A 115,343-nucleotide genomic window follows, 5' to 3' on the forward strand; every position below is an offset into this window, starting at 1 on the left:
ATGACGACTGGCGCCGGCTGGAACAATATGATGTCGCGAGCGCGCGGCGAAACCTCGCCGAGCTGATCGACTGGGTGAAGACGCGCGCCTCGACCTTCCGCGGCGCGGTCGAGACCGGGCAGCTGCGCAACGAGGGGCATGATTTCCTGCGCATCGGCGGCGCGCTCGAACGCGCGGAGATGACGCTCCGGCTGCTCGACGTTAAATATTATGTGCTGCTGCCCGAGACCGCGGTGGTCGGCGGCGGGCGCGATCATTATCAGTGGACTTCGGTGCTCCACGCGCTGGCGGCGGCGCGCGCTTATCATCACGTTTATGGCGGCGGCGATTATTCGCCGTGGCGGATCGCCGACCTTCTGGTGCTCAACCAGCAATTTCCGCGCTCCCTGTCGTTCTGCTTCGGGCAGATCGGCTGGCATCTCGACCGGCTGGCGCAGGCGCATGGCCGGCGCGGTGCCGCGCATGACACCGCGTCGATGATGCTCGCCGAGCTGCGCGACCGCGAGGGCGGGGAGATTTTCGAAGAGGGGCTCCACGAATTCGTGCAGAATGCGCTTGTCGTCACCAACCGCCTGTCGCGAGAGATCGCGCAGACCTATCATTTCAACTGATGCTGCTCGTCGTCCGTCATCTGACGCACATGCGTTATCCGGCCGGCGCCGCGAGCGTCGCGCTGCGCCTCAAGCTGTTCCCGCAGAGTTTCGAGGGGCAGCGGGTGATCGACTGGCATGTCGAGGTCGAGGGGGAGGAGATCACGCGCACCACCGTCGACGGTTATGGCGAGCGCTTCGCGCAATGGCTGAGCCGCGGCCGGCACGATGAGCTGGAGATCGTCGCGCGCGGCCGGGTCGAAACCGAGGATCGCGCGGGCGTCGTCAAGGGCATGCGCCGCGCCTGTCCGCCGGCGGTCTGTCTGCGCGAAACGCCGCTGACCGAGGCGGACGAGATGATCCTTGGGCTCGGCGACGGGCTCGAGCCCGGCGACAATGCGCTGGCCGGGCTGCACGCGCTCAGCGCCCGGGTGCGCGACGCCTTGCCCTATCGCGGCGGCGTCACCACCAGCGCCACCGCGGCGGCGGCCGCGCTGGCCGGCGAGGGCGGCGTCTGTCAGGATCATGCGCATATCTTCATCGCCGCCGCGCGGGCGCGCAATGTCCCCGCGCGGTATGTCGCGGGTTATCTGCTCGCCGGCGACGAAGCCGATCAGCAGTTCGAATCGCACGCCTGGGCGGAGGCATATATCGACGGTCTCGGCTGGGTCGGGTTCGATATCGCCAATGGCATGTGCCCGACCGATCATTATGTGCGGCTGGGCAGCGGGCTTGACGCCAATGACGCGGCGCCGGTACGCGGGGTGGTAACCGGCGGGGGGCCGGGGATCGTCTCGGCCGATGTGCGGATCGCCCGCGGCGAAGGCGACATCGAGGCGATCCAGCAGCAACAGCAGCAGCAATGACCCGGGCCAAGATCTGATATGACCTATTGCGTCGCGGTGCGCGTGACCGATGGGCTGGTGCTGTTATCCGATACCCGGACGAACGCGGGTCTCGATAATATCTCGCGCTTCACCAAGATGTTCACCTGGGAAGTCCCCGGCGAGCGCGCGATCGGGATGATGTGTTCGGGCAATCTTTCGATCACCCAGGGGGTGATGACGCGGCTTGCCAAGGCGATCGAGCGATCGGCCGACGATCCCGATATCGAGACGATCCTCAATGCCGACAGCATCTTTCGCATCGCCGAGCTGGTGGGTGAGGCGATGCAGGCGCAGCAGGATCGCTATCGCGAATCGATCCAGGCCGGCGGCGTCGGCGCCGATGCGATGATCCTCGTCGCCGGCCAGCGCAAAGGCGGGCGGCACCGGTTGTTCATGGTCTATGCGGCGGGCAATTTCGTCGAGGCGACCAGCGACACGCCCTATTTCCAGATCGGCGAGCACAAATACGGCAAGCCGATCCTCGATCGGGTGGTGACGATCGACACGCCGCTCGAACAGGTGGTGAAGGCGGTGTGCGTGTCGATGGATTCGACGCTCCATTCGAACCTTTCGGTCGGCATGCCGCTCGACCTTGCCGTGTTGCGACGCGATCGTTTCGCCTTTCAGGTGCGCGAGCGGATCGAGGCCGACGACCCCCGCTTCCAGAATATCTCGCGCGAATGGGGCGGCAGGCTGAGGGAGGCGTTTCTCGCGATGCCCGACCTCGTTTCGATCGGTTGAAGCGCGCCGGTAAAACCTTCCCGACCCGGGCGATCGATCAGATGCAATAGAAGTCCAGCACCGTCGGGATCGTGTCGTTGAGCAACACGATCGTCTTGGCGGCGATCAGCCAGTTTTGCCCGTCGAACCTCAGCTCATGCCGATAGCGGCCGAAAAAGGCGTGCGATCGCCCGGCGCGCTTGTCGAACAGATGGACGGCGACGTTCGACGCGACGACCGCGCTTGCGGCATCCGCCTCTGCCAATCGGACGTTGGTGATCAGATGGACGGTGCGCATGCGCGGCGCCGAAGCGACCGACTGGCCCGAGCGCGCGCGCCATACCCGGTCGGCCAGATTCCCGCGCCCGCGATAATAGATCAGCGACAATTCGCTTTCCGGATCGCTGGTCGTCTCGGTCTCATTCTTCCACGCGGGAAGCCAGAAGACCGCATCTTCGGCGTAAAGGTCCAGCCACGCGTCCCACTCATATCCGTCGAGGCATTCCGCCTCGCGATACAGGATCGCCGCGGCGGCGTCGGGCGTCAGGATCATGGCGCCAATACTCCCGCCATCCGCCGCGCCCATTCGCGATAATAGCTCCGGAAGAGCGTTTCGTCGCCAAGCTGGGCGTCGGCGAGCACGCTGAACGCCGGGTGGAGATCGATCAGCGCGCCGAAGCGGTTGCCGCCTTCGCGGGCCGCCGTGGTGCCGCGCGCATAGCCCTGCAGCCAGGGATCGACGCGGCTGGCGAAGCCGCGCTGGCAATTTTCATAGGTCACCGTGTCGTCGGGCGTTGCCATGCCGCTGGGATTGAAGAAATCCTCGTACTGACGGATGCGTTGCCGCCGCGCTTCCCGGCTTTCGCCTTTCGGCGCGATGCACCAGGTGCGCATCTCGGTCTTGTCGGGTGCGAGCGGCTGGATCACGCGGAGCTGGCTCGATGCATTTTCGGCAATCTGGAGGTTGGGAAAGATCGACAGATTGCGCATGTTGAACATCCAGTCGCGCTTGGCCACGCCGTGCCGTTCGGCCAGCGTCTCGGCGCGCTCGTAGAGCGGCAGCGCCTCGGTGACGCCGAAAATGCCCCAGTTGAGAACATGGCCATAAGGGAAACTGAAGCTGCCCCCGGCAACGCCCTTGGCATCTTCGCGCCAGTAATCGCTGCTTTCCCACACCGATTTCACGGCGGCCTTGGTGTTGGACGTCTGACGTTGTTCGAGAATGCGGATGTAGGACGGGTGGGTGGACGTGAAGTGATAGGCGTCCGAACAATTTTCGAGCTGGAGTTTCCAATTGCCGTGGAAGGTGAAGGTCACCGCGCCGGGCACCAGTTCGATCCCTTCGTCGCTCTGGTCGGCGACGAGATCGAGCAGTTTCGCGGCTTCGCCGAGATGCGTCTCCAGCGGCGGTACATCGGCATCGAGGCTGCCGAACAGGAAGCCGCGATAGTCGCCGAATGCCGGCAGCGCCGGTAGGTCATGGTTTTGCGCGTCGAAGCTCGCGGCATAGCAGCCGGCGCGTTTGAGCTTCACGTTCTTGTTGCGACCCGCGCTGTCGAAGGTCCAGCTATGATAGGGGCAGACGTGGAGGCGCGCATTGCCCGATAGCGTCTGCGCGACGCGCGAGCCGCGGTGGGGGCAGGAATTGACGAAGGCGTTGAGCTTTCCCGCGCCGTCGCGGCTGACCAGTACCGGCACCCGGCCGATATCGGTGGTGAAGAAATCGTGCGGGTCGCGCGCCTGATCGGCGATGCCGAGAAAGACCCATCCCCGCTCGAAAATATGACGCATCTCGAGGTTGAAAATGTCGGGCTCGTCGAAGATCGCGCGGCTGACGCGGAAAATGCCGTCGTCCGGCCGATCATCGATCAGGTCCGAAATGCGCGCGCTGAACATTGTCCTCGTCCTGTCCATCTATGCGTGGTCAATCTACCATGACGTCCACCAGCGTCGGCCCCGGCGCGGAGAAGGAGGCGAGCAGCGCCTTGTCGAGCGCTGCTGCTGTCTCGACCCGCTCGGCGGACAGCCCCTGGCCGCGCGCCAGTGCGCAGAAGTCGATGCCGCTCAGCGTCGTGCCTTCGGTCTTCTGCAGGCCGAAATGCCGGCCGAAATTGACCAGCGCCTCATACCGCCGGTTGTTGACGATGACGAAGCTGATCGGCAACCCGAGCTGTGCCGCGGACCACAGCCCCTGGATTGCGTACATGCTCGATCCATCGCCAAGGATCGCGATGATCTTGTCGCCCGGACGACCGAGCGCGACGCCGATCGCCGCGGGCAGACCGTGCCCGAGCCCGCCGCTCGCGCAAGTATGGAAACCGCCCGCGTCGACGATCGGCAGACGATCGTGCATCGCGCCGCGGCTCGACGGCGCTTCCTCGACGATCACCGACCCGCGCGGCCGCAGATGCGCGATCTGCTGGAGAAGGTAAGCGTCGGTCAGCGCCGAGGGCGGGAGCGGGGGCGGCGCCTTCCGGCGCGGTGGCAGCGCGCGCGCGACCGGCGCGGGGCCATCGAGCAGACGCGCGAGCGCGAACCTTGCGTCGGCGACCAGCGCGGTGCCTTCGGGCGCCCAGCTCGCCGGGGCGATCGAATCGACGATATGATAAAGCCGCGCCCCCTCCGGCAGATGCGGGCCGGATGCTTCGGTATGGTATAGCGATAAGGGTCCGCCGACGACCAGAATCAGATCATGGCCGTCGAGATCGCGGACGATCGCCTCGCGGCTTGGCGACAGGAAACCGGCGAACAGCGCGTGATCCTCCGGAAACACCTCGCGCGCGGCGAAGGGCGCGGCCCAGACGCTGGCGGCGTGGCGCTCCGCGAGCGCGATCGCCTCATGCCATGCGCCGTCGCGCGCGACGCCGGCGCCGAACACCAGCGCGGGCCGGTTCGCGCGCGCCAGCGCCGCGGCGATCTCATCGAGCGTGCCGGGCTCGCCGGGATTGCGCGCGATGATCCGCCGCGCGGCGACCGGTGCGCAGGGTCGATCCCAATCGTCGACCGGGATCGACACGAAGGTCGGGCCGCACGGCGGCTCCATCGCGACATAATAAGCGCGCGCGATCGCCGCCGGCACATCCTCGGCGCGCGCCGGCTCCACCGCCCATTTGACATAAGGGCGCGGGAATTCGGTGGCCCGGTCGGCGAACAGAAAGGGTTCGAACGGCAGGATCGCGCGCGCCTGCTGCCCCGCGGTCACCACCAGCGGGGTCTGGTTCTTAAAGGCGGTGAACAGATTGCCGAGCGAATGGCCGACGCCCGCCGCGGCGTGAAGATTGACCAGCGCGGCGTTGCCGGTCGCCTGCGCATAGCCGTCGGCCATGCCCATCACGATCGATTCCTGCAGCCCGAGGATGTACCGGAAATCCTCCGGGAAATCCCGGAACATCGGCAGTTCGGTCGACCCCGGATTGCCGAAGACCGTCGTCATGCCCAATGTACGCAATAGCGACAGCGTCGCGTCGCGGACCGTTTGCATGGTCAAGCGTCTCTCTCCTCGCGTTTTTCTCCTTATCGGTGCCGCGGCCACGCTGCGCCATTGCCGATTTGCTCGAAAGTCATAACATCGTGATATGACTTTTGATCAACGCCAGTTGCGCGCCTTTCTCGCGGTGGTCGACCGCGGCAGCCTGGGGCGCGCGGCCGATGTCGCGTGCATGACGCAACCCGCGCTCAGCCGGCTGATCGGCGAGATGGAGCGCCGCTTCGGCCAGCGACTGTTCGATCGTCACAGCAAGGGCATGGTGCCCACGGCGGCGGGTGAAACGCTGATCCCCCATGCCAGATTACTATTGTTCGAGATGGAGCAGGCGGCTTCGGCGCTGGATGCGTTGCGCGGCCTCGGGCGAGGGCGGTTGCGCGTGGGCGCGGTGGCGGCGATCGCGCGGACGATCCTCCCCGCAATCGCCGCGCGCCTGCTGGATGCAGCGCCGAAATTGCAGGTCGATGTGCTCGACGCGCCCGAGGACCGGCTTGTCCAGGCGCTGACGGGGCGTGAGATCGACGTGGTGATCGCCCCGGCAATCGCGCCGCATTCCGAAATCCGGCCGATCGCCGAACTCGATTATAAAGACAGTTACACCGTGCTCGCCGCCGCCGCGCACCCGCTCGCGCATCGTGCCGATGTCGGGCTGGACGACGTGCTCGGCGAGCGCTGGGCGATGCCCGAGATCGGCAGCGCACCGCGCATGTTGTTCCACAATCTGGTCACCGCGCAGGGCGAGGCGTTGCCGGATGTCGCGGTGGAAACCAATTCAATCGGCGTGATGCTCGCCACCGTTTCCTCCAGCCGATTGCTCGGCTGGCTGCCCAAACCCTTGATCGGTGCGGAGATGGAACGGGGGCTGATCGCGGCGATCGGCATTCCCGCGCTCGAGGTTGAGCGCCGCTTCTTCGTCTATACCCGCCGCAAGGGCAGCCTGATCGCCGCCGCCCACCGCCTGTTCGATCTGCTTCCGCTGAGCAGCCGGGCGGTCGCCGCGCCGTCATCCGGCTTGCCGTGACCTTGCTCGCTCGCTAGCCGCCGACACCACGACATTTCAGGAGAGAGCCATGCGCGAAGTGGTCATCATCGGGGCGGGCGCGATGGGTTGCCTGTTCGCGGGCAGGCTGGCCGAAGCCGGGGCAGCCGTCACGCTGGTGGACCTCGATCGGCCGCGGCTGGAGGCGCTCGCGCGCGATGGGATCACGCTCGTCGACGACAAGGGCGAGCGGCGCATCCCGATCCGCGCGAGGCTCGCCGCGGACGTGGACGGGCCGGCCGATCTCGTGTTGCTCTTCACCAAGGCGATGCACAGCCGTTCCGCGATCGCATCCGCCGCGCATCTGGTCCGCCCCGGCACTTATGCGCTGACCCTCCAGAATGGACTCGGCAACGCCGAGATCATCGCGGAGACATTTCCTGCCGGGCAGGTATTGCTGGGGGTCACCGATCTGCCGGCCGACCTCGAGACGGCGACGCGGGTCTCGTCGCATGGTCATGGCACGGTACGGCTGGGCAGCTATCGACCCGAGGGCGAGGCCGGCGCGCTGGCGGCGGTCGAGCTGCTCGGGCGCGCTGGGATCGACGCCAAATATGATCGCGCGATCGAGGTGGGAGTGTGGGAGAAGGTCGCGTTCAACGCGGCGCTCAACGCGATGGCGACGGTCACCGGCCTGACGGTCGGCGGGATGGATACGCCGGCCGGCCGGCGGATCGCCTTTGCGATCGCGCGCGAAGTCGCGGCCACCGCTGCGGCAAAGGGCCTGATGCTCGATCTCTCCTCCGTCGAGGGCAAGATCGACTTCGCCTTGACGCATCATCGCCAGCACAAGGCGTCGATGCTGCAGGACCGGCTGGCCGGTCGCCGCACCGAAATCGAGGCGATCAACGGCGCGGTCGCACACGAAGCCCAGTCGCTCGGCGTCGCCGTACCGGTGACGGCAACGCTCGCCGATCTCGTCCGCCTCAACGAACCCGCCTGATACGCACGCGATGTATTGATTAATCATCAACTATCGTCCAGAGATCGGTGATGGCCGACGCCGCAATGCGAAGCGGGCGGCGCGACGAGAGCGGTAGGATCACCGCCGGGAGAGGGCGATGCGAAGCGACGATGACGAGCGGCTGTTATCGGCGGGTTACGGCCGGACCTTCATCGTGATGAGCTTTCTGGTCGCGACCTTCAATTTCGCCGACCGCTCGGTGTTCGCGGTCACCGCGCAGCAGATCAAGGCCGATCTCAGCCTTAGCGATTTCCAGCTCGGGATCCTGCAGGGCGTTGCCTTCGCGTTGCTTTATGCCCTGCTTGGCGTGCCGATCGGGCGGCTGGCGGAGCGCGTGTCGCGGGTGAAGATCATCACCGCCGCGATCGTCTTCTGGTCGATGATCACGATGGCCTGCTCGCTGGTCGGGAGTTTCGCGCAGCTGATGCTGTGCCGCATCGGTGTCGGCGTGGGCGAAGCCGGGTCGCAGCCGGCGACGTCGTCGCTGGTCGGTGACCTGTTTCCGCGCGAGCGGCGCGCCTCGATCATGGGGTTGATCCTGCTCGGCTCGCCGATCGGCACCTTTCTCGGCGCGTCGGTGGGTGGCGCGGTCAGCGGCGTCTGGGGCTGGCGCGCCGCGTTCATCGTGATGGGGTTGCCGGGGGTCGTGCTGGGGCTGCTCGTTCTCCTGCTGCTGCGCGAACCTCGCCGCGGGCTGGCCGACAATTTGCCGCCCGTTCAGGCCCCGGCGCCCAATTTCGGCGTGTTCCTCAAGGTCGTCGGGCGCAAGCCCGCGCTGATGTTCGTGATCGCGGGCGGCGCGCTCGCCGGTTTCGGCATGAGCTCGATCTCGCAATTCCTCGCGGTCTTTCTCGCCCGCGTCTACGATTTGCCGGTGCGCTCGGCGGGCGCGCTCTACGGTACGATCTCGGCGCTCGCGCTGGGCAGCGGGCTGCTGATCGGCTCGTTCGGGACCGACTGGCTGGCGCGGCGCGGCGACGGGCGCTGGCCGGCGTGGGGCGCGGCGATCGGGCTGTTCATCGCGCCTTTCTCTTACTGGATCGCGTTCAACGCGGCGACGCCGGCTCTCGGCACCGTCCTCTTGATCATCTCGGGCTGCTTCCTGCTGCTCTATTACGGCCCGACGATCGGCATGATCCAGAATCTGCTCGAACCGCGCATGCGCGCGACCGGCGCCGCGGTGTTCGGGATGTTCTATACCCTGGTGGGCTATGGCGGCGGCCCGACCTTCGTCGGCTGGATGAGCGACCGCTTCGCGGCCTCCAGTTTCCACGGCGGCGATTATCTTGCGCTGTGCCGCGCGACCGCGGCGAAGGCGCACGCGATCGACGCACTGCATCGGGCATGTGCGACCGCGTCGGCGGAAGGTCTCCGGTCCGCCTTGATGTCCGCGGTGTGCGTATTCTTCGTCGCGGGGATCATGTTCCTCCTCGCCGCGCGCACGTTGCGCCGCGATTATTATGTCGCGGCGCCGGCGGCATGAACGACGAGGCTCCGCTGCGCAGCTGGTTCGAGGCCTATGTCGCGGCGTTCAACCGTGACGATTTCGACGCCTTCGGCGCTTATTATGCCGACGACGTGATCTTCGAAGGGCAGGCGGCGCAGCTGATCGGCCGCGAGGCGGTGCTCGCTTTCTATCGCGGCGTGAAGGCGAAGCTCGACGAAACGCTCGAATTGCTGACCTTCGTCGGGTCGCGCGACTTGGGGCGGATCGCGGTCGAGATGCGCACCCGGTTGGTCGCGCGCCAGGATTGGCCCGAAATGCCGACCGGCGCGATGCGCAAGGGCGAGGTGCGCGAGAGCGTCAATTTCATCCTCTACGATATCGTCGACGGCCGCTTCGCGCGTATCCGCTCGGCCCGCTTCGCAAGCGCGCGTGCCGCATGACGCCGGAGGCGCATTTCCTTGCATATATCGACGCGTTCAATCGCAGCGACTTCGACGCGCTGGGCAATTATTATGCGCCGGGGATCAGACTGGTCATCGGCAATGGCACCGAATTGGTCGGCCGCCGCGCGATCATCGACTTCTATCGCCCCGTCAAGGCGGCGACGCATCGGACGATCACGGTGCTGCAATGCTTTCACGACGGCAATGTTCTAGCGGCCGAACTGGAATCGGAGTTTCTCGCGCTGGAGGACCTTCCGGACTTCACTGCCGGCGCGATGCGCAAGGGCGATCGCCGCTATATCAACAGCCTCGTCCTCTACGACTTCGACGGGCCGCACTATACCCGCATCCGGGCGGCCACCCTGAAGCGCGAATATCGGCCGGCACCGCGCGGGTGATCAGAATTTGCCGCGGGTCCTGGCGCGGGAGCCGGGCCAGTCATAGCCGTCCGCCGGTTCGTGCTGCAGCGTCCCGGCGGCGAAGGAACGTGGATCGTTCACATCGCCGCCCTTGTAGCGGGTCCGCGTGGGATAGGCGTAGATCGGGCGGCGACGGATAGCGCCGTCTTCGAGCCGTGCGGCGGCGATCACGCGTTCGGGCGCCGCGCCACGCTCGACCCAATTTACGACCGCGCCGAGGAAATCCTCGTCGTAAGGCACATAGCCGCCGCGACAATGATAGCCGCCCGGCACCGCGAACATGCGCGCGAAGCGCCGCGTCGCCGCCAGCCCGCCCATCCGATCGCGGACCGCCTGATAATAATTGAGCATGCCATAGGCGCCGGCGGCATTGTCGGCCATGCCTTGCCACAGGAGCAGCTTGCCGCCGTGATCGCGGAAAGCCGAAAGATCGGGATCGGTCGCGTCGAACGATGCGCCCGCGCGGAGCAGCCGATCGAGACCGGCCTTGGTAAAGCGCCAGTCGCGCCAGCCGAAATCCTGCGGCAGTTCGCCGGGCAGCAGCACCTGCTTGATGAAGGCCTCGGCGGCGAATTTGCCGGTCCGGGTCGCGGCGCCGGGGCCGATCCAGCCGAGTTCGGCGCCATAAGGCGCGCCGCCCGGAAAGAGCGCGGTGCCGTCGGCATCGACCGGCCCGCGATAATAAGCGCGTGCGGCGTCCACCTGTGCCGGCGTCAGGCACGATGCAGTTGCTTGGCCGTCTCCGGGGCAGAGCAATAAAGCGGGATCGTAGCGGCATCGGCGCGGATCGTCGATCTGGCCGTCGGGAGTGCCGTCGAGCCGATCGCAGGCGGCAAGAACGGCGCGGTGCAGGGCCGCGACCGCGTCGCGCGTGAAGATCTCGTTGCCGGCGGCGTCGAGCCCTTTCTGCGCCTCCCACAGGAACAGCTGCATCGCCGCCGGCATCGATACGGAAGAACCCGCGACCACGCCGTCGAAGTCGGTGGGATAACGCTGCGCCTCCATCAGCGCTTCGCGGCCGCCGCCCGAGCAACCGACGAAATAGCTATGCTCGGGCGGCCGCGCATAGAAGCGCGCGATGATCGCCTTGGCGGCAAGCGCGGTGGCATGGGTTGCCTTATGGGCGAATTGCATCCGCAGTTCCGGGTCGGTCGCCCAGGTGCCATCGCCGATGCCGGCGGCGAAATGACCGCCGTTGTTATAGGCGACCGCGAACGTCCCGCCCGCGATATGCGCGTTGCTGCACAGCGGCGTGATCGACTCCGAGATCACCCCGCACATCCCGCCGCATCCGCCCTGCAGAAAGCGGCCGGCGTAGGTGGTCATCGGCAGGCGCAGCTCGAATTGCGTTTGAGGGGCGGCATAGCCTTTGACGACACAAACGGTCGGCGCGCCGGCACCGGCGGTTTCTTCCGTTGCGGCGATGATGCGATAGCCTGTGCCGCCGGCGTCGGCGGTGGCGGATGTCACCAGCGCCTTGCACGGCATTGCCGGCGGAATCGCGGGTCGCTCGGGCAAGGGGAGCGCCACCCCAAGCGGATCGGGCTGCGCCGCCGCGGCGGTCGTGGGCGGCATCAGGAGCGCCACGAACAGCCCGAGCAAGCCAGCGCGGCGGAGAGCGGAGCGTATCGCGATCATGGCTTGAGATGCGCCTCGATCAACGCCTGCTCGGCCCCCAGCGGATCGCCGCGCACATGCCACGGGAGATCGACGATCATGGTCTCTCGTCGGGGCAGCGTATAGCGCGGCCAGCGGGGGACGCCGGGCCCATTCGGATCGCCCTTGCGCGCGAAATTGGTCCAGGCCGCGCTCATCACCTCGGCAAGTTGCTGCGCCTGCGCCGCGCCGGTGCCGATCGTCTCCGCGGCGTTGGCGACGGTGTCGAATACCAGCGGCAGCTCCAGCCCGTGGGGCGTGCGCAGCTTCCCGCCCTGCACCGGCGTGCGCCAGTCGAGCAGATAGGCGAACACCGGCGCACGGTTGAGGCCGGCATGTTTGTCCGCGGCGATGCGGGCGTTGCGGCCCATGCCGAGTTCGGTGGTGATCGCGAAATAGAGATCGCTGGCGCTCGCGTCCGGGCGCAATGCGCGGAAGCCGGCGATCAGCGTTTCGGGCGTATTGACCTTCGGCGCGAGCGCGGCGGGGAGCTGGGGCCAGTCGAGCGCGAATGCCTCGGGCGGCGGAAACAGCACCGTCGTCTCGGTCGCGGTGTGGCCGATGATAAGGGGAATATCCGGCGAAATCGGCGGGGCGCCGGGGGCGAAGGGAATATGCGGCACCACCGTCCCGTCGGCGACGATGCCGGGTCCCTTGGTCGGATCGGATCCGGTCACGCGTTGAAGCGCCGCCAGCATCCGATCGGTCGGCACGGTGCGCAGCGCCTCGATATCGCCGCGCGCGACGCCGAGCTCGGTACAGAGCGCGCGCGTGATGCGCAGCGCGCCCTCGCGCCCGATGGCATAGGTGCCGAACCCGCTCTGCAGCGCCGCGCGGTGGAACAGCCCCCGTGCGGCCGGCATCGCGAGCAACGCCGCCACCTTCGATCCGCCGCCCGATTGACCGAATACCATCACATTGTCCGGATCGCCGCCGAAGGCGGCGATATTGTCCCGCACCCAGCGCAGCGCCGCGACGATATCGAGCTGGCCGGCGTTCGGGACGGCCTGGCGGGAGTCTTCGCAGTAGAGGTAGCCGAAGGCGTTGAGGCGGTGGTTGATCGTCACCAGCACGACGTCGCGGCGTTTGGACAGGCGGGCGCCGTCATTGACCGGGGAATCGCCCGCACCCACCGCGAAGCCGCCGCCGTGGACCCATATCATCACCGGACGCTTGCGATCGCGATCCGCGCCGGGCGTCCAGACGTTGAGGACCAGGCAATCCTCGCTGCGCCGCGCACCGGGCGGCGCAAGCTGCGGGCATTGGTCGCCGAACGCGGTCGCGTCGCGTATTCCCGACCACGGCGCGGGCGCCGCGGGCGGGAGGAAGCGGCGCGCACCGCCGGTCGGCGCGCCATAGGGGAGGCCGCGAAACACCGCGACGCCGTCCTCGATCGCGCCGCGCACCACGCCCGACCGGATCCTGACCGTCGGCGGGGCGGCGCGCGCGGGGGAGGGCAGGAGCAGCAACGTCCCGGCCGCGCCCCCTGCCAGAAGGTCCCGGCGGTTGACGTGACTGCAAGGATGAAGCGTCGAAAGATCGGACATCATGCCGCTCCCTGGGTCGCCGAGGCCGAAAAATCCCGGCCCCGGCGGCATGGCCGGGGCCGGGGAGGGGGGAGGTTAAAAAGCGTATCGCACGCCCATCCGGTAACGGCGGCCGATCACGTCGTAATAGACCGAATTGTTGTTGCCGTTCCAAAGCGGCGGCGGCATCACGTCGAACAGATTGGTGACATTGGCGTAGATCTGCAGATTGCGATTGCCCGCCTTCATCAGATCGAAGCTCGCGCCGATATTGGTGTAGAAGCGCGAAGGGACGCGGTTGGTGTTGATGCTGTTGACCGCGGTCACGCTGTAACCGGGGTCTTCGGGGCCGACCAGGGACGCGTCATATTTGCCCGCCGAAATGAAATGGCCCTGCAGGTTGAGGGTCAGGCGGTTGAGCGTCAGCGAGGCGAACCCGTCCACCACCCAGGAGGGGATGCCGTTCAGCCCATTGTCCCCCGCGCGGTTCACCGGGGTCGTGGTGCCGGGCAGAACGACCGCGCTGTTGGTCAGCTTGAAGGTATGCGTGGCGAGCGCGCGCAGATCGAGCGCATTGCTCCCGCCGAACGGCAAATGGTAGCTGCCCTCGATATCGAGGCCCTTCAGATCCTGCCGGTTGAGGTTGAGATAAAGCACCGAGACGGTCTGCAGGATGCCGCTCGCGTTGCGGGTCACGAGGCCGCAGATATTGGGCGCGCCGCTGGTGTTGCAGGTGTTGACGATGACCTGGGCGCCAAGCGTCGCGATCGCGTCGCGGATGCGTATCTTGTAGAAGTCGACGGAGAAGCGCAGGCCGTTCAGCGCGCCCCTGGGTTGCAGCGTTACGCCGGCGGTAAAGGTGCGGGCGGTTTCGGGCTTCAGGTTGATATTGCCCCCGGTATAGACGGTGGCGAACACCTGGGTGCCGGTCTTGGTATCGGCGATCGCACCCACCCCGGATACGGGCGTCGTGAACAATTCGGCGGCGTTTGGCGCGCGGATGTCCTGCGATTCGGTAACGCGAAGCAGGATCTCGTCGATCGGCTTATAGGTGGCGCCGACCTTCCACGTCGTCGCGTCGAAGCTGTTCGATACCGTCGGGCTGGCGATATTATAGTGGGTGCGACGCACCGCGCCGTTGAGATCGAGGCTTCGGCCGAGCGCGCTATCCTTGAGCAGCGGCACGCCGGCTTCGAGATAGCCTTCGGTGATCGAGACATTCCCCTTCGCGGGCGTGGCATTGTAGACATAGAAGCCGTTGGCGGCCGAGATCGGATCGACCGAGATCGCCAGCGTCTCGTGCCGCCGCTCGATCCCCGTCGCGATCGTCGCGGGGCCTGCCCATGTGTCGAACAGGGTGCCGTGGAGATTACCGGCGGCAACGAACTGGGTATATTCGGTCCGCTGCTTGGTGGTGCCGAAGGCATAGGCCTTGGCCGCGGCGGAGAATTGCCCCTGGCCGAGGATGTTGAGCGGCACGCAATTGGTGGCGGGATTGGTCAGCGCGATCCGGCAGATCGGCTTGCCGGTCGCGGGATCGGTCACCGCGTCGATCGCATTGGCGTAACGCGCGGTGATGCGATCATTGACGGTCGACTGATGATAATCGGTGACGCCATATTGGGCATAGGCATCCCATTTCCAGTTGCTGTCGATCTTTCCGCTGGCGCCCGCGACCATGCGATAGGTGTCGCGCGTCGACACGCTGTTGATCTGCCCGAAATCGGTGCCGAGCTTGCCGATGACCAGTCCGGTGATGCCGTTCGCCTGCATCGTCGCGCGGGTCGCGGCGGGCAGGAACGGATTGTCGATCTTGATCAAGCTGCCGTTGCCGGGAAAGCCGGCGTCGCGGACTTCCGGCCCGCTCGTATAGCCGGTGACATGGCCGTAGCTGACATCGGCGAAGCCGGTGAACGCATCCGATGCCTCATATTCGAAATGGCCATAGCCATTGTACCGCGTCACCGGGATCGACAGTGCCGGATCGCCGAAGAAGCTGTTGAGCCCGCGGCCGGTGCCGCCTTCCATGAACAATGCCCCGGCATTCTGGCCGTAGGTGAAGCTGGTCGGGTTGCCGCTGGCGTCGAACTGGATTCCGCCGAGCACGCCGCCCTTCGCCGCGGTGCGCACGCCCGCGGCATTGACGGTGGCGGTAATCAGCCCTCCGGGGGTCAATGTCGCGGTGTGGACGTTATAGGCGATATTGTTGGCGGGGCGGCCGTTGAGCCCCGCCGCCTGGGTCAGATTGCCGACCTCGTTGGAGCAGAACGTGCGCGTATAGCATCCGCCGACGCCCTCATCCTTGTCATATTCGCCGCCGAACACGACATGGCCGCGCCCGTCGGCGAAGCTGGTGCCGGCGACGATCTGCGCGACATAATTCTTGCCGTCCCCGCGATCGCTGATCCCGAATTCGGCGTTGGTCTTCACCCCTTCGAAACGCTTGTTGAGGATGATGTTGATCACCCCGGAAACCGCGTCCGAGCCATAAGCGGCCGATGCGCCGCCGGTGACGACGTCGACGCGCTCGATCAACAGCGTGGGGATGAGGTTGAGATCGACGGTGCCGGTCGAGGTGCTGGGCGAGAAGCGCTGACTGTCGACCAGAACCAGCGTCCGTGCCTGCCCCAGACCGCGCAGGTCGGCGATGCGCGCGCCCGCGTTGACCGGGCTGATATTCGAGCCGACCACCGAATTGGACGGCGACGACGAGGCGCGGAACGAGGGAAGCGTGGCGAGCGCTTCGCCGATGTTGGTCGTTCCCATCTTGGTCAGGCGCTCGGCGCCGAGCGTGGTGACCGGGGTGGGGGTATTGAACCCCGCGGCGGACAGGCGCGAACCCGTGACGACGATGTCGCGCGGCTGATCGGCGGACTGATCGGCCGGTGGCTGGCTGGCGGGGGCGACGTCCTGCGCCGCGGGGGCGCCCGGTTCGGTCGTCTGGTCCGCGGCGAAGGCGGGCGTGCTCGCTGCGATGCTTCCCAGAAGCGCGGCGGTCACCATCAACGAACGTCGCGTCGCCCTGCGCGCCGCGCTAAAATCTCTGGCCTTCATGCATCCCTCCTCCTGAACAGCCTCTTGTGATGTGAGGCTTTTGTCTGTGATCGGCGGGCGCCGGCGGGTCTCGCCCGCGGCGCGGCGCCAAGGTGCGGCGCGGTGCGCGGTTTCAGCGCACCGCATAGTAACGGAACAGCGAATGGTCCGGCGGATCGCCGGGGGCGAGCTGCGGCCGGCGCGCGCCGACGCCGATGATGACCGTGCGGTTCAGCCAGTCATATTTGCCGGTCGGCGCGCGGAAATAGGGGGTGCAGCGAAAATAGCGCGGGATCGACGGCGCATCCTCGGGATCGGTCGGCGCGCGCAACGGTCCATGCACATAACCCTGATTGCGGATATAGATATGCGCGCCGTCATCGGTCTCGATCACATAATGGGCATTGAGCTCGACGACGCCGTCGGCGCGGACGATCGGCCAGTCGGCGCCGCTATGATCGACCAGCCTGCCGTTGAGGCGCGGCCCGGAGACGGTGCAGCCGGTGCCGACCGAGGTGTAGCCGATCGATGCGCCGCCGGCGGTGGGCCACACCCAGCGCTTGTCGAAATTGATGCGGATGTCGAACGCATGTTCGTAATGGAGCGCGAGGTCCGCCGAAGGATCGGGCAGGGGGGAATTCATCGCTCAACCCTTTCGTGCCGGGATCACCGGCGCCAGCAGGTGCGAGTCATGCGCCCCGCCGAAATGGATGATGTGGCGGCCGGCGTTGCGTGTCCGTTCGTGGCGCGCGAAGGGCAGGAACGGCAGGCCTTCGGCGTAAATGTCGCGGCCCATGATCGTGACGCGCAGCGTCTCCCCCGCACGGAACGAGGTGGAGGAGGGCCAGAGCTCGATCTCGACCGGGACGATCTCGCCGGGGGCCAGCATCTCCTCGCGCTCGTGCGTGTGGAACGGCTGGAGCGCGTCGCTCCGGTCCGGATCGATCGCGCGATGGCTCGCGCGCAGCCAGCCGAGCGCGACCGGCCCGTCCTCGTAAAAGGCATAAAAGGTCTGGCCGACCGGCTGGCCTTCGGCGTCGAGTTTCCGGAGGGCGACGAACAGGTCGATATCGTCCGCGCCGTCCGCCTCGACCCAGAGGCGAAGCTTGGCGTGGCCGGTCAGTTCGGTGTCCTGCTCGAAGCGATGGTCGAAATTCGCCTCGCCCGCGGCCGCATCATAAGCGATGCTCGCCCCCGTTGCGGGGCGCTGCGCGGTGAGCTTGCCGTCGGTATCGAGCCAGAACGGGGTCGCGACGGTGCGCGCGATCGGCCATTCCTCCTCGTCACGAAGCTCGGCCTCCCCGTGTCGATCGCGCACCTCGATCCGCACCGCGGGCCAGGCGGCGAGGGTCGTCTGGCGGCCTTTGAGGAAGTGACCGAAGTACGCCTCGCGCTTCGCCTGGCTTTCGGGCCGGTAATAATGCGCCCATTTCTTCTGGCCGTGCACGTCGAGCCACTTCCGCGGGCTCGACATCGCCTTGAACGCCTCGAGCGTGCCGCGGGTGTGCAACCCCTGATCGGACCAGCTCGCCACGACCCAGGCCGGGGTGCGGATCGCGGCAAGATCGATCTCCTTCGAGCGCCAGAAGGCGTCGATCAGGGGATGCGCCTGCGCATTCGCCCAGGTGTCCTCGGTGCGGTTGAGCGAGTAGCGGATATTGTCGGATGCGCGCGGCAGGAAGCCGGTTTCCAATATCCCGCCGTGATAGGCGAACTCGCGATACCAGTCGGTGAACCCTTCCCACGGATTGATCGCGGCAAGCGCCGGCGGGTTGAGCGCGGCGACCCAGAACTGGATCGCGGCGAGATAGGAAACCCCGGTCATCCCGACCTTGCCGTTCGACCAGCGCTGGTCGGCGAGCCAGTCGATCACATCGGCGCAATCCTGTGCCTCGACGGCGCCATTGTGGTGAAAGTCGCCTTCGGACAGCCACGCGCCGCGCGGATCGACGACCGCGAGCGCGTAACCGAGCGCTCCCCATCTCACCGGATCGGCGCCTTCGAACGGGGTCAGCGGCGAGAGCCAATCGGGATCGACGCCGGAATGCGGCCAGAAAACCCGGTTCGACTGCGCGTGCTTGCCATAGGGGCTCCACGACAGCAGCACCGGCAGATCGGCCGCGCCGCGTGCGCCGTCCGGGCGGTAGATGTCGGCAAGGATACGAACCCCGTCGCGCAACGGAATGGCGACGTTGCGCTCGATCACCAGCCCCGCTTCGCGGCGCACCGCATAATCGGCCGGCGGCAAGGGCGGCTTGTTGGGCGCGGCATGAGGATCGACGCCAGCGCGCATGACGGGTGCCGCTGATGCCGCGGGCATCTCACAGCACCACGAAATAATGGATGCGGTTGGCATTGGGGACTTTTTCCGCAACGCCGACGAAAAGATGCTGGCTCATCCACTCGTGCGGACCGGCCGGCGCCTCGAAGCGCGGCGAGACGCGCATATAATAATCGTCGAAGGCGACATCCTCGTTGGCGGCCATGCGCTCGGCGATTTCCGGGCTCCGCGCCCAGCGATAGCCGCGATTCTGCATATAGATCACCGCGCCGTCATCGGCCTCCAGCATGTAGCGCGCGTCGAAATCGATGACGCCGTTCGGGCGCTGCAGCGGAAAGTCGCCGCCGGACATCGGGATGACCTTGCCGTTGAGTCGCGGTCCCGCGACGGTGCCGCTGGCGGCGTAGATCGCCGCACGGGTGTTGCCGAGAACGGAGGGCTCCACCCAGCGCAGCCCCACCAGCTCGATGGAAATGGTGAACGCAAATTCGCAACGTGGCGCAAAGGGATGGGGGGCGGCCAACGCGATCCTCTCCTCGGTTCGGTGAGTTATTGATTAATCACCATCTTGAGTTGTTGATATATCTACAACCTGAGCATGACAAGAGGATTCGCATCGGTTATTTGCGAGGAATGGATATGGGTTCCCCGTCGGGCGACGATCCGATACTTCATGCCTCCGAGCGGCGGTGGCGGCTGTTCGGGCGAAGCCATCTTCCCTATCGCATCCTGCTGCTCGCCAAGATGATCGACCGCGCGACCTCGCAGCATGTCCGCGAAAAGGCGTCGATGACGCTCGCCGAATGGCGCGTGATCTCGCATGTCGAGCTGATGGGGCGATGCAGCGCGAGCGAGATCGCCGAGGCCGCCTTCGTCGATCGCGCCGAGGTCAGCCGCGCGGTCGGCGTGTTGGAGCGGCGTCACCTCGTCCAGCGCGAACCCAATCCGCGCAATCGCAAGAGCAGCCTCATCTCGCTGACCGATGAGGGGAAACGAATCTACGCGGCGGTTCGCGAAGAACGCGGCAGAATGTACGAGGACTGGCTGAGCGATCTTTCCGAGGAAGAGCGCGGGCAGCTGGATAGCGAACTTCGCAGGATCATGCGGCGGGTTGTTCTGACCGATCCTGTGGGGTGAGCCGCGGGGGGGGCATTTTCCCGTGGACCAGCGGATTTGGAGCGTCGAGCGTAACGTATGATTCCACCCCGGCGCAGGCCGGGGTCCAGTTACGACCGGCCCGATGCTGGACCCCGGCCTTCGGGGTCCCCGCAAAGTAATACTTTGCGGGGTGCCCCTTCGCCGGGGTGGTACGCTCTTCCATGTGTCCCCGCGAAGGCGGGGACCCAGACTGGGCTGCCGCCTTCGCGGGGACACAGGGGACGCTTTGCCGTGATCCCGATCAAACGCGCGCCGTTCTAGCGCGTTTTCCCCGCGCAGACTGGATGATCGCAAAGATTTGGCTTCGTCTGCGAGCGAAGTCCGATTCCGGGTTCCCCAGCGCTCTTCCCGCCCGGCGCTCCCCGCCCCATTCGCCAATTCTCCGACAAATATTGACCCGTCGGGAACAACGCCATAAGAAAGCGAATCATATACGATATGATCTAATCATAATCTGAGGGGAGTAGGATGCGAGAGGCGAAATCGGTAGGCCGTGGTGTGTCCGCGGCCGCGCTGGCGGCTGCGCTGATGTCGGCAGCGAATGCTCAAGCCCAGACGTCGCAGGCGGGTTCCGCGCCTCCTGCCGTGGCGCAAACCGCGCCCGAGGCGGAGGCCGATCGCCCCGCCAACCCCGCGCCCGTCGTCTCCAATGACGCGCCGGGCGCGCAGGACATCGTCGTCACGGGGACCGCGATCCGCGGCGTCGCCCCGATCGGCTCCAACCTCGTTTCGGTGGGCCTTGAGGCGATCGAAAAGACCGCGCCGGTCAATCTGTCGCAGCTGGTCAACACCGTTCCGGCGCTCTCGACCGCCGGATCGCTCGCGCAGGGCGAGAATGCTTACTCCTACTATTCTCCGCAGATCCACAGCCTTGCGGGGTCGTCGTCGAACACCACGCTCGTCATCGTCGACGGATTGCGCCTGCCCGGCGGCGGCACGCAGTTCAGCCAGACCGATCCGAACATCATTCCGGTGAGCGCGATCCAGCGGGTCGAGGTGCTCGCCGACGGCGCCTCGTCGGTCTACGGATCGGATGCGGTGGCCGGCGTCGTGAACTTCATTACCCGCCGCACCTTCGACGGCCTCGACGCGAATTTCCAATATGGCTGGGCCGACCATTACCGAAGCAAGAGCGGCAACCTCATCTGGGGCAAGACCTGGGGCACCGGCGGGGTCTATGTCGCCGGCGCCTGGACCGAACAATCGACGCTGCTTAACCGCTATCGCAGCTTTTCGAGCCTCGGCGATTATCGCGGGGTCGGCGGATCGAACAACAATAGTTTCCAGTGCAGCCCGGCGACGATCCAGGTGACGGGGGTTTCATCGGGCACCGTTCCATCCGGGGTGTTCCTTTCGCCCGGCGCGACCGGCACGGTCGCCAACACCCAGGCCAATGCCCCATGCAATACCTCGATCTATAATACCTTGGTGCCCGGCCAGGGGCGCGGCAACGTCATGATGAAGGTGGTGAACGATTTTTCCGACAAGCTCACCGTCACCTATATGCTGAACTATAATCGCCAGAAGACCCATTCTCCCAACGGCCCCGGCAATCTGACCAACGCGGCGGCGTTCGGCCCCAATTCGGGTAAGGGCGGGCAGATCAATCCCTTCTTCATCGCGCCCGCGGGCGCCCCCAACGCGACGCAACAGAGCATCACCTGGCTCGCGACCACGCCGGACGGCAATTATGGCGAAGTCGAATCGCAGTCGGACGTGATCTACACGACCGCCGTTGCCGACTATAAGATCAACAGCAACTGGACGGTCACGCTCAGCGACGCCTTCGGCTGGAACCGGTCGGCGCTCAATACGATCAACGGCTTTTGCACCGCCTGCGCGATGCTGGCGCTCAACGGGACCGCGCAATCGAGCGGCAGTACGACCGCGTCCGATATTGCGGGCCAGAATGTCATCGCGCTCAATCTGCCGCTGACGACCGCCAATGCGCTCGACGTATGGAATCCGGTCGGCAGCAACCGCACCTCACCGGCGGTGCTGCGCAGTCTTTACCGCGCGAACAGCGAGAATACGAACTACAATACCTTCAACCAGATCCGCCTCAACGTCCAGGGATCGCTCTTCGACCTCCCCGCCGGGCCGCTGAAGGTCGCGATGGGCGGCGAATATTATTGGCAAAGCCAGACGCAGAAGATCACCGGATCGAACAATACCGGCCCGACGACCACCGGATCGAATTTCCGGGTCTATAATTACAGCCGCAAGATCAAGTCCGTCTATGCCGAAGCCTATATCCCGGTAATCTCCCCGGAGATGGACGTGCCGCTGGCCTATCGCGTCGATCTCAGTGCGGCGGTGCGCTATGACAGTTTCAGCGACGTGGGCGATACGACCAACCCGAAATTCGCCGCGACATGGGAAATCATCCGCGGCCTCAAGGTCCGCGGCAATTGGTCCAAGTCTTTCGTCGCGCCGCCGATCGGGGTGATCGGCGATCCGACCCAGGGTTATCTCTATGCCTCGGGCAGTATCGGCACCAACGGCGTCATCAGCGTGCCGACCGCCAATTATCCGTCGGTGGTCAACATCCCCGGCGCGGTTGCCGCCAATACCAACAATCCCTGCACGATGTCGGTCGCGGTCTGCCAGATCGGGCAGGGCAATACGGGCCTGCGCCGCCAGCTCGGCGGTGGCTTCACCAACGAAGTGCCGCAGAAAGGGCGGAGCTGGTCGATCGGCGTGGATTTCACCCCGCAGTTTCTGCCGGGGCTGGTCGTCGCGGGGACCTTCTTCCACAATACTTTCATCGGCGGCGTCTCCTCGCCGAGCCCGAGCGCGATCGTCAATTCGGCCGGGTTGCGCAACCTGCTCACATTGTGCCCGTCGAGCTGCACCCAGGCGCAGATCGACAGCTTCGCCAATATCGCCAATGGCGCGACCATTTCGGGTTCGGTGCCGCCGAATGTCTATTATCTGATCGACCAGAGTTCGCGGAACGCGCTCAATCTCGTTGTGGAGGGGGTCGACGGGCAATTCACCTATTCGAGCGACCTCGGCAATATCGGGCGCGTGACGATCGGCACCGCATTCACCTATTTCACGAAGTTCCGGCAGAATTTCGGCGGCGGAACCGACTTCAGTATTTTGAACACCTCGGGCTATAACACCACCTTCCCGTCGGTCCAGTTCAAGAACCGCGCCCAACTCGGATGGGCGCTCGACGGGATCTCGCTCGATCTCTTCTGGAATCACGTCGGCCCCTATCGCAACTGGATCTCGACGTCGGTCGCGCCGATCACGGTCGACAGCGCCGGCAACCCCACCGGCGGCGGGGATCGGGTCGCCGCCGGGAATACCTTCGATCTGCATGCCCAATATGAATTCGGCGGCGAAAACTTCACGCGTGGCTGGCAATTGTTCGTCGACATCCAGAATCTGTTGGACGCCGATCCGCCCTTCTATAATGGTAACACCAACGGCATTCTCGGCGGCGCATGGGGGTATAACGGGTTCGTCTCCAATCCGCTGGGCCGGCTCGTCTCGATCGGCGCGCGCATAAAGTTCTGACCTTCGCAACGCCGCTTTCTCTTCGGACATTCAAAAAAGGCTTCTCGACATGGCAATGTTGCTTCCGCTGCTGCTTGGTCTTCCCGTTGCCGCGCTGGCGACGGGCGCGACGGAAAAGCCGGAGCAACTGCCGTTTCGCGACACCTCGCTGCCCGTCGAACGGCGGGTCGACGATCTGGTCTCGCGGCTGACGCTCGAAGAAAAGGCGTCGCAATTGGTCAATGAGGCGCGGGCGATCCCGCGGCTCGATATCCCGGAATATAATTGGTGGAGCGAGGCGCTCCACGGCGTTGCGAACAACGGCTATGCCACCGTCTTTCCCGAGCCGATCGGGCTTGCCGCGACGTTCGATCTCGCGACGATCAAGGACATGGGGGTCGCGATCGGCGAGGAAGGCCGCGTGCGCTGGAACCAGGTCGAGCGGAGCGGCAAGCCGCATCATATCATGCAGGGGCTGACCTTCTGGTCCCCCAACATCAACATTTTCCGCGATCCGCGTTGGGGTCGCGGGCAGGAAACCTATGGGGAAGACCCCTATCTGACCGCGCAAATGGGGGTCGCCTTCGTAAAGGGGATGCAGGGCGAGAATCCGCGTTACTATCGCGTCTCGGCCACGGCGAAACATTATGCGGTCCATAGCGGGCCGGAGCCGACCCGGCACAGCGATAATATCACCGTCAGCGCCTATGACCTCGAAGATACCTATCTTCCCGCCTTCCGCGCGCTGGTGGTCGACGGAAAGGTCGAATCCGTCATGTGCGCCTATAATTCGATCAACGGCCACCCGGCCTGCGCCAGCGATCTGCTGCTCACCGACCGGCTGCGCGGCGCCTGGGGCTTCAAGGGCCACGTCGTATCGGATTGCGACGCCGTGGCCGATATCCAGCGCGGGCATCACGCGGTCGGCACGATGGCGGAAGCAGCGGCGGTGTCGATGAAGCTCGGCGTCGACAATGATTGCACGCAATTCGGTCGCGGCGTCGGCCCGACCTGGGATTATGATCGCTATCTGGATGCGATGAAGAGCGGGCTCCTGCCGCAGAGCGCGGTCGATGCCTCGCTGCGCCGGCTGTTCACGGCGCGGATGAAGCTGGGGCTGTTCGATCCGCCGGCCCAGGTGCCTTATGCGCAGATTCCCGATACGGCGCTCAATTCGGATGCTCATCGCGCGCTGGCGCTCAAGCTTTCGCGCGATTCGATGGTGCTGCTCAAGAATGAGGGCGTGCTCCCGATCGCGCGCGCGCGAGTGAGGCGCATCGCGGTGGTGGGGCCGCTGGCGGATCAGGTCGATGCGCTGCTGGGCAATTATCACGGTCGCCCGGTGAAGCCGGTAACCGCGCTCGACGGGCTGCGTGCCGAATTCCCCGACGCGCAGATCGTCTACGAACCCGGCACCGATTTCCTGCGCGTGCCCGAGCCGGTGCCGGCGAACCTGCTGGCGACGCCGGACGGGCAGGCGGGGCTGCGCGGCGAATATTGGCGCAACGCGACGTTCAACGGCGCGCCGGCGCTGACCCAGACCGATGCGGGGCTCTCGTTCGAGCGCAATACCTCCAACCCGCTGACCGGCGCGGCCGAGACGTCGACGCGCTGGACCGGCTTCATCACCGCGCCGGCCGATGCCTCCTACCGCGTCGGGCTGGAGGGGCGCGGCCGGCTGTGGATCGACGGCAAATTGATCGCCGACAATGATTCCGACCAGCGCGGCCCCAATCTGACCGCGATGGCGCTGCGCCGCGGCGAGCGGCACGCGGTGAAGATCGAGCAGACGGGCGGTCTGTTCCTGCCGCGGTTCGTCTGGAACGAGGTGCGCGCCGATGCGCTGGCGAAGGCCGTGGCGGCGGCGCGCGGCGCGGATATCGTGATCGGCGTCGTCGGTATCACCTCCGCGCTGGAAGGCGAGGAGATGCCGGTCAACCTCCCCGGCTTCATCGGCGGCGACCGATCGAGCCTCGATCTCCCGGCGCAGGAGGAAGAGGTGCTGAAGGCGGTGAAGGCGACGGGCAAGCCGCTCGTCGTCGTGCTGATGAACGGGTCGGCCTTGTCGGTGAATTGGGCCGCGGCCAATGCCGATGCGATCGTCGAAGCCTGGTATCCGGGGCAGGAAGGCGGCACCGCGATCGCGCAGACCCTGTCCGGCGCGAACAATCCCTCCGGGCGGCTGCCGGTCACTTTCTATGCCAGCGCCGATCAGTTACCGCCGTTCCGCGAATATGGAATGGCCGGCCGGACCTATCGCTATTTCACGGGCAAGCCGCTTTTCCCGTTCGGCCACGGTCTCAGCTACACCCGCTTCGCTTATTCCCCGATCACGCTTTCCGCGTCGGCCTTGAATGCGGGGGACATGCTCGAGGCCAAAGTCGATGTGCGCAACACCGGGAAGGTCGCCGGCGACGAAGTGGTGCAGGCCTATCTCAGCTTCCCCGACGCGCCCGGAATGCCGGTGCGGGCGCTGCGCGGCTTCAGCCGGGTTCACCTCGGCGCTGGCGAGCATCAGGAGGTGCGCCTGACCTTCGATCCGCGCGCACTGTCGAGCGTGACGCCGGCGGGCATCCGCGTGGTCGCGCCCGGTCGCTATCGGATCTCGATCGGCGGCGGTCAGCCGGGCACGGGCCTGCCGACCGCGCAGGCGGAATTCACCGTGCGCGGCACCCAGACCCTACCGAAATGACCCGCGGCGGCGGCCGGCAGCTACTGCCGGCCGCCGGATTCGACCGTATAGCCGTGGAGCCCGGCGGGATAGGGATTGACCGCGACGCGGGTGCCCATCTGTCCCTCCGGGCCGCCGAAACTTGCCCGGTGCCAGCGCCCTTGCGCCGCGGAGATGACGTCTCCCGGAGAGGCGGTGAAGGTCGGCACGCCTTCCACCTGAAGGTCGACATTGCCCTCCATGACGAACCAGAATTCGTCGTAGCCGATGTGATAATGGCCAAGGTTCGATGCCGGCGGCGTCGGCACGGCGCGCCCGCGGATATTGTTCACGAACATATGCTGCGCGGCGATGAACGCGCCGGCGCGCGCGCCGCCCGCCACCACCTCCTTGAAATAATCGAGATAGGGGCGGTTCATCGCATCGAACTGGCCGGGCGGCCCGACGGCGAGCCGCTCTTCATAGACGAAGCCGTCGACGGGCTTGGGACGCGACCGTGTCGTCTCGACGGGATAGAGCGGCATGTCGCTCGCGGCGTGGATCTCGAAATAGAGTGCGGGGCGATCGCCGACGGTCTGCAGGGTGAAGGGCACGCGGAACGGAATATCGATCTCGAAACCCTTGCGCGCGACGAACGGCGGCTGGCCGGCGAGGGTGACCGTGATCTCGCCATCCCAGACGATGATGCCGGTGCGGTTGTCGGAATAGGCCAGTTGGGGCGTGGCCTGTCCCGGTGCGATCTGGTGCCAGTCGGCGACGACGTCCTTGTTGCGCACGATCGGCTGCGACCAGCTTTTTTCGCCTTTGTGCAGCGCCAGCACATCCGACAATTTCCACCACGGTCGGTTGGGGGCCTTGTAATCCGCATAGGGCGTCTTCTTGGGCGCCCAGACGCGCATCGGCGGCGGCGGGGCGAAGGCGGGGCGGGGCGCGTTCGCCGGCGCGCCCGCGGGCGGGGCGGTTTGCGCGGTGCCGACGCTCGCCGCGCAGATCATCATCGCGGCCGACCATCTCCTGAACCCCATTTTCCTCTCCATGTGGTCGCGCCTTATTGCGCTTGATCATATATGATAGGATATTCGCTTTGCCGGTCAATCGCAATGCGAACGCCTGACGACCGGCGTCAACGATGAGCTGCGGAGGGATGCGAATGTCGGTGTATTCATGGATCGAGCTGCTTGCCATGATCGCAGTGCCGCCGACACAGGATTGCCGGTCGGTGGCCGATCCCGGCGCGCGCCTTTCCTGCTATGATGCGCGCGAGGCGGCGAGCGCTTCGCCGGTCAGCAATGCCGCGCCGGCCGCACCCGCCGCGCCGGCCGCACCAACCGGTCCGGTCGCCCGGTCTGCGCCGCCGCCGGCTTCACCCGCCGTTTCGACCGAGCCGACCGGGCGCGTCGCCGCGGTGACCGCGCTGCGTTATGGGCTGTTCGAGGTCCGGCTCGCCGACGGCCGGCTGTTCGAGACCGCGAGCAACGCGATTTCGCCGCCGGCGGTGGGCGCGTCGGTGCGGTTGCGGCGAAGCGTGCTCGGCACCATTTTCATGGACGTCCCGGGCCGCCCGCCGATCACCGTGCGATCGCGACGCTCGCACCAGTAGCCGCCGGCGCGCTCTCGATCAGGCGGCGCGGATCGACCACCGCCCATGCGATCGTGCCGACGATCACGATCCCCGCGCCCGCGCCGAACGCGGCGGTCCAGCCATAATGCGCGGCGATCCACGGCGTGAGCGAAGCGGTGAGCGCGCCGCCGATCTGGCACCCGATGTTCATCAGCCCGGAAACCACCCCGGTGTGCGGGCCGGCGATATCCGCGGTCACCGACCAGAAGGAGCTTTGCGACAAATAGATCGCGCCGCCGCCGAGCGCGAGCGTAAGCACCGCCAGCGCGACATTGTCGACGCGCGAACCGACGATCAGGAAGAGACCCGTCAGGATGAATGAGGCCATCGCCAGCCCGGATCGGCCCCAATAGAGGCCAAGGCGGTTCGAGATCGCGTCGTTCAGCACCCCGCCGATGAGGCATCCGGCGGTCATCGCCAGGAACGGCGCCATGCCGAATATCGCGCTGGACTTCAGATCGAGCCCGCGCGCTTCGGCGAGATAGATGAAGAACCAGCTGAAGAAGATCCAGATGACATAGCCGAACGCGAAATAGCTCAGGAACAATCCCCAGACATTCCGGCTGCGCAGGATCGCGCGCCAGGGGATCGCGGTCTTCTGCTCATGGTCGATCGGCGGAAGCCCGTTCTCGATATGCGCCAGTTCCATCGCGTTGACGGCGCGATGCTGTTGCGGCCGATCCCGCGCGACCGCATACCAGACCAAAGCGGCGGCAACCCCGATCATCGCGCAGACATAGAAGGATGCGCGCCATCCGGCGGCGGCGATCACGGCGGTGATGAGCGGCGGGGTGAGGCCCGAGCCGAACCCGACGCCGGCGAAGACGAGGCCGTTGGCCTTGCCGCGCTCCGCGACGGGAATCCAGCGCGCGATGAACTGGTTGCCGGCGGGATAAACCGCCGCCTCGCCGATACCGAGCGCGAAGCGAACCAATGCCAGCATCAGGATCGCGTGCCGGCCCTGCGGCGGCACCAATGCCGTCGCGATGCTGAAAACGCCCCACCAGATCAGCGCCGCGGTCAGCAGATTGCGTGGCCCGATCCGCGCCGCGAGCCATCCCGCGGGCACCTGGAACAAGGCGTATCCGATCAGAAAGGCGCTGAATACCCAGCCGAGCCGCACCTGATCGATCCCATAATCGTGGCGCATCTCGACCCCCGCGACCGAGATGTTGGTGCGATCGAGGAAGGCGATCGCGCTGATCACGAACAGCATGAAGATAAGCCGGATGCGAACCGCCGACCGCGCGTGCCTCGCCATTCAACCTCTCCCGATCTGCGATTTTCGAATAATATCCTATATGATTTTCGTTTAGGCGGGTTATAACGCGGCGTAAAGACCGACAAATCGCGGTTTCACGGATAGGGGAGAGGTGGTGGATTCCGCTCGCAGTCATGTCTTGGCACTGACGGCGCTCGCCGCGCTGCTGACGCCGATGCCCGCCCGCGCCGGCCCGGTCGCCGATCGGATCGGGCATAGCGATCCCTCGCGATTTCGCAGCGCGAGCGGCGTGCACGGCGGCGCCGGATCGATGGCGTTCGCGCCGCTGCTCGGCGCCCATGCGCTCAGTACCAACCTCATTTTCGTACACCGCGGGGAAATCGCGCCGAAGAGCGGGATCGGCCAGCATTTCCATAATCAATGCGAGGAGATGTTCGTCATCCTCGACGGCGATGCCGAGTTCACGATCGACGGGCGCACCTCGACGATCGCCGGCCCCGCCGCGGTGCCGGATCGGATGGGCCATGCGCATGCCATCTACAATCCCGGCGGCCGCCCGATTCAATGGCTCAACGTCAATGTCGGGATGACCAAAAACTACGACAATTTCGACCTTGGCGACCCGCGGGTCGGCGTGCCGCTCGATCCGGTGCCGCAATTCATCAGCATGCGGCTGGACCGCGCGCTCCTCCGCCCGACGCAGCGGATGGACGGCGGGCAGGGCACCGTCCTCTATCGCCGCGCGCTCGGCCCTGCCGTGTTCGCGACGCCGTGGAGCTTCGTCGATCACCTCGTGCTGCCGCCCGGCACGTCGGTAGGCGAGGCATCCACGCTCGGCATGAGCGCGGTTTATTATGTCGTCGCCGGCGAAGGCGAGATGACGATCGCGAACGAGACGGTGCGGGTCCGCGCCGGCGATGCGGTGCCGGTCGAGGTGGGCGAGCGGCGTGCGATCCGCCAGATCGGCGGCCAGCCGATCGAATTCATGGTGATCGGCATCGCCAGGGATCTCGCCGCCAAAGCGGCGTTCGCCGAGGCCGCCGCTCCGCGCCCGAAATGATCATCCGTCCATTGCGAAAGGGAATGTTCGTGGAACGCAGAAAGCTGCTCAAATTGCTCGCCTTCGCCGGCATCGGCGCCAGCGGGGCGACCAAATCGCTTGCCGGGCCGGTACGTCGCGGCGCGCGCGCGCCGGGCAAGCCGATCGTGCTCTATTGCGATCTCGCGGTGGACCCGAAACGCGAGCAGGAGATGCTCGATGCCTTTCACGATCATTTCAAGCCCGCGGCCGAAAGCTTCCGCGGCCGTGGCTATATCGACCTGAAGATGCTGAAGCTGCGCTCGGTCGTCCAGGGCGGTCCGGCGCCCGCGCCGGGGATCAACTATCGCTTCCAGCTGACCTATGAAAGCGAAGAGCAGCGCCAACGCTGGATACATTCCGAAATCCATCAGAAAAACTGGCCGCTGATCGAGAACACCGTCCTCAACAAGGACTATCTCGTCCTGCTCACCGACAGCGTGTGACGCATCACGCGCCCCGTGATTTCAACCCAATAAGGGAAGCAGTAAAAATGCGCCTGACGAGCATGTTCGCGGTGTCGGTGATATCCATTGTCGCGCCGCTCGCCGCCGCGCCGACCACCGGCATCGGTATCGACCGCCTCGATCCCGCGCTCGACGGGCTGATCGCGCCCGACGCGCAGCCGGAGCGGGTGGCGACCGGCTTCAGCTTCACCGAGGGCCCGATGTGGAAAGACGGCCGCTTGTGGTTCAGCGACGTCAACGGCGACAAGATGCGCGCCGTCGATCCTGCCGGCAAGGTTCAGGAACTGATCGCGAATTCGGGCGGCCTCGCCAATCCGCCGGCCGGCGCGAGCATCGGTTCGAATGCGATGGTGCCGGCCGAGGACGGCAGCGTGCTGATGGCGCAGATGGGCGCGCGTCGCATCGTGCGGATCGACGGCAAGCTCAATATCCATCCCTTTCTGGCCGAGTTTCAGGGCAAGCGACTGAACAGCCCGAACGATCTGGTCTATGCGCGCGACGGCGCATTGTGGTTCACCGATCCGCCCTTCGGTCTTTTCAACGGGATGGACAAGGATCCCGCCAAGCAACTCCCCTTCAACGGGGTGTTCCGCTACGCACAGGGCGTGCTGAAACCGGTGATTACCGATCTCAAGCTGCCCAATGGAATCGGTTTTTCACCCGACGGGCATGTCCTTTACGTCACCGATTATGGGCCGCCGGGCGCCATTTTCGCTTATGACGTCGGGCGCGGCGGCGCGCTTTCGAACAAGCGGAAGCTCATCGCATTCCCGCGTGGCGGCGGCGGCGGGGCCGATGGCCTCAAGGTCGACCGCGCGGGCAATATCTGGGCCACCGGCCCCGGCGGCATCCGCATCATCACCCCGCAGGGCAAGGTGCTCGGCCAGATCAGGCTGCCCGAGGTCGCGGCGAACCTCGCCTTCGCCGGTGACGGGCATATCCTCTACATCACCGCGTCGACCAGCATTTACCGGCTCCGCACCAAAGTGGCGGGGGTGCTGCCGCGCTATACGCGCTGAGCCGTCAATGCTTCGCAGGCTGCGGCGAGGCGTCGGCGGCGGGAGCCGGATTGCCGTCGCTATAATGGGCGGCAAGATAGTCGACCACCGTCTTCTGCTCCTCCGGCGACAGCTCGGCGCCGCGGTCGATCATCGACTGGACCACCCCCGCCCATGCCGCCGGTGCCTTGTGCGCCGCGAAAACCTGCGCGGTCGAATGGCAGAAGCCGCACCGCTCGTTGATGAGATTGAGCCCCGGGCCGGGCGGGGGCGGGGATTGCGGCGCGGCCGACGCGATCGTTCCGGTCAGCGCGATGCCGGTCAGCAGCAAAGCGAGCGAAGCCGTCTTGTGGGTCATCTTTCCAGGAACCTTATTGCAGGGCGAATGCGACCACCTGGTCGCTTGTCGCGGGTTCGGCAAATCCGCCGGTGGCGACGACCGCGACGATCTGACGGCCGCCCCGCGCGCGATATGTCATGGGCATCCCGTAGTTTGAGGCCGGCAGCTTGGCCTTCCACAGCATCTCGCCGGTCTTCGTGTCGAACGCGCGCAACATCGAATCGCGCGTCGCGCCGATGAAGGTGAGGCCGCTCGCGGTGGTGATCGGGCCACCGGCACTGATCACCCCGGCATCGGCGAAGGCGGGCTCGGGATTGTCGCCGAGCACCTTGCGCCAGGCGATATCCCCGGTGTTGACGTTGACCGCGACCAATTCTCCCCACGGCGGTTTCTGGCAGGGATTGCCGGTCGCCGGATCGAGGAAATAGCGATAGCCGTCTTTCAGCCCCCAGCTGCCGTCGGGCTGTTGCTCGAGTTGCTGCGGGCTGGCGATGTTGTTGATGTTGATGACATAATATCCGCTTGCCGGATCGAACGCGCCGCCGCCCCAATCCGCGCCTCCCCAACTGCTGGGAAAGGAATTGACCGAGGAATCCGCGCGCAGCGGCTGAAACATCCTGCTCGGAACGATATTGAAGTCTTTGATCATCCTGTCGCAGGTCGCGCGATAGGCTGCCGGGCCGTCGGCCTGATCGGCGGCGTCATAGCCCAGCCGGGCGAGCGGCGCGGGCTTCGCCGGCATCGGCTGCGTCGGCCAGGGTTGTTCGCCCGGAACATCGGTCTGGGTCGGCACCGGCTCTTCCCGCACGTCATAGAGCGGCTTGCCCGTCACGCGATCGAGCATGAACATGATCGTCATCTTGTTCATGACGGCGATCGCCGGAATGGTGCGACCGTTGCGCTTGACGTCGATCAGCGTCGTGACCGGAAGGTCGAGATCCCAGATGTCGTGATGGACGGTCTGGAAATGCCAGAGATACCGGCCGGTGCGCGCGTCCACCGCGACGATCGCGTTGCCGTAGAGATTCTCGCCCTTGCGGTCGCCGCCCCAGCGATCGAACGTCGGTGCGCCGAACGGAAGATAGGCGATCCCGCGCTTCTCGTCGACGGCGACGAACGTCCAGACGTTGACGCCCGAGCGTCCCTGCCAGCTTTCGCCCTCCCAGGTGCCGAAATTCTTCTCGCCGGGGCGCGGAATCGCGTGAAAGGTCCAGACGAGCTTGCCGGTGATCGCATCCCAGGCGCGCACGTCGCCCGATGCGCCCTTGGTCGGCATCTCCTGGACGCGCGATCCGGTGATGATCAGGTTCCTGAAGATCGCCGGGGGGCTGCTCATGCCGTAAGGCGCGCGGGTCGCGTTCATCACCTCGGGCGTTTTCATGTCGACCGTGCCGCCGGCGCCGAAGCCGGTGGCGAGCAGCCCGGTTTTCGCGTCGACCGCATATAGTTTGCCGGTGCGGCCGCCGAAGACGATGCGCGGCCCGATCTTTCCGGCGCCGGGCCAATAGGCGACCCCGCGCGTCGACGGCTGATCGTTCCCCGGCAGGCTGAAGGTCCAGAGTTCCTTGCCGGTCGCGGCGTCGAGCGCGACGACGCGGCGATAGGGCGTCGCGAGATACATCACCCCGCCGATGACCAGCGGGGTCGCTTCGGATGCGGCATAGCCGGTGCGGAAACGCGCCGGGACCCCCTCATGCACCGCCGCAGTCTCGCCGGTCGTTCCGGCCGGGCGCATATGATAGGACCAGAGCGGGGCGAGCTTGCCGACATTTGCCGGCGTTATCTCGGTAAGCGGCGAATGACGGGCGAGATCTTCGTTATGGCCGTAGCTCCGCCAGTCGTCACGATTTCCCGCCGTCGCGCCCGACGCCAGCAGCAGCGCGCCGCCGGTGACGCAGCACTTTATTTGTCGTACATAATGTCCGTACAAGCAGCCTCTCCTGTCTCGGGCCGACGCCTGCGGGCGAATCGCATTGTCCCTTGATCGGCGTGATGCTAGCAACCGCAAGAATCATATACAATATGATCCACGGAGCGTTTCCGGCGCCCCGTGCGGTCATGAAAAAGGAGAAAAGCGGATGCCGAATTTGCCTCTGGCCGGGCTGCGCGTCCTGGATATCTCGCAGGTCATGGCCGGCCCGTTCTGCTGCATGCTGCTGGGCGACATGGGGGCCGATGTCATCAAGATCGAGCCGCCGCGCACCGGCGATTCAACCCGCCATTCGATGGGCTTCCGATTGAAGGGGGAGGACAGCCCCGGTTTTCTCGCGCTCAACCGCAACAAGCGCAGCATCACGCTCGACCTCAAGACCGATGCGGATCGCGCGGTGCTGTACGCCTTGGTCAAGACCGCCGACATCGTGGTCGAAAATGCGCGCCCCGGCGTCGCGAAGCGCCTCGGCGTGGATTACGACACGCTCGCTGCGATCAACCCCCGGCTCGTCTACGCCAGCATCTCCGGCTTCGGCCAGACCGGCCCCTGGGCGCAGCGACCCGGCTTCGACCTGATCGCGCAGGCGATGTCGGGCATCCTCAGTTCCAACGGCTTCCCCGGGATGGAGCCGGCGAAGAACTCGATCGCGGTCGCCGATCTCGGCGCCGGTCTGTTTTCGGCCTATGCGATCCTGAGCGCGATCATCGGTCGCGAGACCTCCGGCGTCGGCCAATATATCGACGCCTCGCTGCTCGAGGCGGCGCTCGGGCTGTCGATCTGGGAAACGACCGAGCTTTGGGGGACGGGCAAGCCGCCGACCCCGATCGGGTCGGCCAATCGCATGTCGGCGCCATATCAGGCGATGAAGGCCTCGGACGGCTGGTTCGTGATCGGCGCGGCCAATCAGGGGCTGTGGATCATTTTCCTCGATGTCATCGGGCGGCCCGAACTCCAGCGCGATCCGCGCTATGCGACCAACGCCAACCGCGTGGTCAACCGCGAGCAGCTGATTGCCGATCTGGCGCCGACCTTCCTGACGCGCACGCGGCAGGAGTGGATCGACGCATTGCTCGGCGCGGGCGTTCCCGCCGCACCGATCCTCGATTATGGCGAGGCGGTGACGAGCGAGCAGGCGATCGCGCGCGAGATGGTGATGGCGGTGAAACATCCCGTCGAGGGCGAGTTCAAGGCGCTCGGATTTCCCGTCAAGATGCGCGGCACGCCGCAGGCGGTGCGCCTGCCCCCACCGTTGCTCGACGAACATGGCGATGAGATCCGGCGCGAGCTCGTGGCGCGCGGTTTGCTCGCGCCGCGGAAGGAGGCGGCGGAATGAGCGAGGGGCGGGTGGTCTTCGAGCGGCGCGGCGCGCAGGCGCATGTCCGCTTCGACAATCCGGCCGCGCACAATGCCCTGACCGGCCGGATGTGGCTCGACCTGCGCGATATCGCACATGACATCGCGGCTGACCGGGCGATCCGCATCGTCACGTTTCGCGGCACCGGCGGCAAGGCGTTCATCTCCGGCACCGATATCGCGAAATTCGCCGATTTCGTGCGGGGCGAACAAGGCGTCGACTATGAACGCGGGATCGACGAATGCATGGCCGCGGTGGATCGCATCCCCTGCGCCACCGTCGCGATCGTCGAGGGCTGGGCGGTCGGCGGCGGGCTCAATATCGCATCGGCGTGCGACTTCCGCATCGCCACCCCGGATGCGAAATTCGGGTCGCCGATCGGCCGCACGATCGGCAATTGCCTGTCGGCGGCGAGCGTGGCGCGGATCGGTGGCGCGGTCGGCGTACAGCGTGCCAAGCGTATGCTGCTGCTCGGCGAATTGCTGGGGGCCGACGAATTGCGCGCGAGCGGCTTCCTGCTGAAGGTGATCGAACGCGAGGAACTGGACGGGGCGGTCGCCATGCTGTGCGATCGCGCCGCCGAAAACGCCCCGCTCACCACGCGCGCGACCAAGGAGACGATGCGGCGCATGGGCATGGCGGTCCTGCCCGAGGTGGATGATCTGATCGCCGAGGTTTATGGCAGCGCCGATTTTCGCCGCGGCGTCGCGGATTTCCTGGCGAAGACGAAGCGCGTGCCGGACTGGACGGGCAGTTGAGCCGGCCCAGGCGGCCGCCGGGCGCAGGGACTGCCACCCCGATTAAATGTTAGCGTAATCCTGGAGCCATCAAACTGTCATCGCCGGATTCTAACCGCCCCGCAACGGCCTGAGCGCCACCGGGAGAAATCATCCGATGACACGTTATTCGCGCATCCTTTGCGCGCCGCTTCCGCTTGCCATTTTCGCTCTGGCCGCTGCCCAGCCCGCCCATGCGCAGACGACCGCGGTCGCGCCCGCCAGCGACGGAAACGATGCCGCGGGCGGCGGTGATATCGTCGTAACCGGCACCTATGCCCGCAGCCTCGCCGCCGCGACGGAGACGAAGCGCAAGGCCGATTATGGCGTCGACGCGATCAACTCCACCGACATCGGCAAATTCCCGACGCAGAATGTCGCAGAGGCGTTGCAGCTCGTCACCGGGGTCGCGATCACCCGCCCGCGCGGCGAGGGGCTGTACGTCAGCGTCCGGGGCCTCGGCCCGCAATTCCAGAGCACCCTGGTCAACGGCCGCACGGTGGCGATCAACGACCTGATCGAAAACGGCGGCGCCAACGGCCGCCAGTTCCGCTTCGAGATGCTGCCCGCGGAATTCGTTTCGCAGATCGACGTCATCAAGACGCCGACCGCGGACATGACCGAGGGTGCGCTCGGCGGCAATATCGACGTCAAAACCTTCCGTCCGCTGGACGTCGGCAACAAGACCACGCTGAACCTGCGCGGCACCTATACTTCGATGACCGGCAAGGTGCGGCCCAACGCCACTTTGCTGACGAGCGTCAAGACCGACGACGACCAGTTCGGCCTTCTCGTCGGCGCGCAATATTGGGCGAAGTCGGTGCGCAACGACCGCTATTACAATACCGGCTGGAATCTCGACAAGTTCGTCTCCGCGCTGGGGACGGGCTATTATACGCCGACGCGCACCCGCCCGACCGTCGAAACCGAGGACCGCAAGCGTCTGTCCGGCATCATTTCCGCGCAATGGCGTCCGTCGGCGGAACTGGAAACGACGCTCGACGTGTCGGTGACGCGGCTCGATGTCGCCTATGACGAATTCGGTCTCGATATCTACCCGGACGATCCGGGGACCAGCATCGTGCCGGGATCGGTCAAGCGCAACGGCGACACGGTGGTCGGCGCGACGATCAACAACGTGCGCTTCATGGCCTCGCGCGAATATAGCCTCAACCGCCACGATCTGTTCGACGTCGGGCTGAAGCAGGTGTGGAACCCGGATCGGTGGCACCTCTCCGCCAATATCAACTGGTCCTTCGCGCACAGCTATCATCCCAGCTATGCCGAGGGCACGGTGCGCAGCCGTATGCAGTTCCTCGCGCCGCTGACCTATGATGCCTCGGGCGGCTATAAGGTCGGCTCGACGCTCAGCACCCCGGTCAACGTCAACGATCCCGCGAGCTATGGCGTCACCACGTTCAATATCGCGCCGAAGAACAGCAAGGACTGGGACACCTATGCCCGCTTCGACGTCGCTCGCGATCTCGACGGCTTCATCACCAAGATCGCGGTCGGGGGCGAATATCACTGGCGCAAGCGCGATTATTGGCGTCGCGACTTCCTGGTGACCTCTGCCAACGGCACGCCGATCACGAGCTTCGCGCCGAATGCTTATGAGGCGCTGCCGTTCGACGATTTCCTGTCGGGGGTTCCGGGCAATTTCCCGCGCACCTGGCTGGTGCCGGTCACCAGCGCTTTCTACAACAAGCTGTTCACCGACGCGGTGGCGAATGCGCCGCTCACGGCGAGCGACCGGCGCGCCTCCTATGTCGTCACCGAGAAGGTCGCCGGCGCTTATGCACGGGCCGATTATGCCTTCCAGCTCGGCAGCGTGAACGTCACCGGCAATGTCGGTATCCGTTATGTGCATACCGATCAGGTGGCGAGCGGGACGCTGACGTTCGGCGCGACGCCGACCCCGGCCAGCTTCCCGCAGAAATTCAACAATTGGCTGCCGAGCTTCAACCTGCGCGCCGAGCTCACCCCGAGCCTCATCGGCCGTCTCGCCGCCAGCCGCGTGCTGACGCGCCCCAACATGACGCAGAGCGCGCCGCAGATCAGCGTCTCCACCGACGCACCGACCGCGAGCGGCGGCAACCCCGCGCTCAAGCCCTTCCTCGCGAGCCAGGTCGACGGATCGCTGGAATGGTATTTCCGCCGCAACGCCTCGCTGACCGGTGCCTTGTTCTACAAGGCGATGGACGATTACATCACCGCGCAGAACGTCAATATCGACATTCCGGGGCGCGGCACCGTGTTGCTGAGCACGCAGGTCAATGGCGGCGACGCCAAGGTCTATGGCGTCGAGGCCGCCTATAATCAGGTGTTCGATTTCCTGCCCGCGCCGTTCGACGGCCTCGGCTTCCAGGCGTCCTATACCCACACTTCGGTGCAATCGAGCTATACGGCGGGCGCGCGCCCGATCCTCAACCAACTCATCGGCTTGTCGAAGAACAGCTTCAACGTCGTCGGTTTCTACGACAAGGGGCCGATCTCGGCGCGTCTGTCCTATGTCTGGCGCGACAAATATCTGTCGAGCAACGGCAGCACCACCCAGTCGTCGACCTATGTCGCGCCCTTCGGGTCGCTCGACGGCAATCTCTCCTTCCGTGTCACCCCGAAGATGACGGTCAGCGTCGAGGCGATCAACATCGCCGGGGCCAGGAGCTATTCGTATAACGAGACCGAATTGCGCTACGGCGAGATCCAATATTATGGACGCACGTTGCTGTTCGGCGCGCGGGTGGAATTCTGATGCGGATGATCGCTCTCGCCGCTGCGCTGACACTGATCGGCGCGGCGGCGCCGCCCGTCGCGATGAACGACGTGCAGGTCGTCGGGTCGCACAATAGCTTCAAGGCGCGAATTCCGGCGGCCGTCATGGCGCGGCTCCGCGCGATCGAGCCGAAGCTCGCCGACGGTCTCGATTATTATCATCTGCCGCTGTCGCAGCAGCTCGATGCCGGGGTGCGGCAGGTCGAGCTGGATATCTTCGCCGATCCCGCGGGCGGGCGCTATGCCGATCCGAAAGGCGAGCAATGGGCGCGCGAGGCGGGAGAGGCGACCGGCTTCGATCGCGCGGCGATGCTGCGACCGGGCTTCAAGAGCTTCCACATCCCCGACGTGGACTATCTCAGCACCTGCGTCACTCTCGTGCGTTGCCTGACCGAGATCGATCGCTGGTCGCGCGCGCACCCCGATCACCTGCCGATCATGATCACGATCAACGCGGCGGACACGCCGTCGCTTCGGCCGGGGATCACCGATCCGCTGCCGCTCGACAACAAGGAACTGCTCGACGCGCTCGATGCCGAGATACGCTCGGTCCTGCCGGGCAAGCGGCTCATCACCCCGGACGATGTGCGCGGCAAGGCGACGACGTTGCGCGATGCGGTGCGCGCGAAAGGCTGGCCCAGCCTCGCCGCCGCGCGCGGCCGCATCTACATCCTGTTCGATGTCCGCGATGCGGTTTCGGACACTTATCGCGCGGGGCATCCGTCGCTCGCCGGACGCGCGATGTTCGGCTGGTATCCCGACGACCAGCCCGAATCCGCGGTCCAGATCGTCCAGGACCCGCTGGTCGACGGCGCGAAGATCAGGCGCTGGGTAGCGGAAGGGCTGATCGTGCGGACCCGCACCGATGCGAATACGGTGGAGGCGCGGACGAATGATCTGTCCAAGGCCAAGGCGGCGATGGCGAGCGGCGCGCAGGCGGTCAGCACCGATTATTATCCGGGTGCGCCCGATCCGCTGCGGCAGCGCTTCGTCGTGACCTTGCCGGATGCGGCGATGGCGCGATGCAGCCCGGTGCGGGTGCCGGGCGGGTGCAGCTTGCTTCCGTGAAGCCTGACGTCTCGACGGTCAGTTTGCGGGTTTCTGCGAGACGATCTTCATATTCGCCATCATCGGCGGCGCTGGCGGCAGCGCGACCTGACCGGCGGGAAAACCATTGGCCTTGAAGATGAACGCCTCGATATCCGCGACGGTGCGCCCGCTGAGCGTGGCCGGTGCGTTGAGCGGCATCGTCGTCTTGATGCGGTTGAAAAGGTCGCCGGCGGAGGTGCCGTTCCAGTTGTTGAGGAAGCCGGCGCCGGTCAGCGGCGGCGCGACGTCGATTCCCGCGAGGGTGTCACCGTGGCAGGATGCGCAATTGGCGGCATAAGCCGCCTTGCCGCGATCCGCCTGCTCGTCGGTATAGACGCCGCTCCACACCGTGCTGCCCGGCGATTGCGCGCGGGCGACCACCGATCCGCCCAGGATGACGGCTGCTGCGGCGAGGATGAAGGTCGGGCGCTGGGGTTTGGAAAATGTCATCACGCTGCTCCAGGAAGGCGGAAGGCGACGAGCTCCGCGCTGTAATTCCCGCCGCCGATCGCGACGACGATATATTGCTTGCCGCGCAGGCGGTAGGTCATCGGTGACCCGCTTTGCGGCGCCGGCATATAGACGGCGCCCTTTTCCTCGCCGGTCGCTTTGTCATAGGCGCGCAGCATCGCGCCGCGCACGCCATATTCGTTGGTGTAAAACCCCGCCTCGCCACAGATCACCAATGTCTTGGTGACGAGCGGTCCGAGATTGCCCGGACGACCGGTACGCGGGATCTTGAGCCCTTTCAGCGCGGGATGGTTGCGCACGTTATCGGGGGTCTCGCCGTGCGCGATCTGCCATTTGAGATCGCCTTTCGTGAGATCGATCGCGGTGATGCGGCCATAAGGCGGCTTCAGGAGCGGCAATCCGTCGACCGCGAGAAAGCCGGGCGGGGGACCCGCGGCGGCGGCGGGCGCCGGGGCGGGACGGCGGGGCGGCGGCGCCCCGTTGGTCTCGGACCCCATCGCCACCTGCGGGCGCGGTTCCTCGCCCGAGATGCCGTGAACCTGCGGGAATTGCGACACCGTCATATTGGTGTTGGGAATAATGCCGATCACCCCGGGCTGGTTCTTGGAATAAACGAAGACGGTGTGGGTTTCGGGATCGTAGCAGCCGCCCGGCCAGTTGGTGCCGCCCTGGATGCCGGGCGAGATGATCGTGCCCCACCGGCCCGGCTTGCTGACCACGGGTGGCGTGTAGAGGGGACCGATCTTGTAATTCTTCACCAGCTCGACCGCCTTGGCGCGCAGCGCCGGGGTGAAATCGATCAGATCGTCGATCGTCACGCCCTGCACGTCATAAGCCGGCGGCTTGGTCGGAAACGGCTGGGTCGGCGCATACCATTCGCCCGGCACGTCGCCCGCCTCGACCTTGCGTTCGACGATCGGCCAGATCGGCTTGCCGGTCTCGCGGTTGAGGACATAGAGGAAGGCCTGCTTGGTCGGCTGGGCGAGCGCCTTGACGAGCTTTCCGTCGACGGGGATGTCGCACAGGATCGGGGCGCAGGGTATATCGCGATCCCATAGTCCGTGATGGACCAGCTGATAATGCCAGCGCCGCTTGCCCGTCTCGATGTCGAGCGCGACTAGCGTCTCGCCGAACAGCGCATTGCCGCGGCGGAACATGCCCATTTCGTCGCCCGTCGGCAGTTCGACGGGGACATAGACCAGGCCCAGTTCCTCATCGGCGGACATTTCGGCCCAGACGCCGCCATTGCCCGCCTCGTCGGCGTCGCCGTTCAGCCAGCTATCATAGCCGAACTCGCCTTTGCGCGGGATGGTATGGAAGATCCATTTGCGCTTGCCGGTGCGAACGTCGAACCCGCGGACATAACCCTTCACATTGCGGCGGACCGCGGGAACGTCCCCGGCGGCATGGGCGGCGCCGACAACCACGGTATCGCGCGCGATGAGCGGGGTCGCGTGGAGCCCGACGTCGGCGGTATCGGGATCGAGCTGCTGATCGAAATCGAGCTTCAGATCGACGATGCCGTTGGTGCCGAAGTCGGGATCGGGAATACCGGTCGCCGCATCGAGCGAGACGAGGCGATATCCGGTCGTGACATAGAGAATGCGCTCCTTCGTCCCGTCCGTCCAATAGGATACGCCGTGCCCCGATAATTGCCGCGGCGAGTTCAGCGCGCGTTGCCCCTCGTCCAGCCGATGCATCCACAAAAGCTCGCCCGACGCGGCGTCGAGCGCGATGCAGTCGCGGCGCGAGCCGGCGGCGAGATACAGCCGGCCCTTGACGAGAAGCGGCGTCGCTTCGAACTGATATTCCTTCCGCGCGCCGAGCACGTCGGTCTTGAAGCTCCACGCGATTTCGAGATCGGAGAAATTGTCCGCATTGATCTGGTCGAGCGGAGAATAGCGCGTGCTCGCCTGATCGGCGGCATAATGGCGCCATTCGGTATCCGGCAGCGACGATGCGCCCGGCGCGGTCGCGGCAAATGCCTTGAACGGGCCAGCGCCCGCCAGCGCGACCATCGCCGCGGTCTCGCCCAGCATCCTGCGTCGGGAAATCTCGAACATCGCGCTTTTGGGTTCCCTTTCCATTTCCGCGCCGGTTACCAGTCGACCGCGATATATTTGGCCTCGCAATATTCGAGCAGGCCGTGGTGCGCGCCCTCTCGTCCGAGCCCGCTCTGCTTGACGCCGCCGAACGGCGCCGCCGCATCCGAGACCAGGCCGCGGTTGATCGCGATCATCCCGCATTCGATGCGCTCCGCGATGTTCAGTGCGCGCTTGAGGTCGGCCGAATAGACATAAGCGGCGAGGCCATAGTCGGTCGCATTGGCGAGGCGGATCGCCTCTTCCGCATCATCGAACGGGAGGACCGCAGCGACGGGGCCGAACACCTCCTCGTCGAGGATCGCGGACCCCTGCCGGACATTGGCGAGCACCGAAGGAGGATAGAAGAAGCCCGCGCCCGCCAGCGCCTTGCCACCGAGCCGGACCTGCGCGCCGCGCTGGACGGCATCGGCAACCAGCCGATCGATCTTCTCGATCGACTGCCGGTTGATCATCGCGCCGCATTGGGTCGCGGCGTCGATGCCCGGCCCGACGGCGAGCGCCCCCATCCGCTCGACCAGCCGCTCGACGAACCGGTCGTGGATCCCGCGCTGGACGTAGAAGCGGTTGGCGGCGGTGCAGGCCTCGCCCGCGTTGCGCATCTTGGCGACCATCGCGCCGTCGATCGCGGCGTCGAGATCGGCATCGTCCAGGATGATGAACGGCGCATTGCCGCCCAGCTCCATCGACGAGCTGATCACCGTGTCGGCGGCTTCGCGGAGCAGGATGCGGCCGACCTCGGTCGACCCGGTGAACGAAAGCTTGCGCACGCGCGGATCGTGCAGGATCGCGCTGCACACCGGCCCCGGATCGCTCGCGTTGATGAGGTTGACGACCCCGGCGGGAACGCCGGCGCGCCGCATGATCTCGGCCACCGCCATCGCGGTGAGCGGGGTTTCCTCGGCAGGCTTCAGGATGCAGGTGCACCCGGCGGCGAGCGCCGGCGCGATCTTGCGGGTCGCCATCGCCGCGGGGAAGTTCCACGGCGTGATGAGCAGCGCGACGCCGATCGGCTGATATTGCACCAGAATGCGATTGGCGCCCGACGGCGCGATCGCGACCTCGCCGTTGATGCGGACGGCTTCCTCGGCATACCAGCGGAAGAATTCGGCGGCATAAGCCACCTCGCCCCGCGCATCGCCGAGCGCCTTGCCGTTCTCGAGCGAGATGATCTGCGCCAGCCACTCCTGCTGCGCCATCATGGCGTGGAAACAGGCCATGAGGATGTCGGCGCGCTTGCGCGGCGCGGTGGCGGCCCAATCGGCCGCCGCCGCGGCCGCCGCATCGACCGCCGCGATCCCGTCGCCGACGTCGCCGTCGGCAACGGATGTCAGCATGTCGCCCGTCGCGGGATTGATGATCTCGATCCTTTTTCCCCCCGCGGGATCGATCCACGCGTCGCCGATCAGGAGACCGGTGGGGATCGCGAAGGGAGCGGCTGTGCCCGTGGTCGGCGGCGCGTATCGGCTGGTCATGTGACGAGGATTTTCCGAAGCTTATAGGGCGGAAAGGGACGCGCGGTCGCCGGTGAAGGCGGCGCGCGTGATCGATTGCATCGCCGCGAGGTCGAGCGGACGCGGGTTGTTCTTGATGAGCCGCGCGGCATCCAGCGAATGACGCGCGACATAATCCTGCTGATCGGCGGCGAGCCCCAGCGCCGCCAGCGAGGCGGGAATGTCGATCCGCGCAAGCAAATCGCTCACCGCATCGATGAACGCCTGCGCGCGCGCCTCGGCAGGCCCGTCGCCCACGCCGATGGCGTCCGCCAGTTCGGCCAGCGCGTTGGCGCACGCCGGGCGGTTATATTGCATCACGAACGGCAGCAGCGTCGCGACCCCCAGGCCGTGCGCGGTATGCGTCAGATTGCCCACGGGATATTGCAGCGCATGCGCCGCCGCCGTCCCCGCCGTGCCGAAGGCGCAACCGGCGGCGAGCGCGGCGAGCATCACCCCTTCGCGCGCCTCGATATCGCTACCATTTCTGAACGCGCGTTCGAGGTAGGTGAACAGGTTGACGATCGCCAGCTTCGCAAAATGGTCCGACAAGATGTTCTTGCCGACGAACACATGCTCCTGGGTCAGCATCGGATCGGACGGACGCGCCAATGTGGTGAACGCCTCGACCGCATGGGTCAGCGCATCGGCGCCCGAAAAGGCAGTAAGCGCCGGCGGGCAGGTGACGGTCAGCTCCGGATCGCAGATCGCGACCTGCGGAATGAGATAGGGGCTGGCGATGCCGATCTTGGTTCCGCGCTGCTCGTCGGTAATCACCGCAACCGGCGTCACTTCGGAGCCGGTGCCCGCGGTAGTGGGCAGCGCGATCAGCGGAACGACCGGCCCGGGAACCGCGAACTCGCCGTAATAATCCTCGACATTGCCGCCATGCGTGACGAGCATCGCGGCGACCTTCGCCAGATCGATCGAGCTGCCGCCGCCGACGCCGATCACCACGTCCGGCGCGAAATCGCGTGCCGCGGCGACGCAGCCCTCGATCGATTCCATCGGAAGATCGGGAATCGTGCCGTCGAACACCCGCGTCTTGACGCCGTGGGCGGCGAGATCGGCGAGCATGTCGGCGAATTCGCGCTGGGCGGATTGGCGCTGATCGGTGCACAATATCGCGCGCCGCCCGATCGACGCGGTGGCCGAGCCGAGCGCGGCGCGCTGCTTGCGCCCGAACAGAATATCGCGCGGCAGCCGCAATGCGCCGAACATGGAGAGGGTCTCGCTCACTTGGCGCCGCCACCGACTGTCTTGAGGAATGCAATGACGTCGGCGCGGTCCTGCGCGTCCGTGACCGGCGTCGCCATCATCTTGGTGCCGGGCACCATCTTCCCGGGTCCGGCCAGAAACCGCGAGAGCGTGGCCTCGTCCCATTTGATGTGCGCCGCGCGCATCGCCGGGGAATAGACATAGCCCGCGCGCTGCCCGGCGGGGCGGCCGTAAACGCCGGCAAGGTTGGGGCCGATGCCACCGGCGACCGCCGGATCGATCCTGTGGCAAACCGCGCAGCGCGCGAACACCGCCTTGCCTTTGACGGGGTTGCCGGCAGACGGCGCGGCGAGCGCCGCCGCACCGGCGACGATCGCCGGCGCTCCTCCGATCAGGCCCCATATCACGTTACGATTCAATGCTATTCCCTTTCGGCAACGGGGGCGAAAACCGTGATCGCTCCCACCACAATGCGAATATTGACGTCGTTCATGCCGGCACCGCGTCATGCTCGACGTAAAGCCGCCGCGAGGCGTCGATCCAGAAAAACAGCACCCCCGCGGCGAGCGATAGAGCGGCGAGCACCAGGAATGCCGAAAACCATCCGCTGAAGCTGACGATATAGCCGGTCACCGCCGCTGCGATCGCGGCACCGAGGTTGCCGAGGGTGTTCATCACCGCCGAGACCGAGCCGGCGAATTCGCCGCCGATATCGAGCGTCACCGCCCAGGATACGCCGACGGTCACCTCCAGCCCGAACAGCGCGACGCAAAAGCACGCGATGCTGGTGAGCGGCGCATCGGCCGACGCGGCGAGCGGAATCGCCGCCGCCGCGACGAAGAAACCACAGACCGCGACCGCGCGGCGGGCGATCTTCAGCCCCATGCCGCGTTTGACCATCAGATCGGAGAGCCAGCCGCCGGCGAGATCGCCGACGACCCCGGCCATCAGCGGCAGGCTGGCCAACAATCCCATCACCGCGATGTCGAACCCGCGCGCATCGTGAAGATATTTCGGGAACCAGGTGAGGAAGATGTTGATGCAATAAGCGTAGCAGAAATACATTGCGGACAGGAGCCAGAGCTGAGGCTGGCCGAGCAGGTGGCGCCACGGCACCTTGGCGTTCGCGCCACCGGCACCGAGCGCCGCCTCGATCATCGCGCATTCCGCTTCATTGGTGCGCGGATGCTCGCGCGGCCTGTCCCGATAATAGCAGAACCACAGCAAGGCCCAGGCGGCACCCACCCCGGCGAACAGCAGGAACGGCATGCGCCAGCCGAAATCGACGATCAGCAATGCGACGAAGACCGGGGTGACGGCGCCGCCGAGCCGCGCGCCGGCATGGGTGACGCCCTGCGCCCAGCCGCGCTCCGAGGGCAGCATCCAGCGCGACAGCGATCGGGTTGCGATCGGGAATGATCCCGCTTCGCCGATCCCGAACAGAAAGCGGCATACGATCATCGAGCCGGCGGACCAGGTCGCGGCGGTCGCGGCGGTAAAGACCGACCACCACAATACCACCCCGGTCAGCGCGCGCCGCGGCCCGAACCGGTCGCCCAGCCAGCCGCCGGGGATCTGGAAAATCGCATAAGCGAATTGAAACGCGGCGAAAATCCACCCCATCGTGACCAGCGAGAAACCGAATTCCGCCTGGATCGACGGCGCCGCGGTGGAGATTACCACCCGGTCCATATAAGTGATGAGATACGCCAGCACGGTCAGCCACAGTACGACGTGCCGCGTGCGCGTCGGCCGCGCAACGGCGGTTTGCGGCTGATCGGCGGCGCCGGCGTCGATGATTTCCGCGGCGACGGGCATTATGGCTGCGCCCGGCCGCAGCCGTCGAGCGGGCGACCCACGCAGGTCTCCCAGATCGTGGGAACCTTGCGGCCGGCGATATAGACGGCGCGGATCGCGCGGGTGTTGCGAATGTCCGCGACCGGATCACGATCGAGCACCAGCAGATCCGCCCATTTGCCTTTCGCTATCGTGCCGGCCTGATTGGCGCCGATGAAGCGCGCATTGGTTCCCGTTGCGGCGGTGATCGCCTGGAGCGGGGTGATCCCCGCCTTCACCATCAATTCCAGTTCCCAATGCGCGAAATAACCGGGGAACCGGCCGGTCGGGCCGCTGTCGGTGCCCATGCCATAGGTCACGCCATTCTTCGCCTCGGTGGCGAAATTGGTCATCGCGTTGCGCAGCGCCTCGGGATATTTCGCGAAGTCACGCGCGGCGCCCAGGCGCTGCTGCCGTTCGGGCGCCTTCAGCGCCGCGACCGTGCCAGGGGATACGCCGCGGGAAAAGAAAGGATCGTCGACGAAGGGCAGCAGGCGGTAGGTGAAAGATGCTTCGCGGCTCAACGTCGAGGCCAGCTGCCACGTGCCGCGCGTCTTCATCATCCGCGCGAGCGACGGATCGGCGACGCGATCGCGGACCTGATGCATGAATGCGTCGATGCCTTCGCGGGTCAGTTCGACGGCATTGTCATAATAGAAGATATGCGCGGCGGCCTTCTTGCCTTTTGCGTGCGCGGAATCGATCACCGCACGGCTGATCGAATAAGGCATCCGCTCGGCGATCGCGCCGAATTCGTCGTCGATCCACAATTTTATGAAATCGTCGCCCTTGGCGGCTTCGCGATCGACCATTGCGGTCGCTTCGGCCGGGGTCGCGACCGACTGGTCGAGACCCGGGACGCCGCCATAGCTTCCCTTGAACACCACGCCGCGCCCGGCGGTGAAGACCCGCGCGCGATCGGGTCGGCCGCTGCGCCGTTGCTCGGCAATGACCTCGTGGATCGCATCGCCGTCGGTGCCCAACGTATAGACCGTCGTGACGCCATAAGCGGCGTAGAGCTTCAGCTGGCGCTCGACATTGTCGCGGCTGTAATATCTGGTGAAATCCTGGTCGATGCCGTCCACCAGGCCGAGGTGGACATGGCTGTCGATAAGCCCCGGCATGACATATTTGCCGCGAAGATCTTCGCGCCGCGTCAGCCGATCGACCCTGACGCGGCTGGCGGGGCCGACCCAGACGATGCGGCCATTCGCAATGACCAGCGACTGATCGGCGACCGGCTGGCGGCCCGTGCCGTCGATCAGCGTGAAATGATCGAGCACCGTCGTGGTAAGGCGAGGCGCCTCGGCGCCGCCGAGCGTCAGCAGAATCGCCGCACAACGCGCTGCGGGGCGCAGATGACGGCCTAACCGCTTCATTCGCACCAGTCGCCTCTCCATTTCATATCCTATATGATCTGGTAGGAGGCGCGATCGAGGCTGTCAAGCAAATGAGGGGTTATTTGTCGGAGAAATCGCCGCGCGGGGCAACCTCTTATGGGGTGGCGAGCGCCGCATCCATCCGTTGCTGCGACCGCTCGAGGTGTGCGCGTACCGCTTGCTCGGCCGCCGCCGCGTCGTGCGCGACCAGCGCGTCGATGATGCGGCGATGTTCCGCCGCTGCCTCGTTGGGCGCGTTGGTGCGATAAAGCGCGCGGAAGATGTGCAGATGCGCATGCAGCCGCTCGATCGTGTCGGCGATAAGGCGGTTGCCGCTCCCCGTGGCGATGAGCCGGTGGAGCGCCGCATCGGCTTCCGCGAACCGCGAATAGGCCCGGGCGTCGCCGTCGACCACGTCCGACATGTCGCGATCGATCGCCTGCAGCAGCGCGATCGATTCGTCGGTCATCAGCTCCGCCGCGCGCGCCGCGGCATAAGGTTCGATCAGCTGGCGCAGCGTATAGAGATCGCGCACCTCCTCGCGCGTCATCTGCGGGCTGGCGCGATAGCCGACGTTGGTCGTCTTGAAGACGAGCCGCTCCGCCTCGAGCTGGCTCAGCGCCTCGCGAACCGGGGTCTGCGAAATACCGAGCTGGCGCGCGATCGTATCGATCGCGATCCGCTCGCCGGGCGCGATCTCGACGCTCATCAACATCGTCAGCAGATAGTCATAAGCGCGGTCGACCAGTGTCGGCCCCGGGCCGGATTGATGCGGGCCGTTACCGGCGGGGGAGGAGGAAATCGTCGGATTCTCGCGCTGCGACACTATCGGCACCATCAATTGCAATATGTCATATAGTATAGGAAAAGCGCGCAAAAGAGGAAGGCGAAAAGCGGCCTTCGCACGCGGCGGCGCCGGGCGCGATAAACCCGTGCTGCCAGGGGAGTTATCATGACGCGCGCGATCCTATGGCTTTGTGCCGCCCTTTTGCTCGCCGGCGCGGGACCGGCCCAGGCGGAGGACGGATATGATCTGTGGCTTCGCTATCGGCCGCTTCCCGCGCAAGCGCGTACCAACCGCCCGCCGGCGATCGTGGCGCGCGGCGCGTCCCCGATGATGCAGGCGGCGGCGGACGAGCTTGCGCGCGGCCTCGGCGGATTGTTCGCCACGACGGTGGCGCGCGCCGATCATGTGCGTGACGGCGCGGTGGTTCTGGCGCGGATCGGGCACGACGAAGCCGCTTCGCTCCGCGCCCTCGGCCCGCGGCTGGGCGACGAAGGCTATGTCGTTCGCCGGATCACCGTCGCGGGACGCGGGCTCGTCGTCGTCGCGGCGAACGACGACCGCGGCATTCTTTACGGCAGCTTCGCCTTGCTCCGCTGGCTCCAGACCGGTCACACGCTCGGCGCTGTGGCGCTGATGTCGCGCCCGAAAGTGAAATTGCGGGTACTCGATCATTGGGACAATCTCAACGGCAGCGTGGAGCGCGGCTATGCCGGCCAGTCGCTGTGGGACTGGTGGATGCTCCCCGACGTCCGCGAGCCGCGCTATGTCGATTATGCGCGCGCCAATGCCTCGATCGGCATCAACGGGGCGGTGCTCAACAACGTCAACGCTTCCGCATCGAGCCTGACGCAGCGCTATATATCCAAGGCCGCCGCGCTGGCGGACGTCTTCCGGCCCTATGGCATCAAGGTCTATCTGTCGGCGCGTTTTTCCGCCCCGATCGAGATCGGCCATCTGAGCACCGCCGATCCGAAGGACCCGCAGGTCGCGGCGTGGTGGCACGCCAAGGCGGACGAGATCTACGCGGCTATCCCCGATTTCGGCGGCTTTCTCGTCAAGGCCAGCTCCGAAGGACAGCCCGGGCCGCAGGATTACGGGCGCAGCCACGCCGACGGCGCGAATATGCTCGCCGCCGCGCTCGCGCCGCACGGCGGCGTCGTGATGTGGCGGGCATTCGTCTATGCGCACGACAATCCCGAGGATCGCGCCAAACAGGCGTTCGACGACTTCCACCCGCTCGACGGCCGTTTTGCCGATAATGTCCTGGTCCAGGTGAAGAACGGCCCGATCGACTTCCAGCCGCGCGAGCCCTTCCATCCGCTGTTCGGCGCGATGCCGCACACCCCGCTGATGATCGAATTCCAGATCACCAAGGAATATCTCGGCTTCGCCTCGCATCTCGTCTATCTCGGGCCGCTGTTCGAGGAGACGCTGCGCGCCGATACGATGGCTAAGGGCGCGGGGTCGACCGTCGCCGGCATGATCAGCGGGATGGCGGGCGTCGCCAATGTCGGGCGGGATCGCGACTGGACCGGCTCGATCTTCAACCAGGCCAATTGGTATGCGTTCGGCCGCTACGCCTGGGATCCGACGAGCGCGTCGGACGCGATCGCGCGGGAATGGGCGGCGATGACGTTCGCGCCCGATCCGGCGGTCGTCGATCGCGTCGCACGGATGATGGCGGGCTCGCGCGAGGCGGCGGTCGATTATATGACGCCGCTCGGTCTCGCCCATCTGATGGGCACCGATCACCATTATGGCCCCGCGCCCTGGGTCTCGGCGCTCGCGCGACCCGAATGGAACCCGGTCTATTATCATCGCGCAACCGCGGACGGCATCGGCTTCGATCGAACCGCGAGCGGCAGCAGCGCGATCGCCCAATATGCCCCGCCGGTCGCGCAGCGGCTGCGCGATCCGGCGACCACGCCCGAGCGCGAACTATTGTGGTTCCATCACCTGCGCTGGGATTATCGCATGTCCTCCGGCCATAGTTTATGGGAGGAACTGGTCGCGCATTATGATCGCGGGGTCGCCTATGTCGATCAGATGCGGGGCGACTGGACCGCGCTCAAGTCCCGCATCGATGCCGAGCGCTTCGAAAAGACCGCGGCGCTGCTCGGCATCCAGTCGCGCGAGGCGCGGTGGTGGCGCGATGCCAGCCTCGCTTATTGGATGTCGGTGAACCATCTCCCGCTGCCGCCCGGCGTCCGCCCGCCCGCGCACGACCTCGCCTGGTACAAGGCCGAGGACTTCCCCGACGCACCGGGGCATTGACTTGCGCCGGTCGTGGTGACGTAACGGGCGCGCATGAAAAAACCGCGCGCCACACGACGCCAGCACAACACCCCGACGATCAGCGACGTCGCCGCGCGTGCCGGCGTCTCGCCGATGACCGTCTCGCGGGTGATCAACGCCAAGGAAAGCGTGCGGGAGCGGACGCGCGAACGCGTCGAGGCGGCCATCGCGGCGCTGAACTATGCCCCCAACGCCGCCGCACGCGCGCTGGCTGGGGGCGACGATATCCGCATCGGGCTGCTCCATTCCAACCCGAGCTTCGCCTATCTGAGCGCGCTGCTGGTCGGCGCGCTCGATCAGGCCAGCCGCAGCAACGTGCAGCTGATGGTCGAGAAATGCGACGATGCCGACGATTATCGCGCGGTGATCGATCATCTCCTCGCGGGGCGGGTGGACGGCGTGCTGCTGCCCGCGCCGCTCAGCGACGCTGCCGGCATCCTGGAGGCGATCCGCGACGCGGAACTGCCCGTCGTCGCGATGGCAACCGAACATGCACCCGAATGGGCGCTATCGATCTGCATCGACGACAAACGCGCGGCCTACGAAATGACGCGGCATATCGGCGCGCTCGGCCATCGCCGGATCGGCTTCATCAAGGGCGATCCGAACCAGGCGGCGAGCGGCACGCGGCTCGCGGGTTACCGCCGCGCGCTCAAGGATATGGGATTGCCCTATGATCCCAAGCTCGTCGTGAACGGCCTGTTCAGCTATCGCTCGGGGCTCGATGCGGCCGATGTGCTGCTCGGGCTGGCCGACCCGCCGACGGCGATCTTTGCCTCCAACGATGACATGGCCGCCGCGTCGGTGGCGATCGCGCATCGCCGCGGGCTCGAGGTGCCGCGCGACCTTACGGTGTGCGGGTTCGACGATACCGCGCTCGCCACGACGATCTGGCCCGAACTGACGACGATCCGTCAGCCGGTGCTCGACATGGCACGGATCGCGCTCGAACGGCTGGTGCAGGTCATTCGCCTGCAGCGGGCGGGGCGCGCCGACGAGATCGGGCAATCCCATATCCGCGCGGAACATGCGCTGATCCGCCGGCAATCCGACGCTGCGCCGCCGGCTGCGGACGCATAGGGCCGGGATTATTCCTCCCCCGGAGGGGGAGGGGGACCGTTGCGCAGCAACGGTGGAGGGGTAGCCGGCGCAGGCGGTATCGTCTGAGGCTAATACCCCTCCACCAGCCTTCGGCTGGTCCCCCTCCCCCTTCCAGGGGAGGAATAGCGAACCGCTCTCAGCCCTCCATGTCCTCCAGCTCGCGTCCGCGCGTCTCGCTGACCATGCGGCGCACGAAGAAGAAGGAGATCGCCGCGCACAGCGCATAGCCGGTATAGGTGATCGCCAGCCCCGGCGAGACCGCCAGCGCGGGAAAGCTCACGGAGATCGCGGCATTGGCGATCCACTGTGCGAAGCCCGACACCGCCAGCCCCGAGCCGCGGATCTGATTGGGGAACATCTCGCCCAGCATGACCCACATGATCGGCCCCCAGCTGAGGTTGAAGAAGATCACATAGAGGTTCGCCGCGATAAGCGCGACAAGGCCGTTGTGGCCGGGCAGCGTGACCGCATTGCCCGCGCCGGTGACGGCGGTCGAAAAGGCGAAGGCAACCGTGGCAAGGGTAACGGCCATACCGGCCGATCCGATCAGCAACAGCGGCTTGCGCCCGATCCGGTCGACCAGCGCGATCGTCGCAAGGCACGCGCCGATCGACAGCACACCCGACAGGATATTGGTCTGCAGCGCATAATCCTCCGAGAAGCCGACCGCTTCCCACAATGTCGCGCCGTAATAGAAGACGACGTTGATGCCGACGAACTGCTGGAACACCGCCAGTCCGATGCCGGTCCACAGGATCGGGCGGATCCGGCCGGTGCGCTTGTCGATGAGATCGGAAAGCTTGGGCTTGTGGTGATCGGCGGCAAGGCTCGCCTCGATCTCCGCCACCTTGCGATCGGCCTCCGCGGCGCCGAAAAGCCGCGTGAGAACCGCCCGGGCCTGGTCCTTATGGCCTTTCACGACAAGGTAGCGCGGGCTTTCCGGGATGATGAGCAGTGCCAGGAAATAGATCGCGGCCGGGATCGATTGCAGCCAGAACATCCAGCGCCACGCCGGATAGTCGAGCCACAAGGACGCGGTCGATCCTCCAGCGTAGCGCGCCAGCACGAAATTGGCGACGAACGCCCCGGTGAGGCCGGTGATGATCATCACCTGCTGGACGCTCGACAGCCGCCCGCGGATCGCCGCCGGGGTCACTTCCGAGATATAGACCGGCGAAATCACGCTCGCCGCGCCGACGCCGAGACCGCCGATGATGCGGGCGATGATGAAGATCGCCGAGCTGCTTGCCGCGCCGGCGAGGAGCGCGCTGACGAGGAACAGCGCCGCCGCGATCAGCATCACGCTGCGCCGGCCGATCAGATCGGCGAGCCGCCCGGCGCCGAACGCGCCGAGCGAGGACCCGACGAGGATCGCGCCGACGTTGATGCCGATCCCGAGCTTGCCGAGATCGAACGCCGCCTCGAGACCTTTCTGGGTGCCGTTGATGACGCCGGAATCATATCCGAACATGAAGCCGCCGATCGTCGCCACGGCGACGATCGCGGTGATGAAACCGAGGTTGACCCGCATCAGGCCGGATTCTGCCGCCGTCGCCATTCTTCTCTCCTTTTCTCGTTGTTATCGTTATATTTTCGCTTCGTGGACCGCGAGTCCGGCGACGCCGGGGTCGAACGCGAAGACATTACCCGCCAGCGGCTGCGCGGCAAGCGCCGCGGCGTCGAGCCCCTTGCGCGCGGTCGTGGCGTAGGCGATGTCGAGATCGGGGCCGCCAAAGGCGATCTTGGTGACATTGGCGACCGGGAAGTCGATCGTCCGCATCAGCGCGCCCGCCGGATCGTAACGTCGCACACCCCAGCCCCCGAACAGCGACACCCACAGACATCCCTCGGCATCGATCACCGAACCGTCGGGGTGGCCGGCGCCGTCCTCGATCGCGATATGGCGTTCCGGCGTGCCGAGCGAGCTGTCGTCGTGGATCGGGACGCGCCAGATCACCTTTCCCAATGTGTCGGTGTGGTAGAGGATGCGCGCGTCGGCGCTCACCGCCGGGCCGTTGGTGATCGCCACCGTGGGCAGCCCGCTATGGGTGATCATCCCGCCGACACAGCAATAGAGCGCGCCGGTCAGCTCGCTTTCGTCGTCATCCATGCTGCCGAACCAGATGCGCCCGTGGCGATCGGTCGTCGCGTCGTTGAGGCGATTGCCGGGATAATGGGGCTCCGGATCGGCAAGCGGCGCAAAGGCACCCGATGCTGGGTCGAAACGATGCAACCCGTTCTTCAGGCCGGCGATCATCCCGCCGCCTTGCACCGGCAGGACCCAGCCGACCTGATCGGGCGCATCCCATGCCTTCGCCGCGCCGGTCGCGGGATCGAAGCGATGGACGCGTTGGCGCTTGATGTCGACGAACCACAAGGTGCCGCGCGCCCAGAGCGGCCCTTCGCCGAGGATCGCGCCGATCGGGAGGACGGAGTCGACCATTATCGCCATCCCGCATCGACGAAATATTCATGGCCGGTGCACATGCGCGCGTCATCGGATGCGAGGAACAGCGCGAGCGCCGCGACATCGACCGGCTGGATCCGCCCGGCGAGGCATTGCGCCGCGACGATTTCGGCCTCGTCCTCGGGCGTGTACCAGCGCTGCTGGCGCGGCGTCTGCACGTTGCCGGGCACGATCGTGGTGACGCGGATATTGTCGCCGCCCAGTTCGCGGGCCAGTCCGCGGGTCAACCCCTCGATCGCGGCCTTGGCCGTCTGATAGAGAACCAGCCCCTTCAAGCCCAGATGCCAGCTGATCGAGCCGAAGTTGATGATCGCGCCGCCGCCGGCCGCGCGCATCCCCGGAACGACCGCCTGGGCGGTGAAGAACAGATGGCGCAGGTTGGTCGCCATCCGCTCGTCCCAGAAGGCGGGGGTCACCTCGTCGATACTGTGCCGGTCGTCGCTCGCGGCATTGTTGATCAGCACGTCTATCCCGCCAAGATCGTCGGCGATGGCGCCGATCGTCGCGCCCAGCGCGTCGAGATCGCGCAGGTCGCAGCGGAAGAAGCGGGCCGAAGCGACGCGTGCCGCCAGCGCATCGCCGGCATCCGCGTCGAGATCGACGAAGGCGACACGCGCGCCCTGCGCGGCGAAGCTTTCCACCAGCGCGGCGCCGATCCCGGTTGCGCCGCCCGTGATGAGGACGCGCTTGCGCGCCAGGCTCGGATAATGCGCGCGGTCCATCGCGCCGGTCACGCGCCCGGCTCCAGCAGTCCGCGACGGGCAAGATTGGTCATGAGCGCGCCGATCCCCATCCGCCAGGCGGGCGCTTCGCGCGACGTGACGACGCGATTGACGAGCCGCCCGAGCTGGGTGCTTTCGATCGCGACATGGTCACCCACCTTGTGGGTGAAGCCGCGGCCCGGATCGTCGCGATCCTGGATCGGCGCGAAAAGCGTGCCGAGGAACAAGGCGAAGCCATCGGGATAATGATGCTCGCTCAACGTCTGGCGCACCAGTTCCAGCGGATCGCGGCTGATTTCGGTCATGTTGCTCGCGCCGTCGAGCACATAGCTGTCCTCGCCCTCGATCCGCAGCCGCACCTCCGCGCTGCGAACATGGTCGAGCGTGAAGCCCTGGTCGAACAGCCGCACCATCGGCCCCAATGCGCAGGAGGCATTATTGTCCTTCGCCTTGCCGAGCAGCAGCGCCGAACGCCCCTCGAAATCCCTGAGATTGACGTCATTGCCGAGCGTCGCGCCGATCGCCTCGCCGCGGCTGTCGACGATCAGCACGATTTCGGGTTCGGGATTGTTCCAGCCCGAGTCCGATCGGATGCCGATCTCGGCGTCGGGGCCGACCGCGGAAAGCACGGGCGCCTTGGTGAAAACCTCGGCATCGGGGCCGATCGCAACCTCCAGATATTGCGACCAGAGCCCGTCCTCGATCAGCGCCTGCTTCAACGCGTCCGCTTCCTTCGAGCCCGGCACGACCGCCCGGATCGAGCCGCCGACGCGCGTTTCGAGCCGCGCGCGGATCGCCGCGGCGGCGGACCAGTCGCCGCGCGCGCGCTCCTCGATGACACGCTCGATCGCCGAGACGGCGAACGTGACCCCGCATGCCTTGACGCATTGCAGGTCGATCGGGGCGAGAAGCGACGCCATCGCGCCGTCGAACGCGCCGAGCGAGATGCCGCCGTCACCGTCGAGCCGGCCCGATTCGATCAGGGCCGAGACGGTGGGGGCGACGCGCGACATATCGAGCAATTCGCCGTGGCGCACGAGGACGGGGGTTGGCCCTTCGGCATGATCGAGCCGGCCGAGAAAACTTCCGTCACGCCAGTCGCGCGGGAGCGCTGATCCGGGTGCGCCATTGGGACTCAGCATTTCCTCTCCACTCGACATGCGAATTTGATAGCGCTAACAGCATCTCGACCACGGCAATGTCAAGAGCATGCCATCGGTCGGAAAGCGGAGACTCGGATCGCGCCGGAAAATAGCGCGGCACACCGATCGGAGCGAGAGGAGAGGGGAAGAATGATCCGACCGCGCATGGCTGTGGCCGCGCTTCTCATGCTGGCGACCGCCGCCGCGTCGCCCCCGCCGACCAAATGGGTCGGCAGCTGGGCATCGTCGCAGCAAACGCCCGAAGCGCAGAACACGCTGCCGGCAGACGATCTGACCGACACGACGCTGCGTCAGGTGGTGCGGCTTTCGCTCGGCGGCGGCCGGGTGCGCATTCTCGTCAGCAATGCGTTCGGGGCCGAGCCGCTGCGGATCGACAGGGTGCATATCGCACGGGCGATCGCGGCGGACAGCGCGCGCATCGATCCGCTGAGCGACCGTGCGGTCACCTTCGACGGCATGTCCGGGGTGACGGTGCCGGCGGGCGCGAGCTATTGGTCCGATCCGGTCGCCTTCGACGCTGCCCCGCTCAGCGTGGCGGCGATGACGATGTATTTGCCACAGGCGCCGAGCGGCCAGACCAGCCATCCCGCGTCGCGCGCGACGAGCTATCTCGTCCACGGCGATCGCGTCGCCGACGCCGATCTGCGCGATGCGAAAACCGTCGAACATTGGTTCCAGCTCGCGGGGGTCTCGGTCGAGGCAGCCGGCGATGCCCGCGCGGTCGTCACCTTCGGCGATTCGATCACCGACGGGCATGGCGCGACGACCAACGGCAACGATCGCTGGCCGGACCGGCTGGCGGCGCGGCTGCAGGCCGATCCGGCGACCCGCGCGGTCGCGGTGCTCAACCACGGGATCGGCGGCAACCGGCTGCTCAACATCGGTCTCGGTCCCAGCGCCCTCGCCCGCCTCGACCGCGACATATTGGCGCAACCCGGGGTGAAATATCTGATCCTGCTCGAAGGGATCAACGACATCGGCACATTGACGCGCGACGCACCGGCGACATCGGCGCAGCATGACGCGCTCGTCGCCCGGATGATCGGCGCCTATCGCCAGATCGTCACCCGTGCGCGCGCCGCCGGCATCCGCGCCTATGGCGCGACCATCCTGCCGGACGGCGCATCGGGTTATTATCATCCGGACGACCTGAGCGAAGCGGATCGGCAAGCCGTGAACCGCTGGATCCGTGCGCCGGGGAATTTCGATGCGGTGATCGATTTCGACGCGGTGATGCGCGATCCGGCCGATCCGCGCCGGATGCGGGCGGATTACGACTCGGGCGACGGGCTGCATCCCTCGCCCGCCGGATATCGCGCGATGGCGGATGCTATACCGTTGGAGCTGTTCAAATGAGGCCTATCCTCGCGCTCGCCGCTGCATTTGCCGCCACGCCCGGCGGCGCATCCCCGGCGCCGTCGATCGCGATCACGATGGACGATCTGCCCGCGCTCTCGCCGTGGCCCGAAGGCACCGATCGTGTCGCGCTGGCGCGGCAGATCACCGAGGCGCTGGCCGCGGCGCATGTCGGGCCGGTCTATGGCTTCGTTAATCACGCGGTGGCGGAGCGTGATCCGGCCGTCGCGCCGTTTCTGGACATATGGCGCCGCGCAGGCCTGCCGGTCGCCAATCACGGTTGGAGCCACGCCGATCTGCACACGGTCGGCACGGCGGCCTTCATCGACGATATCGCGCGCAACGAATCGTATCTCGCGGCGGCGATGAAGGGCGAGGACTGGCGCTGGTTCCGCTATCCCTTCCTGCGCGAGGGCGTGGATGACGCACAGCGCCTCGCGGTGCGCGGCGAGCTTGCCCGGCGCGGTTACAAGATCGCCGCGGTGACGATGAGTTTTGAGGATTATTTGTGGAACCCGCCCTATGCCCGCTGCGTCGCGGCGGGAGACAAGGCGGCGGTAGCGGAACTGGAACGCAGCTATCTCGCCGCCGCGCGCGACGCCGTGCGCGCCTCGCGCAGCCAGGCGCGCGCGGTGTACGGGCGGGACATTCCCTATGTCCTGCTGATCCATGTCGGCGCGTTCACCACGCGGATGCTGCCGCGCCTGCTGGCGCAATATCGACAGGAGGGGTTTCGCTTCCTCACCTTGCCGAAGGCGGAATCCGATCCGGCCTATGCCGCCGATCGCAATCCCGCTTTGCCGCCGGTGGATTCGCTGTCGCGCCGCGCCGCGGGGAAGGACGGCGTCTATCGCTCGCCGGATTACGGCCCGGCGCTCGCGGCGACATGCCAGACGCAAACGCACGCGGGGGAGCCGCTGAGATGAAACCGGCATTGCTGATCGCGGTGCTTTTCGGCGCCGTCGGGGCGGGACCGGCCGCGGCGCAGGAGACCGCCGTCCCCGCGCGTTTTGCGTGGTTCGATTATCGCGGGGAGGATGGCGGCGCGCTGCCGGCGGGGCAATATCGCAACCCGATCCTTGCCGGCTATTATCCCGATCCCAGCATCGTGCGGGTCGGGCGTGATTATTATCTCGTCAATTCCACCTTCGCCTGGTTCCCGGGCATCCCCATATGGCACAGCCGCGATCTGGTGACCTGGCGGCAGATCGGCAATGCGATCGACCGGCAGGACCAGCTCGATTTCGCGGGCATCACCATGTCGAGCGGGGTGTTCGCCCCGGCGATCAGCTATCATGCCGGGCGCTTCTATATCGCCAATACCTGCGTGCGCTGCGGCGGCAATTTCGTCATCACCGCCACCGATCCTGCCGGTCCCTGGTCGCGCCCCGCGTGGCTGCCGAGCGTCGAGGGGATCGATCCGTCGCTATTCTTCGACGACGACGGACGGGCGTGGCTGATCAACAATCGCGAACCGGCCGGCGGGTCCCGCTACGACGGGCATCGCGCGATCTGGATTGAGGAGTTCGATCCCAAGGCGCTGGCGGTCAAGGGGAATCCGAAGATGATCGTCGATGGCGGCGCCGATCCCGCCGCCAGGCCGATCTGGATCGAGGGGCCGCATCTCATCAAGAAAAACGGCGCTTATTATCTGATCGCAGCGGAGGGGGGGACGTCGGTCAACCATAGCCAGGTGGTGTTCCGCGCCGATCGGATCGATGGGCCGTACACGCCCGCGCCCGCCGATGTGAACCCGATCCTCACACAGCGCGACCTTCCGCCCGGCCGCCCCGATCCGGTCTCTGCGGCCGGGCATGCCGATCTGGTGGAATTGCCGGACGGGCGCTGGCAGGCGGTATTCCTCGCGACGCGGCCCTATGCCGAGGATTATTACAATATCGGCCGCGAGACATGGCTGCTCCCTGCGACATGGGAGGGCGGCTGGCCGCGCATCCTGCCGCATGGCGCCACCGCGCCGCGCATCGTGACGCGGCCCTTGCCCGCCGCCGGCGAGGCGCCGCCGCAGACCGGCAGCTTTACCGTGCACGACGAGTTCGACGGATCGGCGCTGCCGCTCAACTGGATGACGATGCGCGGCGCGAAAGTGACCGTCGCGGGTGGCGAATTGCGCCTCTCGCCGGAAGATCTGCTGGGCGCGTCGGGCAAACCCGCCTTCGCGGCGCGTCGGCAACAGCATATCGTGGCGACGGCGGAGACGGAGCTGCTCGCGCCGCCTGCCCCGAATAGCAGCGCTGGCCTCGCCGCGCTTCAGAACGACGATTATTTCCTGACCATCGCCGCGGTGGCACGCGATGGCCGCCTGTTCATCCGCGCTGCGCGGCGCGCCGGCCCGAAGGAGCCCGAGGCGGGCGTGACGCTCGCGGAGCGGGCGATCGCCGCGACCGGCCCGATCCGTTTCCGGATCAGCGCGAGGGCAGGGCGCTATGACCTTGCTTATGCGCTAGACGGCCATTGGACGACGCTCGCCGGGGATGTCGACGGCACGAATCTCAGTACCGCGACAGCCGGCGGCTTCGTCGGGACGATGATCGGGCCTTTCGCCGAGCGGAATTGAGGGGAAGGGCGCGCCGGAAACCCCCGACGCGCCCGTCCGGTCAGATGAAGCGGTTGATTAGATTCTCGAACCGTTCCTGCTGGCCCGAGCGTGGCGCCGGGTCGATCGCCTGTTTCTCCGCGAAATCGGCGATGCCGGCGAGATCGAGCGTGCCGATCCACTTGCCGACCGCACCGTCCCAGCCGGCATAGCGCTCCGCTTTCCAGCGATCCAGCCGGCCATCCTCGATCAGCGCGGCGGCGTTGAGGAGGCCGCGCGCGACGGTGTCGATGCCGCCGATATGGCCGTGGAACAGGTCGACCGGGGCCATGCTCTGCCGCCGCACCTTGGCGTCGAAGTTGAAGCCACCGGTGGTGAACCCGCCGGCGCGCAGGATCTCCAGCACGGCAAGCGTCAGTTCCTCAACCGAATTGGGGAATTGATCGGTGTCCCAACCGTTCTGGTGGTCGCCGCGATTGGCGTCGATCGATCCGAAGATGCCGAGCGCGGCGGCGGTCGCAATCTCGTGTTCGAAAGTATGGCCGGCGAGCGTCGCGTGATTGGCCTCGATATTGACCTTCACCTCGTCCTCAAGCCCATATCGCTTGAGGAAGCCGTAGACCGTCGCAGTATCGAAATCATATTGGTGCTTGGTCGGCTCGTGCGGCTTCGGCTCAATCAGGATCGTGCCCTTGAAGCCGATCTTGTGCTTGTGCTCTACGACCAGCGCGAGGAAACGGCCGAAATTATCGAGTTCGCGTTTTAGATCGGTGTTGTGCAGCGTCTCATAACCCTCGCGGCCACCCCATAGTACGTAATTCTGGCCGCCGAGACGATGCGTCGCCTCCAATGCGTCGCGCACCTGCATCGCGCCGAACGCATAGACTTCCGGATCCGGGCTGGTCGCGGCGCCGGCGCAAAAACGCGGGTGGCTGAACAGATTGGCGGTGCCCCACAGCAGTCTGCGCCCGGTCGACGCCTGCAATTGCTCCAGATGCTCCATCGCCTCGGCGAAATAGCGGCGATGCTCCGCGACGCCGGCCGCCTCGGCCATCACGTCGACGTCGTGAAAACAATAGAATGGCACGTCGAGCTTTTGGAAGAAATCGAACGCGACGATCCGCTTCTCCCGCGCAGCGGCGCTGTCGTTCGCGCCGCGATGCCACGGGCGGTTGAACGTTCCCGCGCCGAACACATCGGCACCCGGCCAGCAGAAGGTGTGCCAGAAGCATATGGCGAAGCGCAGATGGTCCTCCATCCGCTTGCCCAGTACCACGCGATCCTTGTCGTACCAGCGATAGGCCAGCTCGTCGGTGCTGTCCGGTCCCTTGTAGGTGATCTGCGGAATGTCGGCGAAGAAATCGGTGCTCATCAAAGGCTCCTGGGCGTGATGCGGGGATAGGCTTCGCGAAACGCGGCGAGCTTGGGCGCGAGCCGGTCGGTCAGCACGGGGTCGGGATGGACGACATGGGCAATTGGCGGGGCGGCGCAGACCTCGGCCGGCGCGCCGCCGTCGACGGCGAGCTGCGCCAATCGTGCAGCGCCGAGCGCCGGACCGACCTCGCCACCCTGGAGATAGACGAGCGACACGCGCATCGCTGCCGCCAGCGTCTCGCCCCAATAGCGCGAGCGCGCGCCGCCGCCGATCACCGCCAGCTCGCCGACGGCTGCCCCGGCTTCGCGCAGCGCGTCGAGGCCGTCGGCGAGCGCGAACGCGACGCCTTCGAGCACCGCTTGCGCGAGCCGCTCGGGCGAACTGTCGTTATCCAGCCGCAGAAAGGCGCCGCGGACCTGCGCGTCATTGTGCGGCGTGCGCTCGCCCGAAAGATAGGGGAGGAACAATTCCGGACCGTTCGCCGCGCCGGCCGCTTCGGCGCGCTGGAACAATTCCGCCGCGCCGCTCGCGCCGGTAAGCCGCGCAACCCAGTCGATGCAGGAGGCGGCGCTGAGATGGACCGACATCTGATGCCACATGTCGGGCAGACAATGGCAGAAAGCATGGACGGCGCGCGCGGGATTGGGCGTGAAGCGGTCATTGGCAACGAAGATCACGCCGGATGTGCCAAGCGACAGCAGCGCCTTGCCGTTGCTGACGACACCGACCCCGGCCGCGCCGGCGGCATTGTCGCCGCCGCCGCCGGCGACCGGCACCTGTGCCATGCCCCAAAGCTCGGCGACGTCGCGCCGCAGCCGGCCGCCGATCGCGCTGCCTTCGACGAGCGTCGGCATATGGCTCCGCGAGAGCGAGCAGGCATCGAGCAAAATGTCGCTCCAATCGCGCGCGGCGACGTCGAGCCACAATGTCCCGGCGGCGTCCGACATGTCCGATGCCTTGTCGCCGGTCATCAGCAGCCGGACATAATCCTTGGGCAGGAGGATCGAGCGCGTCTTCGCGAAGATTTCCGGCTCGTTCCGGGCCACCCAGCGCAGTTTTGGCGCGGTGAAGCCGGGCATGGCGATATTGCCCGAAATCTCGCGCAGCCGCGGCGCATCGGCCTCCAGGCCTGCGCACTCGGCAAACGAGCGTCCATCGTTCCACAGGATCGCGGGACGGAGCGGCAGGTCGTCCGCGCCGAGCAGCGTTGCACCATGCATCTGCCCGGCAAGCCCGATGCCGCGCACCGCGCGGCGGATCGACGGATCGATACCCTGCACCGCCGCCGTCGTCGCGGCCCACCAGTCGGCCGGATCCTGTTCCGACCATAAGGGTCGCGGCCGCTGCACGGTCAGCGCCGCGATGCCCTGTGCGACGACGGCGCCACGCGTGTCGCTGACGACCGCCTTGGCCCCGGAGGTGCCGATGTCGATCCCCAGGAACATGGGCTATTTGACGAACGGGTTGATCAGCTTGATCGTGCCGTCCGGGTTATAGAACAGCTCGGTCATCTTGACGTTGCGCAGCCGGGTCTGTCCGGAAAGCTGGCTATCGGCATAGAATAGCCACCAGCGGCCTTTCCATTCGACGATCGAATGATGCGTCGTCCAGCCCTCGACCGGGAGCAGGAAATGGCCCTTGTAGGTGAAGGGGCCATAAGGATTGTCGCCGATCGCATAGTTCAGGAAATGCGTATCGCCGGTCGAATAGCTGAAATAATATTTGCCTTTATACTTGTGCATGAAGGACGCCTCGAAGAAGCGCCGGTCGTGATCACCGCCGAGCAGCGGCTTGCCCTTTTCGTCGAGGATCACGACGTCGCGCGGCTTTTCCGCAAATTGCCTCATGCCGTCGCCGAGGCGCGCGACCTTTGCCGTCAGCGCAGGCTTGTCGTCGGCCTTCAGATCGGTCTTCGATCCGTTCGGGTCGTAGCTGCCCGTCACGTTGCGCTGTAGCTGACCGCCCCAGATGCCGCCGAAATACATGTAGCTTTTGCCATCGTCGTCGGTGAACACCGCCGGATCGATCGAGAAACTGCCGTTGATCGGCTCAGGATCGGCTTTGAATGGGCCGACCGGCGATTTCGACGTCGCAACACCGATGCGGAATGCACCCGCTTTATCTTTCGCGGGGAAATAGAGGTAGTAAGTCCCGTTCTTATAGGCCGCGTCCGGTGCCCACATCTGCTTTTCGGCCCAGGGAACCTGTTTCACGTCGAGCGCGACCGGGTGGACCGTCACCTTGCCGTTCGGTTCGGTCATGCTGAGCACGTGATAGTCGCGCATTTCGAAATGACCGCCCAGATCGTCTTCCGGCGTCGGTCCGTCGATGTCGTGGCTGGGATAGATGTAGAGCGTGCCGTTCCAGACGTGCGCGGAAGGGTCGGCGGTATAGATTTCGCTGACGAGCGGCTGCGACAGATAATCGGAGGCCGGGCGTTTCCCATCCTTCGCGGCGGTGGCGTTGGATAGCCCGGCGCCATTATCGGCCGCGCGCTCGCCCAGCTTGCAGCCCGATGCGAGCGCGCCCAGCACCAGCGCCGCCGCAACGGCCGTGCCACGCGCCGTTATCGATGTGATTCGCCGTCTGCGCATAAAACCCTCTCCCGCTTGCTTATGCGTTTGTGTTAACGCTACCATTCGTTGACGACAAGCCTTTGCTGTCGATCGGGAGGGGAAATTGCGCCAGAGCCATATCGTCACGCGGCGGACCATGCTGGGGCAGTCGGCAGCGGCAGCCGCCCTCGCCGTGGCGCCGCCCGTTGCCGCCAGCGAACGGATGGAAGCGGATCTGGGGACGAACCGGCTCTGGTATCGCAAGCCGGCCGAACGCTGGACCGAGGCATTGCCGGTCGGCAACGGCCGGATCGGCGCAATGGTATTTGGCGGGATCGACCGCGAGCGGCTCCAGCTCAACGAAGACAGCCTGTGGTCGGGCGGCCCCTATGATCCGGTCAATCCCGAAGCGCGTGCCGCCCTGCCGGAAGTGCGGCGGCTGATCGTCGCGGGGCATCTCGCCGAAGCCCAGGCGCTCGCCAATGCGAAGCTGATGGCGAAACCGCTGCAGCAAATGTCCTACCAGCCTGTGGGCGATCTTCTCATCAACCTGCCGACGATCTCCGCCGACAGCGCGACGGATTACGAACGCGCGCTCGATCTTGATTCGGCGCTCGCGGTCACCCGCTTCACGGCCGGCACGGTACGTTATGAGCGACGGGTGTTCGCCTGCCCGGTGCATCAGGTGCTCGCGGTCCGGCTGACTGCGAGCAAGCCTGGTGCGGTGGATTGCGATGTCAGCCTCGATTCACCCCAGTCTGCCACGCTCGAGCTGGATGGCGATATGCTGACGCTCGCCGGGCGCAATCCCGGCGAGCAGGGAATAGCCGGCGCGCTGCGCTTTGTCGCGCGGGCGCGGGTGCTGCGCGAGGGCGGTACGCTCGAGGCGCGTGCCGCGGGGGTCGGTGTGCGCGGTGCGGACGCGGTGACGATCCTGATTGCGATGGCGACCAGCTATCGCCGCTTCAACGATACCAGCGGCGATCCTGATGCGATCACACGCGCGCAGATCGCCGCCGCCGCCGCGCGCGGCTTTGCCGACATTTTCGCGGCGGGCGTTGCCGATCATCGGCGGCTCTACCGCAGCGTCCGGCTCAACCTCGGCCGAACCGCATCGGCCGATCGCCCGACCGACGAGCGCATACGCACCAGCGAGGAAAGTGACGACCCTGCGCTGGCGGCGCTTTATTTCAACTATGGCCGGTATCTTCTGATCGCTTCCTCGCGCGCAGGCTCGCAGCCGGCCAATCTTCAGGGGATATGGAATGATCACGTGCGGCCGCCGTGGGGCTCCAAATATACCATAAACATCAACACCGAGATGAACTACTGGCCAGCCGAGCCGACCGCACTCGCCGAATGCACCGCGCCGTTGATCGCATTCGTGCGCGATCTCGCCGAGCAGGGCGCGCATACCGCGCGGGAAATGTATGGCGCGCGCGGCTGGGTCGCGCATCACAACACCGACCTGTGGCGTGCCACCGCGCCGATCGACGGCGCCTCATGGGGGCTGTGGCCGACCGGCGGGGCGTGGCTCTGCACCCATTTGTGGGATCGCTGGGATTATGGGCGGGATCGCGATTATCTTGCCTCCGTCTATCCGTTGATGCGCGGCGCGGCGCTGTTCTTCGTCGATGCGCTGCAACGCGATCCGGCAAGCGGGCATCTGGTCACCAATCCCTCGATCTCGCCGGAGAATGAACATCATAAGGGCGTATCGATCTGCGCCGGTCCTGCGATGGACATGCAGATCCTGCGCGATCTGTTCGATCAGGTTGCGCAGGCGGCGGCGATCCTCGACATCGATCGCGCTTTTGCCGCCGAGCTGATCGCGTTGCGCGCCGGCCTCGCGCCGGATCGGATCGGGGCGCAAGGGCAATTGCAGGAATGGCAGGAGGATTGGGACGGTGACGCGCCGGAGCCGCACCACCGCCACGTATCGCATCTCTATGCGCTTTACCCCAGCCACCAGATCGACCCGGACGACACCCCGGCGCTGGCAGCGGCGGCGCAACGCTCGCTCGAATTGCGCGGCGACAGGGCGACGGGTTGGGCGACCGCGTGGCGGATCAATCTGTGGGCGCGGCTGCGCAAGGGAGAGCATGCATATGAGATACTGCGCTTCCTGCTCGGGCCCGCGCGCACCTATCCCAATCTTTTCGACGCGCACCCGCCATTTCAGATCGACGGCAATTTCGGCGGCACGGCGGCGATCGCCGAGATGCTGGTGCAGAGCAAAGGCAATCAGATATTGCTCCTCCCGGCGTTGCCCTCGGCCTGGCCGAGCGGCGCCATCTCCGGGTTGCGTGTGCGCGGTGCGGGCAGCGTCGATGTGAGCTGGCGCGACGGCAGGCTCGACGCTGCAACGATCGTCTCCGTTCTCGCCGGACCGCGCGTCGTGCGGTTGGGCAAGCGGACCGCGACGGTGCGGCTGCGTCCCAACCGGCCCATCCGGCTCACCGAGGCCAGTTTTCGCTAAAGCATAAACCAGTGGCGTGCGCCGCGGGATGATAATATGCGTCGAGTTCAATCCGGGGATGCTCGGCTATGCTCACCGTTTATGGCGAAGGTCGCGGTTTCCGGGTCGTCTGGCTGCTCGAGGAACTGGGGCTGGTTTATCGACTGCGCCCGGTCGATCTGCTGACAGTCGGGAATGATCCCGACTTCCTTGCGATCAACCCCGCTGGCTTCATTCCCGCATTGCAGGATGGCGAGACGATCATGGTCGAATCGATCGCCATTCTTGAATATCTGCTCGCCCGCTACGGGCCGGGCTCGCTTGCCGTCGCCCCTGACGATCCGGCGTTCGCTTCCTACCTGCAATTTCTCCATTTGGGCGAGGCCGGGCTCGCCGGGCCGATGAACGCCGTCTTCGTCGGTCGCGAACTGGCACCCGAAGCCGAGCGGGAGGCGCGGGTTACGCGCTGGGCATTCGAGACATTCGAGGCCCGGCTCGGGTTGGTCATCCGCCGCCTCACCGACCATCCTTATCTCGCCGGCGATCGGTTCACCGCTGCCGATATCTCGGTAAGTTATGCGCTTCTGTTCGGCATGCGAACCGGCAATTACGTCCCCGGGGCTGTCGAGCGGGACTATCTTGCCCGTACAACGGCGCGCCCCGCCTATCTCCATGCGATGGAAAGCTGCCAGGCGACCAAGGCCTGGGCCGCGCGATCACCGGGATTGTAGCGCGCGCTTCAATTCGACCGCGGTTCCGCGCGTTATAGCGCGGTAACCGTCATACCGGTTGCAGGCCATGCTCATGGATCTTGCGGATCAGATCGCGGTGGCGGGGCAGGGTGGTGCGCAACCGTTCGGTCAGCATTGCATTCTCGCGCATCGCGCGATCCGCATGACGCGCGTCATATGCCACCATGCCGGGCGACACCTCGGTACGGAAACCCATGCCGTAGAGGACATATTGATAGCTGGCCGCTGGAAACACCTCCTCGACCCGGTCGAATTCGTCGAGAAACCAGGGCGACTGGTACTTCCACAGCAGCAGCAATTCCCTCAGCCGTTCGGGGATCGTCTCCGGCAATACATTGTCGCGCCAGAATGCGCTGTCGGTTCGCCGCGTAAGGACGTAATGAAGCTTCAGGAAATCGATGATCCGGCCCCAGCGATAATGCGTCGTCGCATTGAAGCGGGACGCCACGATGTCCATGACTTCGCGGCACAGCGGCATTTGTTCGGCGATCAGCTTTGCCGACAGTTCGACGAGTACGATCGCCGATGATTCCAGCGGCTCGAGGAAACCGGCCGACATGCCCACGGCGACGCAATTTCGTACCCAGAATTGTTCGCGATGACCGGATCGGATCACGATCTTGCGCACGGCAAGGTCGTCGGCTGCCGGACCGAGATAGGCGCGCAACTCGCGCTCCGCTTCGTCATCCGAAATATGGCGGCTCGAATAAACATGTCCTGTCCCGCGCCGCGTGGGAAGGCCGATATCCCAGATCCAGCCGGCGGTTTGCGCGGTCGAAACGGTGTGCGAGCGGACGGGGCTGTCCTCATGCTCATAGGGCACCTGCACCGCCATCGCCCGGTCGCAGAACAGGATGTCGCTGCAGTCGCGGAAGGGGACGTTCATTGCTTCGCCGAGAAGGAGTGACCGAAAACCGGTGCAATCGACGAACAGATCCCCCGCGATCTCGCCGGCCTGTTCGGTGACGATCGCACGAATGTCGCCGCTTTCATCCAGCGCGACGCGGGAGACATCGGCGCGGACGTGCCGGACGCCGAGCTTCTCCGTGCAGTGACGGGTGAGGAACGGCGCAAATTTCCCTGCGTCGAGGTGATAGGCATAATTCGCCGCGCCCTCATATTCGGGCGTGGTGATCGCCTTGGGCGCGAGACCGTCGTCGCACAGCCGGCCCTGCGGGCAAACCGCGTCGCAGAAGCTCTGCTGGCCGTTCCCGCTGAGCCAGTGCGGCACGAGGTTCAGCCGTTCGAAACCCTGCGGCAGGACGAGCGGGTGATAATATCCGTCATCCTGCGCGCCGGTCGTCCATCTGGCGAAGCGGGCGCCCTGCTTGAACGCAGCGTCGCATTCGCGGAACAGATCGGTTTCCGATACGCCGATCTTCTTGAGCGTGGAGCGCAGCGTCGGCCAGGTTCCCTCCCCCACGCCGATGATCGGTATGTTGGGGGATTCAACCAGCGTGACCGTGAAGTCCTGCGGAATCCGGCCGCGATGACGGGCGGCGATGACCCCGGCGGTCAGCCAGCCCGCCGTCCCGCCGCCGACGATCACGATATTCTGGATGGGCTTCACGATCGCATTCCCCGGAAAAGGGTAGGGGCGCCCGAGAAGGCGCCCCCGGCAACTCAGGTCAATAGCGGAAACGCACGCCGAAGGTGAAGCGGCGCCCGTAAGACCAGACGTCGAGCAACTGATTGTCGTAGCGACCGTGCGTGCTGTAGTTGGAATTGTTGATATTGGTCACTTCGCCGAACACGGTGAATTGCCGCGTGAGATCGTAGCTCGCCGATGCGTCGATCTGCAGCTGCGAATTCACGTACACGGGCTCGGCACCGAACGTGCCTCCCTGGTTCTGGCCCAGCTGGAGCAGATATTTGTCACGCCAATTGAGCGCGCCGCGGATTTGGAACCCGTTCTTGTCGTAGAAACCGACGAAGTTCGCCGATTTCGCAAGGCCGGTAATCGCAAAAGCTGTCCCCGAAATGTCCGAAGGATCGAAATTGCGATCGGACCACGGCAAGGTCGCATTGGCGTTGAAGCCGAAGCCGCTGTCGCCGAACACGTGCTGCAATGCGAGTTCGAAGCCCTTCACCGTCGCTTCCGGCCCGTTGACCTTCGAATTGACGTTGAACCGCGCGATCTGCCCGGTGCTGGGATCGATCACATTGTTGATGGTCTGCGTCGTGACGCCGCCGACGATGAAGTTGGTCAGGTGCTTCAGGTAGAAGTTTGCCGAGAAATAGGAGTTGCGCTGATAATACCATTCGATCGCGGCGTCGAAATTGTCCGACAGATACGGCTTGAGGTTGGGGTTGCCGCCGCTCGCCGCGAGACTGCCGCGGCGCAAGGTCCCGACATTGATCGTCGGGCGCAGATCGGCAAGCAATGGTCGCGTCAGCGTCCGCGAAGCATCGAGCCGGAAGATCAGGTTGGGCATGATCTCAAGCTTCGCGTCGACGCTCGGCAGCAGATAATTATAGCTGGAGGAACTGACGATCGGCTGTGTCGCCGAATAGCCGTCGTGAAGCGGCCCGAGCGCCGGATCGGGCTGGATCAGCGTCGGATCCCCCGCCGGGATCGACAGGCCGAGCAACTGCCGGCCGAGCGCGGTGGTGGTGACGTGCGTTCCCTCGTCGCGCAGGCCCACGTTCAGGTGGAACGGCATGCCCGCGATTTCGTCCTCGAAGCTCGCTTTGAAGAAGATCGCATAGGTCTTCTCCCGGACCTGCAGCACGCTGCCGGCATCGAGTGACGGAGCGACCGAACCGCCCGTCTGCTCGAGCAGCCGATAGACCTGATACGGATCATAGACGAGCACCGACGGCGCAAGACCGCCCTTGTAGCCGGGAATCCAGTTCGCGGTGCTGATGCTCCCCTGATATACCCCGCCCGGCAGCGGCGCGATGCCGCCGCTCGATCCGCCGGGGCGCCCCGATGGCGTGCCATAGCCGGCCCGGCTGGCGAAGACGCCGTTGGAGAAGGTGCTGGTCGATTCCTGGTAAAGCTTGTCCTCGAGATATTGCGCGCCCAGCTTGACGCTGAACTTATCCTTCGACCAGCCGATCGTCGCGCGCAGCTGCTTGACGAGATCGGTATTATAGGGCGCGCCGCGCACGATGACGTGCGAGCCGATGACCGACTTGTCGGTGAAACGGGAAAGATCGCCGGCCGGGCCGACATCGTGGATCTGCGGCAGATACTGGCTGCTTGGACCAAGGATCGTCAGCCCGGTATTGGCGCCGAGCACCGTCGTCGAGCCGTTGGTGCCGCCGTAGCCGATATCCATGCTGTCGTTGAAGCCGTTGCGGCCGGGGTTGCGCGTGCTGCGCGCGATCGCGCCGTCGAGCTCGAACTTCAGATGTTCGGCGATATCCCATTTCAGGTTCGCGCCGATCTGATTGGTTTCATAGATGTTGCGGGTCCGATTGGCGTTGAAGTCCATCGGCGTGCCGAACTGATTGAAATCGACGACCGTCCCGTGATTGTCGTATTTCACGTTGCGCAAGTCGCTGCCGTTGAACCACGCGGCATAGCCATAGGCGGTGCTGTTCAAGGTCTGGCGGGTGAAATTGTCGTCGATCGTCAGCAACATGCTGTCGGTCGGCCGCCATTGCACCGCAATCCGCCCGTCGACGCGCTCGTCCTGGTTGAACGTCTGCTCGATCCCCTGTTGCTGCGGGAACCAGGTCAGGATCGACTGGCGGTTGCTGGGCGTCGCCCAGGCCGCGCTCGCCGGATCGTTCGTCGGCGAACAATCCGTGCCGATCGGCCCGGACTGGCAGGGCGCGAAATGCGCGCCGATCCAGCCGGGGATGAAGACGTGGTTCGACGTCGTGTCGCGACGGGTATAGGCCACGTCGGCGAGCACGCCGATCGTATTGTCCGCAAAGGTGTCGGATACCAGCAGGCCGCCGGTGGCGCGCACATTCTTGTCGCGCGACTGGAGCGAGCCGGCAGCGGTGGCGGCAAGGTGGAAGCCGTCGCGGTCGAACGGCTTGGGCAGCGAGACGTCGATGATCCCGCCGATCGCGCTGGTCGAAAGCTCGACGTCCGGCGTCTTGTAGACGCTGAGACGGCCGACGAAATCGGAGCCGATCGTGGTGAAGTCTACGCCGCGATTGCCGGTTGCGGTCGAGATATGGCGGCCGTCGTACAAAGTATCGATGAAGTCCTGGCCGAACCCGCGGATGGTGACGCCGGTCGCATCACCGCGCGCACCCGAGCGCTGGATCGAGATGCCCGGCAGGCGCTGCATCGCGGAGGCGACGTTCGAATCCGGGAACTTGCCGATGTCTTCGGCCGAGATCGCGTCGACCACGCCGGGCGAATCGCGCTTGATGTCGAGATTGCGCTGCAGCGACGCGCGCAGGCCCGTGACGACGATATCGTTCGGCGTTTCCGACGGGCTGGCGAGCGTCGTCGTAGCGTCCTGCGCGATTGCCGGCGCGGCGATCGTCAGTGCAACGACGCCCGGTGCGGCGGTCAGCAACAAGCGCCTGGTCGCGCGCGCACCGTTCACCCGCGAATTGGATTGCTTCTTCATCACATCCTCCCCCGTCCTGATCATTCTCGCGTCGGGACGGCTTCGACGCCAACCACCTTCCCCGAGGCTGACGACCTCGATGCAGAGTTTGCCGGAGACGAAGTTTCAGTGCGGTCAGGCCGCCAAATCCCCTCGACTCCGGAATCTGCGGTTCCGGTCTGCGCTTTGGGTAACGCGAAAAGGTAGCGCTATCAAGAATTATTTGTCAGTGTTTTCGAACCTGCTATTCAGGCCCTACAAAGGCGGTGCAGGTGGCGCACAACACCGCCGCACAACAAAGGCTGGGAGAGCGGGATGGCGGCCGAATTTGAGATTTTGAACGATCAGGCGCACCGCAATCTCGCGATTCGCAGCGATGCCGGCGTCGCCCATCCGCATTTCGTGATGATCGTTCTCGGCGAGTTTCCCGCGGCCGCAAGCGCATGTCCGATCTTTCTCGCGAAAGACCCGGCCACCGGGGAATTCTATGCCGCCGCGCTGTTCGGTTTCGAACCGGGGGAGACTTTGTTCGAGGCCGGCGAGAAGGCCGCGACGTTCCGCCCGCTCGAATTGCAACGGCAGGGTTTTCATGTCGCGGACGAGAATATCGCCGTCCAGCCGGGACATCCCCGGTTCGGTGCGGGGGCGGATATCGCCCTCTTCGATGACGGTGGCACGCCGACCGAAGCGCTGCGCAAGATCCAGATGATACTCGGGCAATTGCACAGCGGCATTCATGAGACTCGCGCGTTCATCGGTGAGTTGCTGCGACTGAGGCTGGTCGAACCGCTCGATATCTCGCTGACCTTCGATGACGGGAAGCGGCTCGATCTCGACGGGCTCTATACCGTCAGCCGCGACGGCCTGAACGATCTGCCCGACGTCGAAATCGCCGCTTTATTCCGCAAGGGATATCTGCAGGCGGCGATGTGCATGACCTTTTCGTTGAACCAGATCGCCGTTCTCGCGCGGCGGCGCAACGCCCGGCTGCTTGCATGACGATAGCGGTGCCGGAGATAGCGGCCGATCGCTTTGCCGATCCGGCGCAGTTCCGCGAGATCGCGGCGCGCTGCGAGCCGGTGGTGGTGCGTGGCCTGGTCAACGACTGGCCGGTCGTGCGCGCCGCCGCCACATCGCCGGTCGCGTTGCGCGCCTATCTTCTGCGCTTCGCGAGCGCGACCCGCGCAGAGGCCTTCGTGGGGAAGGCGGGGCGCTATTCCTATAACGAAAGGCTGGACGGCTTCGATTTCGACCGGGTCGACACCGATCTCGCCGATGCGCTCGACCGCATTCTCGCCAGCGCGGACGTGCCGGGCGCGCCGACCGTCTACGTCGGGTCTCTCGATACGGCGCAATATCTGCCGGGATTCGCGGCGGAGAACAATCTCGGCCCGCTGCTATCCACGGTTCAGCCGCGGCTGTGGATCGGCAATAGGTCGGACATTGCATGTCACAACGACACGTTCGACAATATCGCCTGCGTGGTGTCGGGCCGCCGCCGCTTCACCCTCTATCCGCCGCAGGCGGTTGCCGACCTTCATATCGGGCCGGTCGATTTCACGATGTCCGGCCGGGCGACCAGCCTAGCGACCTCCGCATCGGCCGAGGCCCGCGCGACGGTCGCCGAGCTCGAGGCCGGCGACGCGCTTTACCTGCCGAAATTGTGGTGGCACCGGGTCGAGGCGACGGGGTCGATCAATCTGCTCGTCAATTACTGGTGGGACGAGTTCAGCGCCGGACCGGACGCGCCCAATACCGCGATGATGCTGGCGATGATCGCCATCGCCGAGCGGCCGCCCGCCGAACGCGCCGCATGGCGCGCGCTGTTCGATCATTATGTGTTCCGGCCGGACGGGCATCCGCTGCGCCACATTCCCGAGGAGCGACACGGCATTCTGGGGCCGCTCGCGGTAGGAAATTACGGCCGCATCCGCGCGATGGTCATGCAGATGCTGCGCGGCGGGTGATCGTTTCGGCGGCAATTAACCGGACAAATGAAAGCGACGTCCCGACAGGGATCGAGGTTCGAGAGAGGATAATGATATGAGGAAGAATTTGACGAGGGTGCTGATCGCGGGCGTCGCGCTGTCGACGCTCGCCCCGGCGTCCCCCGCCGCCGCGCAGGTCAAGGCCAATGTGCCGGCGGTCGAACCGTCCGCTAAACCGGTCACCGTCGAGCGGATCAAGGTGCATTCGCCGGCGCTGGAGGGCAATCTGGAGGGCAATGCCGCCGACCGCGATGTGCTGGTCATGTTGCCGCCCGGTTACGCGAAGGATCCGAAGCGTCGCTATCCGGTGGTCTATGCGCTGCACGGCTATTCGATCGGCGCGGAGCAATGGTCGGGCGAGATTCATGTCCCCCAGACGGTCGAGGGCGCGTTCGCGCGCGGGGTGAAGGACATGATCGTCGTGTTTCCCGATAGCAAGACGGTGCACAACGGATCGATGTATTCGAGTTCCCCCACGACGGGCGATTTCGAAACCTTCGTCTCGCGCGATCTGGTCGCCTATATCGACGCGCATTATCGCACGATCGCCCGGCGGGAAAGTCGTGGGCTCGTCGGGCATTCGATGGGCGGTTATGGCGCAAGCCGTATCGGGATGAAGCATGCCGACGTGTTCGGCGCGCTTTATATGATGAGCCCCTGCTGCCTTTCGGCGCGGGGCGCGATGCCGTTGAGTCCGGAAGCCGAAGCCGCGCTCAAGACGGCGAAAACAATGGCCGACACCGCGGCCTTGCCATGGGGGGTGCGCGCGCAATTCGCCGCGGCCTCCGCCTGGTCGCCCGATCCGAAGAACCCGCCCTTCTACTTCGATCTGCCGACCGGCGACGAAGCGCAGAAGCGCGATGTGCTGGCGCGCTGGGCGGCGAATGCCCCGCTGGCCTTTGTCGATCAATATATCGCGCGTCTGCGCCAATATCGGGCGATCGCGATCGATGTCGGCGATCAGGATAGTCTGAAGGATGATGCGCAGAAGCTGCATCAGATACTCGACAATTATGGTGTCGCGAACAGCTTCGAAATCTACTCGGGGACTCATACCAGCGATGTCGCCGTGCGTTTCCAGAATTTCGTGCTGCCGTTCTTCGGCAAGAATCTGGCTTTCTGAGCCATGACGAACCGTTTATCGTCGTCGTCGCGCCGGCTCGTCACGCGCGGTGCCTTGCTGCTGGCCGTCGCAATGCAGGCGGTCGCGCCGCTCGCCGCATCCGCCGATCCGCTCGATCCGACCGCGCGCTGGACGGCTTATGCCCGGGGCGCGGCGGTGCTGCCGCCGATGGGCTGGGCGAGCTGGAATGCGTTCAACAGCGACATCGACGAGGAGAAAGTGCTCGCTTCCGCGCGTATTATCGTCGATTCGGGGCTGGCGCAGAAGGGTTATCGCTATATCGACATCGACGACGGCTGGTGGTTGCGCCGCAACCAGCCTGACGGCCGGATGGTCATCCGCGCGGCAAAATTTCCCTCCGCCCGATTGCCCGACGGCCGCACCAGTTTTCGCCCGCTCACCGATCGGCTGCACGCGATGGGATTGAAAGCGGGCATCTATTCCGACATCGGCCGCAACAGTTGCGGGCAGATCTATACGTCGAATTTCGCCAATCAGCCCGAGGGCAGCGTCGCTGAGCGCGAGGTCGGTCTCTACGGCCATGTCGAGCAGGACATCCGCCTCTATTTCCAGGAATGGGGGTTTGACCTGATCAAGGTCGACGGATGCGGCATTCGCGGGCTGCCGGCCAGCAATCCGCTGGTCAGGGCCGGCGTCTATCGCGCGCTCGATCCGCTGATCGACAGCGATTCGGTGGGGGCGACCGACGTCGCGGCGGTGCGGCGGCTCTATCAGCAGGTCGGGACCGCGATCGAAAGCGTCAAGCCGGACAATGACTTCATCTACTCCATCTGCCTCTGGGGCTCGGCCGACGTGCGTTCCTGGGCAAAGGACGTGGGCAGCATATCGCGCACCAGCGAGGATATTTCGCCCAAATGGAGCCGGATGCTGCACAATCTCGACAGCGCGGCGCGGCGCGCGCTTTATGCGCATCCGGGGTCCTGGAACGACCCCGACATGCTGTTCGTCGGCAGCGGCGATTTCGACGCGAACCATCTGGTCGAAGCACGCTCGCACTTCAGCTTATGGGCGATGCTGAACGCGCCGCTGATGATCGGTTACGATCTTCGCAAGGCGGATCGCGCGCTGATCGACCTGCTCGGCAACAGCCGCGTCATCGCGCTCAATCAAGATCCCGCGGGCAACCAGGCGGTGCTCGCGTTCGATTCGGACGAGGTGTCGATCTTCGTCAAGGCGCTGAGCAACGGCGACCGCGCGGTCGCGATCCTCAACCGTACCTCGGCGCCGATCGAGGCGACGCTGCTGGCATCGCACATGAAATTCCTGCCGGATGCCGATATCGAGCTGACCGACGTGTGGCGCGGTGGCCACAGCCGCTTCCGCGGGCAGCAGAATTTCGCGCTCGGCGCGCGGGAGACGCTGCTATTTACCGCCAAGGGCACCCGCCGTCTGGCGGGTGGCCTTTACCTGTCCGAACAGCCGGGCAGCGTGAACCCCGCGATCGACGGGGTGACGGTGCCCGAGGCGGAGCCAATGATCTATCGCGCGCTGCTCCCCTGGCTCGGCACGCGTGCCAGCCGCGAGCCACCGCGTTACGGCGGCTGGGGCGGTGCGCAGGCGGACGCCACGCCTTATGGCCAGCAATTGACGATCAGCGGTCAACGTTATGACACCGGCATCGGCGTGCTCGCCAATTCACGGCTCGAGGTGCGCAACGCGGGCTATGCGCGCTTCACTGCCACGGTCGGGATCGATCAGTCCGCGCGAGATCGCAGCCAGCCGGTGACCTTCACCGTCTATGGCGATGGCAAGTTGCTCGCGCGGACGCCGCCGTTGCGGTTTGGCGAGAAGCCGGTCGCGATCGCCGCGGATGTGCGCGGCGTGAAGCTGATCGAGCTGGTCGCGCGGGCACCGACGGCGATGCGTTTCCCCGATCCGGTCGTCTGGGGAGATGCAGCGCTGCGACGCTAAGGCATGTCCGAGCTCGCCGCCGTCGCGCGGGGCGTAACGCGCTATTCCCGATCGGCGGCGAGATTGGTGATCGCGGCGCGCGTGTCCTCCAGCGCCTGATCGACGAGCGTGTGCATCGCCGCCGCCGCGGCATCCGCGTCAGCGGCGGCGATCGCGTCGTAAACGCGGACATGGCCGGGCAGCGGATCGCGCGGCAGGGCACGCATCCGCTGCTTGAACTGCGTCGTCCAGTTCACCGCCGCGCCGATGCTGGCGGTCAGCGCGGTCAGTGCGCTGTTCTGGGTCGCGGCGAGAATCGCCTCGTGAAAATCCCGGTCCGCGATCCGGCCCGCCTCCGTCGCGAGCGTATGGCGGCGCATCGCGCCGAGCGCGTCCTTCATCGCCTTCAAGTCTTCCTTGCTCCGCCGCGCCGCCGCCAGCCGCGCCGCCGCCGGTTCGACAATCGCCCGTAATTCGAACAGATCGCGGACGAAATTGATGTCGGGCTCGCCGGAGAACGCCCAGGCAAGCAACGTCGGGTCCAATATATTCCAGCGGCTGCGCGGCAAAACGCGGGTTCCCGCCCGGGGCCGGCTTTCCAACAGACCTTTGGCGGTCAGCACCTGAACCGCCTCGCGATAGGCGCTGCGCGAGACGCTCAGCGCCTCGGCATTGGCGACCTCGCCGGTGAGCGTCTCGCCCGGCGCGATCCGTCCGGAAACGATGGCGGTGCCGAGATAATGCGCGACCGCGCCGCGAAGCCGCCGCCCGGATCCTCTGGAGGATTCCGGGGCAATCGCGCTCTTATCGTCTTCAGATCTCGGCACATCGCCCTTCTTCACCGGCGTCGGCATCGCATTCCTCCTCTGGCCGCCCTAGCTGCGCCGATCACCATCGCAACGCAAGGTCACGTTGCCGGACCGATAGCCGGTCAGTCGATCGCCACCACCACGACGGATTTCGCGGGAATGACGAGCGCCGCACGCCCGCCCTTCACGACGCCGGTGAAGGGCTTCGGACGGACCACCTCCGGCGAGGCGAAGCTGTTGACCGCATCGAAGCGCGGCGCGCTCAATATCTCTCCGCGCGCGCCGTGGACGGTCATCCCGGCGACGCTCGCCTCGATCCGCGCGGCGCGGTGCGGATCGACATTGGTGAGCGCAAGCCACAATTTGCCGGCCGTATCGCGCGCCGCGATCGCGTCCAGCCGCGGCATCGTCACCGCACCATGCGTATAGGTGCCCGCGTCGAGTTTGAGCGGAACGAATGTCGCGTCCTGGAAGGGCAGGTACATTTTGAAGATGTGATAGGTCGGCGTCAGCACCATCTTCGGCCCGTCGGTCAGGATCATCGCCTGCAGCACATTGGTCATCTGGGCGATGTTCGCCATCCGCACGCGATCGGCGTGACGCGCGAAGATGTTGAGGTTGAGCGCCGCGATAATCGCGTCGCGCATCGAATTCTGCTGCTGGAGAAACCCTGGGTTGGTGCCCGTATTGGGCTTCAGCCAGACACCCCATTCGTCCACAACGAGCGGGACCTTCTTCTCCGGATCATATTTGTCCATCACCGCGGCATGGGCAAGGATGAGCTTATCCATGTCCCATGTCGATTTGATCAGGCTGGCATAAGCCGCTTCGTCGAAATTCTCGCTTGCATAGGATGGCGGCCAGCCCGCGGTGGTATAGCTGTGGAGCGACAAGCCCTCGATGCTCCAGGCCCAATTATGGTCCTTATAGGCCTTCATGACCGCTTCGGTGTAATCGAGCTTGGCATCGCCGGGCCCCACCGCGATACGCCGCATCGCCTCGTCGCCCGTCTGGGCGGGGTTATAGTTGCGCACAAAGCGCGCAAATGGCCGCATCAAGGCGACATATTCGTCGCCGCTGAACGAGCCGCCGCAGCCCCAGGATTCATTGCCGATGCCGAGATATTTGACCTTATAGGGCGCGGGATGCCCGTTCGCCGCGCGCTCCTGGCCGGCGGTGGTTTTGGGATCCGCCGTCATATAGGCCAGCCAGTCGGCCGCTTCCTTGACGGTGCCGGAGCCGAGATTGACCGATACATAGGCTTCGCTGCCGATCTGGTCGATGAAGTCGAAGAATTCGTCGGTGCCGAAGCTGTTCGGTTCTACCGCGTCGCCCCAGTTGGAGTTTATCGACACCTTCCGGCCCTTCGCCGGGCCGATGCCGTCGCGCCAATGATATTCGTCGGCGAAGCATCCGCCGGGCCAGCGTACATTCGGCACCTTGATCGCGCGCAACGCGGCGACCACGTCCTTGCGGATGCCGCGCACATTGGGAATGCTCGAATCCCGGCCGACCCAGACGCCGCCGTAAATCCCGGTGCCGAGGTGCTCCGCGAACTGGCCGAACAGGTTGCGATCGATCCGGGGGCCCGGCGAACGGGTATCGACGGCCAGCACGATCGGCGCGTCCGCCCCGGTCTGCGCCGGCGCGGCCGACGCCGCGAACGCCAGCAGTGCGGCCGCCAACAGCGGCCTGAAAGCCTTGCTCATCATTTCCTCCCGTCGATTGTCAGTTTTGTGGAGACGCGCTCCTACCCCGCCTTCAGCGCGGCGAGCTCGCCGTCGGCGCGCGCTTTCGCGCCGTAGACGAGCTCGAACAACGGCCCCGCCATCATCGTGGTGACGATCGCCATCAGCACCAGCATCGAGAACAACGAGGGGCCGATGATCCCCTTCTGCAGGCCGATATTGATAATGATCAATTCCATCAGGCCGCGCGAGTTCATCAGCGCGCCGATGCCGAGCGCGGTGCGATTATCCTCGCCGGCAAGCCGTGCCGCTGCCCAGCAGGCACCGAATTTCGCCAGCACCGACGCCGCCAGGATGCCGAGCGCAACGAGCAGCAGCGACGCCGAATTGACCATGTCGAGGCGCGTATTGAGCCCCGAATAGGTGAAGAACATCGGCAGCAGCAGCACGACTGCCAGCGGCTCGACCTTGCGTTTCAGCTCGTCGACGAAGGCGCCGCGCGGCATGCAGGCGCCGAGGATGAAGCCGCCGAAAATGGCGTGAATGCCGATCGCGTCCATCACGAAGGCGGAGAGGCAGAACAGCAGCATCGTGAGCGCCAGGACATTGGTGCTCATGCTGCCCTGCGCCTCGACGGTGCGGCCGAGCGGCGCGAGCAGCCGCCGGCCCCATAGCAGCATGAAGCCGACATATAATGTCGCGCCGCCGATCGCGAGTATCGCCAGTCCGGCGCCGCCGCCGAACGTCGCCAGCACCACCGCCAATACGCACCACGATGCGGCATCGTCGAACGCGCCGGCGGTCAGCGACAATGTCCCGAGCGACGAATCCGCCAGACCGCGTTCGTTGATGATCCGTGCCAGCATCGGAAAAGCGGTCAGCGCGATGCAGGCCCCCATGAACAGCGTGGCGCTGCCCTGGCCGATTCCCGGCGCGAACAGGCCGTCGACCGACAGCAGCGACGGCGTGACAAGGGCGGCGAGCACGAAGGGCGCGACGATCCCGGCGGCGGACACCGCCCCGGCGCTGCGCGCTTTCGCCTGGAAATGATCGAGCCGGAGCGTCAGCCCGACCATGAACATATAAAGCCCCACGCCGAGCTGCGCGCCGGCGTAGAGGACGTTGCGGGTCTCCTTGGGAAACAGCGCCAGCTGAAAGTCGGGAAAGAACAGCCCGAGCAATGACGGGCCCAGCACGACGCCGGCGATCATCTCCCCCACGACCTGCGGCTGGCCGAGCATCCGCTGACCCGCCCAGCCGACCAGACGGCAGGCGAGAAGGATCACCGCGAGCTGCATGAAGAAATGCACGCTGAAATCGCCGGGCGTGTAGCTCGCGCCCGCGCCATGCGGCGACAATATGCCGGTTATCGTCGAAACCAGGCTGTCGACGGTCCCTTCGGGCATTCCGCCATCCCCTCCATCTAATGCGCCGACAATAACCGCGAAATGTGAGCGTTAACAAGAGGGGTTTCCGCGGCGCGATGTCGCTATCCCGGAAAGGCTGCCAATTTGCGGGTAAGGACCGGGGGCAGTGGAGGGAGCGCGGCCTGCTGCCCGGGGGGAGGGGATGGCGCGACCGCGCTCCAGGAGAGAGTTGCCCGCAAGCGGGTGGAGGACGCCCGGAGCATTCCTCCCCTAAAGATGCCCCTGCCGCGGCAGCAATATCGTCCTGACGGCGGGGAGCTTCGGCGAAATTCGCGGATTTGTTGCAAATGTCCAGCAATAAATGTCGGAGTATATGGATATTGCGCGGGAACCGAAGGGCTTAGCTATCGTCTCACCCGAGGCGAAGCGCGAAGGCGAGCAGCAGCCCGGTTTCGACCAGCTCGATTCCCGCGCCGTGGACATCCCCGGTGACCCCGCCGAGGCGGCGATGCGCCCACCAGCCGAACGCGCCGATCAGCACCGGCGCCGTAGCGAGCGGTGGCAACAGCAAGCAGGCAGCGGCCAGCGCGAGGCCCCATGCGGCCAATATCGGCAGCGTGATCGCGCCGGCGATGCTCGCGCCCAAACCGCTGTCGCGCAGCGGGGGCAGGAACCGCGCCCAGGCCAGCGGCCCGAGCCGCGCCGCGGCGGGGATCGCGATCAGCGCAAGCCAGCTAGTCGGCAGGACAAGGTGGAGCAGCACCAGCTTGGCGGCGAGTTGCAGCGCGATCGCGGTGACGCCGAAGCTGCCGATGTGCGGATCGCGCATCACCTGCAAAAGCCGGGTGCGATCGCCGTGCGCGGCGCCGAGCCCGTCGGCGACGTCGCCCAGCCCGTCGAGGTGGAGCGCGCCCGTCGCCCATATCCATAATGTCGTCGCGGCGAGCGCGCCGAGCCACGGATCGATCCGTCCGCCGAGCCATCCCGCGCCCGCCACCAGCACGCCGATCGCGAGCCCGGCGACCGGATAGAGCCGCACCGCGCGCGCGAAATCGCGCGCATCGGCGGCAAGCTGCGGCATCGGCAGGCGGGTGAGGAAGGCCAGCGCGACGATCAGCGATCGCATTGCCGCAACTCGTTGATCTGCGCGCGGCGCGGTTTTCCTTCCCACACGGTGAGCGACAGCATCGCGGCATAGGGCAGGTCGAACGCCCAGGTCGCGGCGAGGCTCAGCCCGCAGAGATGCGCGAGCGCGGCACGCATCGCCCCGCCGTGGGTCACCACCAATGTCGGGACGGGGGCGAGATCGTCGATCGCCGCGCCGACCCGCGCGACCAGCGCCGACCAGCTTTCGCCGCCGGGGGGCGGGTGAGCATCCGGGTCATCGTGGAAGCACGCCAGCGCGACGGGGTCGATATCGCTCGCCGCCAGCCCGTTCCACGCGCCGAAATCGAGTTCGCGCCAGCGCGGGTCGCGCCGCGGCGTGCCGATCGCCTCGGCGCAGCGTCGTGCGCGGGTGAGATCGGAGGCGATTAGGGCATCGACCGGCGGAAGTCCTCGCGCCTGCGCGACGCATGCCGCGATGCCGCCCGCCGTAACCTCGGCATCGTGATGCCCGAGCATCCGCCCGGTGACGACCGGCGCGCCGTGTCGTAGCAGGTGGAGCGCGAAGCGCGTCATCCCCCGGCGACGCCGGCCTCGGCGAAGGTCGCCATTTCATCATGCGCGGCGAGCGCGGCGCGGACGATCTGCGCCGCCACCGCCGCGCCGCTGCCCTCGCCCAATCGCATGTCGAGCATGAGCAGCGGCGACAGCCCGAGCCGGTCGAGCAAGCCGCGGTGCCCCGGCTCGGCCGAACAATGCCCGGCGAGGCAATGGTCGGTGATCGCGGCATTGCCGTGCGCCAGCGGGGCGATCGCGGCGGTGCCGATGAAGCCGTCGAGCAGCACGGGGATGCGTGCGTGGCGCGCGGCGATGATCGCGCCGGCGATCGCGACGATCTCGCGCCCGCCCACCCGGCGCAGGATCTCGAACGGTTGGTCGAGGTGCCCGGCGTGATGCGCCAACGCCATGTCGACGACCGCCGCCTTGCGCTGCACCCCGGCCGCATCGACCCCGGTGCCGGGGCCGACCCAGTCCGCCCCCGCCCCGCCGAAGCTTGCGGCGGCGAGCGCGGCGGCGACGGTGGTGTTGCCGATCCCCATCTCGCCGAGCACCAGCAGATCGGCATCGCCGATCGCCGCCGCGCCCGCGTCGAGCGCGGCGAGACAGTCATCGGCGGTCATCGCCGGGCCGGTGGTGAAATCCTCGGTCGGCCGGTCGAGATCGAGCGGGACGACCGACAGGGCCAGCCCGGCGGCAGCGGCGAGCGCATTGATCGCCGCGCCCCCGGCGGCGAAATTCGCCACCATCTGCGCGGTCACCGCGGCGGGAAAGGCGCTCACCCCGCGTGCGACGACGCCGTGGTTGCCGGCGAACACCAATGCGCGGCCGTGCGCGATGCGTGGCCGCGCGGCGCCGTGCCAGCCGGCGACGAACAATGCGATTTCCTCCAGCCGGCCGAGCGAGCCGGGCGGTTTGGTGAGTTGCGCCTGTCGCGCCGCTGCCGCATCGCGCGCGACGCGATCCGGGGCGGGGAGGGTGGCGAGCGCGGTCTCGAACGCGGCGACCGATCCGAACATCCTCATGCGACGACATATCCTTCAGGCGGAGTGCGGGTGATGAAATGGCCCTTCACCCCCTCGGGCCAGTCGCGGTACGGCACCTGCCCCCACTCGCTCGCGGCATAAGCGCGCGCATAATCGAGGATCGCGCGCGCCGCCTCGTCGGTCGGGTCGAAGCGGCCGAGGACATAGCCGATCTTGCCCGGCGCGCGGAGGTGGACGGTGCAGGACTCGCGGCAGGCGAACAGGCACGGCATCTCCTGCACCGCGACCTCGGCATAGGCCGCGTCGCCACCCTGCACCCGGCGCAACGCCGCGACGAGCGCCGCCCCCGCGACGTTGCGGCAGGTGTTGCATGCCACCACCGCCGCGCCGCCGGGGACGGGCTTCAGCATGCGGTGACCGGCCGGTCGCGCGGCGCGGCGGGGAGCCCCGCCGCAACGAGCGTGCGATAGAGCAGATACAGCCCGGCGAGGATCGCGGCGTTGCGCGCGAACAGCCGCGCGTTGATCGCCGGCGACAGCGCGATATCCACCCCGCCGAGCCCGACCGCGCCGAGGAGCTGGACGATCTTGAACCCGATCGTCGCGCCGAGATAGGCGATCGCGATGCGCAGCAGCACGCGGCCCGGCGCGACGCGATCGGCGGCGACGCGCGCGCCGACGACCGCGGCGACCGCCGCCAACCCCAGCGTCGCGCCCCATAGCAAGGTCGATGTGTCGCGCGGATAGCCGAGCAGGCAGAAACCGGTCGCCTGGCTCAATGCCCAGCTCGCGATCATCAGCACGATACCGTCGCGCGCGCGCAACTGCGTCGCCGCCAGCGCGGCGAGCGCGGTGAACGGCGTCGCACAGGCGAGCGCCAGGGTGGTGAGCGCGCTCGCCAGCGTCAGCAGCATGATCCACAGCGTGGAGACGCGCGCATCGGATCGGGTCATCGTCGTTGCTCCTTTCATGAACGGCGCACGCATCAGAAGCGCCCCCGGAAGCCGGCATAGATGCTGCGGCCGAGGGTGCCGTAGCGATAGACGGTCTCATATTTCTCGTCGAACACGTTTTCGCCGCGCACGAACAGCCGCAGCCCCGGGGTGACGGGCAGCTCGGCGCGCAGGTCGACCAACGTATAAGAAGCGAGCACGACATTGCTCGTCGCGCTGTCGAACGTATCGCCCGACCAGCGCACCGCCGCGCCGAACGACGGACCGCCTGGGAAGCTGTAATCGGCGCTGGCGTTCCACGCGTGGCGCGGGCGGCGCGGCAATTGCCGGCCGAACGTGGCGACGCCCGGCGAGCGATCCTCCGATGCGGTCCAGCTGTAATTGCCGTCGATCGTCAGCCGCTTGCCGAGCGCGACATGCCCGGCCGCCTCGATGCCGTTGGCGAAGGCGCGCGAGACGTTCTTGTAATAGCCGAAGCGGCGCTGGGTGGTGCTGCCGGGGACGAGGCACATCGAGTCGATCGCGCCGGTCGAGCAGCCGTTGTAGATGATGAGGTCGTTCGAGCGCCGCTCGAAATAGGTCGCGCCGAGCGCGACATGCCCGTCGAGGAAACGCTGTTCGACCCCCGCTTCCCATCCGTTCACGCGTTCGGGGCGCAGCGCCTGGTTCCCATATTCGGAGAAGAGCTGGTAGAGCGTCGGCGCCTTGAAGCCTTCCGAATAGCTCGCGCGGAACACGGTGCCGGTGGGCAACGCCCAGGCGCCGCCGCCGGCGAACAGGGTCTTGCCGCCGTAGCGGCTGTGATCGTCGTTGCGCACCCCCGCGGTCAGCGTCAGCCCGGCGATCACCGCGGCGTTGAGCTGGCCGTAGAAGCTGGTGATCTCCGCCCGGCCGCGTGCGGGCGCGGGGATCGGCACCGACAGGCTGGCGGCGGGCGAGACGCTGCGGAAGCGGCTCACCTCATTCTCCGCGCCGAACACCGCGTCGACCCCGCGCGTGATCGCGAAACTGCCCTGATATTCGAGCCGTTCGTTGCGCCCTGCCGCGTCGAAGGTCAGCGTCCGCGCACGCGCCGGATTGTAGTTGTCGCGATCGGTGTTGGTGTAGCCATAAGCGAACCGGTTGCGGAACCGCCCGTCGAGCAGCGCGACATTGAGGCCGGCATAGCCGACGAATTCGCGGTTGAGCGTATATTCGGGGGTGTCGCCGCTGAATCCGTCGATCCCGGCGCGGCCGTTGGCATAATAGCCGCGCAGTTCGGCGCTGACGTTGGGCGTGATCGTCAGCACTGCACGCCCGGCGATCGAGCGGTTGGTATAGCCGTCGAGTTCCCGCCCGCCGAAATCGGGGGCGATCGCGGAGATGCCGCGGGTGGTGAAGGCCTGCCCGCCGACGCGCCATGCGAGCGGCCCGTCATTGCCGCCGATCGCCGCGCGCGCGCTGACGGTATCGCGGCTGCCCGCTTCGATATCGAAACTGCCCTCGAGCCGCTTTTCGGGCAGCGGGGTCACGACATTGACCACCCCGCCGATCGCCTGGCTGCCCCACAGGATCGACTGCGGCCCGCGCAGCACCTCGATCCGCCCGGCGTCGCCGGTCAGCAGATTGGCGAAATTATAGCCGCCGCCGGTCGCCGACGGATCGTTGAGCTTGACCCCGTCGATCACCACCACCGTCTGATCGCTCTCTGCACCGCGGATGCGCAGGCTGGTCGCGGTGCCATAACCGCCGTTGCGCGACATGGTGACCCCGGGGGTGCGCAGCAGCAGATCGGAAACCGACATGTCGCCGGCGCGGTCGATCGCATTCTTGTCGAGCACGGTGACCGACGCCGCGACGCGATCGATCGCGACGGGCGCGCGCATCGCGGTGACGACGACGGTGCCGTCGGCATCGGGCGTGGCGGCGGCGTCGGGCGCCGGCGCCGATACCGGCGGCTGGTTGGCGGATTGGGCGAAAAGGGGGCTGGGCGCGATCAGCGCGACGCCCGCGATTGGATAGAGAAGCTTCATAGTCTCCCACATGACGACATGCGCCGGCGCGCGATGCGCACCGGGGCTGGTTGCTTGTCGTCTCGCGGGTTTGACCCCCGTCCGTCCGGCGCACCCTGGCCGGTCGAAGGACGACCGCGACGGGCAGGTCTCCTGGCTTGCGGGTCAATGCCGCTCCGTGCCGCCTTCTCAGGATGTCGATCCCAATGGCATGTGGCACGGTGGCTCGCCGCTCACAGTTGCAGGGGCAGCCGGGGTTTCGAACCCCGTTCCCTTTCAATCCCCGGTCAAGGGGAACCTGTCGCGTGATCGGTCATAGGCAAATGCTGCGCCGCGTCAATCCACATCGCGGCGCCGTTTAGGCTCAGAATTTCCGGCTGATCTGCGCGATCACCTCGCGCGGGCGGCCGGGGCGGCCGGCGATCGCGGCGGTATAGCCCGCGGTGCCGGTGACATATTGCCGATCGGTGAGGTTGCTGCCCGATACGGTGAACTTCCACAATTTGTCCGCGCTGTTCCACCCGATCCGCGCGCCGAGCACGCCATAGCCGCGCTGCTGCTCGGGATAGCCGGTCACGCCGTTCACCCCGTCGTTGGCGGGGGTGAAATAGACCGTCGACTGGACATGCGCGTCGACCCCGACGAACGCCGATCCGGCATTGCCGAGATCCTGCGTATAGGTGCCGCCGAAGGTCGCCGACCAGCGCGGCGCGTTGTTGAGCCTTTTGCCCGCGGCGTCGAACGTGCCGAACGCGGTGACATAGGCCGCATCGTAACGCGCATAACGCGCGTCGAGATAGGCGACATTGCCGAACAGCTCGAGCCCGGCGACCGGGCGGCCCTGCAGTTCGAGCTCGACCCCCTTCACATGCGCGGTGGCGGCATTCTGCGTCCGCGCGCCGAACGAATTGCCGATGCGGACGAAATTCTCGACCTGCAGGTCGGTGTAATCATAATAGAAAGCGTCGAGGTTGACGCGCAGCCGGCGGTTGAACCAGTCGCTCTTGAGGCCGATTTCATACGACCACAATTTCTCCGGGCCATAGCCGGCGGCGGCGTCGACCGCGTTGTTCGCGCCATAATCGAACCCGCCGCTCTTGAACCCGCGCGTCGCCGACAGATAGACGAGCGCGTTGCTCGCCGGGCGGATGTTGATGCCGAATTTCGGGGTCAGCGCATGATCGCGGCGCACCGTGTCGACCGTGAACGGATCGGGGAGACCGGGCACGCCCGACAGCACCGGCGCGGCGCGGACGATCGCCGGGTTGGTCGAGGTCGAGGCGGTGAAATAATCGTCGAGCTGATAATGTTTGCGCTCGGCGGTGTAGCGCAGCCCGGCGACCAGCGAGACCATTTCATTGACGTGATATTCGACCTGCCCGAACACCGCCGCGGCGCGCGCGAAGAGCCGCGATTGCTGGACATGCGAAATCCCCGCGGCGAGGATCGGCACGACCTGCGGCTCGCGATCGACCTCCTGGAAATAATAAGCGCCGAGCACGTAATCGAGCGCGCGGCTCTTGCCGTTGAGCGTGAATTCCTGGCTGAACTGCTGCTGGCTGATCGGAGTGACGTAATCGGCGAGGATCGCCATCGAGCTCGCGTCGGCATCGGCGACGATCGAGCCGTCGATCCCGCGATAGCTGGTCAGCGAGCGCAGAGTGAGCCCCGGCGCGAGCTGGAACGAGGCATCGCTGGCGAAGCCGTAATTCTTCAGCACGGTGCGGTTGGGGTCGTTCATCGACACCTTGGAGAAATCGCCGAGGATCGAATCGTCGAGCGCATTGCCGTCCGGGCGCAGCAGCTTGATCGCGCCGCCGAGCGCGCCGGCCTGGCGCGAATAATCCGCGCGCAAGGTCCACGTATCGTGGCCGCCCAGCGGGATCAGCACCTGACCGCGCACGCCGAACGAGCGATTGTCCTCGACATCGCCGCCGGTCGAGACGTTCTTGCGATAGGCGTCGTGCCCCGAGACGTCGAACGCCAGGCTGGCGCGGACGCCGCTTTCGGTCAGCGGGCCGGAAACATAGCCCTGCACGCCATAGCGGTTGTACGTGCCGTAGAGTGCCTGGACCTGCCCCTCGAACGTGTCCGACGGGGTGCGCGAGATGATATTGACCGTGCCACCGACCGAATTGCGGCCATAGAGCGTGCCCTGCGGCCCGCGCAGCACCTCGACCCGCTCGACGTCGAGGAATTCGTTGAAATAGCCCAGCGGGCGGGCGAGGTAGACGCCGTCTAGGTTGATCGTCGTGCTCGGGTCCGAGCCGATATAGACCGTGTTCGATCCGACCCCGCGGATGAACAATTGCGCATAGCCGTTGAGGTCCGACACCTGCAGGCTGGGGACATAGGCCTTGAGGTCCTGCGCATCACGGACGCCGCGATCGGCGATCTGCGCGCCGGTCACCGCATTGACTGCGATCGGGGTGGATTGCAGCGCGGTGGCGCCCATCCGCGTCGCGGTGACGACGACATCGCCGATCGCATTATTGTCGGCCGGGGCGGCCGGCACGGCTTCGGGCGCAGCGGCGGTTTGCGCCAGCGCGGATTGCGCGAGCGCGGCGGCGGTGATGACGAACGCGAGACGCGATGTTCCGGCCAGACCCTGTTTCACGACTTTCCTCCCCGTAGAGCGATATGGCACGGGCGGCGGCTCGCGGCCCGCGTGGATTGCGCTGCCCCTAGCGTGATTCGTTGATCGATCAAGCAAATATAACGCATTTGCCTATTTATACGTATCTATATCCACTTCATGCGTTGTTTATGCGCAACATGTGTCCGCACGCGCGGGTAATCGGCCGGAGCGGCGAAATTTCCGCGATTCAAACCGCCCTTCATCCGCGCTAAGGCGCCGGCATGTCGATGTTCGCTTTGCTCGCCGCCGCGCTCGCGCCGCAGGTTTCCGCCCCCGAACCCGCCACGGTCACCGTCACCGGGCGCGCGACGCTCGACAATGCCTCCGTGCTGCGATCGGCCAAGGCGCTCAAGGCGGGCGAATATATGTGGGCGCCGCAGACCGCGCCGGCGGGGCCGATCCTGATGGTCGTCAACCTCGAGACGCAGCGCGCGGTGGTCTATCGCAACGGCCTGCCGATCGCGATCACCACCGTCTCGTCGGGCAAGAAGGGGCATGAGACGCCGACCGGGATCTTCACCGTGCTCCAGAAGGAGAAGGATCACCGGTCCAACCTCTACAATAGCGCGCCGATGCCGTTCATGCAGCGGCTGACATGGGACGGGATCGCGCTTCATGCCGGCGCGCTGCCGGGGCATGCCGCGTCGCACGGCTGCATCCGCCTGCCGGCGAAATTCGCGCAGATGCTCTACGGCGCGACCCCGCTCGGGATGACGGTGGTGGTGACCAAGCGCGAGGCATTGCCGGCGGTGGTCCCGGCGGGCGACGTAATCGCCGCGGCGGCGAAGACCGGGGCAGGCGCGCCGGGTGCGCGCGATTTCTGGGATCCGGCGCGCGCGCCGACCGGGCCGGTGTCGATCGTCGTCAGCACCACCGATCGCGCCCTGTTCGTGATCCGCGGCGGGCGGATCATCGGCCGAGCCACCGTCGGGGTGAACCGGCAGATCAGCCACCCCTATCTCTACTCGCTCCAGTCCGCCGATTCCGCGGGGGCGCGGCGCTGGACGCGGATCGCCTTGCCCGGGCAGACGCTCGACGAGGATATGCAGCTCGGCGATGTCGACATGACCGCGGCGACCCGCGCCGCGATCGAAAGCGTGCTGGTGCCCGGCGCGACCGTCGTCGTCACCCCCGATGCGCTGACCGATGTCAGCAGCCTGAAGGATTTCGTGATCGGGAAGTAATCGCCGCGCTCGCCCGTCACACCTTCGCGGCGTAGATCATCCGGCCGGGACCGAGCCGTTCGAACACCTCGGCGAGTTCGCGCTCGCCGACCGCGAAACAGCCCTGACTGCGCCCGAGCATGCCGTGTGTGCGGATCATGTCGGCATTGGCATACCAGGCGCCGTGGATGACGAGCGCGCGGGCGAGGGCGTTGCTGTTGGTGGGATCGAGACCGATCAAACGCTGCGACCGGCCGTGCTTGCCGATATAATAATCGGCGGCGAGGAAGGCGCCTTCGGACGAGGCGTTCGAGCCGTTGGCGTTGGAGAAGCGGTGGAGGAAGCCGGTATGCGCGGGATCCGATCCGCTGCCGTGCGCGACCAGCTTGGCAATGCTCGCGCCGCTCGCCAGATCGACGAAATGGAACCGCGGCTCGGCCGATGCGGCGTCGAAATCAACGATCGCCATCCGATCGCGCTGCACGCGCGCGCCGTGGCGTTGCAAGGCGGCGAGCGCGCGGCGCATCAGCTCGGGCCGCACGACGCGCGGCGAGGTGCGTGGCGCAGCCGGCAGCGCCGCGCTTGCATGTGTTGGCAGAATGGCAGCGGCGGCGACCAGGCCGCCTGCGCCCAGCAAACCACGACGCGTCAGCGCCGCACGGTCGGTAACATTCATCGGTCGGTCAAAATCCCCATACCCGCTACCGGCTTTATAGCGACGGCGCGTGGCGATTTCACCACCAGGTCATTCAATCTGGCCCGTTTATTGCTTTATTTATCGCGCGGAGACCGCCGCGGTCACCGGTTATGGCTGCTGAACACCCGCCGCCCGCCCGGCCCGAAAGCGATCACCTGATAGGGCTGTTTCTCCCCGCCGGCTTCCATCCCCGGCGAGCCCAGCGGCATGCCGGGAACCGCGAGGCCGGTGACGCCCCTGGGCCTGGTCGCGAGCAGCCGCGCGATGTCGGCGGCAGGGACATGGCCTTCGATGACATAGCCGCCCGCGATCAGCGTGTGGCACGAGCGCAGCGCCGCCGGCACGCCGCGCTGTTCCGCGACGGCGGCGACGTCGCGCGTCTCGACCACCGTGATCTGCGCCTTGAGCGCGGACCGCATGTGCTCCGCCCATTTCTTGCAGCAGCCGCATCCGGGATCGCGGTACATCGTATAGGTCGTCGCCTGCGCCACGCCCGAGCAGGCGGCAAGCAATGTCAGCGCGGCGCCGGCCAGCCTGAGGCGCGCGGATTTTCCGGGATTGAATGAAAGCATGTGGGTGCCCTTTTTCCGTTACAGGCCGAGGTGGTTGGGGCCGTAGACCATCTCCGCTCCGAGATAGCCCTGAATCGGTAAGGCGATCGCGAAGAAGACGAGCAGGATGCGCAATGGGGTGCGGTTGGCGCGGAACGCGAACATTGCGGCGGCGATGCTGACCGCGGCGATCGTGGTGCCGTTCCAGCGGTGCGCCATCAATGTGTCGGACCGGTCGTGGAGCCGCCAGCCGGCGGAGAACCAGCCGAGCAAGGCCGCGGCCACCGCGCCGAGCGCGCCGCCGACCGCGAGGAAACGCACGACGATGCCGAACCCGGCCATTGGCTTCCAGATGAACAGCAATTCGGCGAGCAGCGCCGCCATCAGCAGCCCGATCGGGACATGGACCAGCATCGGGTGGAGCCGGCCGAGGAAATCGCCGAGAGATTTGACGTGATTGTCCGCGGCCGCGGGCGCGGCGGCGTCCGGCGCCACACCGTGCGCGTGCTCCATCGCCATCGTGCCCTGCGACGCAGCGCCAGCCGGCGTCGCCTGCCTCGCATTGGCCGGTTGCGCTCGCATCTGCGCCAGCTCCGCGTCGCTCATGTCGGCTTTATGGCCTTCATGCGCAAATGCGGGGCTTCCCACCAGCAGCAGCAGGAACGCGAGGAAGGAAAGGAGCTTGCCCATGATCCGCATACGCAAGCTTAGGACCGACCCCTTATATTTTTTCCCCGCGTTGCGCGGTCAGCGCGGCGCCAGCACGATCTCGCGCGCGGTCGCGCCGAGCGTCACCGTAAAGCCGCCGCGCTCCGGCGGGATGTCCCCCAAAGGCGCGTAGCGTCGCGCCGATCGCGTCGTGGCGGTGACGAACAGCCGTGCGGCGGGCGTCGCAGGCGTGGCGGCGTCGAGCGTCAGCGTGATGCGGCCGGTCGCGGGCATGTAACGCGCGCTGGCGATCTTCCCGGCGTCGAGCGTGATCCATTGCCCCGCCGGCGCGACGAACAGACGCGCACGCGCGCCGTCCTTGGGGGTGATCGTCACCGCATCGCCCGTGGTGTCGACATCGCCGCCAAACCCGAGCCAGCCGAAGGTCGGATCGTTCACCAGATAGGTCGCCGCGGCATAGGCATGGCCGAAGAAGCCCATGCCGTAATCGCCGCTATAGGGATCCCATTTCATCATGTCCGGCCAGCTGTGGAATGCCGCCGAGGAGAAGCCCTGCTGGTCGATATTGGTGATGCCGCCCATCATCCCGCCATAAGCGACGCGGAGCAGATGGAGATCGGCGGGATCGCGCCGGAAGGCATCGAACAGCGGCACCGCATTGAGCGCCGATCCATAATGGTGGATCTGCCGCTCGACGCGCGGATATTTGCCGCCGTAGAGAAAATCCCAATAGCGCCGCGCATTGCCGTTATAGCCCCAGCTCGGGATCGCCGGATCGTATCCGAGGATCACCTCACGCGTGGCATCCGCCTGCGGCTGCCAGCCGAAATGGCGCATCCAGGCGTAGACTTCCGGCTGCCCGGTCGAATCCCACGGCATTTCCGAGCCGAAGGGATATTTGAGCGTGCGCCAGTGATCGGCGCGCGCCTTCATCAGCCGCTCCATTTCGGCCGCCTCGTCGGCCAGCCCCTCGCGCTGCAGGTCGGTGAGGATGTCGACGAACACATCGCCCTCCATCAGCCCGAACTGGGCATAATGCGGTGCATCGCGCATCATCGCGACGACCGTCTGATAGGCATGATCGAGATACCAGCGCCAATCGTGGCGGGTGACCAGCCCGGGATGGTTGCGCGCGACGCGATACAACACCCAATGGCCGATCGCGACATGCGGATAATTATAGGCGCGCCCGATATCGCCTGCGTCCTTCTCGTTCCACGACGTCCATGATTTCCACTTGCCGGCATCGCCGTAGAGCGACGGGAATTTCGCCGGATCGTAATAGAACAGGCTTTTCCTGACCGCGCCGGCATGCGGCCCGTCGGCGATCTGGAGCTGGCCGACGATCGTTTCGTCGACCATTCGCTCGAGCCTGGCGATCTCGGCCGCGTCGGGATTGTCGAGCTGCTTCATCATCGCCGCGACCCAGCTTCCCGCGCCGCCCTCGTCGCTCATCCCCGCGATCCACACGCGCGGCTCGACATCGACGATCTTCTTCGCCTCGTCGTCATAAGTGAGGATCGCGGGCGAGCGGTGGAACGGATCGTCCTTGCCCTCGAACCATTGCTGCGTCGTCGAGAAGCGGCCGAGATCGGCGGTTACCTGATCGAGCGGCTTGGTGAGGAAATAGCTGATCGTCTGTTTCTCGCCGTCGGCATAGGTCAAGGTCAGCCGCGCCGGGCCCCAGCCGCGTGCGCGGATCGACAGCCGCGTCCAGCCCTTCGCCTTGCTCGCGAACGCCGCCTCGATCGCGCCGATCGGATGGCTCTCGAAATTGGTGATCGCGCTGCGCGCGCGGACGAACAGGCTGGCCTGCTGATCCTGCGGGACGACATAGCCGGGGATGCCGATCGCCACCGGGCGCTTGTGCGCGATCAGCGTCTGCTCGATCGCGCGGATCGCCGGCGACACGACGAAGCGCACCCCGATATCGAGCGCCTCGCCGGGCTTCAGCGTCCGCGCGGTGGGGACATTCCACTGCTCGCCGGCATCCTTCCATTCGCGCGTCGCATAAGCGGCGGAATAGACCGTCCAGTCGTAAAATCCCTCCGAGGTCTGGCCGCGCGGGCTGCGATCGGTGAAGATCGCGGCCTTGTCCTCGCCGGGGTTCTTGAGCGGGCTATAGGCTTCGAGCGGCGTGCCCTTTTCCGGCAGCACGAGCAACGCCGGACCCTGCCCGTTGAGCCGGGTGACCTGAAGATAGCCCGCGTCGCGCCCGATATAGGGATCGACGAAGCTCGCCTGGCTGTGCGCCTCGTCGAGCGAGCGATCGGTGAGGATATTGTCGAACACCATCGGCATGCCGAGCGCGCCGATCTCCAGCGGCTGGGCGGACGTGTTGACGATGCGGAAGCGCAGCGCGAGCGTGCCCGCGTCGTTGACCCAGCGGCGCTCGACGCTGAACGGCGCGTCCTTTCCCATCGAGGCGGTGATGTCCGCCGCGGCGAGCACCGCGCCGCGCGCGGCGAGCGGGCGGATCGGCCGGCGCGCATGGGCCGAGGCGAAATCGCGCCATTCGCCGTCGGGCGCGCGCACGCGCAGGTTGAGATCGCCGATATGGTTATAGCCGTCGCCGGCGCGCTCGGGTTCGCGCGCGGTGGGGACGAAGCTGAACCCGGCGTCGCTCGCCGGGGACAGCCGCGCCAACGTCTGGGTATCGCCGCGCAGCGCGAGCCTGAACGGTCCGACGGCGAAGTCGCGCGTCGGGATCGGCGGGAAAGCCGGCTTTTGCGGCGTCTCCGCATGCGATCCGGCGACGACCCCCGGCGCGATACCGGCGAGCAGCAGGGCGGGATACACGAAATGGCGGAACGTCGGGAACCTCATGCGCAGCGAACCTCATTTGGCGCGATTGTCGGCGAGTATCGAAGCGATAATATTATACGATATATTGTAGGACGTATAGCTTGCCGCAGCGCGATGATCGGATCAATGTTCGCCGCGGAAAGGGACGGCGTGGCGGCGAGGATCAATAGCATCGAACGGGCCGGCGCAGGGGCGCTGATCCAGACCAGCGGCGGGCGGCGGATGCGCGGATCGGTCGCGCAGCAGCTTGCGGTGATGATCCTGTCGGGCGAATTGCCGCCGGGCCATGTCTTTCCGACCGAGCTCGATTATGCCGAGCAGATCGGCATCTCGCGCTCGTCGCTGCGCGAGGCGTTTCGCGTGCTGTCCGCCAAGGGGCTGGTGGAAAGCCGGCCCAAGGCGGGGACGCGGGTCAATCCGCGGCGGCAATGGAGCCTGCTCGACCCCGATCTGCTGGCGTGGCAGTTCGCCGCCGAGCCGAGCGCGAAGTTCCTCCGCGACCTGTTCGAACTGCGGTTGACGGTCGAGCCCAATGCGGCGGCGATCGCCGCGGCGCGGCGGAGCGACGACGAGGTCGAGGCGATGCGCCGCGCGCTGGAGAAAATGGCGCGCCACGGCCTCGCGACCGAGGAAGGGCGGCTGGCGGATCAGCAATTCCATATGGTGATGCTCGAGGCGACGCGGAACGACGCGATCATCGCGCTCGCCAGCTCGATCATGGCGGCGATCGCCTGGACGACGATTTACAAGCAGCGCAATCATGCGTTGAAACGCGATCCGATCCCCGACCATCGGTTGCTGTACGACGCCTTCGCCGCAGGCGATGCCGAGGCCGCACGGCACGCGATGGCCGAGCTTATCCGGCTCGCGCTGGCCGATACCGAGATGTCGGCGTAGCGCGCGTGAGCGAGATTATCGCTTCCTTGGTCATTCCCGCATAGGCGGGAATCCATTCACTCCGACCTCTGCGAAAAAATCGCGACATCAGCGTCAATGGATTCCCGCTTGCGCGGGAATGACGGGGGGATCAGGCGGGCCGCTCCTTCAGAACTTCAGCGTCGTGCCGAAGAAGATCGTCCGGCCGAGCGCGTCATAGACGCCCGGATAGGTATTGCCGTTGCCGAAGGAGGAGAGAATCCCCGCGGCGATGACCGGCGGATCCTTGTCGAGCAGATTGTTGACGCCCATCCGCACCTGGACGTCCTTGGTGACGTCCGCCACCATCGTCAGGTCGAAATAATTATACGCGCCGATCCGGCGGTTGACGATGCTGGTCGCCGATCCCGACAAGGCCGGATTGGACGACAGGCTCGACAATTGCGTGCCGCCGATATGGCGCCACGCGAGCGAGACATTGATGTTGTCCGGCGTCGTCCAGGTCGTGCGCAGCACATGGCGCCAGGCGGGGTTGGGCTGGCCGCAGGTGTAGCCGAAGAGACCCTTGCAATCATAGCTGCCGAGGCCCGGCAACGGCTGCGACACCTGCTCGATCACATAGGTGCCGACGAGGTTGAGGTTCACCTTCCCCGCCTTGCCGATGTTGAACGTATAATCCGCGTTCACGTCGATGCCGGAGGTCTTGAGATAGCCGGTGTTGAGCGTGGTCGAGACGATATAGCCATTGGTGCCGAAGATCGCGCCGGAGCGCGGGTCACGCTTGAACAGCCCGCAATAATAAGGGTCCTGCGTATCGGTGCACTGGCTGATGATCAGCGAGGGATCGATCGAGTTGATATAATCCTTCACCTTGATGTGATAGTAATCGACCGACAGCGACAGCCGGCGAAGCTGCTTCGGGGTCAGCACGATCCCCGCGGTCCAGGTATCCCCGGTTTCGGGCTTGAGCGCGCGGTTGCCGCCGCCCAGCGCCGAGCAGGTGTCCGCCGGGCAGGAAATGACCGAACCATATTGCTGCTGCGTCACGCCGGTGAGCGCGCAGGCCTGCGCCGAGGCCTTGGGCGTCGCGCCGGAGCACGGATCCTGCGCCGCGACATTGCCAACGCTCTGCGACGCGAACAGCTCGGTGATGTTGGGCGCGCGGATCGCGTGGTTGTAGCTTGCGCGGAGGCGCGCGCCGACGACCGGCTCCCAATCGAGCTCGCCCTTATAGGTCCAGACGTTGTAGTTCGAGCTGAACCCGGTCGATTTCTGCTCGTTGTGATAGGCGGAATAACGCGCGCCGCCGTTGATCGTCAGCGCATGCGCGAAGGGCAGATCGGCCAGGATCGGGACTTCGATCTCGCCATAGCCTTCGTTGACGGTGATGACGCCGTCCGAATTGGTCGCGCCGCCCTGCTGCGCGATCGCGTCCGCCCAGAAATTGAGCGTCTCGCGGCGGTGCTCGAAGCCGAGCGCGATGCCGAGCCCGTGGTTCGCCCAGGGCGACTGGATGCCGAGCTTGCCGAGATCGCCGCTCAGCGTGCCCGAGATCACCTCCTGGGTGTTGCGCGATCCGGTGTTGCTCGGGGTGAACATGTACTTGGCCTGTTGCGGGGTCACCCCATTGGCCATGAACACGTTGACCGGAATGCAGTTCGGATCGCTGCCGTCGACCACCGAGCGGCAGGTCGGCGTACCGTTGACGTTGACGACATCGAGCGCGCGCTGCGATTTCACCAGATCGACGTTGTTGAGATAGGTTTCGGCGTAGCGCACGATCGAGCGCAGATAGCTCACGTCATAGCTGAACCCGCTGCCGAGATCGCCGCGCACCCCGACGGTATAGCGATAGTCGTTGTAGCGCAGATCGTCGCGGCGCGGCGCGACCGCCATGCGATAGCCGATCATCGTCGGCTGCATCTGGCTGGTCCCGGCCGCGGCGCCGCACAAGGCGCCGAGCTGGCTCGCGCTGGCGAGCGGCGTGTTGCAGGGGACCTCATAGGTGTTGCCGAGGAACAGCGCCGAGGGCGCCGCCTGCGAGAAGGTATGATCCCGCATGTACATGAAGCTGCCGTAGACGGTCGCGGCCGGCGCGATCTCGAACTTTCCGAAGCCGCCCGCGGTGACGCGATTGTCGGAGCGCTGGAAGTAATTGGTCGGCGAGTAATTATAGGCGTAGCTGTTGTTATAGGGGACCCAGGTGCGCGAGCCGTCCCTGCTGTTGGTCAGCGTGGCGCCCTGATTGGGGCCGGCGAGCGGCACCCAGGTGCCGTAGGGGGTATTGCTCGATCCGCCGCAGACCAGCGCGATGCCGGCATCGTCGGCCTGGTTGAGCCCGCATGACGAAACGTCGCGGCTCGATTGCAGCACCGGATCGAAATGGCGGTAGCCAGCGAACACCGTGATATTGCCGCGCCCGTCGGCGAAATTCTTGCCCGCGGCGAAATTGACGTCCTGCTTGCCGCCGTCCGCCACCAGCCGTGGGGCGGGCGCATAGCCCGCGCCGGAGACGATCGAGCGCATCGCCTGATTGTTGTTCTCATGCTGCGCGAAGCTGGTCTGCGCATCAAGGCGGATGCCGTCGAGATTGCTGCGCAGGACGAAATTGACCACGCCCGACAAAGCGTCCGACCCATAGACCGCCGAGGCGCCGCCCGTCATCACGTCGATCCGCTCGACCAGCGCGCTGGGCACGAAATTGAGGTTGACCGCCTGTTGCGGCAGCATCCTCTTGCCGTCGATCAGCACGAGCACGCGGTTCGACCCGAGGTTGCGCAAATTGACCTTCGAGGTGCCGTCCGAGCCGTTCGAGACGTTCTCATTCTCCGCGGCGGTGAATTGCGGCAGCCGGTTGAGCACGCCCTCGACCGTGGTCGCGCCCTGATATTCGATTTCCGCCGAGCTGACCGCGGTGAGCGGGCTGTTGCTCTCCAGATCGGGGCGCTTGATGCGCGTGCCGGTGACGACGATGTCGCTGCCGGCGTTACCCGTGGCGGCGGATTCGCCGGCGGCGGGCGCGGCGGCAAGCTGCGCCTGCGCCGATCCGGTGGCGATGACGATGCTCAGCAGCCCGACACCGCCGAACAACAAACCCCTCTTTTTCAATGAGCTCACTTTCCGGTCCTCCCCTGGGATGGATCAATGTACCACTGGTAGGAGAAAATACGTTATACGATCCTACATGATTCGACTAGTGACTTGACTGAGCCCGGACGTCAAGTCATCGTATACGGTATTCAAAAGGAGGGTGGTGTGAGCGGATTGACGCGGCGAGGCGTGTTGGCGGCGGGCGGCGGAACGCTCGCGATCACGGCGCTCGGTGCCGGTGCGCGCGCGGCGGTGGCGGTGCCGGCAGGCGGGGGATCGGCGCGCCCGCTTCCTTTATCGGCGGTGCGGCTGCGCCCGTCCGACTACGCCACCGCGGTCGAGGTCAATCGCCAGTATCTCCACCGGCTGAGCCCCGATCGCCTGCTGCACAATTTCCGCAAATATGCCGGGCTCGAACCCAAGGCCGAAATCTACGGCGGCTGGGAAAGCGATACGATCGCGGGGCATACGCTCGGCCATTATCTGTCGGCGCTGGTGTTGACCTGGCAGCAGACCGGCGATGCCGAGATGCGGCGGCGCGCCGATTATATCGTTGACGAACTCGCCGAGGCGCAGGCCAAGCGCGGCACCGGCTATGTCGGCGCGCTGGGGCGCAAGCGGAAGGACGGGACGATCGTCGACGGGGAGGAAATCTTCCCCGAGATCATGAAGGGCGAGATCAAATCGGGCGGGTTCGATCTCAACGGCTCCTGGTCGCCGATGTACACGGTGCACAAGGTGTTCGCCGGGCTGCTCGACGTCCACGGGGCGTGGGGCAACGCCAGGGCGCTCAAGGTCGCCGAAGGGCTCGGCGGCTATTTCGAGCGCGTGTTCACCGCGCTCTCCCCGGCGCAGCTACAGGAAGTGCTCGGCTGCGAATATGGCGGGATGAACGAAAGCTATGCCGAGCTCTACGCGCGGACCGGGGACCCGCGCTGGCTCAGGATGGCGGGGCTGTTCTACGATAATCGCGTGCTCGATCCGCTCGCGCAGCGCGAGGACAAGCTCGCCAATTTCCACGCCAATACCCAGGTGCCCAAGTTGATCGGGCTGGCGCGGATCCACGAATTGACCGGCGATGCGGCGAAGGGGACGGCGGCGCGCTTCTTTTGGGAAACGGTGACGCAGCATCACAGCTACGTGATCGGGGGCAATGCCGATCGCGAATATTTCACCGAGCCCGACACGATCGCCGATCATATCACCGAGCAGACCTGCGAGCATTGCAACACCTATAATATGCTCAAGCTGACGCGGCATCTGTGGTCGTGGCAGCCCGATGGCGCCCTGTTCGATTATTATGAGCGCGCGCACCTCAATCATGTGATGGCGGCGCAGGATCCGTCGACCGGCGGCTTCACCTATATGACCCCGCTGATGACCGGCGCGGATCGCGCTTATTCGACCACCAAGGACGACGCCTTCTGGTGCTGCGTCGGATCGGGGATGGAAAGCCACGCCAAGCACGGCGAGTCGATCTTCTGGGAAAGCGGCGACGGCACCTTCTACGTCAATCTCTATATCCCGGCCGATGCCGCCTGGGCGACGCGCAAGGCGGTGGTGACGCTGGAGACGGGCTATCCCTTCACCCCCGAGGCGACGCTGACCTTCACCAAGCTGCGCGCGGGCACCTTCCCGGTCGCGCTGCGCGTGCCGCGCTGGGCGGGGGGCAAGGTGCAGGTCAGCGTCAACGGCAAGCCCGAGACGCCGCGCATCGAGCGCGGCTATGCGATCGTCACGCGGCGCTGGCAGGCGGGGGACCGTATCGCGATCACGCTGCCGCTCGATCTCAGGATCGAGGCGACGCCGGGCAATGCGCAAACGATCGCGATCCTGCGCGGCCCGCTGGTACTCGCCGCCGATCTCGGCGCCAACGAGCAGAAATGGGAACGCGCCGATCCGGCGCTGGTCGGTGACGACGTGCTGGCGGGGTTCGGCGCCGCCGATGCGGCGCGCGGGCTTTATCAGGCGCGCGGCGTGGCGCGTCCGGCGGATCTGTCGTTCGTGCCCTTCTACCGCCAGTATCAGCGACGCAGCGCGGTCTATTTCAAGCATTTCTCGGAAAGCGCCTGGGCGCGCGAGGAAGCTGCGTACAACGCCGAGCAGGCGCGGCTCAAGGATATCGCGGCGCGCTCGGTCGACGTGATGTTCCTCGGCGAGATGCAGCCCGAGCGCGATCACAATCTGGTGAGCGAGCTTTCCTATCCGGTGACCTATCGCGCGCGGCAGGGGCGCGACGCGCGGTCGGGCGGTTATCTCGAATTCTCGATGAAGGTGAAGCCGGGGCCGCTCGTGCTCCAGGCGAGCTATTGGGGCGGCGAGCGCGCGCGCGATTTCGACATATTCGTCGACAATGTGAAGATCGCGAGCCAGCATCTCGACAATGACCAGCCGGGCAAATTCTTCGATGTCGAATATCCGCTGCCGGCGGCGTTCACCAGGGGCAAGCAATCGGTGCGGGTGAAGTTCGTCCCGCGCGATCGCAGCACCGCCGGGCCGATCTTCGGCGTCCGGCTCTATACCGCCAAGCCGGGAGCGACGGCATGATCGGGCGCCGCCTCCTCATCTCGTTGCTGGCGATGACGGCGCTGGCGCCCGCGGCGGCGCAGGCGCAAAGCGCCGATGCGTCGTTCCGCGCGCTCTACACCGCCGAATATGATTGGCGCCGGCACCAGCAGGCGCCCGACGAGGATAGCGGCGACGCCGGCGTGCGGCGGCTCCCCGATGTCGGTCCGGCGGCGCAGGCGGCGCGGCTCGAACGCTGGACCCGCACCGCGGCGGCGCTGAAGGCGATCCGCGTCGCCGATCTCTCGCCCGCCGAGCAGGTCAATTATGCGGTCTATCGCCAGCAGATCGAGGCATTGCTCGCCGAGCAGAGGTTCCGCGACTACGAAAAGCCGCTTAATTCGGACACCAGCTTCTGGGGCGATGCCGCCGGCTGGGCGCGCGGGCGCTTCGTGCGCGAGGCGGATTATCGCGCCTATATCGCGATGCTGCGCGATCTGCCGCGCTATTTCGATCAGAATATCGCCAATATGCGCGCCGGGCTGAAGCGCGGTTTCACCCCGTCGCGCGTCACGCTCGAAGGGCGCGATATCGGGGTGGCGCAGGTCGCCGAGGCGAAGACGGTCGAGGCATCGCCCTTTTACGCGCCGTTCCGCAGCTTCCCGTCGGCGATCCCGGCGGCGACGCAGGCGGCGTTGCGCGCCGAGGGCGCGGCGGCGATCCGCGATGCGGTGGTGCCGGCGCATGTGAAATTGCTCGCCTTCCTGCGCAGCGAATATATCCCCGGCGCACGCACCACGCTCGCCGCCTATGATCTGCCCGACGGGCGCGCTTATTATGCGTCGAAGATCGCCGAATTCACCACGCTCGATCAGACCCCGCAGCAGATCCACGCGATCGGCCTCGCCGAAATCGCCAAGATCCGCGCGCGGATGCAGGAGGTGATGGATCAGGTGGGGTTCAAGGGCGATTTGCCCGCCTTCCTCACCTTCCTGCGCACCGATCCGCAATTCTACGCCAAGACCCCGCAGGCGTTGCTCGATCGCGCGGCGTGGATCGCCAAGACCTTCGACGGCAAGGCCAGCCAATATTTCGGCCATCTGCCGCGCAGCCGTTTCGCGATCAAGCCGGTGCCGGCGGATCTTGCGCCTTTCTACACCGGCGGGCGCGGCGGGCCGGGGATCTATCTCGTCAATACCTATAACCTCCCCGCGCGCCCGCTTTATTCGCTGCCCGCGCTGACGCTCCACGAAAGCGCGCCGGGGCACGCCTTCCAGATGCCGCTGGCGGCCGAGAACAAGGAACTGCCGGCGTTCCGGCGCGACACCTATCTGTCGGTCTATGGCGAGGGCTGGGCGCTTTATTGCGAGGCGCTGGGCGAGGAAATGGGGATGTACGAGACCCCCTACGAGCGGTTCGGGATGCTGAGCTATCAGGCGTGGCGCGCCTCGCGGCTGGTGGTCGATACCGGCATTCATGCGATGGGGTGGACGCGCGAACAGGCGCAACGCTACCTTCACGACAATACCGCGCTCGCCGATCATGAGATCGAAACCGAGGTCGATCGCTATATCGCCTGGCCGGGGCAGGCGCTGAGCTATTATACCGGCGAGCTCGCGATCCTCGCAGCGCGCGCGCGGGCGGAAAAGGCGCTGGGCGCCAAATTCAACATCCGCGCGTTCCACGATATGGTGCTCGCGCTGGGATCGGTGCCGATTCCCGAGCTTGATCGCCGCGTCGACCAGTTTATCCGCGACGGCGGAAAGGGTCCTTATCCGGATGAGGAATGACGCCGCCGCCTGTATCGCGGTCGATTGGGGGACGACCAACCGCCGTATCTACCGCCTCGCGGCGGACGGCGCGTTGCTCGATCGCCACCGCGACGGCCACGGCATCGCGCGGATGACGCAGGGCGATTATCCCGCCGCGATCGTCGCGATCCGCGCCGAGGATGCCGGGGTGCCGGTGATCCTCGCCGGGATGGCGGGCTCGTCGCGCGGCTGGCACGAGGTGCCCTATGTCGCGGCGCCCGCGACGATCGCCGACCTTGCCGCCGGGGCGTGGCGCGGGACGGGGGAGAATGTCACGATCTTGCCCGGGGTCGCGGCCGCCGCCGATGCCGCGCCCGATGTGATGCGCGGCGAGGAAGTGCAGATTCTCGGCGCGATCGCGGCCGGGCTGGCGCCGGCGGATGCCTTGTTCTGCCAGCCGGGCACGCACAGCAAATGGATCAGGACCGCGGATGCGGCGATCGCCTCCTTCCGCACCGCGATGGCCGGCGAAACGTTCGGGCTGTTGCGGCGGCATAGCGTGCTGAGCGAGATGCTGCAGGCCGAGCCGGTGGCGGGCGCGGCGTTCGACGACGGGGTTGCGCGGGGCGTCGAGGATCGCGATCTGCTCGGTGCGCTTTTCTCGGTCCGTGCCGGGGTATTGCTCGGGCGGCTGGCGCGGCCGGATGCGGCGTCGTTCGCCAGCGGGGTGCTGATCGGGGCGGATGTCGCCTCCGGGGTGGCGGCGGGCGAAAGCGTCCATCTCGTCGCGGATGCGAAGCTCGGCGCATTCTATGCGCGCGCGATCGGGTTGCGCGGCGGCACGGTCATAGCGATCGACAGCGAGGCGGCGTTCGTCGCTGGCGTCAATCGAATCAGGGAGGCGATGACATGAGCGCGGCAGCATTGTTCCGGCGGCATTTCGCGGCTTGTCCGCTCGTCGCGGTGCTGCGCGGGATCACCCCCGACGAGGCAGTGGCGGTCGGCAGCGCTCTGGTCGAGGCGGGCTTTTCGATCATCGAGGTGCCGCTCAATTCGCCCCAGCCGCTCGACAGCATCGCGCGGCTCGCGGCGCGCATCGGCGATCGCGCGCTGGTCGGGGCGGGGACGGTCCTGACGCCGGGCGAGGTGGCGGCGGTGGCGGAAGTGGGAGGCAGGCTGATCGTCTCGCCCAATAGCGACCCCGCGGTGATCGCGGCGAGCGTCGCGGCGGGGCTGGTGTCGCTTCCCGGCTATTTCACCGCGACCGAGGCGTTCGCCGCGCTCGCCGCCGGCGCGCACGGGCTGAAACTGTTTCCCGCCGAGGGCGCCTCGCCCGCCTATCTCAAGGCGCAGCGCGCGGTGCTGCCGCGCGACGTCGCGGTGCTCGCGGTGGGTGGAATCACGCCGGAGGTGATGCCGATGTGGCGCGACGCCGGGGCGGACGGGTTCGGGCTCGGCTCGAACCTCTATCGCACCGGCAAGCCCGTTGCGGAGGTGGCGCGGGACGCGGCGCGGTTCGTGGCGGCGGTGCGCGCTGCTCGATAGCGCAGCCTCCGCGAGGGGCGGCGCGATGCTCTATTGCCAGCCACCGCCAAAAGGCCGAAGCCGCCACGCATTGCGACAAGGCGAGTGTTCCCGATGCGTAACTTATTGATCGTCTCTCTTGCGGCTATTGCCTCGGTCGCGCACGCCGCGCCCGACGCGCCTTCGCCGATCCTGACCACGCCCGAGGCGAAGGACGTGCTGAGCTACGCCGTCCCCGAGGTCGCGCGCGTCACCCATGTCGATCTCGATCTGACCGCCGATTTCAAGGCGCAGATCATGCGCGGCAAGGCGACGCTCGATATCCTCGCCAAGCCCGATGCGCACGAGATCGTGCTCGACGACAACAAGCTGGTGATCGCCGGCATCACCGATGCGGCGGGCAAGCCGCTCAAATGGACGGTCGGCGCACATGATGAGTATAAGGGCGCGCCGCTGACGGTGGAGATCGGCAGCGCGCGGCGGATCGTCATCACCTATCAATCCGATCCGGGCGCCAGCGCGCTCGGCTGGCTTTCGCCGGGGCTGACCGCGGGCAAGGTGAAGCCCTATCTCTACAGCCAGGGCCAGTCGATCAACAATCGCAGCTGGATACCGACGCAGGACAGCCCGGGCATCCGTCAGAGCTGGTCGGCCAGGATCACCGTCCCGTCCGATCTCGTCGCGGTGATGAGCGCCGAGCGGCTGACCCCGGCGGGCGAACCGGCCGCGCCGGGCTGGCACAGCTATCGCTTCCGCATGGACCGCAATGTGCCCCCCTATCTGATCGCGCTCGCGGTGGGCGACCTCAAGTTCCAGCCGATCGACCGCCGTACCGGAATCTATACCGAGCCAGCAATGCTCAAGCGCGACGCCGCCGAACTTTCCGACACCGGGAAGATGGTCGACGCGGCGGAGGCGCTGTACGGCAAATATCGCTGGGGCCGCTACGACGTGCTCGTCCTGCCGCCGTCCTTCCCGTTCGGCGGGATGGAAAATCCGACGCTGACCTTCGCCACCCCGACGATCATCACCGGCGACAAATCCAATGTCGACGTGATCGCGCACGAACTGGCGCATAGTTGGTCAGGCAATCTCGTCACCAACGCGACCTGGTCGGATAGTTGGCTCAACGAAGGGTTCACGACCTATTTCGAGAACCGCATCGACGAGGCGCTGTACGGCAAGGAGCGCGCGGCGACGCTCGCCGATCTGTTGTGGGACAATCTCCAGCGCGATCTCAAGGCCGCGCCCGATGCCGATGCGACGCGGCTCCACGGCAAGCCCGAAGGGACTTTTGGCGAGCTCGATTATACCAAGGGCTCGACCTTCCTGCGCACGATCGAATATGCCGTCGGCCGTGCGCGCTGGGATGCCTATCTCACCTCCTATTTCGATCGCCACGCCTTCCAGCCGCAGACCACCGCGGGCTTCCTTGCCGATCTGCGCGCCAATCTCATCAAGGGCGATGCCGCGCTCGAAGCCAAGCTCCAGCTCGACGAATGGGCCTATGCGCCCGGGCTGCCCGCCAATGCGGTGCATGTCCGGTCGGCGACGCTGGCGAAGATCGACGAGACGCTGAAACGCGTGAACGCCGGCGCGCCGATCGGCTCGATCGATACCGCGCATTGGTCGACGCAGGAATGGCTGCGCTTCCTCAACGGGCTGCCGCGCGAACAGAGCGCGGCGCGGCTCGGCGAGCTCGATCGCACGCTCGGGCTGTCCGCCTCGCCCAATGCCTATATCCGCTCCGCCTGGCTCGTCCTCGCGATCGCCAATCGCTACGATCCGGCGATTCCGTCGATCGCGCAATTCCTGCCGAGCGTCGGCCGCGGGCTGTTGATCTTCCCGGTCTATCGCGCGTTGAAGGCGCAAGGCGATTGGGGGATGCCGATCGCCAGGCGTGACTATGCGATCGCGCGCAAGGGCTATCACCCCACGGTGGTCGCGACGCTCGATCGGTTGCTCGGCTGACCGCCGATCAGCCTTTTCGAAAAGGAGATTTCAGGCGATGACCGATATCAGCAAGGCGGGCGGCTTCGTGCTCGGCGACCTCGAGGTGAAGCGGATGGGCTATGGCGCGATGCAGCTCGCCGGCCCGGGGGTGTTCGGCCCGCCGAAGGATCGCAACGCCGCGATCGCGGTGCTGCGGCATGCGGTGGAGGCGGGGGTCGATCATATCGACACGAGCGATTTCTACGGCCCGCATGTCACCAACCAGATCATCCGCGAGGCGCTGTCGCCCTATCCCGCCGGGCTGACGATCGTCACCAAGGTCGGCGCGCGGCGCGGCGACGATGCGTCGTGGCTGCCCGCGCAAAGCCCGGCCGAGCTCAAACAGGCGGTCCACGACAATCTCCGCAACCTCGGGCTCGAACGGCTCGATGTCGTCAATCTGCGCGTGATGGGCGATGTTCATCACCCGACCGAGGAGCCGATCGCGGCGCAATTCGCCGCGCTCGCCGAGTTGCAGGCGCAAGGCGTGATCCGGCACCTCGGCCTCAGCAACGCGACGCTCGCGCAGGTCGAGGAGGCCGAGGCGATCGCGCCCGTGGTCTGCGTCCAGAACCAGTATAATCTTGTCCAGCGCGGCGACGATCCGCTGATCGCGGCCTTAGGGGCAAAGGGCATCGCTTATGTGCCCTTCTTCCCGCTGGGCGGCTTCACTCCGTTGCAATCGTCGACGCTGTCCGATGTCGCGGACCGCCTCGGCGCGACGCCGATGCAGGTCGCGCTGGCGTGGCTGTTGCAGCGCGCGCCCAATATCCTGCTGATCCCCGGCACCTCGTCGGTCGGCCATCTCCGCGAAAATCTCGCCGCGGCCGATCTCGTCCTGTCGCCGGACGTGGTGCGTGAGCTCGACGGGCTCGACGCCGCGGTCGGGTAAGATCAGGTCGCGCGGGCGATGAGCCGGTTCGGCTGGACCAATAGGATGACGCTGGCGCTGCTCGATCGCGACCGGACCTCAAGCGGTGGCGTGCGCGGCGTGCTTTTCGGCTAGATGGCGTTTCCAGCGCTGGCGCAGCGTCGCGGGGCGGCTGTCGAAGCGCTCGTCGAGGAATTCGGCGGTGATCACGCGATCGGCGCGGAAATGCCGGAAGTCCTGGCGCAATTCGCACCACGCGGCGAGCATCCGTTTCTCGTCGAAGAAACCGACGATGACCGGCCATATCACGCGCAGGCTGTGGTCGCCGCGCTCGTCGCGATAGTCGATGCGGATCTTGCGGCCCTCGCGGATCCATTCGCGGGTGCGCGCCAGATCGATGCCGTCGGGCACCGGCGTGCGCGACGGCCGCGCCGCGATCGCGGGGTCGGCGATGAATGGCCGCAACCGTTCGGGGACGACGCTGGTGATCTTGGCGATCAGGTCGCGCGCGGCATTCGCCAGCACCGGATCGCCGCGCCCGGCGACCCATTGCGCGCCGAGCACCGCCGCCTCGATCTCGTCCGGGGTCAGCATCAGCGGGGGCATGTCGAAGGCGTCGTCGAGGATATAGCCGAAGCCGGCCTCGCCCTGGATCGGGACGCGCTGCGCGATCAGATCGGCGACGTCGCGATAGACGGTGCGTTGCGACACTTCGAGCTCGCGTGCGATCTCGCCCGCGGTCACCGGGCGGGTCGAACGGCGCAGGATCTGGATGATCTGGAACAATCGGTCGGCGCGGCGCATCGCTCAATCTCCTGCTGACATAATGCTGTCAGCAGTGCGGTCGTACAAGCCAAATCACGCGGTGGCGCTGCGCCGCTGCGCCGCTTGTTCGCCGTTCGAGGAGACGACAGATGATCACATTGTACCACGCCCCGCAAACGCGTTCGTCGCGCATGATCTGGCTGCTCGAGGAATTGGGCGTTCCCTACGAAATCCGCCCGGTATCGATCTTCCGCCCGATGACCGGCGAGGGGAGCGGCGATGCGGCCAATCCGCATCCCGACAAGAAGGTGCCCGCGATCGACCATGACGGCGTGGTGGTGGCGGAATCGCTCGCGATCGTTCTCTATCTGCTCGATGCCTTTCCCGAGGCCGGGCTTGCACCGGTGCAAGGCGATCCGCGCCGCGGGGATTATCTCACCTGGATGGCCTGGTATGTCGCCGAGCTGGAGCCGGCGCTGTTCGCCGGACTAGCCGGCGAGCTCGCCGGGTCGCCGATGAAGCAGCGCGGGCATGATGCGGTGGTCCAGCGGCTGCGCACGGCGCTGGCGCGCGGTCCCTATGTGATGGGCAACCGTTTCACCGGCGCCGATTTCCTGATCAGCAGCGCGCTTGCCTTCGGCCGGCATGCATTTCCCGCCGACGAGGCGATCGATGCTTATATCGAACGCTGCCGGACCCGCCCGGCCGCGATCCGCGGCGTGGCGCTCGACGACCGCTCCGGGCTTCAGGCCGCCGCCTGACGCAGGCCGCGATCCGCAGGTTCACATTCGAACCTGCGGATCGCGCCGCGTCACAATGCCGCCGCGGCGGTCGGCGTCGGTTTGAACCGCAGCCGCAGGACGAGCGGTATCGCGATCGCGTTGACCGCCAGCGCCGACAGCCAGATCGCCCCCGGCCATTGCGCGCGAACGACGAAATAGAAGCTCGAGAACCCGAGCGGCGCGATGATCGACGCAAGGCTCATCGCCGATGCGAGTACCCCCTGGAACTGGCCTTGCCTGCCTTCGTCGACGAGCCGGGTGGCGAGCGACTGCAGCGCCGGCGATCCAATGCCGGAGAGCGCGACGATCGGCATGATCGCGAAGACCATCCAGCCGTGCGTGATGAACGCCATCGCCACCAGCGCGAGGCAGGCGCTGGCGATCCCGGCGAGCACCGCCCCGCGCTCGCCGAGCAGCCGTACCGCGGGGCCGGGCAGAAACGCCTGCGCCAGCGTCTGGCACACGCCGAATGCGCCGAGCGACAGGCCGATCCACATGCCGTTCCAGCCGAACGCGTCATTGCCCCACAAGGCCCAGCAGGTGCCATAGACCTCGCCCGTCGCGCTCAGCACGAAGAAGGTCGCGACGGTGGGGAGCAGCGCCTTCATCGACAAGGCCCAGCGCAACGGGCGCAAGGGGTTGAGCGCGGCGAGGTCGATCTTCTCGCGCGACGGAATGCGCGATTCGGGCAGGACGAACAGCGCCAGCAGCAGATTGCCGGCGTTGAGCGCGGCCGCAGCGAGGAACGGCAGCCGCAGCCAATAATCGCCGAGCGCGCCGCCGAGCACCGGGCCGAGGATGAAGCCGATGCCGAACATCGCGTTGAACAGGCCGAACCTTTTCGCTCTCACATTTTCCGGCGAGATATCGGTGATATACGCCGTGGCGACCGAGATATTGGCGCTGGTCAGCCCGGCGATCGCCCGGCCGATGATCAGCAGCCCCAGCGACGGGGCGAGCGCCATCAGCACATAATTGATCGCCGCGCCGCCGAGCGAGATCAGCAGGATCGGTCGGCGGCCCAGCCGGTCGCTCAACGCGCCGAGCACCGGCGCGAAGGCGAATTGCATCGCTGCATAGAGCGCGGTCAGGATGCCGATATAGGAAGCGATATTGTGGGCATGCGTTACCTCCGCGATCAGCCGCGGCAGGATCGGGAAGATCAGCCCGATGCCGACCGCGTCGAGCCCGATCGCGGCATAAATGACGACGAGCGGCCGGTTGATCGCGATGCGCGACGAAGAATCTGATGATGGCACGAACAAACTCCTGAGCCGAACGGTCGACCGGAGCGTTCCCCTGGCCGAGGACCCGCGCCGACGAACAAACGGCGATCACCGGGATCGCCGAAGGTCGTCGTGGGGATCCCGGGCACGAGGCCAAAGACCAGAGCTTTCGTTACCGAAAGGCCTTGGGCTTACCAAACCAAGGCTGCCTTTTCCGACGCGGCGCAATTAGCAGCTTCGGCGCGATCGGCAAAGAGGCGAGTCGCTCAGAAAGCGTAGAAAGGACCGGCGATGCCCCCAGCCGCGCGGCCCTCGATCGCGGTGGCGACGTTTCGGCCGTAGAAGAAGGGGAGACCGAAGTCGAAGCTGCGCTGGATCGCGTGGAAGCCGGTGACCGCATTCGGATTGGCGCCGATCCCCGGGATCGCATTCGCGCTGGCGGCGGGCTGGGTATAGGCATTGTAGAGCGTGAAGCTCGCATCCGCGGTCGCGGCGTTCACCCCGGTCAGCGTCACCGCCAGCGCGAGCGGCGACGGCGGGCAGTAGAAAGAGGTGAAATTGGTCTGCGTGCACATCGGAATGCCGCTGTCGACGAAATAATAGAGGTTGCTGCCGCTATCGAGGAAGCTGTTGGGGAGCTGGGTCCCCTTATAGGTCGCGGTGAGATCGCCCGCGCTGTCGGTGGTCAGGATCCGCGCATTGCCGAGCCCGTTGTTGGTCTGCGTCCCGATCCCGAAATAGACCGTCCCCGTCAGCGTCGCCGCGCCGGTCGGCGGGACCGCGGGCAGCGAGACGATCGTGCCGTTGTTGTTGACCGCGAAGGCGGCGACCGGATTGGGCAGTTGCTGGAACGGCGCGCTGGTGTTGGCGGCGCGCGCGATCACCGTCGCGCACCCGCTCGTCGGGCAATCATAATAGGTTGCCGCGCCCGATCCGCCGTTGACCATGCACGCCGACGCGCAATCGGTGGCCATCGTGCCGACCCCGATGATCCCGTTGGCGCCGAATTCCTGCACCGTCGTCAACGCGGTGCCGCCGCCGCTCGAGCAGGAGGCCGGCGCGGTCTGGAACGCGCCGTCGTCGGCGATGACCTGGAACGGCATCGACGCGACGGATTCGCCGCCGATCGAGAAATCGGCGGTGCGCACCGATCCGAACACATAGCCGTCGACATATTGATAGCATTCGCCGACCGGATTGCCCGCGGGACTGGTCTGGTGCGGCAGCCCGGCGAGCATATTGGCGTTGAGCACCGATTTGATGATGCGCAGCCCGGTCGACCCGGTATCGAGCAGGACATGGTCGATCGTCTGGCAGGTCTGCGTGCCGTGGACGCACAGGGTGACCGACACATAGGGCAGGTTGGTCGCGGTATAGCCGTTGGGGCCCGCCGCCAGCGCCGCCGGGCCGGCATCGATCGTCACGGTGGTGAAATTGGCGAGCGGGGTGGGGGTGCTGGTCGGCGTCGGGGTCGGCGTCGGCGCGCTGGCGGGGGTGTTCGCCGTCGTGCCGCCGCCGTCGCCGCACGCACCGAGCAAGGCGAGCAGCAGGACGATCAGGATCCGGCGCATCATGCCCCTCGCGTCAGAAAGCATTGGGATCGAACCCGGCGGGAAGCTGCCCCGGCAGATAGGCGATTCCCCAGAAAGCCCCGGGGTGACCGCCGGTCTGGATCACGATGTCGTTGCGATGGACCCGCGGCGCGCGGCGCATCCTGATCCGCCCGTGCCCGGTGTTGGCGGCTTCCTGGAAGGTGGCGAAATATTGCGCCCCGAGCAATTGCCTGAGATCGGGGCGCCCCGGCCCGCGCCACGCGACCGCGACGACCGCCCCGGTAGCATTCTCGATTTCCTTGACCAGGGTGCCGTTGGCGAGCGTCATGCGATGCTCGACCCCGCCGGCGATCGTGCGCGCGGTCTGCGTCGCCGCCGCCATCCGCGCGCGATCGCGCGCAATGCTCGCGCCCGGCTGTCCCAGCCCGGCAACGGCGTCATCCGCCGCCGAAAAAGCGAAAATCAGCGCGAAAAACGCCGCGCAAACCCGAGCCCCGCCCATAAGCCGCCACCGCTTGTTTCGCGCCGACGCTAGTCACCCTCCCGATTACGGTAAAGCGCAAAGTCGCGCAGGCTGATATAGCGGACGCGAGTCATCGGGGAGGTTTGCCATGCTTCGCATGCTCTTACTGGCTTTCTCGCTCTTCCTTGCCGCCGCGATGCCGGCGCAGGCGCAGCGCGCCGGGGCACTCGTTTCGGCCGATCCGGTGCGCGAGGCGCCGGCCGGGATGCAGGCGTGGAAGATCGCCTATTGGACCACCGACCGCGACGGTCGCGCGGCGCGCGTCACCGGGATGGTGGTGGCGCCGCGCACCGCCCCGGCGCAACGCCGCGTGATCGCCTGGACGCACGGCACCTGGGGCGTGGTCGAGCGGTGCGCGCCATCGCTCAGCCCCGATTTCTGGGAATTGACCCCCGCGCTGGCCGAGATGATCCGGCGCGGGTTCACGGTGGTCGCGCCGGACTATCCGGGGCTCGGGTCCGATACGCCGCATCCCTATCTGGTCGGGGTCGATACCGCGCGATCGGTGCTCGATGCGGTCCGCGCGGCGCGCTCGATCGCCGGTGCCGGGGTGGGTGAGGCCTTCGCCGTGTGGGGTGAATCGCAGGGCGGTCATGCCGCTTTGTGGACCGCGATCGAGGCGCGCGGCTATGCGCCCGAACTGCGGCTGGTCGGCACCGCGGCGGCGGCGCCGCCGACCGACCTTCCCGCCAATCTGCGTTCGGGCAGCGACGTCAATATCCGCACGATGCTGACCGCCTACACCGCCTATAGCTGGTCGCAGCGCTTCGGCCACCCGCTCTCCACCTTGTTCAACCGCACCAATGCCGGGGTGGTGACGCGGCTGGCGCGGAACAATTGCGTCACGCTGGGCAGGAAGCCGCGGATCGGGACGATCCTGGGGATCATGTCGGTCCGCAATGCGCTCAAGAACAAGGATATCGGCCGGATCGAGCCGTGGGGGCGGATCGCCCGGGCGAATAGCGTGACGCCCGCCGCGGTGCCGGGGCCGCTGCTGATCGCGCAGAGCGGCGGCGACACGGTGGTCGGCTCGGCGGTGACCGCCAGCTTCGCCCGCGCGCGCTGCCGCAGCGGCGCGCCGCTGCGCTATATCGTGCTGCCGGGGGGCGATCATGCGCGCACCGCGCGCGACAGCGCGACCGCGACATTGGACTGGATCGGCGCGCGCTTCGCCGGGCAGAAAGCGCCGAGCGATTGCGGGCGGATCTGATGATGCCCGGATGAAGTCCCCGCGCGGCGTTCCGATTACAAAGGCTAATGATCCAATCTAATGTTCTAAATAAGCGATCATAATTGCGCATTAATTGCTAAGCACCTGTTTATCGGCGCTTTATTGTCAAATTACGGGCGGGCGCACCCGCCGAGCGATCCGCCAACGCCGCTTGTGAAGCACCGGGCCGTGATGCAGCATCGCCGGACAAGAAAAATACCGGCGATTACCAGAACATCTCGGGAGCAGATGATCAAAAGCGGGGTAAATCATGGAAGGGAAACGTCGCACGTTCTTTAGCGGGGCGGCCGTCGCCGCGCTGATCGCCGGCCTTGCCGCCACGACCACCCCGGCCCATGCCCAGCAACAGGCGGCCGCCACGCCGGCGGCAGCGGATGCTCAGCCGACGCGGCCCGACGATATCGTCGTCACCGCGCAGCGGCGCGAGCAGAAGCTGCAGGATGTCGGCATTGCGGTCTCGGTGCTCAACACCGCGGCGCTGACCAACCTCAATGTCACCAGCGCGACCGATATCGTCCGCGCGGTGCCCAATCTGAAATTCAATTCCTACGGCTCGTCGCAGGTGGTGTTCAACATCCGCGGCGTCTCGCAGAACGATTATGGCGACCAGCAGGAGCCGCCGGTCGCGGTCTATCAGGACGACAGCTACGCCAGCTCGATCACCACCGCGAGCTTCCCGGTGTTCGATCTGGCGCGGACCGAGGTGCTGCGCGGGCCGCAGGGCACGCTGTTCGGGCGCAACGCCACCGGCGGCGCGGTGCAGTTCATCTCCAGCCAGCCGACCGACGTGCTCGACGGCTATGTCCGCGGCACCTACGGCAGCTTCAACCAGCGGATCTTCGAGGGTGCGATCTCCGGCCCGATCGCGCCGGGGCTCAGCGTCCGCCTGTCGGGGATCTATGATCGCGACGACGGCTATATCGAGAATATCACCCCCGGCCAGCCCGATCGCGGCGCGAACAACCATTGGGCGCTGCGCGGGATCATCCAGTACGCGCCGACCGACAATTTCAAGGCGCGGCTGACGGTGCGCTATGCCGAAGCGGATCACGAGCGTCAGGCCGCGCTCTACGCGCTCGCGCCCGAATGTCCCAATGCGCAGGGGCAGGGCGAATTCCTCTCCACGACCCAGGCCTGCGCTTATTGGGGCAGCCCGCCGGGGGCGATCGCGACCGGCTATACCAACCCCTCGATTACCCCGTCGCAGGGCGGCGATGCGTGGAAGACCGCGGGGACCGGCGATCCCTATGTCGACCGCAAGCAATTCGCTGCGACGCTGCGGCTGGAGGGGCGGATCGGCGCGTTCGACGTGGTGTCGATCAGCGATTATCAGCACCTCACCAAATTCTATAACGAGATCGGCGATGCCCAGCCCGAGCTTCCCTATGTGAAGGGGCAATCGAGCTATACCCCCGGCCCGTGCGCCCCGCCGGCGCAGGCGGTGACCTGCTATGCGCCCGGCGTCTATTTCTATCAGGGCACGAAATCGGATCAGTACACGCAGGAATTGCGCGCCTCGACCAGCTTCGGGCGGCAATATCTCGTGTTCGGCGCGTTCGGGATGATCCTCAA

General features: G+C 66.3%; 90 protein-coding genes and 1 riboswitch (2 of these 91 cut by a window edge). Of the genes, 41 read left to right on the forward strand and 49 right to left on the reverse strand.

The window, feature by feature from the left end; all coding sequences use genetic code 11:
• The 3 genes in view from NED98_RS02325 to NED98_RS02335 are tightly spaced (at most 18 nt apart) and all read left to right on the forward strand, a layout consistent with a single transcriptional unit that may run on beyond the window.
• Window positions 1-611, forward strand: partial view of an alpha-E domain-containing protein gene (locus NED98_RS02325; protein ID WP_265311767.1) — the 3' portion only. It extends 325 nt beyond the left edge of the window; 611 of the gene's 936 nt are visible here — the last part of the coding sequence; its start codon lies beyond the left edge, outside the window; the stop codon is at window positions 609-611.
• Window positions 611-1,456 carry a transglutaminase family protein gene (locus NED98_RS02330; RefSeq protein ID WP_265311768.1) on the forward strand — a complete coding sequence of 282 codons (846 nt, stop codon included), beginning with the start codon at window positions 611-613 and terminating at the stop codon, window positions 1,454-1,456. Before NED98_RS02325 ends, NED98_RS02330 begins: the two co-directional genes overlap by 1 nt.
• Window positions 1,457-1,474: 18 nt before the next feature.
• The gene (locus NED98_RS02335; RefSeq protein WP_265311769.1) at window positions 1,475-2,218 is read left to right on the forward strand and encodes a proteasome-type protease; all 744 of its coding nucleotides are present in this window, start codon (window positions 1,475-1,477) and stop codon (window positions 2,216-2,218) included.
• Between the two features lie 37 nt (window positions 2,219-2,255).
• On the opposite strand, the gene NED98_RS02340 is transcribed toward NED98_RS02335, so the two are convergent.
• Genes NED98_RS02340 through mdlC form a run of 3 tightly spaced genes read right to left on the reverse strand, consistent with a single transcriptional unit; the run spans window position 2,256 to window position 5,678 of the window.
• Window positions 2,256-2,750 (reverse strand): aromatic-ring-hydroxylating dioxygenase subunit beta, encoded by a 495-nt coding sequence (locus NED98_RS02340; protein ID WP_265311770.1) that lies wholly within the window; start codon window positions 2,748-2,750, stop codon window positions 2,256-2,258.
• On the reverse strand, window positions 2,747-4,093 hold the full coding sequence (locus tag NED98_RS02345) for an aromatic ring-hydroxylating oxygenase subunit alpha (RefSeq protein WP_265311771.1): 1,347 nt from the start codon (window positions 4,091-4,093) through the stop codon (window positions 2,747-2,749). Before NED98_RS02345 ends, NED98_RS02340 begins: the two co-directional genes overlap by 4 nt.
• A gap of 28 nt (window positions 4,094-4,121) precedes the next feature.
• On the reverse strand, window positions 4,122-5,678 hold the full coding sequence (gene mdlC / locus NED98_RS02350) for a benzoylformate decarboxylase (RefSeq protein ID WP_265311935.1): 1,557 nt from the start codon (window positions 5,676-5,678) through the stop codon (window positions 4,122-4,124).
• Between the two features lie 94 nt (window positions 5,679-5,772).
• Here mdlC and NED98_RS02355 point away from each other — a divergent pair, with 94 nt between their 5' ends.
• The 5 genes from NED98_RS02355 (at window position 5,773) to NED98_RS02375 (ending at window position 9,972) form a co-directional block, all read left to right on the forward strand.
• Window positions 5,773-6,702, forward strand: a complete 930-nt coding sequence (locus NED98_RS02355) for a LysR family transcriptional regulator (RefSeq protein WP_265311772.1) — start codon at window positions 5,773-5,775, stop codon at window positions 6,700-6,702.
• 49 nt (window positions 6,703-6,751) lie between these two features.
• On the forward strand, window positions 6,752-7,663 hold the full coding sequence (locus NED98_RS02360) for a ketopantoate reductase family protein (protein ID WP_265311773.1): 912 nt from the start codon (window positions 6,752-6,754) through the stop codon (window positions 7,661-7,663).
• Between the two features lie 118 nt (window positions 7,664-7,781).
• Window positions 7,782-9,167 (forward strand): spinster family MFS transporter, encoded by a 1,386-nt coding sequence (locus tag NED98_RS02365; RefSeq protein WP_265311774.1) that lies wholly within the window; start codon window positions 7,782-7,784, stop codon window positions 9,165-9,167.
• Window positions 9,164-9,571: a nuclear transport factor 2 family protein gene (locus tag NED98_RS02370; protein ID WP_265311775.1), complete on the forward strand. Its 408-nt coding sequence runs from the start codon at window positions 9,164-9,166 to the stop codon at window positions 9,569-9,571. Before NED98_RS02365 ends, NED98_RS02370 begins: the two co-directional genes overlap by 4 nt.
• Window positions 9,568-9,972, forward strand: a complete 405-nt coding sequence (locus tag NED98_RS02375; RefSeq protein WP_265311776.1) for a nuclear transport factor 2 family protein — start codon at window positions 9,568-9,570, stop codon at window positions 9,970-9,972. The genes NED98_RS02370 and NED98_RS02375 overlap by 4 nt, the downstream gene beginning before the upstream one ends.
• On the opposite strand, the gene NED98_RS02380 is transcribed toward NED98_RS02375, so the two are convergent.
• From NED98_RS02380 to NED98_RS02405, 6 genes are all read right to left on the reverse strand, one after another.
• The gene (locus NED98_RS02380; RefSeq protein WP_265311777.1) at window positions 9,973-11,568 is read right to left on the reverse strand and encodes a tannase/feruloyl esterase family alpha/beta hydrolase; all 1,596 of its coding nucleotides are present in this window, start codon (window positions 11,566-11,568) and stop codon (window positions 9,973-9,975) included. It abuts the gene before it with no gap.
• Window positions 11,569-11,627: 59 nt separating this feature from the next.
• Window positions 11,628-13,196 (reverse strand): carboxylesterase/lipase family protein, encoded by a 1,569-nt coding sequence (locus NED98_RS02385; RefSeq protein ID WP_265311778.1) that lies wholly within the window; start codon window positions 13,194-13,196, stop codon window positions 11,628-11,630.
• Window positions 13,197-13,271: 75 nt separating this feature from the next.
• The gene (locus NED98_RS02390) at window positions 13,272-16,229 is read right to left on the reverse strand and encodes a TonB-dependent receptor domain-containing protein (RefSeq protein ID WP_265311779.1); all 2,958 of its coding nucleotides are present in this window, start codon (window positions 16,227-16,229) and stop codon (window positions 13,272-13,274) included.
• A 112-nt stretch (window positions 16,230-16,341) separates the two neighbouring features.
• Window positions 16,342-16,851 (reverse strand): DUF3237 domain-containing protein, encoded by a 510-nt coding sequence (locus NED98_RS02395; RefSeq protein ID WP_265311780.1) that lies wholly within the window; start codon window positions 16,849-16,851, stop codon window positions 16,342-16,344.
• A 3-nt stretch (window positions 16,852-16,854) separates the two neighbouring features.
• On the reverse strand, window positions 16,855-18,501 hold the full coding sequence (locus NED98_RS02400) for a CocE/NonD family hydrolase (RefSeq protein ID WP_265311781.1): 1,647 nt from the start codon (window positions 18,499-18,501) through the stop codon (window positions 16,855-16,857).
• A gap of 28 nt (window positions 18,502-18,529) precedes the next feature.
• Window positions 18,530-19,012 carry a DUF3237 family protein gene (locus tag NED98_RS02405; protein WP_179514347.1) on the reverse strand — a complete coding sequence of 161 codons (483 nt, stop codon included), beginning with the start codon at window positions 19,010-19,012 and terminating at the stop codon, window positions 18,530-18,532.
• Window positions 19,013-19,128: 116 nt separating this feature from the next.
• Here NED98_RS02405 and NED98_RS02410 point away from each other — a divergent pair, with 116 nt between their 5' ends.
• The 3 genes from NED98_RS02410 to NED98_RS02420 all read left to right on the forward strand — a co-directional run bounded on the left by NED98_RS02410 (window position 19,129) and on the right by NED98_RS02420 (window position 25,846).
• Entirely contained in the window at window positions 19,129-19,626 is a 498-nt protein-coding gene (locus NED98_RS02410) for a MarR family winged helix-turn-helix transcriptional regulator (protein WP_179514346.1), read from the forward strand.
• 606 nt (window positions 19,627-20,232) lie between these two features.
• The gene (locus NED98_RS02415; protein ID WP_265311782.1) at window positions 20,233-23,175 is read left to right on the forward strand and encodes a TonB-dependent receptor domain-containing protein; all 2,943 of its coding nucleotides are present in this window, start codon (window positions 20,233-20,235) and stop codon (window positions 23,173-23,175) included.
• 49 nt (window positions 23,176-23,224) lie between these two features.
• Entirely contained in the window at window positions 23,225-25,846 is a 2,622-nt protein-coding gene (locus tag NED98_RS02420) for a glycoside hydrolase family 3 C-terminal domain-containing protein (RefSeq protein ID WP_265311783.1), read from the forward strand.
• A 20-nt stretch (window positions 25,847-25,866) separates the two neighbouring features.
• Here the strand turns inward: NED98_RS02420 and NED98_RS02425 are convergent, their stop codons facing one another.
• On the reverse strand, window positions 25,867-26,850 hold the full coding sequence (locus tag NED98_RS02425; RefSeq protein WP_265311784.1) for a cupin domain-containing protein: 984 nt from the start codon (window positions 26,848-26,850) through the stop codon (window positions 25,867-25,869).
• 125 nt (window positions 26,851-26,975) lie between these two features.
• On the opposite strand from NED98_RS02425, the gene NED98_RS02430 reads away from it, so the two are divergent.
• A complete protein-coding gene (locus NED98_RS02430; protein ID WP_265311785.1) occupies window positions 26,976-27,425 on the forward strand; it encodes a hypothetical protein in 450 nt (149 codons plus the stop codon).
• Here the strand turns inward: NED98_RS02430 and NED98_RS02435 are convergent.
• Window positions 27,394-28,707, reverse strand: coding sequence for an MFS transporter (locus NED98_RS02435; protein WP_265311786.1), 1,314 nt, complete (start codon window positions 28,705-28,707; stop codon window positions 27,394-27,396). The two genes, NED98_RS02430 and NED98_RS02435, sit on opposite strands and share 32 nt — an antisense overlap.
• Window positions 28,708-28,822: 115 nt before the next feature.
• Here NED98_RS02435 and NED98_RS02440 point away from each other — a divergent pair, with 115 nt between their 5' ends.
• The 3 genes from NED98_RS02440 to NED98_RS02450 are packed head-to-tail and all read left to right on the forward strand — an operon-like array spanning window position 28,823 to window position 31,232.
• On the forward strand, window positions 28,823-29,728 hold the full coding sequence (locus tag NED98_RS02440; RefSeq protein ID WP_265311787.1) for a cupin domain-containing protein: 906 nt from the start codon (window positions 28,823-28,825) through the stop codon (window positions 29,726-29,728).
• 29 nt (window positions 29,729-29,757) lie between these two features.
• Entirely contained in the window at window positions 29,758-30,192 is a 435-nt protein-coding gene (locus NED98_RS02445; protein WP_265311788.1) for a 3'-5' exonuclease family protein, read from the forward strand.
• 47 nt (window positions 30,193-30,239) lie between these two features.
• Window positions 30,240-31,232, forward strand: a complete 993-nt coding sequence (locus NED98_RS02450; protein WP_265311789.1) for an SMP-30/gluconolactonase/LRE family protein — start codon at window positions 30,240-30,242, stop codon at window positions 31,230-31,232.
• 4 nt (window positions 31,233-31,236) lie between these two features.
• Here the strand turns inward: NED98_RS02450 and NED98_RS02455 are convergent, their stop codons facing one another.
• Both NED98_RS02455 and NED98_RS02460 read right to left on the reverse strand, forming a co-directional pair.
• Window positions 31,237-31,569 carry a hypothetical protein gene (locus tag NED98_RS02455; protein ID WP_265311790.1) on the reverse strand — a complete coding sequence of 111 codons (333 nt, stop codon included), beginning with the start codon at window positions 31,567-31,569 and terminating at the stop codon, window positions 31,237-31,239.
• Between the two features lie 13 nt (window positions 31,570-31,582).
• Entirely contained in the window at window positions 31,583-33,481 is a 1,899-nt protein-coding gene (locus NED98_RS02460) for an outer membrane protein assembly factor BamB family protein (RefSeq protein ID WP_265311791.1), read from the reverse strand.
• A 148-nt stretch (window positions 33,482-33,629) separates the two neighbouring features.
• Between NED98_RS02460 and NED98_RS02465 the strand changes: the two genes are divergently transcribed.
• The 4 genes from NED98_RS02465 (at window position 33,630) to NED98_RS02480 (ending at window position 39,457) form a co-directional block, all read left to right on the forward strand.
• On the forward strand, window positions 33,630-34,817 hold the full coding sequence (locus NED98_RS02465) for a CaiB/BaiF CoA transferase family protein (protein ID WP_265311792.1): 1,188 nt from the start codon (window positions 33,630-33,632) through the stop codon (window positions 34,815-34,817).
• Window positions 34,814-35,596: an enoyl-CoA hydratase gene (locus NED98_RS02470; RefSeq protein ID WP_265311793.1), complete on the forward strand. Its 783-nt coding sequence runs from the start codon at window positions 34,814-34,816 to the stop codon at window positions 35,594-35,596. Before NED98_RS02465 ends, NED98_RS02470 begins: the two co-directional genes overlap by 4 nt.
• 136 nt (window positions 35,597-35,732) lie before the next feature.
• Window positions 35,733-38,369: a TonB-dependent receptor gene (locus NED98_RS02475; protein ID WP_265311794.1), complete on the forward strand. Its 2,637-nt coding sequence runs from the start codon at window positions 35,733-35,735 to the stop codon at window positions 38,367-38,369.
• Window positions 38,369-39,457, forward strand: coding sequence for a phosphatidylinositol-specific phospholipase C1-like protein (locus tag NED98_RS02480; protein WP_265311795.1), 1,089 nt, complete (start codon window positions 38,369-38,371; stop codon window positions 39,455-39,457). Before NED98_RS02475 ends, NED98_RS02480 begins: the two co-directional genes overlap by 1 nt.
• 18 nt (window positions 39,458-39,475) lie before the next feature.
• On the opposite strand, the gene NED98_RS02485 is transcribed toward NED98_RS02480, so the two are convergent.
• The 8 genes from NED98_RS02485 to NED98_RS02520 form a co-directional block, all read right to left on the reverse strand.
• Window positions 39,476-39,928, reverse strand: a complete 453-nt coding sequence (locus NED98_RS02485) for a c-type cytochrome (protein WP_265311796.1) — start codon at window positions 39,926-39,928, stop codon at window positions 39,476-39,478.
• A complete protein-coding gene (locus NED98_RS02490; RefSeq protein WP_265311797.1) occupies window positions 39,928-42,012 on the reverse strand; it encodes an outer membrane protein assembly factor BamB family protein in 2,085 nt (694 codons plus the stop codon). Before NED98_RS02490 ends, NED98_RS02485 begins: the two co-directional genes overlap by 1 nt.
• A gap of 35 nt (window positions 42,013-42,047) precedes the next feature.
• Window positions 42,048-43,526: an NAD-dependent succinate-semialdehyde dehydrogenase gene (locus tag NED98_RS02495; RefSeq protein ID WP_265311798.1), complete on the reverse strand. Its 1,479-nt coding sequence runs from the start codon at window positions 43,524-43,526 to the stop codon at window positions 42,048-42,050.
• 21 nt (window positions 43,527-43,547) lie between these two features.
• The gene (locus tag NED98_RS02500) at window positions 43,548-44,783 is read right to left on the reverse strand and encodes an iron-containing alcohol dehydrogenase (protein WP_265311799.1); all 1,236 of its coding nucleotides are present in this window, start codon (window positions 44,781-44,783) and stop codon (window positions 43,548-43,550) included.
• The gene (locus NED98_RS02505; RefSeq protein ID WP_265311800.1) at window positions 44,780-45,181 is read right to left on the reverse strand and encodes a c-type cytochrome; all 402 of its coding nucleotides are present in this window, start codon (window positions 45,179-45,181) and stop codon (window positions 44,780-44,782) included. The genes NED98_RS02500 and NED98_RS02505 overlap by 4 nt, the downstream gene beginning before the upstream one ends.
• Window positions 45,182-45,251: 70 nt before the next feature.
• Window positions 45,252-46,580, reverse strand: a complete 1,329-nt coding sequence (locus NED98_RS02510) for an MFS transporter (RefSeq protein ID WP_265311801.1) — start codon at window positions 46,578-46,580, stop codon at window positions 45,252-45,254.
• Window positions 46,580-47,977, reverse strand: a complete 1,398-nt coding sequence (locus NED98_RS02515; protein WP_265311802.1) for an amidohydrolase family protein — start codon at window positions 47,975-47,977, stop codon at window positions 46,580-46,582. Before NED98_RS02515 ends, NED98_RS02510 begins: the two co-directional genes overlap by 1 nt.
• A gap of 115 nt (window positions 47,978-48,092) precedes the next feature.
• The gene (locus tag NED98_RS02520) at window positions 48,093-48,803 is read right to left on the reverse strand and encodes a GntR family transcriptional regulator (RefSeq protein ID WP_265311803.1); all 711 of its coding nucleotides are present in this window, start codon (window positions 48,801-48,803) and stop codon (window positions 48,093-48,095) included.
• A gap of 126 nt (window positions 48,804-48,929) precedes the next feature.
• On the opposite strand from NED98_RS02520, the gene NED98_RS02525 reads away from it, so the two are divergent.
• Window positions 48,930-51,038, forward strand: a complete 2,109-nt coding sequence (locus NED98_RS02525) for an alpha-glucuronidase family glycosyl hydrolase (RefSeq protein ID WP_265311804.1) — start codon at window positions 48,930-48,932, stop codon at window positions 51,036-51,038.
• Window positions 51,039-51,071: 33 nt separating this feature from the next.
• Window positions 51,072-52,139, forward strand: coding sequence for a LacI family DNA-binding transcriptional regulator (locus NED98_RS02530; protein WP_265311805.1), 1,068 nt, complete (start codon window positions 51,072-51,074; stop codon window positions 52,137-52,139).
• A gap of 157 nt (window positions 52,140-52,296) precedes the next feature.
• Here NED98_RS02530 and NED98_RS02535 read toward each other — a convergent pair whose 3' ends face one another.
• From NED98_RS02535 to NED98_RS02550, 4 genes are read right to left on the reverse strand one after another with little or no spacing between them, the layout of a single operon-like run.
• Window positions 52,297-53,718: a sugar porter family MFS transporter gene (locus tag NED98_RS02535; protein ID WP_265267425.1), complete on the reverse strand. Its 1,422-nt coding sequence runs from the start codon at window positions 53,716-53,718 to the stop codon at window positions 52,297-52,299.
• A gap of 27 nt (window positions 53,719-53,745) precedes the next feature.
• Window positions 53,746-54,612, reverse strand: a complete 867-nt coding sequence (locus NED98_RS02540; RefSeq protein WP_265311806.1) for an SMP-30/gluconolactonase/LRE family protein — start codon at window positions 54,610-54,612, stop codon at window positions 53,746-53,748.
• Entirely contained in the window at window positions 54,603-55,349 is a 747-nt protein-coding gene (gene xylB, locus NED98_RS02545) for a D-xylose 1-dehydrogenase (RefSeq protein ID WP_265311936.1), read from the reverse strand. The genes NED98_RS02540 and xylB (NED98_RS02545) overlap by 10 nt, the downstream gene beginning before the upstream one ends.
• An 8-nt stretch (window positions 55,350-55,357) precedes the next feature.
• Window positions 55,358-56,491 (reverse strand): fumarylacetoacetate hydrolase family protein, encoded by a 1,134-nt coding sequence (locus NED98_RS02550; RefSeq protein WP_265311807.1) that lies wholly within the window; start codon window positions 56,489-56,491, stop codon window positions 55,358-55,360.
• Window positions 56,492-56,656: 165 nt separating this feature from the next.
• On the opposite strand from NED98_RS02550, the gene NED98_RS02555 reads away from it, so the two are divergent.
• From NED98_RS02555 to NED98_RS02565, 3 genes are read left to right on the forward strand one after another with little or no spacing between them, the layout of a single operon-like run.
• Window positions 56,657-57,868, forward strand: coding sequence for an SGNH/GDSL hydrolase family protein (locus NED98_RS02555; protein WP_265311937.1), 1,212 nt, complete (start codon window positions 56,657-56,659; stop codon window positions 57,866-57,868).
• Window positions 57,865-58,794, forward strand: coding sequence for a polysaccharide deacetylase family protein (locus NED98_RS02560; protein ID WP_265311808.1), 930 nt, complete (start codon window positions 57,865-57,867; stop codon window positions 58,792-58,794). The genes NED98_RS02555 and NED98_RS02560 overlap by 4 nt, the downstream gene beginning before the upstream one ends.
• Window positions 58,791-60,443, forward strand: coding sequence for a glycoside hydrolase family 43 protein (locus NED98_RS02565; protein ID WP_265311809.1), 1,653 nt, complete (start codon window positions 58,791-58,793; stop codon window positions 60,441-60,443). The genes NED98_RS02560 and NED98_RS02565 overlap by 4 nt, the downstream gene beginning before the upstream one ends.
• Before the next feature lie 40 nt (window positions 60,444-60,483).
• Here the strand turns inward: NED98_RS02565 and xylA are convergent, their stop codons facing one another.
• Genes xylA through NED98_RS02580 form a run of 3 tightly spaced genes read right to left on the reverse strand, consistent with a single transcriptional unit; the run spans window position 60,484 to window position 64,511 of the window.
• A complete protein-coding gene (xylA, locus tag NED98_RS02570; RefSeq protein WP_265311810.1) occupies window positions 60,484-61,794 on the reverse strand; it encodes a xylose isomerase in 1,311 nt (436 codons plus the stop codon).
• Window positions 61,794-63,242 carry a xylulokinase gene (gene xylB / locus NED98_RS02575; protein WP_265311811.1) on the reverse strand — a complete coding sequence of 483 codons (1,449 nt, stop codon included), beginning with the start codon at window positions 63,240-63,242 and terminating at the stop codon, window positions 61,794-61,796. The genes xylA and xylB (NED98_RS02575) overlap by 1 nt, the downstream gene beginning before the upstream one ends.
• 3 nt (window positions 63,243-63,245) lie before the next feature.
• The gene (locus NED98_RS02580; protein WP_432423281.1) at window positions 63,246-64,511 is read right to left on the reverse strand and encodes a glycoside hydrolase family 43 protein; all 1,266 of its coding nucleotides are present in this window, start codon (window positions 64,509-64,511) and stop codon (window positions 63,246-63,248) included.
• On the opposite strand from NED98_RS02580, the gene NED98_RS02585 reads away from it, so the two are divergent.
• Together NED98_RS02585 and NED98_RS02590 are read left to right on the forward strand one after the other, a co-directional pair.
• The gene (locus tag NED98_RS02585; protein ID WP_265311812.1) at window positions 64,477-66,831 is read left to right on the forward strand and encodes a glycoside hydrolase family 95 protein; all 2,355 of its coding nucleotides are present in this window, start codon (window positions 64,477-64,479) and stop codon (window positions 66,829-66,831) included. The two genes, NED98_RS02580 and NED98_RS02585, sit on opposite strands and share 35 nt — an antisense overlap.
• Before the next feature lie 68 nt (window positions 66,832-66,899).
• The gene (locus NED98_RS02590; protein ID WP_265311813.1) at window positions 66,900-67,541 is read left to right on the forward strand and encodes a glutathione S-transferase family protein; all 642 of its coding nucleotides are present in this window, start codon (window positions 66,900-66,902) and stop codon (window positions 67,539-67,541) included.
• A gap of 49 nt (window positions 67,542-67,590) precedes the next feature.
• Here NED98_RS02590 and NED98_RS02595 read toward each other — a convergent pair whose 3' ends face one another.
• Together NED98_RS02595 and NED98_RS02600 are read right to left on the reverse strand one after the other, a co-directional pair.
• Window positions 67,591-69,135 carry a tryptophan halogenase family protein gene (locus NED98_RS02595; protein WP_432423285.1) on the reverse strand — a complete coding sequence of 515 codons (1,545 nt, stop codon included), beginning with the start codon at window positions 69,133-69,135 and terminating at the stop codon, window positions 67,591-67,593.
• Window positions 69,136-69,190: 55 nt separating this feature from the next.
• Window positions 69,191-72,103, reverse strand: a complete 2,913-nt coding sequence (locus NED98_RS02600) for a TonB-dependent receptor (RefSeq protein WP_265311815.1) — start codon at window positions 72,101-72,103, stop codon at window positions 69,191-69,193.
• A gap of 294 nt (window positions 72,104-72,397) precedes the next feature.
• Between NED98_RS02600 and NED98_RS02605 the strand changes: the two genes are divergently transcribed.
• The 4 genes from NED98_RS02605 to NED98_RS02620 all read left to right on the forward strand — a co-directional run bounded on the left by NED98_RS02605 (window position 72,398) and on the right by NED98_RS02620 (window position 77,125).
• Window positions 72,398-73,081: a SapC family protein gene (locus NED98_RS02605; protein ID WP_265311816.1), complete on the forward strand. Its 684-nt coding sequence runs from the start codon at window positions 72,398-72,400 to the stop codon at window positions 73,079-73,081.
• The gene (locus NED98_RS02610) at window positions 73,078-74,049 is read left to right on the forward strand and encodes a cupin-like domain-containing protein (RefSeq protein WP_265311817.1); all 972 of its coding nucleotides are present in this window, start codon (window positions 73,078-73,080) and stop codon (window positions 74,047-74,049) included. The genes NED98_RS02605 and NED98_RS02610 overlap by 4 nt, the downstream gene beginning before the upstream one ends.
• A 76-nt stretch (window positions 74,050-74,125) precedes the next feature.
• On the forward strand, window positions 74,126-75,193 hold the full coding sequence (locus NED98_RS02615; RefSeq protein ID WP_265311818.1) for an alpha/beta hydrolase: 1,068 nt from the start codon (window positions 74,126-74,128) through the stop codon (window positions 75,191-75,193).
• Between the two features lie 3 nt (window positions 75,194-75,196).
• Entirely contained in the window at window positions 75,197-77,125 is a 1,929-nt protein-coding gene (locus NED98_RS02620) for an NPCBM/NEW2 domain-containing protein (protein ID WP_432423282.1), read from the forward strand.
• Window positions 77,126-77,166: 41 nt separating this feature from the next.
• Here the strand turns inward: NED98_RS02620 and NED98_RS02625 are convergent, their stop codons facing one another.
• The 10 genes from NED98_RS02625 to NED98_RS02670 all read right to left on the reverse strand — a co-directional run bounded on the left by NED98_RS02625 (window position 77,167) and on the right by NED98_RS02670 (window position 89,176).
• Complete coding sequence (locus tag NED98_RS02625; RefSeq protein ID WP_265311819.1) at window positions 77,167-77,958, reverse strand: FadR/GntR family transcriptional regulator; 792 nt, start codon at window positions 77,956-77,958, stop codon at window positions 77,167-77,169.
• 77 nt (window positions 77,959-78,035) lie between these two features.
• Window positions 78,036-79,622 (reverse strand): alpha-N-arabinofuranosidase, encoded by a 1,587-nt coding sequence (locus NED98_RS02630; RefSeq protein ID WP_349293239.1) that lies wholly within the window; start codon window positions 79,620-79,622, stop codon window positions 78,036-78,038.
• A 41-nt stretch (window positions 79,623-79,663) separates the two neighbouring features.
• Entirely contained in the window at window positions 79,664-81,007 is a 1,344-nt protein-coding gene (locus NED98_RS02635) for a cation:proton antiporter (RefSeq protein ID WP_265311821.1), read from the reverse strand.
• A gap of 373 nt (window positions 81,008-81,380) precedes the next feature.
• Entirely contained in the window at window positions 81,381-82,094 is a 714-nt protein-coding gene (gene cobS / locus NED98_RS02640) for an adenosylcobinamide-GDP ribazoletransferase (RefSeq protein ID WP_265311822.1), read from the reverse strand.
• On the reverse strand, window positions 82,082-82,648 hold the full coding sequence (locus tag NED98_RS02645) for a histidine phosphatase family protein (RefSeq protein WP_265311823.1): 567 nt from the start codon (window positions 82,646-82,648) through the stop codon (window positions 82,082-82,084). The genes cobS and NED98_RS02645 overlap by 13 nt, the downstream gene beginning before the upstream one ends.
• Window positions 82,645-83,655 carry a nicotinate-nucleotide--dimethylbenzimidazole phosphoribosyltransferase gene (gene cobT / locus NED98_RS02650; protein WP_265311824.1) on the reverse strand — a complete coding sequence of 337 codons (1,011 nt, stop codon included), beginning with the start codon at window positions 83,653-83,655 and terminating at the stop codon, window positions 82,645-82,647. The genes NED98_RS02645 and cobT overlap by 4 nt, the downstream gene beginning before the upstream one ends.
• Window positions 83,652-84,026: a DUF1636 domain-containing protein gene (locus NED98_RS02655; RefSeq protein ID WP_265311825.1), complete on the reverse strand. Its 375-nt coding sequence runs from the start codon at window positions 84,024-84,026 to the stop codon at window positions 83,652-83,654. The genes cobT and NED98_RS02655 overlap by 4 nt, the downstream gene beginning before the upstream one ends.
• Window positions 84,020-84,568, reverse strand: coding sequence for a hypothetical protein (locus NED98_RS02660; protein WP_265311826.1), 549 nt, complete (start codon window positions 84,566-84,568; stop codon window positions 84,020-84,022). The genes NED98_RS02655 and NED98_RS02660 overlap by 7 nt, the downstream gene beginning before the upstream one ends.
• Before the next feature lie 32 nt (window positions 84,569-84,600).
• Complete coding sequence (locus NED98_RS02665) at window positions 84,601-86,580, reverse strand: TonB-dependent receptor plug domain-containing protein (RefSeq protein ID WP_265311827.1); 1,980 nt, start codon at window positions 86,578-86,580, stop codon at window positions 84,601-84,603.
• Window positions 86,581-86,685: 105 nt separating this feature from the next.
• A riboswitch (cobalamin riboswitch) is annotated at window positions 86,686-86,876 on the reverse strand.
• A 47-nt stretch (window positions 86,877-86,923) separates the two neighbouring features.
• Window positions 86,924-89,176 (reverse strand): TonB-dependent receptor, encoded by a 2,253-nt coding sequence (locus NED98_RS02670; RefSeq protein ID WP_265311828.1) that lies wholly within the window; start codon window positions 89,174-89,176, stop codon window positions 86,924-86,926.
• Between the two features lie 242 nt (window positions 89,177-89,418).
• Between NED98_RS02670 and NED98_RS02675 the strand changes: the two genes are divergently transcribed.
• Window positions 89,419-90,381 (forward strand): L,D-transpeptidase family protein, encoded by a 963-nt coding sequence (locus NED98_RS02675; protein ID WP_265311829.1) that lies wholly within the window; start codon window positions 89,419-89,421, stop codon window positions 90,379-90,381.
• Between the two features lie 16 nt (window positions 90,382-90,397).
• Here the strand turns inward: NED98_RS02675 and NED98_RS02680 are convergent, their stop codons facing one another.
• The 4 genes from NED98_RS02680 to NED98_RS02695 all read right to left on the reverse strand — a co-directional run bounded on the left by NED98_RS02680 (window position 90,398) and on the right by NED98_RS02695 (window position 95,103).
• The gene (locus NED98_RS02680) at window positions 90,398-91,036 is read right to left on the reverse strand and encodes a murein L,D-transpeptidase catalytic domain family protein (protein ID WP_265311830.1); all 639 of its coding nucleotides are present in this window, start codon (window positions 91,034-91,036) and stop codon (window positions 90,398-90,400) included.
• A 122-nt stretch (window positions 91,037-91,158) separates the two neighbouring features.
• The gene (locus NED98_RS02685) at window positions 91,159-91,629 is read right to left on the reverse strand and encodes a DUF411 domain-containing protein (RefSeq protein ID WP_265311831.1); all 471 of its coding nucleotides are present in this window, start codon (window positions 91,627-91,629) and stop codon (window positions 91,159-91,161) included.
• A gap of 18 nt (window positions 91,630-91,647) precedes the next feature.
• A complete protein-coding gene (locus NED98_RS02690) occupies window positions 91,648-92,307 on the reverse strand; it encodes a DUF2231 domain-containing protein (protein ID WP_349293240.1) in 660 nt (219 codons plus the stop codon).
• Window positions 92,308-92,355: 48 nt separating this feature from the next.
• Entirely contained in the window at window positions 92,356-95,103 is a 2,748-nt protein-coding gene (locus NED98_RS02695) for a DUF5695 domain-containing protein (RefSeq protein ID WP_265311833.1), read from the reverse strand.
• Window positions 95,104-95,232: 129 nt separating this feature from the next.
• Between NED98_RS02695 and NED98_RS02700 the strand changes: the two genes are divergently transcribed.
• The gene (locus NED98_RS02700; RefSeq protein ID WP_265311834.1) at window positions 95,233-95,979 is read left to right on the forward strand and encodes a FadR/GntR family transcriptional regulator; all 747 of its coding nucleotides are present in this window, start codon (window positions 95,233-95,235) and stop codon (window positions 95,977-95,979) included.
• Between the two features lie 147 nt (window positions 95,980-96,126).
• Here the strand turns inward: NED98_RS02700 and NED98_RS02705 are convergent, their stop codons facing one another.
• Entirely contained in the window at window positions 96,127-99,048 is a 2,922-nt protein-coding gene (locus NED98_RS02705; protein WP_265311835.1) for a TonB-dependent receptor domain-containing protein, read from the reverse strand.
• Window positions 99,049-99,213: 165 nt separating this feature from the next.
• On the opposite strand from NED98_RS02705, the gene NED98_RS02710 reads away from it, so the two are divergent.
• The 6 genes from NED98_RS02710 to NED98_RS02735 all read left to right on the forward strand — a co-directional run bounded on the left by NED98_RS02710 (window position 99,214) and on the right by NED98_RS02735 (window position 107,712).
• Entirely contained in the window at window positions 99,214-101,595 is a 2,382-nt protein-coding gene (locus NED98_RS02710; RefSeq protein ID WP_265311836.1) for a beta-L-arabinofuranosidase domain-containing protein, read from the forward strand.
• Window positions 101,592-103,343 (forward strand): DUF885 domain-containing protein, encoded by a 1,752-nt coding sequence (locus NED98_RS02715; protein WP_265311837.1) that lies wholly within the window; start codon window positions 101,592-101,594, stop codon window positions 103,341-103,343. Before NED98_RS02710 ends, NED98_RS02715 begins: the two co-directional genes overlap by 4 nt.
• Window positions 103,333-104,217, forward strand: a complete 885-nt coding sequence (locus NED98_RS02720; protein WP_265311838.1) for a 2-dehydro-3-deoxygalactonokinase — start codon at window positions 103,333-103,335, stop codon at window positions 104,215-104,217. The genes NED98_RS02715 and NED98_RS02720 overlap by 11 nt, the downstream gene beginning before the upstream one ends.
• On the forward strand, window positions 104,214-104,849 hold the full coding sequence (locus tag NED98_RS02725; protein WP_265311839.1) for a 2-dehydro-3-deoxy-6-phosphogalactonate aldolase: 636 nt from the start codon (window positions 104,214-104,216) through the stop codon (window positions 104,847-104,849). Before NED98_RS02720 ends, NED98_RS02725 begins: the two co-directional genes overlap by 4 nt.
• 93 nt (window positions 104,850-104,942) lie before the next feature.
• Window positions 104,943-106,799, forward strand: coding sequence for a M1 family metallopeptidase (locus NED98_RS02730; protein WP_265311840.1), 1,857 nt, complete (start codon window positions 104,943-104,945; stop codon window positions 106,797-106,799).
• Window positions 106,800-106,836: 37 nt separating this feature from the next.
• Entirely contained in the window at window positions 106,837-107,712 is an 876-nt protein-coding gene (locus NED98_RS02735; protein ID WP_265311841.1) for an aldo/keto reductase family oxidoreductase, read from the forward strand.
• Window positions 107,713-107,790: 78 nt separating this feature from the next.
• Here the strand turns inward: NED98_RS02735 and NED98_RS02740 are convergent, their stop codons facing one another.
• Entirely contained in the window at window positions 107,791-108,495 is a 705-nt protein-coding gene (locus NED98_RS02740) for a helix-turn-helix transcriptional regulator (RefSeq protein WP_265311842.1), read from the reverse strand.
• Window positions 108,496-108,605: 110 nt separating this feature from the next.
• On the opposite strand from NED98_RS02740, the gene NED98_RS02745 reads away from it, so the two are divergent.
• Complete coding sequence (locus NED98_RS02745) at window positions 108,606-109,217, forward strand: glutathione S-transferase family protein (RefSeq protein ID WP_265311843.1); 612 nt, start codon at window positions 108,606-108,608, stop codon at window positions 109,215-109,217.
• Window positions 109,218-109,267: 50 nt separating this feature from the next.
• Here NED98_RS02745 and NED98_RS02750 read toward each other — a convergent pair whose 3' ends face one another.
• From NED98_RS02750 to NED98_RS02760, 3 genes are all read right to left on the reverse strand, one after another.
• Window positions 109,268-110,497: a TCR/Tet family MFS transporter gene (locus NED98_RS02750; protein WP_265311844.1), complete on the reverse strand. Its 1,230-nt coding sequence runs from the start codon at window positions 110,495-110,497 to the stop codon at window positions 109,268-109,270.
• A gap of 233 nt (window positions 110,498-110,730) precedes the next feature.
• Window positions 110,731-112,038 carry a DUF3443 domain-containing protein gene (locus NED98_RS02755; protein WP_265311845.1) on the reverse strand — a complete coding sequence of 436 codons (1,308 nt, stop codon included), beginning with the start codon at window positions 112,036-112,038 and terminating at the stop codon, window positions 110,731-110,733.
• Window positions 112,039-112,048: 10 nt separating this feature from the next.
• Entirely contained in the window at window positions 112,049-112,519 is a 471-nt protein-coding gene (locus tag NED98_RS02760; protein WP_265311846.1) for a DUF2844 domain-containing protein, read from the reverse strand.
• Window positions 112,520-112,628: 109 nt separating this feature from the next.
• On the opposite strand from NED98_RS02760, the gene NED98_RS02765 reads away from it, so the two are divergent.
• Window positions 112,629-113,750: a lipase family protein gene (locus NED98_RS02765; RefSeq protein ID WP_265311847.1), complete on the forward strand. Its 1,122-nt coding sequence runs from the start codon at window positions 112,629-112,631 to the stop codon at window positions 113,748-113,750.
• A gap of 271 nt (window positions 113,751-114,021) precedes the next feature.
• Window positions 114,022-115,343, forward strand: partial view of a TonB-dependent receptor gene (locus NED98_RS02770; protein WP_265311848.1) — the 5' portion only. It continues 1,105 nt past the right edge of the window; 1,322 of the gene's 2,427 nt are visible here — the first part of the coding sequence; its start codon is at window positions 114,022-114,024; the stop codon falls past the right edge of the window.

This window comes from Sphingomonas lycopersici (assembly GCF_026130605.1).
GTDB classification, from domain to species: Bacteria; Pseudomonadota; Alphaproteobacteria; order Sphingomonadales; family Sphingomonadaceae; genus Sphingomonas; species Sphingomonas lycopersici.

What these genes read in the sequence shown, in the direction of transcription:
- NED98_RS02745 (WP_265311843.1), top strand. Translation starts at nt 108,606, where the DNA reads ATGATCACATTGTACCACGCCCCGCAAACGCGTTCGTCGCGCATGATC.
- NED98_RS02555 (WP_265311937.1), top strand. Translation starts at nt 56,657, where the DNA reads ATGGCTGTGGCCGCGCTTCTCATGCTGGCGACCGCCGCCGCGTCGCCC.
- NED98_RS02340 (WP_265311770.1), bottom strand. Translation starts at nt 2,750, where the DNA reads ATGATCCTGACGCCCGACGCCGCCGCGGCGATCCTGTATCGCGAGGCG.
- NED98_RS02435 (WP_265311786.1), bottom strand. Translation starts at nt 28,707, where the DNA reads ATGGCGAGGCACGCGCGGTCGGCGGTTCGCATCCGGCTTATCTTCATG.
- NED98_RS02660 (WP_265311826.1), bottom strand. Translation starts at nt 84,568, where the DNA reads ATGACCCGATCCGATGCGCGCGTCTCCACGCTGTGGATCATGCTGCTG.
- xylB (WP_265311936.1), bottom strand. Translation starts at nt 55,349, where the DNA reads ATGGACCGCGCGCATTATCCGAGCCTGGCGCGCAAGCGCGTCCTCATC.
- NED98_RS02335 (WP_265311769.1), top strand. Translation starts at nt 1,475, where the DNA reads ATGACCTATTGCGTCGCGGTGCGCGTGACCGATGGGCTGGTGCTGTTA.
- NED98_RS02475 (WP_265311794.1), top strand. Translation starts at nt 35,733, where the DNA reads ATGACACGTTATTCGCGCATCCTTTGCGCGCCGCTTCCGCTTGCCATT.
- NED98_RS02730 (WP_265311840.1), top strand. Translation starts at nt 104,943, where the DNA reads ATGCGTAACTTATTGATCGTCTCTCTTGCGGCTATTGCCTCGGTCGCG.
- NED98_RS02625 (WP_265311819.1), bottom strand. Translation starts at nt 77,958, where the DNA reads ATGCCGACGCCGGTGAAGAAGGGCGATGTGCCGAGATCTGAAGACGAT.
- NED98_RS02395 (WP_265311780.1), bottom strand. Translation starts at nt 16,851, where the DNA reads ATGAATTCCCCCCTGCCCGATCCTTCGGCGGACCTCGCGCTCCATTAC.
- NED98_RS02635 (WP_265311821.1), bottom strand. Translation starts at nt 81,007, where the DNA reads ATGCCCGAAGGGACCGTCGACAGCCTGGTTTCGACGATAACCGGCATA.
- NED98_RS02450 (WP_265311789.1), top strand. Translation starts at nt 30,240, where the DNA reads ATGCGCCTGACGAGCATGTTCGCGGTGTCGGTGATATCCATTGTCGCG.
- NED98_RS02490 (WP_265311797.1), bottom strand. Translation starts at nt 42,012, where the DNA reads ATGTTCGAGATTTCCCGACGCAGGATGCTGGGCGAGACCGCGGCGATG.
- NED98_RS02385 (WP_265311778.1), bottom strand. Translation starts at nt 13,196, where the DNA reads ATGTCCGATCTTTCGACGCTTCATCCTTGCAGTCACGTCAACCGCCGG.
- NED98_RS02550 (WP_265311807.1), bottom strand. Translation starts at nt 56,491, where the DNA reads ATGCTGAGTCCCAATGGCGCACCCGGATCAGCGCTCCCGCGCGACTGG.
- NED98_RS02685 (WP_265311831.1), bottom strand. Translation starts at nt 91,629, where the DNA reads ATGCTTTCATTCAATCCCGGAAAATCCGCGCGCCTCAGGCTGGCCGGC.
- NED98_RS02620 (WP_432423282.1), top strand. Translation starts at nt 75,197, where the DNA reads ATGACGAACCGTTTATCGTCGTCGTCGCGCCGGCTCGTCACGCGCGGT.
- NED98_RS02695 (WP_265311833.1), bottom strand. Translation starts at nt 95,103, where the DNA reads ATGAGGTTCCCGACGTTCCGCCATTTCGTGTATCCCGCCCTGCTGCTC.
- NED98_RS02370 (WP_265311775.1), top strand. Translation starts at nt 9,164, where the DNA reads ATGAACGACGAGGCTCCGCTGCGCAGCTGGTTCGAGGCCTATGTCGCG.
- NED98_RS02425 (WP_265311784.1), bottom strand. Translation starts at nt 26,850, where the DNA reads ATGGGGTTCAGGAGATGGTCGGCCGCGATGATGATCTGCGCGGCGAGC.
- NED98_RS02455 (WP_265311790.1), bottom strand. Translation starts at nt 31,569, where the DNA reads ATGACCCACAAGACGGCTTCGCTCGCTTTGCTGCTGACCGGCATCGCG.
- NED98_RS02630 (WP_349293239.1), bottom strand. Translation starts at nt 79,622, where the DNA reads ATGAGCAAGGCTTTCAGGCCGCTGTTGGCGGCCGCACTGCTGGCGTTC.
- NED98_RS02735 (WP_265311841.1), top strand. Translation starts at nt 106,837, where the DNA reads ATGACCGATATCAGCAAGGCGGGCGGCTTCGTGCTCGGCGACCTCGAG.
- xylA (WP_265311810.1), bottom strand. Translation starts at nt 61,794, where the DNA reads ATGAGCACCGATTTCTTCGCCGACATTCCGCAGATCACCTACAAGGGA.
- NED98_RS02420 (WP_265311783.1), top strand. Translation starts at nt 23,225, where the DNA reads ATGGCAATGTTGCTTCCGCTGCTGCTTGGTCTTCCCGTTGCCGCGCTG.
- NED98_RS02530 (WP_265311805.1), top strand. Translation starts at nt 51,072, where the DNA reads ATGAAAAAACCGCGCGCCACACGACGCCAGCACAACACCCCGACGATC.
- cobT (WP_265311824.1), bottom strand. Translation starts at nt 83,655, where the DNA reads ATGAGGATGTTCGGATCGGTCGCCGCGTTCGAGACCGCGCTCGCCACC.
- NED98_RS02400 (WP_265311781.1), bottom strand. Translation starts at nt 18,501, where the DNA reads ATGCGCGCTGGCGTCGATCCTCATGCCGCGCCCAACAAGCCGCCCTTG.
- xylB (WP_265311811.1), bottom strand. Translation starts at nt 63,242, where the DNA reads ATGTTCCTGGGGATCGACATCGGCACCTCCGGGGCCAAGGCGGTCGTC.
- NED98_RS02560 (WP_265311808.1), top strand. Translation starts at nt 57,865, where the DNA reads ATGAGGCCTATCCTCGCGCTCGCCGCTGCATTTGCCGCCACGCCCGGC.
- NED98_RS02525 (WP_265311804.1), top strand. Translation starts at nt 48,930, where the DNA reads ATGACGCGCGCGATCCTATGGCTTTGTGCCGCCCTTTTGCTCGCCGGC.
- NED98_RS02410 (WP_179514346.1), top strand. Translation starts at nt 19,129, where the DNA reads ATGGGTTCCCCGTCGGGCGACGATCCGATACTTCATGCCTCCGAGCGG.
- NED98_RS02615 (WP_265311818.1), top strand. Translation starts at nt 74,126, where the DNA reads ATGAGGAAGAATTTGACGAGGGTGCTGATCGCGGGCGTCGCGCTGTCG.
- NED98_RS02345 (WP_265311771.1), bottom strand. Translation starts at nt 4,093, where the DNA reads ATGTTCAGCGCGCGCATTTCGGACCTGATCGATGATCGGCCGGACGAC.
- NED98_RS02680 (WP_265311830.1), bottom strand. Translation starts at nt 91,036, where the DNA reads ATGAATGTTACCGACCGTGCGGCGCTGACGCGTCGTGGTTTGCTGGGC.
- NED98_RS02765 (WP_265311847.1), top strand. Translation starts at nt 112,629, where the DNA reads ATGCTTCGCATGCTCTTACTGGCTTTCTCGCTCTTCCTTGCCGCCGCG.
- NED98_RS02540 (WP_265311806.1), bottom strand. Translation starts at nt 54,612, where the DNA reads ATGGCGATAATGGTCGACTCCGTCCTCCCGATCGGCGCGATCCTCGGC.
- NED98_RS02760 (WP_265311846.1), bottom strand. Translation starts at nt 112,519, where the DNA reads ATGGGCGGGGCTCGGGTTTGCGCGGCGTTTTTCGCGCTGATTTTCGCT.
- NED98_RS02515 (WP_265311802.1), bottom strand. Translation starts at nt 47,977, where the DNA reads ATGAAGCGGTTAGGCCGTCATCTGCGCCCCGCAGCGCGTTGTGCGGCG.
- NED98_RS02465 (WP_265311792.1), top strand. Translation starts at nt 33,630, where the DNA reads ATGCCGAATTTGCCTCTGGCCGGGCTGCGCGTCCTGGATATCTCGCAG.
- NED98_RS02375 (WP_265311776.1), top strand. Translation starts at nt 9,568, where the DNA reads ATGACGCCGGAGGCGCATTTCCTTGCATATATCGACGCGTTCAATCGC.
- NED98_RS02355 (WP_265311772.1), top strand. Translation starts at nt 5,773, where the DNA reads ATGACTTTTGATCAACGCCAGTTGCGCGCCTTTCTCGCGGTGGTCGAC.
- NED98_RS02430 (WP_265311785.1), top strand. Translation starts at nt 26,976, where the DNA reads ATGTCGGTGTATTCATGGATCGAGCTGCTTGCCATGATCGCAGTGCCG.
- NED98_RS02675 (WP_265311829.1), top strand. Translation starts at nt 89,419, where the DNA reads ATGTCGATGTTCGCTTTGCTCGCCGCCGCGCTCGCGCCGCAGGTTTCC.
- NED98_RS02580 (WP_432423281.1), bottom strand. Translation starts at nt 64,511, where the DNA reads ATGGTCCGCCGCGTGACGATATGGCTCTGGCGCAATTTCCCCTCCCGA.
- NED98_RS02480 (WP_265311795.1), top strand. Translation starts at nt 38,369, where the DNA reads ATGCGGATGATCGCTCTCGCCGCTGCGCTGACACTGATCGGCGCGGCG.
- NED98_RS02720 (WP_265311838.1), top strand. Translation starts at nt 103,333, where the DNA reads ATGAGGAATGACGCCGCCGCCTGTATCGCGGTCGATTGGGGGACGACC.
- NED98_RS02755 (WP_265311845.1), bottom strand. Translation starts at nt 112,038, where the DNA reads ATGATGCGCCGGATCCTGATCGTCCTGCTGCTCGCCTTGCTCGGTGCG.
- NED98_RS02645 (WP_265311823.1), bottom strand. Translation starts at nt 82,648, where the DNA reads ATGACGCGCTTCGCGCTCCACCTGCTACGACACGGCGCGCCGGTCGTC.
- NED98_RS02605 (WP_265311816.1), top strand. Translation starts at nt 72,398, where the DNA reads ATGGCGGCCGAATTTGAGATTTTGAACGATCAGGCGCACCGCAATCTC.
- mdlC (WP_265311935.1), bottom strand. Translation starts at nt 5,678, where the DNA reads ATGCAAACGGTCCGCGACGCGACGCTGTCGCTATTGCGTACATTGGGC.
- NED98_RS02610 (WP_265311817.1), top strand. Translation starts at nt 73,078, where the DNA reads ATGACGATAGCGGTGCCGGAGATAGCGGCCGATCGCTTTGCCGATCCG.
- NED98_RS02600 (WP_265311815.1), bottom strand. Translation starts at nt 72,103, where the DNA reads ATGAAGAAGCAATCCAATTCGCGGGTGAACGGTGCGCGCGCGACCAGG.
- NED98_RS02665 (WP_265311827.1), bottom strand. Translation starts at nt 86,580, where the DNA reads ATGAAGCTTCTCTATCCAATCGCGGGCGTCGCGCTGATCGCGCCCAGC.
- NED98_RS02365 (WP_265311774.1), top strand. Translation starts at nt 7,782, where the DNA reads ATGCGAAGCGACGATGACGAGCGGCTGTTATCGGCGGGTTACGGCCGG.
- cobS (WP_265311822.1), bottom strand. Translation starts at nt 82,094, where the DNA reads ATGCGATCGCTGATCGTCGCGCTGGCCTTCCTCACCCGCCTGCCGATG.
- NED98_RS02495 (WP_265311798.1), bottom strand. Translation starts at nt 43,526, where the DNA reads ATGACCAGCCGATACGCGCCGCCGACCACGGGCACAGCCGCTCCCTTC.
- NED98_RS02565 (WP_265311809.1), top strand. Translation starts at nt 58,791, where the DNA reads ATGAAACCGGCATTGCTGATCGCGGTGCTTTTCGGCGCCGTCGGGGCG.
- NED98_RS02510 (WP_265311801.1), bottom strand. Translation starts at nt 46,580, where the DNA reads ATGCCCGTCGCCGCGGAAATCATCGACGCCGGCGCCGCCGATCAGCCG.
- NED98_RS02330 (WP_265311768.1), top strand. Translation starts at nt 611, where the DNA reads ATGCTGCTCGTCGTCCGTCATCTGACGCACATGCGTTATCCGGCCGGC.
- NED98_RS02535 (WP_265267425.1), bottom strand. Translation starts at nt 53,718, where the DNA reads ATGGCGACGGCGGCAGAATCCGGCCTGATGCGGGTCAACCTCGGTTTC.
- NED98_RS02485 (WP_265311796.1), bottom strand. Translation starts at nt 39,928, where the DNA reads ATGACATTTTCCAAACCCCAGCGCCCGACCTTCATCCTCGCCGCAGCA.
- NED98_RS02360 (WP_265311773.1), top strand. Translation starts at nt 6,752, where the DNA reads ATGCGCGAAGTGGTCATCATCGGGGCGGGCGCGATGGGTTGCCTGTTC.
- NED98_RS02725 (WP_265311839.1), top strand. Translation starts at nt 104,214, where the DNA reads ATGAGCGCGGCAGCATTGTTCCGGCGGCATTTCGCGGCTTGTCCGCTC.
- NED98_RS02740 (WP_265311842.1), bottom strand. Translation starts at nt 108,495, where the DNA reads ATGCGCCGCGCCGACCGATTGTTCCAGATCATCCAGATCCTGCGCCGT.
- NED98_RS02690 (WP_349293240.1), bottom strand. Translation starts at nt 92,307, where the DNA reads ATGCGGATCATGGGCAAGCTCCTTTCCTTCCTCGCGTTCCTGCTGCTG.
- NED98_RS02590 (WP_265311813.1), top strand. Translation starts at nt 66,900, where the DNA reads ATGCTCACCGTTTATGGCGAAGGTCGCGGTTTCCGGGTCGTCTGGCTG.
- NED98_RS02655 (WP_265311825.1), bottom strand. Translation starts at nt 84,026, where the DNA reads ATGCTGAAGCCCGTCCCCGGCGGCGCGGCGGTGGTGGCATGCAACACC.
- NED98_RS02470 (WP_265311793.1), top strand. Translation starts at nt 34,814, where the DNA reads ATGAGCGAGGGGCGGGTGGTCTTCGAGCGGCGCGGCGCGCAGGCGCAT.
- NED98_RS02380 (WP_265311777.1), bottom strand. Translation starts at nt 11,568, where the DNA reads ATGCCGCCCACGACCGCCGCGGCGGCGCAGCCCGATCCGCTTGGGGTG.
- NED98_RS02715 (WP_265311837.1), top strand. Translation starts at nt 101,592, where the DNA reads ATGATCGGGCGCCGCCTCCTCATCTCGTTGCTGGCGATGACGGCGCTG.
- NED98_RS02390 (WP_265311779.1), bottom strand. Translation starts at nt 16,229, where the DNA reads ATGAAGGCCAGAGATTTTAGCGCGGCGCGCAGGGCGACGCGACGTTCG.